We start from the raw sequence: 95389 nt of genomic DNA on the forward strand, positions 1-95389 counted from the left end.
AATTGACTGTGCCAAATAACCGAAGTTATTTGTATTGGTCACTAGTATCATTGATAAATCTTTCGACTTAACTTTTCAACGAGTGCCCACACAGATTGCATGGTCAAATTGTTAAAGAACGTTGACTCAATACTTAATATTGGTCAGGGATGCGTATTTTACTCAGCCCTTAACTGTAGTCAAGAAGAAATTCTAACTTTAAACTTTCTTATTAACTACCCTTGGCAAAACCAAAGATTTAATCGTTATTCGATATTAATAATTCAAAAAGTTTGAACTCGATCATTTGTTTGTTCGTGTTCCCTTTCGATGGAGCGGCATTATAGAGACTTCGATCACTCTGACAAGTCTTTTTTGAAAAAAATAATGTATTTGCTCGTTATTTCATCTACTGTGGTTGATACGCTTGTAATTACAACATTTGATGAACTGATGGTTCACTCGCTAGTAATTACAACTCAATGAAAGTAATATCATTGTGAGTTCGATGTTAAAAGAAACATTACGCATTCTTCCTTCCATTTTGACGATGTAGTTTAATTAAATATGAAATCAAATAATCCAACCATAATAACCGCTCTAGCTATCGCTATTATCGGTGCATTAATTCTTAGCCTTATTCCTACTCTTCATTCTTCTGTTAGCTTTGCTTTAGGTGCAATTGCTGTCGGTGCTGCACTTTACTTCATGCAAAAACCTAAAGAAGTGGCCCCTGTCGATAATACTGAAACCTCTCAAAGCAGCAAAACCCTTTATGTTGGTAACCTTCCTTATCGCGCTAATGAGACTGATGTTAAAAATCTATTCGCTGAGCATGGCGATGTTTTTGCTGTACGCCTAATGAAGGATAAACGTACAGGCAAGCGCAGAGGCTTTGGCTTTGTTGTAATGAGTAGCTTAGATGCAGATAGTGCTATCGAGCAATTAAACAATAAAGAATACGGTCAACGTACGTTAAAAGTACGTGAAGCTAATGAGCCTAAAAACGCAGATACGGATATTGTAGAGACTGAATAGTACCCAGCTCTATTTGACGTAAACTTTTATTCAGCGCCGCTACACTTTGTGTAGCGGCGCTGCTATATGTAAGGTTATTTATTTTATTATGGGGTTGTTTTTCTTGTGCAGATAATCCTAACAAGGACGATACGCGTAGCGCTATCGCTTTACCGGAATCCACAACATTCACTTCATTATTAAGAACGGCTTTTATTTCTTCTTTAATTAATGGGAAATGTGTACAACCTAAAATAATGCTATCTACTTGCTGTTGCCATGGCGCTAAAATCTCACTGAGTTCATGAAGAGAAATAGATTCACCACGTAGCTTTTGCTCAGCCATTTCTACTAATCGGGTTGAACCAATCATTTTAACTTCGCAATCACTAGCAAATTGGTTAATTAACTGATGCGTATATTCACGCTTAACCGTTGCAGGCGTTGCTAATAAGCCAATGACTTTGGTATTACTTAACTTCGCAGCAGGTTTAATCGCTGGAACAACGCCTACAATAGGAATGTTAAGATTTTGGCGCAGGGTCGGTAATACAATTGTACTTGCGGTATTACACGCAATAACAACTAAGTCTGCTTGATATTGCTCAACTAATGTCGAGACAATATGATTGGTACGCTCAATAAGTATATTATCGGGTAACTCACCATACGGGAAGGCGGCGTTATCGAAGGCATAGATATATTGCACTTGCGGTAAAAGATCGTAGATTTCTTTATAAACAGATAAACCACCTACACCAGAATCAAAAATAACAATCTTTTTCACTCGTACCATACCTAATAAACATTACTCACCTTATGATACTGCGATCTTCAGTTCTCGCAAACAGCCCAGTTAGCTAACTGATACCGCTGATAATAAAATCGTTCAGTTCTCTCTATTTTTTCCATGTAATATCTAGAGATCGTTGGAAAAACTGATCATCAACCACAAAGGTTAGTACTGAATCTTCCCGTTATGTACAAGCTTTATTAAAAAGGCCGCTGTATTAGCGGCCTTAATCTTGCGTTTTCGATTAGAATTGGTAGTTAATACTGGTGTAATAAGTACGGCCAGGCATTTGATAACCACCAGCAGTCTCATAATCTTCATTTAGAAGGTTCGCTACTCGCCCTTTTAAGGCAAGTTTTGGCTGTAGCCAATATGTTAATGCCAGATCCCAAGTATCATAAGCCGGTAACTCACCCGTTGGACCATATTGATCTGGACGTTTGCCATGGTATTGATACGTTAGTGCGCTATCGAGATCACCAACACTTGCTGTACCTACCCACTTAAACGAGAATTTCTCGCGGCGATCTAAACGCTGCCCTTGGCTATTACGGGGATCTTTAAAGTCAAAGTTAAGCTGGTGAGATAAAAAGCCCGTATCAAAGTCTGCTTCAACTTCAATACCTTTGATTTTGCTTTTTCCTGATTCGTTATAATACTTCCAAGACGTGTTATTAAAACCAATAAGGTTATCAATCTGCATGCGATAACCTGTAACAGCTAAATCAATCACGTTGTAGTTAGCTTCAATAGCCACTTCCGCATTTTTTGATTTCTCAGGGTTTAGTGTTTCAGTGCCGTAAAATGGTGAATATAGTTGGAATAAATTCGGCGCTTTGAATGCACTGCCGTAAGATGTACGTAGTTGCACTTCATCAGTGATATACCAACCACCAGCCACGTTATAAGTAAACTGAGAACCATACTGCTGGTTATCGTCTAAACGTAAGCTAGACTCTAATGAAAAATCATTAACATTCACTAAACCAATACCATAAATACCCGTATTGTTTCTGCTAAAGGCATCTGAAGATAGCTTGTCTTGCCATGACTCTTTACGCCAATCAACACCACCGACTAATTGTAGATTGTCGTTAACGGTAAAATGGTTATTCCACTGTAGATTGCGTTGAGTGAATTTCTCATCCTGACTGGCAACAACAGGCGTCGTGGTCGCCACTTTATTGTAATCGTAATTCGTTTGATGTTGGTAATCTGCAATTAACTTAGATTGGTAACGCCCTAAATCTAAATCCAATCCTGCGCTATAGTCAAATAACTCAGGCTCTGACTGCATATATTGATGTACTGGTTCACCAGAAAAGAAATCAACGAATGAGCTGTCATACTGGTACTGATTTTTATACCAACGTGTAGAGACAAACCCTTTTAAGGTATCGCTAAAACGTTGATGATAAGCAATCATGGCATTACGACTAGCAAAGCCATGTTTATCACCATCATTTAAACCAGGCTGTGGCTTAACGTTATAGCCTTTATCATCTTCATAACCTACAGCAAGTTGCAGCAAACCATTTTCACCAACTTTATACGCGCCTGATGCACTCGCCTCTTGATAGTTATGACTACCAATACCTACATTCAGCTTCGTTTTTGATGGTGAATCAACATCAGCCAATGTAATGATATTGATTACACCACCAATCGCTTCTGAACCATAGATTGCAGCACGAGCGCCGCGAGTAAATTCAATGCGCTCAACTTGAGTCAAAGGAACTTGGTTAAAATCAACCGCACCTTTTGCTGCTCGTGCCATACGAATACCATCAACGAGAACGAGTACCTGATCGGAATTAGTACCACGTACCATAATACTGGCTAGCTGGCCGCGCCCACCATTTTGCGTCACCTGCACACCCGGTAATAAACTAATCACTTCTGTGAGTGTTTTGGCTTGTATCTTATCGATATCTTGGCGGGTCACGACATTAAATGGCGCAAGTACTGAAGTCACAGGTTGTTCAAAACGGTTGGCAGTGACGACCATCACATCATCGGTTTGGGTGTTATCTTCTGCTGCTATTATAGAAAAAGAAGGGAAATACACCGACGTGACCGCCAGCGCTAAAAGTGTTTTTTTCATTTGAGGATCCTAAGTCGCGTATATAACAAAGCAAAAGTGCTTTACCGCTGGTTGGTATTCGGACTTAAGAGCATGACCTGAAGAAGGTCGCCTAGGCATCAACTTCCCATCTCAACAATACATCATTCCATATCTATTGATTAATCATATTGTTAAAACAGTGTTTGGAATACATCCGTGTGCGTTCGTTCTCTATTACCGCTGCGCGTCAGTTACGGATTTTCACCGTATTCCCGTACCATCCCATGGTTAACCAGCGCAGTGCAGATGCTAGTGATGTATCGCTTTTATGTCTAGTTTTGTTTGCTATTAGTTATAAATAAATTACGCAATAAAAGACTTTTTCTCGGCGTAACACTGGACATCACTGTGCAATGCAATAAAATCTGCGCTCTTATTTTGAGCAGTCGAGGCATACACTATGACATCCACCATCCTTAACACCGCTGATTATCAGCAACAGTTGGATGAAAAGGCAGAGCGTATTCAAAACATTTGTGCTGATTTTGATACCCCTGAACTCGAGGTGTTTGCCTCTCCTGCAGAGCATTACCGCATGCGTGCAGAATTCCGTGTTTGGCATGAGGGTGAAGATCTTTTCTATATCATGTTTAACCAAGAAACACGTGAAAAATACCGCGTTGATCAATTTCCTGCGGCAAGCCGTCTGATCAATGATTTGATGCCGATGCTGGTTGATGCGATCAAACCCATTAAAGCGCTACGTCATAAATTATTCCAAGTCGATTTCTTATCAACCCTTAGTGGGGAAATCCTTGTTTCTATGCTTTACCACCGCCAACTTGATGATGAGTGGACAGCAGAAGCTAAGCAGCTAAAACAGCGCCTAAATGATGAAGGTTTTAAGCTAAATCTTATCGGCCGTGCTCGTAAGATGAAAATCGTACTGGATCAAGACTATGTTATCGAACAATTAAAAGTGCACGATCGCACCCTAACCTACAAGCAAGTTGAAAACAGCTTTACCCAACCGAATGGTGAAGTTGCACAAAAGATGCTTGAATGGGCTGTTGACTGCACTCAAGACAGCGAGGGTGATTTGCTTGAACTTTACTGTGGTAACGGTAACTTTTCACTGGCACTAGCACAAAACTTCGAACGCGTATTAGCAACAGAATTAGCAAAACCATCTGTAGATTCTGCGCAATACAACATTGCGGTTAATAACATTAATAACGTACAAATCATTCGCATGTCTGCAGAAGATTTTACTGATGCAATGGAAGGTAAGCGTGAGTTCCGCCGCTTAAAAGATCAAAATGTGGATCTTCAAAGCTACAACTGCAATACGATCTTTGTCGATCCTCCACGATCGGGGATGGATGAGGGAACCTGCCGTATGGTGCAAGGTTATGAGCGTATCATGTATATCTCTTGTAACCCTGAAACACTCAAAGAGAATTTAGACATCCTGTGTGAAACACACAAAATCACACGTTTTGCCTTATTTGATCAATTCCCATATACCCATCATATGGAAGCTGGTGTATTACTTGAACGTAAATAATATTACCAAGTAGCCCGTAATAAAAAAGGCGCTGAAGGCGCCTTTTTTATTCTTGATCTTAATGAAATTATTTCGATTCAACTTCTGGCTTGGCTTTTTTATTCATTATACCCATTTTGTAGCTCACCCAGAATAGCAGCGCTAGTGCAATCATTAATGGTAAGAAGTTCGAGCCCATTTCTGGAATTGCTGCACGAAGACATGCAGAGTAACCAAATGCGCCGACAAAAAAGCATGCCGTTGCAATCGCAGGCGTACCTTCTGTCATTGGCTTACGTAGGTATTCTTGGTACAGGCAGTACACCGCCAATACAAATGCAAGCACAGGGAAAATAGAGAATGCCACGCTGCTTGACGTTAGTACTGCTAATGTTGCGTTACCGCATACACCCGCTAGTAATGATAGAACTAGAGTTTTACGTTCTGCTTTAACTTGTTGCTTGTCCATATCCTTCACCACAAAATCGAAATAAGGTTATAGTTTTTGCCTGAGCTCTCGACGCTCACGCTCTTTTCGGTACCAATAAGCACCCTTTGCAATCATTCTTAATTGCATAATCAATCTTTCTGCATGCTCAGCACGAGCATGGCTATCCAGATCTAACGCTTCCGCTCCTGAACTAAAGACTAAAGTAACAGACGCCTCTGCTTGGGTATACGCTTCTTCGTGCGCCACCCCAGTTTTGGCCTCAAGATACTCACTTAGTTCAGCAACAAAGTGTTGTATTTCACGGACAACAGCAGCACGAAATGCTGTTGATGTGCCTGAACGTTCACGTAATAGTAGACGAAAGACATTAGGACTACTTTCGATAAACTCCATAAACGTCTCAACCGAGGTGCGGATCACACTCCCTTCGGTCGCAATACGTTGACGAGCTTGCCGCATTAGCTGACGAAGGATCAATCCACCTTCATCCACCATAGTTAAACCTAATTCGTCCATATCTTTAAAATGACGATAAAACGATGTTGGGGCAATCCCAGCTTCACGAGCAACTTCTCGTAAACTTAAATTAGAAAAACTTCTGTCTGCACTTAACTGGCTAAACGCAGCATCGATAAGCGAGCGACGGGTTTTTTCTTTCTGTTGAGCCCTGATCCCCATGGACATCTGCTTCTCTATAGTTTTCTGACCATAATACGCAACTAAATGAAGATAAACCATCGCGTAAGAATAGTCCTATACTACTGGCTCAACCGCCTTCACGCAAAGCCAGATTAACATCATTTATTCACACACTTCACAATCTACCACCTCACCGTTTAGGGTAATTATTCGCATTTATTCTTCCAACTCAGCGATAGAGCGTGATCCCTCGCCAGCTCTGACCATCTATTGATTCTCCTATTGATTACAAATCGTTACACTTACGATGCAAAAATGTTACCAATACAGATAGGAATAATGTGATGACGGATACGCAGTGCAGTAATAACAGTCATTTTGATGTGATTATTATTGGTAGTGGCCCTGGCGGTGAAGGTGCTGCTATGGGATTAACTAAAGCCGGTTTCAACGTTGCGATTATTGAACGCGAAGACAGTGTTGGTGGGGGCTGTACGCACTGGGGAACGATTCCATCGAAGGCTCTGCGTCATGCTGTTAGTCGTATTATTGAATTTAATCAAAACCCGCTTTATTGCAAAAACAACTCAACACTTCACAGCACCTTTAGCCAAATCCTCGGTCATGCTGAAGTCGTTGTAAATAAGCAAACACGGATGCGCCAGGGGTTTTATGACCGTAACCAATGCCAAATTATTCATGGTGAGGCACGCTTTATTGCCAGTCACAATGTTGAAGTAAAAAGCAATGATGGCAGCCTTGAGCGCTACAGTGCTGATAAATTTATTATTGCAACAGGCTCTCGTCCTTACCATCCTGACGGTGTCGATTTTGATCACCCCCGCGTGTATGACAGTGATTCAATTTTACGTTTAGAGCACGATCCTCGCCATATTATTATTTACGGCGCAGGTGTGATTGGTTGTGAATACGCGTCTATTTTCCGGGGCCTTGGCGTTAAAGTTGACTTAATTAACACCCGTCAACGCTTACTGGAATTTCTTGATAATGAAATATCAGACTCCCTGTCTTATCACCTCTGGAACAACGGGGTGATGATACGTAATGATGAGATATTTGAAGAGATTGAAGGGACTGATGACGGGGTGATCCTACATCTACAATCTGGCAAGAAAATGCGTGCAGATTGTATTTTATATGCCAATGGCCGTACTGGTAATACCGATAAACTCGCGCTCGAACATGTTGGCTTAACCCCTGACTCTCGTGGACAGCTCAAGGTTAACCGCAGTTATCAAACCGAAGTCGATCATGTTTATGCGGTGGGGGATGTAATTGGTTATCCAAGCCTTGCTAGTGCAGCCTATGACCAAGGTCGATTTGCAGCACAAGCGATCAGTAAAGGACAAGCTCAAGGTCAGCTAATTGATCATATTCCAACGGGTATTTACACCATTCCTGAGATCAGCTCGGTAGGTAAGACAGAGCAGCAACTAACCGCAGAGAAAGTGCCATATGAAGTGGGACGTTCCCAATTTAAGCATCTTGCTCGTGCGCAAATTGCTGGCACAGAAGTGGGAAGCTTAAAGATTTTATTCCATCGAGAAACCAAAGAGATCTTAGGTATTCATTGTTTTGGTGAGCGCGCTGCAGAAATTATTCACATCGGACAGGCGATCATGGAACAAAAAGGTGAAGGTAATACGATAGATTATTTCGTCAATACCACCTTTAACTACCCGACAATGGCAGAAGCCTATCGAGTGGCAGCACTCAATGGCCTAAACCGTTTATTCTAACCCTATAGCCAAAACTATTAGCCAATAAAAAACGGAGCTTATCTGCTCCGTTTTTATCCTGCATCCTAATCGACATTCATCATCCGATCATCCGGCTCTAAGATATCAGCCCAAGGCAAGCCTTCATCACCTAAGGTAATAAAATTTGGATTCTCTAATGTATTACGCTCGTTATAAGACAGCGGTGTCAAATGGGTATTAAGAATACGACCGCCCGCCTCTTCTACAATACACTGGGTTGCTGCGGTATCCCACTCACCTGTCGGTCCCAAGCGTAAATAACAATCTACCGCACCTTCTGCCACCAAACATGATTTTAATGCTGCAGATCCTAATGGGACGAGTTCATAGTTGTAGCTTGGATCTAATCGCGATGTGATAGAACTGATTTCTTGGCGACGGCTAATGGCCACAACAATAGACTTCGTATTCTCTTCATGATGATGAGTTGCAATTTTGACACTTTCACCTTCAGCGGTAATCTTATGCGCGCCTTTCCCTGCATAGGCATAATATGACACCCCAGATACGGGCGCATAAACCACTCCCATGATCGGACGGTTATCTTCAACTAACGCAATGATTGTCGCAAAATCACCGCTACCAGCGATAAATTCTTGCGTACCATCTAATGGATCAACTAACCAATAACGTTTCCACTGGCTCCGCTCTGTTAATGGTACGCTAGCATCTTCTTCAGATAACACGGGGATATCAGGCGTTAATTGGGTCAATCGCTCCATCACTAACTTATGAGCCGCAAGATCAGCACTTGTCACTGGCGTATTATCATCTTTGATCTGTTTCTCAAACTGACCACGTTGATAAATATCTAAAATCAATTGACCTGATGCTCGAGCGATCTCAACCACATCAGGCAGTAAATGCGAATAGGCCATTGGTTACTCCTTTCGTGCTAATTGCTTCAATGCTAAAAACAATGCGGTAATACTCCGCGCTTCGGCAAAATCAACATGCGTCAGAAGCTCTTCTGCTTGTGCTAATGGCCAACGAATAATGTCTAACGGCTCAGGCTCATCACCTTCAAGTTTCTCAGGATACAGATCTTGCGCTAAAAACAATGTCATGCGACTGGAAAAATAAGACGGGGCTAATATCACTTCTTTTAATGGTTGTAGTTGATGGGCACCAAAACCAATTTCTTCTTTTAATTCACGATTGGCCGCTTCAGTAGGTGTTTCCCCCTCATCAATTAAACCTTTAGGAAAGCCTAATTCATAACGTTCAGTACCTGCTGAATATTCGCGGATCAACAATAAATCGCCTTGCTCCGTCACAGGGACAATCAGCACCGCATTGCGACCACTTGGCTTCATACGTTCATAGGTACGCTCAACACCGTTAGAAAAACGCAAATCCAATGATTCAATTTTAAACAGTCGTGATTGAGCAACAACCTCTGCAGATAAGATTTGAGGTTTATCTTTACTGATCGCCATCTTAAAGCCCTATGTCATGTTATCGCGAAGAAAAATTTTGTTTGTGCCTATGCTTCATTAAAAGCTAATCGCGCAGATAAATAAAGAGGCAGTCTACTTAGACTGCCTCTTACTATTCAGTTTGTGATTAATAACCACTCACATCGCGACGATTAGATAATTACAAACGCCCTGAGTAATTAATTTTATATTGCCCTTTTGAATCAGGATCGCCTAACCATTTTAATTGTTGAGACAATTGCTCAGGGAATGTAGCCCCCGGTTTAAACCATCCTGATAAGCTGTAACTATTATTTTTAGCTAAGTTTGCTTGCCAATCACTACTAACATCATCAGACGACTGTGAGGCTTTTGCTAAAATAGCACCTTCTTGACAACTTAAATCGGCAAAAACAGGGCCTAGATTAATATTTCCCATGGGTGTTGACGCCTTACCTTGTGCCCAAGCCAAGGTTGCATTCAAGGTTTTACAATACGGCGCAGCATACAGATAATCACGTACCGTAAGTTCAATATTACCTGTTAATGTCAACGGCACAGGTAACTTGGCATACTGCATGGCATTCGCTGCTGGTACAGAGACTAAGAGCTTTTCAGCAAACGGTCCCGAGGTGCTATAACCGACAATACCACTACCTTGTAGTTGCATATCACTGCCACGGCCAAATCGGACATCAAACGCGAGTTTACCTGTAAATAGACTACCCAGTTTCATGTCCCATTGAATTTGACCTAAACTTTGATTTTGCCACACAACGGTCTTAGCAGAGCCTTGCCATAGAGTTCCTTGAATACCACTTAATGATAAACCATTAACTTTTGGTGCTTGTTGCCATGCCCAATTAGCCGGTAAATGGACAATAGTGCTGGCAATAAATACCACCCCAAATGTTGCGCCGATAGCGAGTTTAAATTTCACCTTTAACCTCGTCCTAACTGTAATCGGTTTACTTCAACCATGCCATTTTGATCAGTTTTCGAGATATCAATAAATTGCGTTTCAATCCCAAAGTTATCTTGCAGGTAAGAGAGCCAATTAAGTAATGCATTGAACGGTACAGGCTTCACCCATACTTGAATCGCATCATTACGTGGTTGCATACGGATCAATTCAATCTTAAAACGTTCCGTCGTTTCATTTACCACTTGGTTAAGTCCTTTGTCACTGACATTTACCGTACCACCAGCACGCTTAAACGCCGTGATCTTATTTGCTTTACCTTCAACCCATGACAATAGCTGACGTTCACTTTGAATACGTGTTTGTGCTAATTCAGTGCGTTGATTTAATGGTTGCCATAGTCCCCAGTATAAGATAGCTAGCAATAAAGCACCGCCAGCACCCATAACAAGATACTGCTCTCGCTGGCTTAATGCTTTCCACCATGCTTTAATTTCTGCCATTATGCTTTTCTCCTTAGCACGACGGCACCACTGACTAAGCCATCTTCTTTGCTTAATTGACCTTGCTCAACGGTAAAGTCTTTCGTCAACACACTGCGTAACTTCTCAAAATCTTGGAAGTCAGAAGCCGTTGCTTGTAAACGCAGTTCGCCCCGCTTTTGATCGTATTTTAGATTAACAATTTTCACGCTCGGTGCTTTTGATAATGCCGGCTTTAACTCACTTAACCACATTAAAATACCGTTATCCGCTCCCTGCCCACCTAAGCTTTTCAATGCTGCGTTCATTTGATTTTTCAAATAACTCTGTGACGGAATACGTTTAAACTGAGGTAAAACCTGACGGAAGATCCGCTCACTTTCAGCACGGTACGCTTTGGCTTGATGCTCTAGCTGTTGTAACGCCATCACGTGTTCTCCGACTACAGCTACAAGTACTAAACTTGCGGCAATCGCGACTTTACGCCATGGTTTTAAATGCTTACGCCAAGCAGCTTGTGGTTTATAAGCCCCTGATAGTAAATTAACTTTACTTCCCGCAGCCCCTAACGCTAACAGTTGCATCACGAGCTCCGGTGCATGTGCTTGCCAACGCCCACTGACACCTTGAGGTGCTGATGTATAGTGGTGTATGACAACTTGGCTTGGATTCGATTCAACATCCGCCACCGCAGATTCAATGGCAGCTTGATCTGCCTCTTCGTCGTTGCCCTCGTTATCATCACTTGCAGCTAACATAATTGGCGCTTTTTGGGCACTGAACCATGCATCTAACCAACTCGTTTCCGCACAAATCCCCATAAACTCTGATTGACGGATCAACCATTGCCCTTCAATTTCAGCAGCACTATAACCATCATCAAACAACGGCAAACACAAACAGTCTGGAATAACTTTTTTTAGCTCTAAACCACATTCTTTAAATGCTGATAACCATTGCAGCATCTTTTGATGCTCAATAAGCGCTACCGTTGCAACATCATCTTCCCGATGCAGCAACTGAACATGTAAACTTTCAACATCCTGCGCCAATTCTTCTTCTAAGAGATAAGGTAAAACAGCGGTCAATTGGCGGCTACTGCCTGCAGGAATAGTAACTTGTGTTAATAGCATCTCACTGGTAGGCACTAAACCATATACCGGCCGAGTACCCGCATATTCCACTAGCTGATCTAATTGCGTGATATCAGCTAACTGACCTGATGCAATCACTTCGTTCTGCTGTGGCGACCAGACAAGCCATTGCACCGGCACCTCAGGCCGACTACTCAGTCTTATCGTCAGAAATTCGCTCACGGATTCCTCCATACTGGCGACGTACTACCGTCACCTTGTTATTATCATCTCGTTTAAATAGCGTTACCGCTCGTAATCTGGCGTTATCTATTTGTATTTCAGCATCTAATGAAAAATAGTTACTGCTGACCGTTAAGTACTTTTTCTGTTGTTCTTGTTTATCAGCTTGATCGCCTTGTGGTAGCTCTTTCATGAAATCATCAACGCTATCCCACCCTTTACGACGGGCATCGCGATCTTTAATAATTTTTTTTGCAGCGTCCAATGAAAGCTCTGGCGAAAATAAAGCTGACAGTAATACAGCCTGTCTTTGAGTGATCGTATTTACATTGAGTTTAAAGTCATCGGTTGGCAATGCACACACCAAGCCTTTTACTTTCTCATAAATATCAGCCGTCACCCCGTTAATCGCACGTAATTCACTGCGATCCGCTAACCAACCATTAGGGGGTAAGTAAGGTGGTTGAAATGCTTCATACGTGCTGTCTTCACCACCGTAGCTTGATTGCACCGTGGTATTCTTATCAATAAATTCCCAGCTAGAATCTGCGATTTGTTCTGCAGAATAATCATCAACACCACTGTCGATCATGATGTTTTGAAAGTAAGTCACCAAAAATGGCTGCTTACTGCCATCAGCGACAGGTTTTACAGCACCAAGCGCATTAATGTTAAAGCAAGCTTGCTTATCAAACATGCTACCGGTGACTACCGCACCATCAATCGGATAGGTTTGATCTTCTATCGCCCATGGCTGAGTTAAGTCGATGATCTTGCTGTCTTTAAACGTTAAAGCGAGACCTTTTTCAGCTAACGCTTCAACCCCTAAACTGTACCAATACGCCTGCTGATGCTGAATTTGATTCTCAACACGATGAAAATTATGTTGTAAACGTCCCGTCATTTGCACAGCGATCAAGCTCATTAACGCGACGAGCAAGAGCACCACAATTAACGCGACACCGCGCTGTTTTTTCATCATTGTGATTGTTCCGAATCAGCAGAAGCAGATAATGCTGATGTAGGTACGAGATAAATACGCTCAATTTCACCAAAATCTTTCAGTGTCATCGTCACTTTAATACCTTCTGGTAACTTATCTGCGGTATCCCATTTATCTTGCCATTTTTTATCGGTGAAAAAGGAAAACTGCAATTTAGTCACACCATCTAATAACACCTTAACCAGTGGCTTTTCACCAATAACATTATCTGGGTAGCGAAACCAAACACGCTCTAATTGATCGTCAACCACACGATAGCCAACGCGGGTAACATCACCGCGTGGAAACATGGCTTGGGGATTTTGCCAGCCTGTTCGCACGAACATGATCCCATCGCTACTCGAATCCAAAAGGTACTCACCAGCTTGTAACACTTTATCGTTAGGCTCTTCGCCATTAAGCCTGCTTTTACGGGCAACAATTTGACGAAAATCGTTATCCATCATAATCGTGGCACGCTGTATTTCTTTTAATCTTTGGTTATGATCTTTTGATTGCGCATCACTACGCATCACGTTATTCATGACTTGATAAGCGGATAAACTCAGCATGGCAAAAACAGCTATTGCAACAAGTACTTCCAGTAACGTAAAACCGCGCTGGCGGGAATGATTAATTGACGACATAAGTCTTTACCGTTATTACCGAATGTTCACGCTGTGGATCGCTTGCTACCGAAATCTCAATTTGGCGTAATAAGCTCTGCTGCGTTTTGACACTTTTTACCGTCCAATACCATTCACGATCGGCTAATGTCGACTTACCTGTCTTACTTGAAGTTGGATACTGACCGCTTAAATGTAATTGCGCGAGTTCATTATCAGCCACCATCGCAGCAAAGGTTTTTTCTTCTAAATAGCCCAGCGTATTTAAGTGTTGGCTAACCGCTTTCATAATACCCAGCGCAGCAACAGCGAAAATGGCTAAGGCAACTAACACTTCTAATAAGGTAAAACCTTGTTTACTTCTCACGTTTTGTTGCCTGTTCTAAGGTTTCACCTGGCTTAAGCAAGACTAAATTACCCACTTCATCGGCGCTGACTCGCCAAAATTGATTTTCACCGTCGACTTCAAAACGTAAAGTAAACGGTGTGTATTCACCACTCGCCATAACCACAATTTGAGGTTTGATCTTTTTCTTTTCTTCGTCTGACTTTGTAAATAAGTCTTCATCTTTAAACAGTGAATCTGATTTAAAAAGTCGGTCTTTATCTTTCCACGCTCCGCCAATCTCAACCTGAGTTGTAATCGCGTTGTCCAACTTCACATCGGTATAAAATTTTGCACCTTCTAGCGGTTGCCAGCCATCTTGAGTTAATTGCAAAAAATTATATTGGTGTGGCTCAACACGAATGCCGTAGTCCACACCATTAAGCATTGCATCCTCACCCAATAGTTGGGCGAGGTGATGAAAACGTACTGCTTGCTCTTTTACTTCATCTCGTTTGTTATCCGGTAAAGTTGAGATCACCGCAACTGCGCTGGTTGCGAGTAACACCAGCACCAACATCATTTCAATGAGAGTAAAACCTACACTACGCTTCATCATAAAGACTTATTACTTCTTGTTGTAATCCAACATATTCCAGTTACCGATGTCGGTATTCACACCATCACCACCTTCTTGACCATCTGCGCCTAAGCTAAAGATATCAATCGCGCCATGTTCACCTGGTGCCACATAATGGTACTCATAACCCCAAGGATCTTTAGGTAGACGCTTAATATAACCACCATCACGGTAATTACGCGGCTCAGGAGAAGAAGACGGCTTTGTCACCAATGCCTCTAAACCTTGATCGGTTGTTGGATATACGCTGTTATCTAACTTGTACATTTCTAAAGACTGTTCAAGCGCACTAATATCTGTCACAACTTTTTGTTGGTCAGCTTTTTCTTTGTTACCTAATAGATTGGGAACGACTAAACTCGCCAATACGCCCAAAATAACAATTACCACCATTACTTCTAATAGGGTAAAACCACGTTGTTTTTGTTGCATTAAAACCTCCGAAGAAAAACTACATCCCAACCATGTTGTTCAGTTCAATAATTGGCATTAAGGTTGCGATAACAATAAACATTACCACCCCAGCCATAGCGACAATTAATAATGGCTCAAAGACCCCTAGTGCCATATTAACAAGTGATTCAAAATCACGATCTTGGTTATCTGCTGCACGGGTTAGCATTTGCTCTAACTCGCCACTTCGTTCACCACTCGCGATCATGTGTAGCATCATCGGTGGGAACAATTTGGTTTGCTCAAGGGATACTCGTAGACTTCCCCCCTCACGTACATTATCTGCGGCAGATAAAATTTTCTTATTCACATACGTATTGGTCATAACATCAGAAGCGACCTTCATCCCATCCAGTAATGGAATCGCACTGGATGTACAAATCGATAATGTTCGCGCAAAACGTGAGGTATTTAACCCTCGTGCGACTTTACCAATCACTGGTACATGTAAGATGCCGCGATCCCACTTCATCCGATACTTAGGCTGCTTGAGGGCTGTCTTGATCAAAGCAATGATTGATACAATCACCACAACGACCACTAATCCCCAATGCTGAACAAAATTACTTGCTGCCAATAACACTTCGGTAATGGTGGGTAATTGTTGCCCCATTTGTACAAATTGATCGACAATTTTAGGCACAACCGTTGCTAGCAAAAATGCCACCACAGACACAGCGACAAGCGTTAACATGATGGGATAGATCATCGCTTGCTGTAATTTACTGCGCATTTGTTGACGGTTTTCGGTGTAGTCTGCCAAACGATTTAAAATCGTATCAAGGTGGCCCGATTTTTCTCCCGCCGCCACCATGGCGCGAAAGAGTTGGTCAAAAATATGAGGATATTCCGCCATACTGTCAGCTAAGGTATATCCTTCTACTACCCGAGAACGCACCGCCAATAAAATGTTTTTTAGACGTGGCTTTTCGTTTTGCTCAGCAACCGCCTTGATACATTCTTCTAATGGCATTGAGGCTTGTACCAGTGTTGCTAACTGACGGGTGATCAGGGCAAGTTCATTGGTACTGATCCCACGTTTAAAGCTGAACTGTTTACGCGTCGGGGTTTTACTGCGACTTTGACCTGAGGTTTGAGTAACCTCTATCGGCACCATGCCTTTTTCACGTAATTGTTGGCGTACTTGACGGGCAGTATCCCCCTCAATCACCCCTTTTTTCTGTCGGCCTTTGGCATCTAAGGCTTTATATTCAAATGCCGCCATTAGCCCTCCTTCGTCACACGCATCACTTCTTCAAGTGTGGTGATCCCTTGACGTGCTTTCGCTAAACCATCATCGCGAATACTCGGTGTATATTGACGCACGTATTTCTCAATCGCTTGCTCACCCGCCTCGCCATGGATCAACTCTTGTACTTGTTCATCCACCAGCAATAGTTCATGAATACCCGTACGACCACGATAACCTTTTTGGTTACAGTGCTCACAACCAGATGGGCGATATAATGTCAGTGGTTCAGATTCAGCTAAATTAAATAGCTTTTTCTGCTGGCTATCGGCTTCATAAGGCTGACGACAATCTTGACATAGCGTACGCACTAATCGCTGGGCTAACACCCCAAGCAATGACGATGACACTAAGAAAGGTTCAATACCCATATCACGTAAACGGGTGATCGCCCCGACCGCAGTATTAGTGTGGAGGGTAGATAACACCATATGGCCTGTCAGTGATGCTTGAACAGCAATAGCTGCAGTTTCTAAATCACGGATCTCACCGATCATCACCACATCGGGATCTTGACGAAGAATGGCACGCAAACCTCGCGCAAACGTCATATCAACTTTGCTGTTAACTTGAGTTTGTCCAATGCCATCAATATCAAATTCAATCGGATCTTCGACGGTTAAGATATTGCGCTCAGCACTGTTTAGCTCTTGCAAACCCGCATACAACGTCGTGGACTTACCCGAACCTGTCGGACCTGTGACCAAGATAATACCGTGTGGACGCTCGATAATTTTTCTAAACGCTTGATGGTTTTCCGGTGTCATACCTAAGCTATGCAAATCAAGGCGTGTCGCGTTTTTATCTAATAAACGCAATACGACTCGCTCACCATGAGAAGAAGGCATGGTTGATACACGTACATCAACCGCACGACCACCAATTCGCAGTGAAATACGACCATCTTGAGGAATACGTTTTTCTGCAATATCAAGCTTTGCCATAACCTTAATACGTGAAACAAGCAGCGGTGCCAATTTACGACTTGGCTGTAAGACTTCACGTAACATGCCATCAATACGAAAACGGATTGACAGTACTTTTTCAAAGGTTTCGATGTGGATATCAGATGCCCCTTCTTTGATCGCTTCGGCCAACATGGCATTGATCAATTTGATAATAGGTGCATCATCTTCCGATTCCAGCAAATCTTCTGTTTCAGGTAAGTCTTCAGCAAGCGCAAAGAAATCATCGCTATCAGAGCCCAAATCTTGCATTAACTGGCGCGCTTCTGATGAATCACGTTGGTATGCTTGTGTTAACTTTTGCTCAAACTCACTGTCATTTAATGCGATGGGCGTAAAACAGCAACCTAGCACTCGACGCACTTCAGCAAGTACTGCAGCAGACAGTTGTCCACTGAAATAGAGTTGCCATCCTTGCTCACCAGCCTCTACCACCACATGATGGCGTTTGGCAAAAGAGAAAGGTAATCGAAACGTTACCATTGATTCTGTTTCTAAAAACCCATCAGCCATTAGTGTTGCTCCAACTGAGAAACAAAGGCACGCACTTCAGCTGGTAAATCCATGTCTTCACCGTATTTTGGTAATACCGGCATATCTGCGTCCATCAAGCGCATACCTTGCTCTGCTTTGTATAACTGCTGCGCACGAATATAGTTGTACTTACGCTGAGTCAAACCGTCAGCACTCATCCCATCACGTAAAATAGTTGGGCGAATGAAAACCATTAGGTTGGTTTTTTCAGTTTGGTTATTGGTAGAGCGGAATAACGCACCAAGCACAGGAATATCACCTAAAATCGGTACTCTTTGCTCAGATTCAAGGGTCTTCTCTTGCATTAAGCCACCTAAAGCGATCATGTTACCGTCTTTAACCAATACCGATGTGGTTAGCTCTCGCTTATCAAAACGAATATCAACGGCACCATTAGCATCAGCCACTTGCGAGACAACCTGTTCAATCTTCATTTGAACTGAGTCCCCTTCGTTGATCTGCGGGGTGACTTTAAGTCGAATACCGACATCCTTACGCTCAACCGTAGTAAACGGATTATCGTTATTAGAGCCGGTTTGTGAACCAGTCGTCACAGGGACTTCCTGACCAACCGATAAATTCGCTTCTTGGTTATCCAATACCGTGATATTCGGTGTCGATAATACATTCACATTTCGGTTTGCTTGAACGGCTGTCACTAACGCAGTCCAATCACCCAATGCAATTGCAGCAGCAGCCCCTTTCACACCACCAAGGAAAGCAGCCATTGGTGCTAAATCACCACTTTCTGTCGTCACGATAGGGGGTAATTCCGCACCGGTATCAGGATCGTAACGTTTTTGTGTTGTCGTTTTGTCTTTCGCTGCTTCTTGCGCAGATAGCAAACCACCAATTGGTGCTCCACTGTTACCAAACTGGATAACACCGCCGTCTTGTGAGCCCCACTGCACACCGAAATCGACACCATCACCTTCTTGTACTTCAACAATCATGGCTTCGATATGGACTTGGGCACGACGAATATCTAATTGAGAGATAATCGACTCAAGTTTATTCATCACATCACTTGGCGCAGAGATAATCAGAGAGTTAGTCGCGTCATGCGCAGAAATCATGACTTCATCTTTACTCGATTGACTCACTTGTGGCGTATTACTCTTATTTGCCGCTTGGATATTTTCAGACACGCCTTTTAGCACATCAACCATATCAGCGGCTTTGGCGTATTTTAAGTAAATAACGCGACTGTTGCCGCTTGCTGCCATTTCTTTGTCAAGCTTATGAATCAAGGCTTTTAAACGTTCCCGAACTTTAGGATCGCCTGAAATTAATACTGAGTTGGTACGCTCATCTGCTACCGCTTTCGGGATCAAAAATCCTGGGGTTGATTTCGCATCAGCACTTTTATTTAACGCCTCAACGATACGCACCATCTCAGGTGCTGAAGCATTATTCAGCGACACGACGGTCACGTCTTTATTACCAGCACGATCGACACGCTCAATAATATCCGCTAAGCGGTTAACCACCGCAGCACGACCAGTGATCATAATGATATTGGCAGGATCGTAGTGAACAACGTTACCTGCACCCGCATTATCGTTAAGTTGGCGTAATAATGGGGAGAGCTCTCGCACTGACACGTTTTTTACTGCAATCACACGCGTAACCACAGCATCACCAGGCACATTACTGTCATTCGCGCCCACAACTGGGATAGCAGAGGTTTTGGCATCTTTATCACGAATAACTTTTAGTACGCCATCTTCCATTTCCACAACAGCAAAACCATAGACTTCCAATACGTTAAGGAAGAAACGGTAATACTGCTCATCATTAAGAAGATCATAACTGCGCACATTTACCTGACCACGAACCGCAGGATCAATAATGATCGTCTTATGTAATGAACGTCCAACAATATTGATGAACTCTTGAATATCTGTCCCTTTGAAATTAGCACTTAGCTCATCAGCCATTGCCGAACTACAAAGCAAGCTACTTGCTAGCCATAGGGCACTTTTACCCATTAATTTTTTCACAAAAAACTCCTGCGTTTTCGTCTTTTTTGTCACGCAATGCACTGCTATTATTGCAGTTCAATGTGAATATCATGAACTTGACCGCCGCGTTCAACCGTCAAAGTAAAATCAGTCGCTGAAGAAAGCTCAGCCCAGAGCTTTGCCATCACACTTGGATCGGTCAGGCTATTTCCGTTAATCGCCACCGCTAAATCATTCGCTTTCAGGCCAACAGAATCAAATAAAATTCGGTCTTTACCCGGATTCACTCGATATCCCTGTACTTCGCCATCCTTCTTCACTTGAGATAAGCGGATATAACTAAATAGAGATTGAGGTTGAGCTAAAATTTTCTTTTTGATCTCAGCTAATTTCGAGCTGTCGACATTCGGTTTAGTCGCGTTATTCGAGGTTGATTTTTGCGTAGCTGGCTGGGCTGATTTAGAGAATTTTAATCCCTCAAGCATCACGGTTTCATCACGACCACTATTGCTAATAATAACGCGATCGTTATACACCGCTTTTAATGTCACACGGGTACCATCAACAACTTCATTGACACCATAAGTATTCTGCTTACCGTTGTTTGTGATCACGGCAAAGGCGGATTGAGGATCACTGCTCGCGACAACCCCAACTAACTTTAAATTCAATCGCGTTTGTGGCGCGTCTTTTTTAACCGTGGCTTCAACCGGCTTTGGCTGCGCGTTATATTGCCCAAATAGATTCATGGACAATAAGTTACCGACATTAATATCAGATCCTGATGTAGCCACTTTTACTGACTTCGCTTGCCAAGGTGCCACTGTCGCTGGCGGCGCTAATAACATCCACACCATACGACCAGAAATCCACGCTAAAATAACCACTAGTAGCCACGTTAGTAGTCGTGTAAGTGTACGCTGAGATAGCGGGCGCTTTGTGATTATCATGGGCAGCCATGTAGATACTTGCATAGTGGAAATCCATTCAATGAATATCGGGAGGTATATTATCGCTCCCTATATAAACAAGGGGTATTGTAATCAACTTTTATGATCTCTTTTTAACACATTGAATGCTATTCATTATTGTAAAAAAGAAGCAAATTACTCAAAAGACTAACGATAATTTGTAATAAATTCTTGCTTGATGATTGAAAACCCCGATTAACATCACCATTTATTAGAAATAGGTGATAGCTGACGCTATTAAAACAATATGATATTTTATCGCCCCTTTGAATAAAGGAACCGTTATGGGTCAAGCGACATCCGAACTAAAACAGGTTCGTCTTGATAAATGGTTATGGGCTGCACGTTTTTATAAAACACGTTCTGTTGCTCGCACGATGATAGATGGCGGCAAAGTGCAATATAACGGACAACGCTCAAAACCAAGTAAGATGGTTGAAGTTGGCGCAGAAGTAAAATTGCGCCAAGGTAACGATGAAAAGACCGTTACCATCGAAAAAATCTCTGATACCCGCCGTGGTGCACCGGAAGCACAATTGCTATATCAAGAAACAGCACAAAGTATTGAATTACGGGAACGCCATGCACAAATGCGCAAACTCAATGCTTTTGATAGTCCGAGTCCGATCAAACGACCAGATAAAAAACAGCGTCGTGACATCATGAGATTCAAAAACATCAATACATCAGAATAAAAGGTTGCCAGCCTTAATCAATTCATCGTTGGTAATAGCAGAGTACTTTATATCAAGTAAGCCAAATGCTGAGCCACATGAGTTCATTGAAATACTGGGTATAACGCACTTAGATGCACTACCAAATATGATGCAGGGTTGGCACCACAGCTGGAGAGAAAGAGAAAATGACACAAGATTTTTTAAACCGTTACCTATTTGATGGCGTTTCAGTACGTGGTGAGTTAGTACAGTTAGGTGATACTTACCAACAAATTCTTTCAACCACTGAGTACCCAGCACCAATCAAAACACTACTTGGTGAATTGTTAGTCGCAACCAGTCTATTAACAGCAACGCTAAAATTTGAAGGCTCAATCACCGTACAATTACAAGGTGATGGTCCTGTTAGCCTCGCTGTGATTAATGGCGATCAGAACCAAAAGCTACGTGGTGTGGCTCGTTGGGAAGGTGACATTAAAGACGGTAGCACTATCCATGATCTAATGGGCAAAGGCTACATGGTGATCACAATCCTTCCTACCAAAGGTGAGCGTTACCAAGGTGTCGTTGGTCTTGAAGGTGAAACCATGGCGGAATGTTTAGAGACTTACTTTAAAAACTCTGAACAGCTAAAAACACGTATCTGGCTACGTACCGGTGAGTTTGAAGGCCAACCTAAAGCTGCGGGTATGCTATTACAAGTAATGCCCGATGGTCAGGGCGGTGAAAGCGATTTTGAGCACTTAGAAACAATTACTGATACGGTAAAAGATGACGAACTATTTAGCTTAGATGCACAAGATCTACTGTACCGTTTATACCACCAAGAAGAAGTAAAAGTATTCGAACCACAAGCCGTCAGCTTTGAATGTAGCTGCTCTCGTGATCGTAGTGGTTCAGCAGTTATTAGCCTTCACCCTGACGAGATTGAAAAAATCTTAGCGGAAGATGGAAAAGTATCACTGCATTGTGATTACTGTGGTACCGACTATGACTTCGATAGCATTGATATTGCAGCACTTCGTGAAAATGCAGGCAATGCTGACGATAGCAAGGTTCATTAATTCTCGCTTCGTATTAAGCCTGAAATATAATTACAAAGCCGGCATATATGCCGGCTTTCTCATATTGCAAAACAACATTCCAGCTAAAACTTGAAAGTGAATCACTAAAAAGCGCTTCTTTTTTCACCAGAAATAATAATTCAACCCCCTAGATTTCTGCTTTAACCGCCCTGTAAACTAAATAAAAACATCTAATTCACACGCCCGTTAGCCTTTGCAAAAGCTAGGGTTATTTATGATGTATATCCCTGATTTAGCCCGTTATGGTTAATAGTTAAACAACATCTTACCCAAGGAGCGCCAATGAGCACAATGTGTGTCGATAATAAGGTTGCAACGAACATGGATTTGTCCCAATACGGAATACTCAATGTTACAGATGTGATTCGTAATCCTTCTTACGAAATACTGTTCGCAGAAGAGACGAAAACAGAGTTAAAAGGGTTTGAAAAAGGCATTGTCACCGAGCTCGGTGCAATTGCTGTTGATACAGGGATATTTACTGGTCGTTCACCACAAGATAAATTTATTGTCAAAGACGACACCACCCAAGATACCTTGTGGTGGTCAGATCAAGGCAAAAACGATAATAAACCACTTAGCCAACAAGCATGGCATGATCTTAAATCTCTCGTAACAGCGCAACTCTCTAACAAACGTCTTTTTGTGGTAGATGGCTATTGTGGCGCTAACCCTGATACACGTATATGTATTCGAGTGATCACTGAAGTCGCTTGGCAAGCACACTTCGTTAAAAACATGTTTATTCGCCCAACAGAAGCAGAGTTAGCAACATTTGAGCCCGACTTTGTGATCATGAATGGCTCGAAGTGTACTAATCCTAAATGGCAAGAGCACGGCATGAACTCAGAGAACTTCACGGTATTTAACCTCTCTGAAAAAATGCAACTTATTGGCGGTACATGGTATGGCGGTGAGATGAAAAAAGGGATGTTCGCGATGATGAACTACTTTTTACCTCTCAAAGGCATTGCCTCTATGCATTGCTCTGCCAATATAGGGGAAAATGGTGATACCGCTATCTTTTTTGGCTTATCTGGCACAGGTAAAACAACCTTATCAACGGATCCTAAACGGGCATTAATTGGTGATGATGAGCATGGTTGGGATGACAACGGTGTGTTTAACTTTGAAGGTGGATGTTATGCAAAAACCATTAACCTTTCAAAAGAAGCTGAACCTGATATCTACCATGCTATTCGTCGTGATGCGTTACTGGAGAACGTAACCGTACGTAATGATGGTTCTATCGATTTTAATAATAATTCAAAAACAGAAAACACTCGCGTGTCTTACCCGATTTATCATATCAATAATATCGTAAAACCTATCTCAAAAGGTGGCCATGCCAATAAGGTTATTTTCTTATCGGCAGATGCTTTTGGTGTATTACCTCCGGTATCAAAGCTAACCCCCGAGCAAACTAAATATCACTTCTTATCAGGTTTTACTGCAAAACTCGCGGGAACGGAACGTGGTATTACAGAGCCGACACCGACTTTCTCTGCATGTTTTGGTAATGCTTTTTTAACCCTCCACCCAACAAAATATGCAGAAGTGTTAGTGAAACGTATGGAAGCAGCGGGAGCTGAAGCCTACTTAGTCAATACAGGCTGGAATGGCACAGGTAAACGTATTTCGATCCAAGATACTCGTGGCATTATCGATGCAATTTTAGATGGCTCAATTGATAGCGCACCAACTAAGCAAATTCCTATTTTCAATTTAACCGTACCAACGGCATTACCCGGTGTCGCCCCTGAAATTCTAGATCCTCGTGATACCTATACCGACCCACTACAATGGGAAAGTAAAGCCAAAGATCTTGCCAGTCGATTTATCGCAAACTTCGATAAATATACTGATACCGCAGAAGGCGAGTCTTTAGTCAAAGCAGGCCCGCAGCTCGATTAAGTGTCAAACAACCCAGCCCCTATCGGTAGGGGCTTTTTTATCTCTCACATCACTGATCTACTATAAATTCAAAACCATAGCGTGCCTCAAATCCGACTCACATATCTTGCCAAGTACTAATATTTGCGCCAATCTCATCATATAGATAATAAAATGTGTTAATGGCTTTCAGGGAATGAATTATGCGTTGGGTTGCCAAACTTATTGCTTCTGTATTACTGCTTGGCGGACTGAGTATTGTGGCACTTATCGTCTTGCTGCAAACCCGCTATGCCACTCCCATACTCAACCATACCCTCGCCTTTTTCTCCCACTATCAGTTAGCTGAAACACAATTACACTATGATATAAAACAACCACTACAAATAACGCTTCAACCACTCACTGTAAAAAAGGCGAATAAAACCTTATTGTCAGTTGACAGTATCACTCTCGAACTTTCATCACGTTCATTACAAACGCAGCGTCTGGTGTTTTCCAATGTCATTATTGATGGGATCGATTTACATCATCAGCAATGGGATAAATTTGAACAACTCTCAGCCTTTTCTATTGATCGTTTAGCAATTAATGATCTCTCAATAGCCACTCCCGCGATAACAATCAACCATGCACAGCTTCAAATCGATAATTGGCAATATATTGATCCTCAGCAACCTTGGTGGCTGCAATTTAGCGGGCAGTTTCAATTAAGCGTTCCGCAAATAACATGGCACAATCAAACGCTAGAAAATCTGTTATTAAACGGGACAAAACAGAAGCAACAGTGGCAACTGACAGGATTTTCAGGGAGATGGCAACAAGCGAACTTTAATGGTACGGCAAACTATAACAGTGACACCCAGTTATTAACGTTAGATCAACTCACGCTAACCAACCTTCGCATCCAACAATCACAACCATTAGCCGCATGGCCGCAATGGTTAGCAGATGCCACACCCGTTCGTCATATCATGATTAAACGCGCTGACGTTTTAGATAGTAGTATTGAACAACCTATTTGGGCTGCTGATAATATTAGTTTGTCATTAGAAAACTGGTCATGGCCTAACAGTTACTGGCAACAAGATAACGCCCATTTATCTGTGAGTGCCAGTAATGCGAAATGGCACGATATCGTATTTGAACAACCGATCGTTGAGCTGAATTTCATGCCGGAAAAGATCAACAGTCAGGGTATTTCGGCTCAGTTACTCAATGGTTATATACGTATGGATGGTGACATTTCACCTGACAAGATCAAACTAAAAAAATTGTTGGCCTCAGGAATAAAAGGCTTTCTTCCTCCACACTGGTTCCATACAACAAAAACATTAACCTCAAGGCTATCAGAGCTAACTATCGATAAGCTTGATATCAATAATATACAGTTAACATCAACAGACACTCAGCTACCGTTTCAACTCGCCGGGATCAACATTGATGGTAATGGTGTAGTAGTAAAGCATCAGCATCAATGGGGCTTATGGCAAGGCAACCTTGATACCAGCCTTAGCTTTGCCAGCATCAACCAAATTGTTTTTATCGATCCGATTGTAGAAATGAGCAGTGCCAATGGCGATTGGGCGATCAATAAATTTGTCTTACCTTTTACTGATGGCATGCTAACAGCTAATGCGGATATTCAATTAGCACAACAAGGTCAGCCTTGGTCTCTTTCTATCTCTAGCGATAGTGTTCCCGCTGCTCTCATTTATCGTTGGTTCAAATTACCACTGCCATTAAACGGTAAAATTGACGGAACATTACACGCACAAGGATTAGCAAGTAATCGCCAAAGCTTCAATTACAGTTTATCTGGACAAACCGCTCTCACCTTTAGAGATATTCATTTAGATAATATTGCACCAACCCAATTACTCACTCATTGGAAAACAAAAGGGAATTTACTCGGTACGGTATTAGGTAGCAGCAATGAAAATAGCGATAGTAATGCTCAAGCATTAATACTATCGCCACTGAATATCACGGCTGAAAGGGGAAGAATTACCATTCCTACTTGGCTCGCAAGCAATGATAATTTTAGCCTATCACTCACCAGTCAATGGGATCTGGCGATCCCAACACAGCAACAACTGGAGTGGGTATTAAAGGAAAACTGCCAACAAGTCGATCGTCGTTGGCATGCCGATCAAATAGAAGTGAATTCGTTTTCAACGTGTAGCGGCAAGATCAAATAAGTACCGGTAAAACTGGAAGCAACTTTACCACCGCTATACACATTCACATCGACACTGATACGACCTTTACGACCTTTCGCTAAGCGATCAATATCACCACGTAAGTTTTCTATGGTGCTCACCGCTTTAGGTCGTTCAGTCACAGGTGCTGAATAGCGGATATGGCTATCAACCAAAATGATATTGCCCTCTAATCCACGTTCTTTCAGCAATAACCAAATAAAACCCCAGCCCGCTAAGGTTGCCATGGTAAAAATGCTCCCCGCAAACATAAACTCATTGGGGTTTAAATTAGCATTAAACAGCGCACTCACTTCAAAGCGATAACCTGTGTATTGGTTGATTTTTATCCCCATTTTATCGCTGATCGGGATCTGTTGTTGCCACAGTGTTTGTAACTCCTGACACCATTCAGGATGACGCACAACTTCATTTAATGGCTCTAGATGTTTCAGCATTTGTTGGTGACGAACAGGACCTCGTTCATCACTCAATTCACCTTCACTGGCAAAACCATTTTTTAAATAAAAAGGAATAGCATCTTCACGGGCATTACACACCATCCGCTTAGCACCGTCTTGCCTTGCGAGTGACTCTAAAGCCATTAAAATTAAGCCACCTAAACCATGGCGGCGAACATTAGGATCAACCGCCATGTAACGTACTTGTCCCTCATTATCAGGCGTTAAATATAAACGCCCAATCGCCACCACCTGATCACGATTATTGATGATCATACGATGTTCACTCAATTCATCATACGCATCACGTTCAGAGCCTTGTGGCATCTGCCAAGGTTCACGCAACATCCGCCAACGAAAATGGTAATAGCTCGCCAACTGCTCATCTGTTTGAGGCGTCACTAATCGAAACATGAATTCCCTCTCTTTCCATTCTCGGTTTATGGTGTATATCTGATACTAATGTGATTTTCTAGACTTGTAGCCAAAACGTCACTGGACCATCGTTATTTAGTGCTACTTGCATATCGGCAGCAAAGATACCCGTTTCAGTTTGAATTTCTTTTACCTTACATTGTTCGACAAAATATTCATAAAGACGTTCAGCATCAACAGGTGCAGCCCCACTCGAAAAACCTGGCCGCATACCCTTTTTAGTATCCGCCGCTAACGTAAATTGTGAAACCACCAACACACTGCCACCCGCCTGCTGCACGTTTAAATTCATTTTGCCATCGTCATCACTAAAGACACGGTAACCGAGCACTTTATCACGCAGCTTTTGTGCTTTTGCTTCGTCATCACCTTTTTCAACGCCTAACAGCACTAACAAGCCTTTGCCAATCGCGCCAGTGATCTGTCCATCCACCGTCACGCTAGCCTCAGTAACTCGTTGGATCAGTGCAATCATTTTTCTTCCTCTTTCATATTCTGCGACGTGTCATCCGATTTTTGCTCTGTCGGTAATGATAACTGATTCGCCTGATCCCAAAAACCACGCTCACCTAAACTAGCTGTGATCTCTGCGCCCAGTAAAACAATGCACCAACATAAATAAATCCAAACAAATAAGATAGGAATTGCAGCTAAGGCGCCGTAAATCATCTGATAAGAATGAAAATGCGCGAGGTAAATCGCAAAACCTTTCTTACTTAGCTCAAATAAAATACTCGCACTTAGACTACCAATCAGTGCATGGCGGAACGTCACTTTACCATTCGGCACTAATAAGTAGAGCAATAAAAATGCCAAGCTAGACATAAGAGAAGGAAACCAGCGTAAGGACTGCTGTAAAAGGCCGTGTAATGCTTGATGTTCAAGCAATGCCAGTGAACCAAGGTAAGAGCTTACCGCAATACTAGAACCCAACAGAATCGGTCCTAACGTTAAAATCATCCAATAGATTGAAAATGAAATAACCCAACGACGTTTCTGTTTAATTCGCCAGATATAATTTAACGAGGTATCTATTGATGAAATCAACATCATGGCAACCACAAACAAAGCCGCAATACCGACAGCCGTCATTTTGCCAGCATTAGAAACGAACTCATTTAAGTAGGTTTTCACGACCGCGCCAGCCGCTGGTACGAAATTCTCGATCACAAAGTTTTGTAATTGCTCACCGAGTCCTGCAAATACTGGCACTGCTGATAACGCCGAAATAACAACAGTAATGAGCGGCACCAGTGATAATAAAGTGACATAAGCCATTGAGCCTGCGGTAACCGTTAAACGATCATGATTCACTCGCTGGATTAAATACGAAAAATAATCCATCATCAGATGGATTTTGGGACCTAATTGCAACTTCGCCATTGGTTTGTTGTCAGCCTTATAACTTTGTTCTATTAATCTTATACACATTGTGAAAAGGCTTTCATTTTTTTGCCTTTTCTCAACTCTTTATTTGCGTCTTATCAATCAATTCTCTCTTGTTAGAACAAACGTTAAGATTGATTTATTTCAGCGCAGCATGCCTTACTAGGAGCATAACATGCCTTATTTTCTTGCTATTTTACTTAGCGTTAGCTTACTTTCAGGCTGTCAATCAGCCTATTACTCAGCGATGGAGCAAGTTGGCGTCCACAAACGTGACATCATGGTTGATCGGGTAGAAGACGCCAACGCAGCACAAAAAGATGCACAACAGCAATTTACCAGTGCGCTTGAAGGGCTTAAAGCATTAAATAATTTCAATGGTGGTGAGTTAGAAGCCGCATACAATGACGTTAATGATCAATACAAAGACAGTGAAGCAGCAGTAAATAAAGTCAAAGATCGTATCGCTGCTATTGAAGATGTGGCTGATGCATTGTTTGAAGAATGGAATGACGAGCTTGCGCTTTATAAGAGTGCAACACTGAAACGTGATAGTGCAAACAAGCTACGCGCTACCAAAGTACAGTATCAAAAAATGCTATCTGCGATGAAACGTGCAGAGCAAAAAATGGAGCCGGTGTTAGATACTTTGCGTGATAACACATTATACCTAAAGCATAACCTAAATGCTGCCGCCATTGGCTCACTACAAGGTGAGTTCAACTCACTGCAACGCGAGATCCAACAAGCAATCCGCGATATGAACAGCGCTATTGCAGAATCTAACCGCTTTATTGGTCATCTAAAGAAATAAGCTATCGACAAGGTGAGTCAGCGCCAGCGGCTCACCATTGCTTTCCCCTAATGTCCCAGTCCGACACTTATCTTCAGCCATTCGCCACAATCCCCCCATATTTCCACCCTTTCAGATACAACAATCCCCCGATTGTTACCAACCGAGGGATTGCTTAATAACTAATGAAATTAATCAGTAATTACTTTGTACGACCAGCACGCTTACGATCGTTTTCAGTAAGAAGTTTCTTACGAATACGGATGCTTAAAGGTGTCACTTCTACTAGTTCATCGTTATCGATGAATTCTAGTGCTTGCTCAAGTGTGTACTTGATAGCAGGAGAAAGAGTTTGCGCTTCGTCAGTACCAGAAGCACGAACGTTTGTAAGCTGCTTACCTTTCAGGCAGTTAACTGTAAGGTCGTTAGAACGGTTATGAATACCGATGATCTGACCTTCGTAAACTTCGTCTGCGTGCTCAGCAAATAGACGACCACGCTCTTGTAGGTTAAACAATGCATAAGTCAGTGCTTTACCTGTTGCGTTAGAAATCAATACACCGTTGTTACGTTGACCGATAGTACCGCCCTTGTGAGGACCGTAGTGATCAAACGTATGGTAAAGAAGACCTGAACCTGAAGTCAGTGTCATGAACTCAGTTTGGAAACCGATAAGACCACGAGAAGGCATCATGAAGTCCATGCGAACACGGCCTTTACCATCTGGTGCCATATCAGTTAGCTCACCTTTACGAAGACCGATATTTTCCATGATACCGCCTTGGTGCTCTTCCACCACGTCGATTGTCACAGTTTCAAACGGTTCCATTAGCTGGCCGTCTTCTTCTTTGATGATAACTTCTGGACGTGATACTGCTAGCTCGTAGCCTTCACGACGCATATTTTCGATCAGGATAGATAGGTGAAGTTCACCACGGCCTGATACGCGGAATTTATCTGGGTCAGCTGTTTCTTCAACACGTAGTGCAACGTTGTGTACTAGTTCTTTTTGAAGACGCTCTAGGATGTTACGTGAAGTAACGAACTTACCTTCTTTACCAGCAAACGGAGAGTTGTTTACTTGGAAAGTCATAGTAACTGTTGGCTCATCAACAGAAAGAGGCGTTAGCGCTTCAACACAGTTCTGATCACAAATAGTGTCAGAAATCTTAAGCTCGCCAAGACCTGTGATTGCAATGATGTCGCCCGCTTTCGCTTCTTCAACTTCATGACGCTCAAGACCTAGGTAACCTAGAACTGTACCTACTTTACCGTTACGCTTAGAACCGTCAGCACTTACGATAGTGACTTGTTGGTTAGCTTTCACTGTACCACGAGTAATACGCGCAACACCGATAACACCAACGTAAGAGCTGTAATCTAGCTGAGAGATTTGCATCTGTAGTGGGCCATCAACATCTACTGAAGGCGCTGCAACGTTATCAACGATAGATTGGAACAATGGTTCCATGTTCTCGCCAGTTTCGCCTTCTTCTAGTGTTGCCCAACCGTTTAGTGCTGATGCGTAAACCACTTGGAAGTCTAGTTGTTCGTCAGTTGCACCAAGGTTATCGAATAGGTCAAATACTTGATCCATAACCCACTCAGGACGTGCACCTGGACGGTCAATCTTGTTGATAACAACGATTGGCTTAAGACCGTATGCAAACGCTTTTTGCGTTACGAAACGAGTTTGAGGCATCGGGCCGTCAACTGCATCAACGATAAGCAATACAGAGTCAACCATAGACATGATACGCTCTACTTCACCACCGAAATCGGCGTGTCCAGGGGTATCTACGATGTTGATGCGGTAGTCATTCCAGTTGATTGCTGTGTTCTTAGCAAGAATGGTAATGCCACGCTCTTTCTCGATATCGTTAGAATCCATCACACGTTCTTCGGCTTCGCCGCGACCCTCTAACGTGCCAGACTGCTGTAGAAGTTTATCAACCAAGGTAGTTTTACCATGGTCAACGTGAGCAATAATTGCGATATTTCTTAATTTATCGATCGATTGATTAGACATTAGTTTCACATTCACTCAGAACATGCAGCATCTTCACTAGAGGCTACTTGATTAAAAAAACGGCTCATAATTTAACAGATTTTACGCCAAAACCCACGAAATATGTGATTTATATCACCAGCTTTTTTATGACCATGCTCTAGAGCCGCATTTTTACTCGCTTTTTGGCCTGATTTTATTTTTTTGAACCCTTCTATTCAGACCATAAATCCCCACTTAACCCTGTTTTCTCACTCCCTACGGATAAAAACATCATTAGAGGTACACAGTTCTCCTTTAATAATAAAAACTCTTTTTTAAGGAGATTATGAATTGACAATAATTTTTAACATCGCGATAGTAAGCATGTTCTATTATTGTTAATGACACATTGCCGCACCAAAATGGTGCACCAATGCATCAAGATAGTGCAAAAATGGATTAATTAAGCTTTAGCAATGCGTAAAAACCGCATTCTTAAAGCTTTTAAAAATTGGCATGGTTTTCGCTTAAGAACATTCAGAACTGCTCATTCTCAGAAATGAGCAACACTAGATTTGCGGCCATGCCCTTATATAACACCGGAGGTTACTCAAGATGTCAGTAGAAAACGTACTAGCGCTGATCCAGGAAAATGAAGTTAAGTTTATTGACCTACGTTTTACCGATACAAAAGGTAAAGAACAGCATATCTCGATCCCATCTCATCAAATTGATGCTGATTTCTTCGAAGAAGGTAAAATGTTTGATGGCTCTTCAGTTGCAGGTTGGAAGGGTATCAACGAATCAGACATGGTAATGATGCCTGACGCATCAAGCGCGGTACTAGACCCATTCACTGAAGACGCTACGCTAAATATCCGTTGTGATATTTTAGAGCCAGCAACAATGCAAGGTTACGACCGTGATCCTCGCTCTATCGCGAAGCGTGCAGAAGAGTTCATGCGTTCAACAGGTATCGCAGACACTGTTCTTATCGGCCCTGAGCCAGAATTCTTCCTATTTGACGATGTTAAGTTTAACACTGACATGTCTGGCTCTTTCTTCAAAATTGATGACGTAGAAGCTGCATGGAATACCGGTTCTGATTTCGAAGGCGGTAACAAAGGTCACCGTCCAGGTGTTAAAGGCGGTTACTTCCCAGTAGCACCTGTTGATTCATCACAAGACATCCGTTCTGCTATGTGTTTAATCATGGAAGAAATGGGTCTAGTTGTTGAAGCTCACCACCACGAAGTAGCAACAGCAGGTCAAAACGAAATCGCAACACGTTTCAACACGCTAACAACAAAAGCGGATGAAATTCAGATCTACAAGTATGTTGTTCATAACGTTGCACACGCATTCGGTAAAACAGCAACCTTTATGCCTAAGCCACTAGTAGGTGATAACGGTTCTGGTATGCACGTTCACCAATCACTAGCAAAAGATGGTGTAAACCTATTCTCTGGTGATAAGTACGGCGGCCTTTCTGAAATGGCACTTTACTACATCGGTGGTATCATCAAGCATGCGCGTGCAATCAACGCATTTGCTAACCCTGCTACGAACTCATACAAGCGTCTAGTTCCAGGCTTTGAAGCTCCAGTAATGCTAGCTTACTCTGCGCGTAACCGTTCAGCGTCTATCCGTATTCCTGTAGTACCAAGCCCTAAAGCACGTCGTATCGAAGTACGTTTCGGTGATCCAGCGGCTAACCCATACCTAGCATTTGCTGCAATGCTAATGGCTGGCCTTGACGGTATCCAGAACAAGATCCACCCAGGCGAAGCGATGGATAAAGACTTGTACGACCTACCAGCAGAAGAAGCAGCTGAAATCCCAACAGTTGCAGAATCGCTACAAGGCGCATTACAAGCACTAAGCGACGACCGTGAGTTCCTAACGTCTGGCGGCGTATTCTCTGATGACTTCATCGATTCTTACATCGCACTGAAATCTCAAGACGTTGAGAAAGTAAACATGACAACTCACCCACTAGAGTTTGAACTTTACTACTCTGTTTAAGTAATCACTTAATTACTAAACATTAAATACTTAGGCCTGCTTCACAAGCAGGCCTTTTTGATCTTGTTGTCACCCGCAAACCAACGACAATAATGAATCTTATTCACGACCACTCTTGTTCGTGCAAACAAACTTGGAGTTAACGGATGAAACTCTCTCGTTTTTTTAATCTACTCAGCCCAATTTTTATTACCCTAATATGGACCGCTGCGAGTTCAGCCCAAGCCTCTACCATCTACTCATGGACAGATGAAAATGGCGTGGTGCACTTTACCGATCAACCTCAAACCCCCGATGCCACTGCTTACCCTTTAAGCGTGACAGAAGTCAGTGGCAATATTGAACAAACCGCAGATACTATTGACACTCAAACCACTGATATTACCGTGGTAGAAGAGCCAGCAAAAACCATTACAACCGTCAGTTTAGTTTCGCCTATGCATGAGCAAACCATCCGCAATAACGAAGGTATCATCAATATTCATGCGGTCACCAACAGCAAACTTAACAATCAAACCCAAGCACAATTAGTATTAGATGGCGTGGTGAAAGGCGAGCCTCAAACGGAACTCACTTGGACATTAGATAACATTGATCGTGGCAGCCACCAATTACAAATTCAACTAGTTAAAGGCGGCAAGGTTATTGCATCGTCAGACAGTATTACCGTTTATCTGCATCGAGCCACAGTGAAGGCGAACAAGCCAATGCCAGTACAGCCTCGCTAATCCACAGTTTCACCAATTAACAGTGCCCGATCAGCAATAAACAGGTTACACTCAGATGCACCAATTTGGTGCATTTGACCTAAATAAGCCTATTGATGGTTTAGGTAATCAACAAGGATGCTGATTGTGACTACCGCTTTTACCCCTATAATTATTGATAACCTTGTTACTGCAATCATTTTACTGGATGAGCACTTAACGATTCGTTATGTCAATCCTGCCGCAGAACAACTGTTATCGTCGAGTAAGCGCCGTTTGCTGGGCATTACGTTACCAGAGTTATTACAGTATTCATCTCTTGATCTCGATTTAATCGCAGCCACACTGCAAAGTGGTCAAGGCCTAGCTGATAGCGATGTCGCTTTTGTGATTGATGAACAGCGTCAACTTCTCAGCTTGAATGCCAGCCCTATTTCGTGGCAAAAAAATCTTTTCGTGATGCTGGAGCTTAAACCTATCGATCAACAACGTCGTATTAGCCAAGAGCTCTCTCAATTAGCTCAGCAGCAAGCAGCGAAAGAATTAGTGCGAGGGTTAGCTCATGAGATAAAAAACCCACTAGGTGGCTTAAGAGGCGCTGCACAGCTACTTGAAAAAGCACTACCCGACCCTAGTTATGTCGAATATACCCAAATGATTATTGAGCAAGCCGACCGATTACGTAATTTGGTCGATAGGTTATTAGGCCCGCAACGGCCAGGCATCAGAAAGACCGATAATATTCATCTCGTATTAGAAAAAGTACGTCAGCTGGTCATACTGGAAAACGACAATAACCTTGTGATTGAGCGCGACTACGATCCAAGTCTGCCCGAGATTGAAATGGATACCGAACAACTCGAGCAAGCCTTACTCAACATTGTCAGTAACGCCGCTCATGTTCTAAAAAAACAAAATGGCGGGATCATTAAACTCAAAACTCGCACAGCCCATCAAGCCTTGATCCAAGGCAAATACGCCCGTATCGCCGCGAAAATTGAAATTATCGATAATGGTCCGGGGATCCCAGCAGAAATCCAAGACACCTTATTCTATCCAATGGTAACCGGTAATGCTGATGGCACAGGGTTAGGGCTATCGATCTCGCAAAACTTAATAGACCAACATAACGGCAAAATTGAAGTGATTAGCTGGCCAGGACACACCAACTTTACGATCTATTTACCAATACAATAATAACGATAGGAGAGTAACGTATGAGCAAAGGATTAATTTGGGTTGTCGATGACGACAGCTCTATTCGCTGGGTAATGGAAAAGACACTTATAACAGCAGGCATGAAGTGTGAAACCTTTGCCAATGCCGATAGTGTACTTGAAGCGCTAGAGCGTAATGTCCCTGATGTATTGGTCTCTGATATTAAAATGCCGGGAACAGATGGCTTAACGTTACTAAAACTCTTACAACAAGATTACCCACTATTACCGGTGATAATCATGACGGCACATTCAGACTTAGATGCCGCTGTGAACGCCTATCAACGTGGGGCATTTGAATATCTCCCTAAGCCATTTGATATTGATGAAGCCGTAAGTTTGGTTGAGCGTGCGGTTAGTCATAGCCAAGAGCAGAAACGTCAACAGCAACCAGAAACAGAAATAAAAGCAGTACCTGAAATTATCGGTGAAGCCCCTGCTATGCAGGAAGTTTTCCGTGCTATTGGTCGCCTTTCTCGCTCATCCATCTCGGTGTTAATTAACGGCGAATCTGGCACAGGTAAAGAGCTTGTCGCTCACGCTTTACATCGCCATAGCCCACGCAGTAAAAATGCTTTTATTGCCCTGAATATGGCCGCTATTCCCAAAGACTTGATTGAATCAGAACTGTTTGGGCATGAGAAAGGCGCATTTACTGGCGCCAACAGTGTTCGTCAGGGGCGATTTGAGCAAGCCAACGGCGGAACACTGTTTCTCGATGAAATCGGTGATATGCCATTAGATATTCAAACCCGTTTACTGCGTGTCTTAGCGGATGGGCAGTTTTATCGTGTCGGTGGACACTCTCCCGTTAACGTCGATGTCCGTATTATTGCAGCAACGCACCAAAACCTAGAGCGTCTTGTCGCAAGTGGTGATTTTCGTGAGGATTTGTTTCACCGCTTAAACGTTATTCGGGTGCATTTACCGTCTCTAAAAGATCGTCGCCAAGATATCCCTCAACTGGCGCGCCACTTCCTGCAACGCGCGTCCAACGAGTTAGGGGTCGAAGTCAAAACCCTGCACCCTGACACGACCGAACAACTAGCAGCACTGGATTGGCCGGGTAATGTTCGCCAACTAGAAAATATTTGTCGCTGGCTTACTGTCATGGCCAGCAGCAGTGAGGTTTTACCTAGCGATCTCCCCCCTGAGTTACTGGAAAATAATCAAACCACTTTATCAACTCAGCAAGAGAATCAACATTGGCAACAAGGCCTACAACAATGGGCAAAGCAAGAATTGCAGCAAGGTAATGAAAACCTATTAGCAGAAGCCCTACCTGAGTTTGAAAAAATCTTACTCGAGACGGCGCTACAACATAGCCACGGTCATAAACAAGAAGCGGCTCGATTATTAGGTTGGGGAAGAAATACCCTTACCAGAAAACTCAAAGAGCTAGGTATTAACGACTAATCATCGCTATATAATATCGAGTAGCAGGTGAAGGCGATCACATTTAGCTGCAACGATTATGTTCACGTTATACACTTTGCTTATACTTAACGCTCAGTTTTCATCGGAATAATCATAATGATCAACAAGCATCTTCCTTTAACGGATCTACACCGTCACCTTGATGGCAACATTCGCCCTCAAACTATCCTAGAACTTGGCCAGCAATTTAATATGGCGCTACCAGGCCATGATCTAGAAAGTTTACGCCCACACGTTCAGATCGTTGAAGCTGAACCTAGTCTTGTAGCCTTTTTGTCAAAGCTAGACTGGGGGGTTGCAGTATTAGGCGATCTCGATGCTTGTCGTCGTGTCGCTTATGAAAACGTTGAAGATGCCTTGCATGCACAAATTGATTATGCCGAACTACGTTTCTCACCTTACTACATGGCAATGAAGCACAACTTGCCGATCGCAGGTGTGGTTGAAGCCATTATTGATGGAGTAGAAGCTGGTTGTCGTGACTTTGGTATCAAAGCGAACTTAATCGGTATAATGAGTCGCACCTTTGGTGTTGAGGCTTGTCAGCAAGAGCTTGATGGCTTACTAGCCCACAAAGATAAATTGGTCGCTATTGATTTAGCCGGTGATGAATTAGGTCAGCCTGGCGCGCAATTTAACCCACACTTTAAACAAGTTCGTGATGCAGGTTTACGTGTAACCGTTCATGCTGGTGAAGCAGCCGGCTCTGAAAGTATGTGGCAAGCCATTAATGAGCTAGGCGCGGTACGTATTGGTCACGGTGTAAAGGCAATTCAAGATCCAAAACTGATGGATTATCTAGCAGAGCATAAAATTGGTATTGAATCGTGCATTACCTCAAACATTCAAACCAGTACTATTAGCAATATCAAAGATCACCCTATCAAGCCATTCCTCGAGCATGGCATTTTAGCCTGCCTCAACACTGACGACCCTGCCGTTGAAGGTATTGAATTACCTTACGAATATGAGGTAGCAGCACCCGCTGTTGGATTAAGCCAAGCGCAAATCGAACAAGCACAACGCAATGGCTTAGAGATCGCCTTCTTGAATGAAAGCGAGAAACAAGCACTTCGCGAGATGGCAGCACAACGTAGTTAATCACTCACGCGATAAAAATCAGATAACAAAAAGCCCCATTCCAGCATTGCTCGAATGGGGCTTATTATTTAATCCAAGAAGATTAAATCACTCGTGAAAACTGCTGTTTGCGAGCGCGATCACGTAAGTATTTATCGAAACACATACAAATATTACGGATCAATAAACGTCCCTTCAGCTCAACGAAGATATGTTGCTGATCCACCGCTACTAACTCATCATCAATAAAGGTCTTTAAAAGCTCTAAATCTTCAGCAAAATATTGATCAAAATTGATATTAAATTCCGCTTCAATCGCTTTCTTATCAAGCTGGAAATTACAAATGAGGGCTTTGATCACTTCACGACGCAGTAAGTCGTCCGCATCGAGCGAAACCCCTTTCCACAGTGCGTTTTGTTTTTCTTCAATATCGCGGTAGTAATGCTTTAACTCTTTTTGGTTCTGTGCGTAGCAATCACCAATCATAGAAATAGCGGATACACCCATACCTAATAAATCACACTCACCTTGAGTGGTATAACCTTGGAAATTACGGTGCAGAATCCCTTCACGCTGGGCAATGGCTAATTCATCATCCGGTTTGGCAAAGTGATCCATACCAATAAATTGGTATCCTGCCCCCGTCAACGTTGCAATGGTATCTTGCAGAATACCTAATTTTTCTTTGGCACTCGGTAATAGCTCTTCGCTGATCTTACGCTGTGCCGCAAACAATTTAGGCATGTGGGCGTAGTTAAACACCGATAAACGCCCCGGATTCATCGCCAGTACTTGCTCTAATGTTTTCGCAAACATTTCACGATTTTGTAGCGGTAAACCATAAATCAAATCAAGGTTCGTTGAACGGAATCCCAATTCACGTGCACGCTCAACCATCGCAAAGATAAACGCTTCATCTTGCTCACGGTTAACCAGTTTTTGCACGTCTTTATTGAAATCTTGCACCCCGATACTTAAGCGATTAAAGCCTTCACTGCGAAGGTGATCAAGAATATCGAGTTCAATTTCACGCGGATCGACTTCTATGCTGATCTCAGCATCATCATCAAAATTAAACGCTGCACGCAAACTATTCATTAAACGACTGATCTGCGCTGCAGTAAGGAACGTCGGTGTACCACCGCCCCAGTGCAATTGACTCACTTGGCGATTGCCCAATAAAGTCGCACGTTGTTTAATTTCTTGTTCTAGCTTATCCAAGTAGTCATCCGCTTTATGCTGATGACGGGTAATGATTTTATTACAGCCACAGTAGTAACAAAGCTTATGACAAAATGGGATATGAATATAAAGCGATAGCTTACGATCAGGATATTGCTTACATGCCATCTCAAATTCAGCAGACGTGAACGCTTCATTAAACTCTAATGCAGTTGGGTAAGAGGTATAACGCGGGCCTGAGTAGTTATACTTTTCAATCAGGGCCTGATCCCAAATAATCTGCTCATTTGACATGACATATTTCCAATATTGTAGGGAGAATAAAGAGTTAAACGTGTAATGATAGTAAGACGAATAACACTTATAGTTTATAAGACAATACAGCCATCGCCTAATCAGATTAGACGATGACTGTAATCGTTCAGATCAAGTCATTAAGACTTCGTAGACAGGATGGCATCCAGTTCGATCGCAATAGCTTCTTGTAATCGAGTTTCAGCCTTCATTCGCTCCAGATCAAAGCGCATTCGAGCACGTTTCTCTGTTTGTTGACGCGCTTCACCGCGAGGCATATCTTTTACTACCTCATACAGCTCTGTAATAGCTGGATAAGTGGCTGCAAAATCAACACTCTTATCAGCCTGTAGCGCTTCCATCAACTTATACAAACGAATCGCCGCTTCAGACAAATCACATTGTCCTTGCTTGGTCGCTGCGGCAATCACATAAACGCTCTCTAAAATCGTATTATTACGCGTTTCTATCGCCTCTTTTTGCTGTTGTTCAGCACGGGCTAAAAAAACTTTATGGCGTTGATTTTGTTGGTATAGCTTAACAAGTAGCGTGCCCGCATAAATACCAAGCGCGGTTACAATTGTGCCACCAATAACAAGCAGAAGCGTCAAATCCTGCAACGGTTACTCCTTACCGAATTTATCTAAATCCATCTTTTCAAATTGATCGAGTAAATCATCATCAGACTTAACCGCTGGGCGGTACTCATCTTCCTCGAACAATTCAACTTCATCTTCTTCCATCAAACCAAGCTGCTTCATAAGCTGCTCAATACGATCAAGTTTTTGGTCGACTTGTTTCTGTAAGCCTGCACCTAACTTTTCACCAGCATCTAAGCGATCAAGAAGAACCATCAGCTGCGCATCATTTTCAAGCATTGCTAATTCTTGCTCTGCTGACATACGGCGTTGCTGTTTGGTCATTGGCTTTTTCGGCTCAACAATCAAAGGAATTGGTTTTTTACTACCAAGACGTGGGTCTTTTTTCTGCGCGGCATTACGCTGCTTAGTTTCTTCAACGGCAGAATGGCGACTACCAGTTTTTAAGCCTTTACGCTTTTTCGCTTTCTGGCGCTGGCGAGATTCGATCTCTAATTGGTTCGGCGTTTTATCGCGGTATACCGCTGGGCCTTCAGAGCCAATCTTACGGCCTCTTTTTTTACGGGTCATTACTGGGTTTTCCTCAGCAAAATCACATCATTTCCAACAAACTCAACTTCTAAGCCATCACGTTGCGCTAAAAAGCGGAACGTATCGCGACTAAAGAAACTAACGTGGGTTGGATCGTTCTTGTAATGCCAACGTGTAAACGCTTCGGCATCGGTTGCTAGCTTTGTCATCAACCCCAGCCATCCGCCAGGTTTAATCATACTCAGCAGCAGCCCCCATTCCTTCGCAGGCTGATTAAAATGTTCTATGGCTTCGGTACACGTAACAAAGTCATATTGACGCGTTAATACACTAGGATCAGGTGCAAAATATGGATCATAAATCGCCATATTATATCCCATTTCGTCCAACATAATGGAAAGTGTTGGACCAGGACCGCTGCCAAAGTCTAAACCATCTAATGGCCCAGCCGGTAAACGTTCCACTAATGGTGTCGCTAAACGACCTAAAAATTGGCGATAACCCATATCATCTGGATTATTTTGATGTTGATCATAAACGGCTTTTTCTTGTTCTGGCGATAACTGAGCCTCAGGATCAGCAAAAATTAACGCGCATTGCTGACAACGAAAATAGCAGCGATTTTTATCTTCAACAAATACTCCATGCTGTTCACTATGGCACAGTGGACATGGCTGCATGATCACTTCTCCGGTGTTGCCGATTATTAGCAAAATCGGAACTGGTGTAAAATCGAGCGGGCTATTCTATACCCAATCGCGGTCAAGATGTAGTTTTGCCGACAAATTGTGCAAGTTTATCTGTAAATACGATAATGATAGATAAAAGATCAACAAGTTAACTTGTTTATAATGCAGATAGAAAAAGAGGGGAAAAGAAAAAAGCGATAGGCTTGCACCTATCGCTCTATATGTAAGCCACTGGCTTATATTCTGTCTAGTCATCCTAACTAGCGTGTAACGTCCCGGTTAAGCAACGTTCCCTTTGTTATTAGTGCTTTCCTTGCGAACTTGTTGTTCGTCATCATCCTGATGAGTTTTACTCTTCCGTGTCCTGTCCATAGTAATTCAACTCGTCCTGAGTTGGCGTTCCATTTCGCTTACTATCATCCTGATAATAATGCCACCATCCTTGTGAGCACGTTATCCATAACGTACCACTTATTGCGACGACATCATGTCGTTGCAAAATCTTATCCGTAAGTGTCTTCCTGACAATCCAATACGCTTCTTGCGTCAACCCTAGTCATCCTAACTAGACGTCCTGTGATCCTTTGAGCTCCTGCTCATGCCATCCTAGCGTTTCCATCCCTTGTCGCTTTCCCTGTCGACACGAGATAATTTACAGTAACCAAAAACTGAAACAATGTACCGATATCACACTTTTAAAAGCACAAACCACTAAAAAAACGCAAACCATTGTTATTGAAGGATAATGTATTTTTATCTGCAAAATTTCGAGCTAAAACAACCCTCACAAATGGCAGATCTCTTACAAGCTGTTGAGCAAATAAGACAGAAGTAAAAATAGTCTTGCTGAATGAAACACTAAAAGATATAAAACGATAACTATCAGGCAATAAAAAAGCAGCCTTTAGGCTGCTTTTTTTCAATTCGGATCAAGCGATTTTAGTGCAAGCCGCCGACATATTGTGACAACGCATTAATTTCATCATCACTTAATTTTGCAGCAACCGAACGCATCATCGCGTTCATATCATTAGCACGGACACCTGAACGGAACTCTTCCAGTTGAAGTTTTACGTATTCTGCATTTTGACCAGAGATCTTAGGGAATCCAGATAAGCTCGTACCATTGCCACGAGGACCATGACACGCAATACAGGCAGCAATACCACGTTCAGTATCGCCAAAACGATAAAGTTGTTGCGCGACTTCAACGGATTCTTTGGGGGAAGTATTATCTGATATAGGCAGAGAAGCATAATATACTGCGATATCTGCGATATCTTGATCAGAAAGGGCCATGGCCATTCCTCCCATAACAGGATTATTACGTCCCTGTTTTCCGCCGGTAGCCATTGCCTGTTTGTATTCTTTTAATTGCTTTTCAAGATATTTAGGATGCTGTCCAGCAAGCTTCGGGGATTGCTGCATCAATGCTGCATTGCCATCTGTACCATGGCAGGCGGCACACGTTACAGCTTTCAGTTTACCTGCTTCGATGTTGCCTTCTTCAGCCGTGGTCGAATAACTAGCAAGAAGGCTTAATATTAATATTAATTTCTTCATGACATTCCGTTTATAATTATAGGGCTTCCACTACCACAAGTAATGCTCACTTACATAGTATACAATACGATCACAAACCAAGCTCGGTTTCACATATTTTACACATCTTCACATAAAAGCAATCAGTCGACTACATGAAGACTGGACGGAGTTAACAGTGAATCAACCTCTCAACTACAGAAATACAAGTTTTATCACAAGTGCGCCAGATATTCGTCACTTGCCGCAAGATGCAGGCGTTGAGATTGCATTTGCTGGTCGCTCTAACGCGGGCAAGTCGAGTGCGCTAAACCGCTTAACCGATCAAAAAGGGTTAGCGCGTACTTCAAAAACGCCTGGTCGTACTCAACTGATCAATATGTTTGAAGTGGTTCAAGGCTGTAACCTTATCGATTTACCGGGTTATGGTTTTGCACAAGTCCCTCTTGAAATGAAATTAAAATGGCAGAAGTCGCTAGGAGAATACCTTCAGCGTCGTGAGTGCTTACAAGGCCTTGTGGTATTGATGGATATCCGTCATCCGATGAAAGATCTTGACCAACAAATGATTAATTGGGCACTTGAAAGCCGTTTACCTGTGCTGGTCTTACTGACTAAAGCAGACAAGCTAAAAAGTGGTGCTCGTAAAGCACAGGTGCTAAAAATCCGCCAAATGACTAAAGAGTTAGAAGGTGACGTACAAGTTGAAGCTTTCTCTTCGTTAAAAGGTATTGGCGTCGATCAAGTTCGCCGTAAATTGGATGAGTGGTACGCACCAGAGCTAGAGCGCCAACGTGTGCTTGCCGGTGGTGATGATGCTTTCCCTGAGCAAGTAGAAGAAGACAACGAGTAAAATACGTTGTTTATATAGCTCTAAGGATTGGAGCTATAAAAGTTCCCCACCATCTCGGTGGGGCAAATTAAGAGAGAAACAGGAGGTATTTTAGTTTTGTGCAACAAACAATAATGATTTCCACTCTTAGTGCAATCCCTTCCCTTTATATGACTCAACTTACATGTTTTTTTGCGACTCTCGACCATATTCCCCTCTGAATTCCGATATAAATATTGCTTACCCGCCTCTACTTAGTACATTATTTTCTTAACAAAATAACAACATAAAATGTTAATAAACCATGTTTAGTTCTGGAAGTTTATTACAAACACATTTAACCAAAAAAAGAGCAAAAAAAAACCACTCCCAATAGTGTAGGAATGGTTATTTCATGGATTTGTTGAACGGCTGATAATGTCATCAGCACTGACAGCAAATATGAACAAGAAGCTGTTTTTAGTATAGCGACTGTTTTTATTTTTTAAAGTATTTACTCTAAAAAAATAACAACTAAAAAGAAAATTTAAGAGAAAAAGGCGAACAAACAAGCCAAAAAGATCAAATAGACCAATGAACGACCATAATTTGATTAGTAATTAGCTAAATAGAGAGAAACGAAAAAGAAAGAAATAATCAACAGACAACAAAGAAAGGTATAAACGGAGAGAAAAAATTTTCGAGCGCACAATAAAAAACGCCCCGGTCCAAAGTGAGACCAGGGCGGCTGAATCAGCCAAATCCAATAACGTGAAACAAAAGGTCTGAAAGATAGAACATCTTACCTCTGTACCCTACACCTGTAACTGTATATCAAACGTGCAGTTTTTGGAACCCCTAAATGTAGTTTTTTTTCACTTTGTTGTAAGTAAATTTTACATATTGGTTTTTATTTGTCGCTTATTTTTAACAAAAAAAATAGCCAGCATCGTGCTGACTATTTATTATTATTCTTATTATTACCAATAAAAATTAGTGCGCTTGATCCCAGTTATCACCGTAACCAGTATCTGCGATAAGCGGTACATCCAGCGTCGCTGCTTGTTCCATTAATGCTTTAACTGATGCAGTTACCGCTTCAAGTGCTGATTCTTTCACTTCAAACACTAATTCATCGTGTACTTGCATTAATAAACGCACATCGCCTTCCGGTTGTTGTTGCACCCAACCATCAACCGCAATCATCGCCAACTTGATGATATCAGCTGCGGTTCCTTGCATTGGCGCATTGATTGCTGCACGCTCCGCTGCTTTTCGACGTAAACCATTACGTGATTTAATGTCTGGTAGATATAAGCGACGACCAAAGAGCGTTTCAACATAACCTTGCTCTGAAGCCGCATTACGCGTGCTTTCCATGTATTCTAAAACACCTGGATAACGCTCAAAATACACATTCATGTAGTTTTGTGCTTCATTACGTCCCATATCTAGCTGCTTCGCCAAACCAAATGCACTCATGCCATAGATCAAACCGAAGTTGATCGCTTTAGCACGGCGACGTTGCTCACTACTTACCTGCTCAATATCTAAGCCAAGGATTTCAGCGGCCGTTGCGGCGTGGATATCTTTACCATGACGGAAAGCATCTAATAATGCTTTATCACCGGATAAATGCGCCATAATACGTAATTCAATTTGAGAGTAATCGACCGCTAAGATCTTATACCCGCTTTGTGCGACAAACGCTTGGCGAATACGACGACCTTCTTCATTACGTACTGGAATATTCTGCAAATTTGGATCGCTTGATGATAGACGTCCGGTTGCAGTCACGGCTTGATGGTAAGAAGTATGCACTCGACCCGTTGCAGGATTCACCATCTTAGGCAACTTATCGGTGTAAGTAGATTTCAGTTTTGCAAGTCCACGATATTCTAAGAGTAACTTAGGCAGTGGGTAATCAAGCGCCAGCTCTTGCAATACTTCTTCATTGGTTGACGGTGTACCAGATGGCGTTTTCTTTAAAACAGGTAATCCCATTTTTTCAAATAGGATCGCTTGAAGCTGTTTTGGCGAGCTTAAATTAAATTCTTGCTCCGCAATTTCAAACGCTTTTTTCTCAATTTCATCAAGTCGAGCAGCGATCTCTGTTGATTGTGCGCCAAGCAACATACTGTCGACATAAACACCCGTGCGCTCCATACGTGAAAGTACTGGCACTAATGGCATTTCGATAGTTTCAAAGACATGCTTAAGTTTGTCGTCAGCTTCTACTTTAGGATACAACGTATTGTGCAAACGCAAAGTAATGTCAGCATCTTCAGCAGCATAAGGGCCCGCTTGCTCTAAATCGATTTGATTGAACGTTAGCTGCTTTTTACCTTTACCTGCAACCTCTTCAAAGCTGATATTCTTATGCTCTAAATAACGTAGGGCAAGGCTATCCATATCATGACGCCCAACAACGCTATTAAATACATAAGATTCAAGCATGGTATCGAACACAATACCCTGCATTTCAATGCCATAACGAGCAACAATACTGGCATCAAACTTAAGGTTTTGGCCAATTTTCGCTTGTTTTGGATCTTCAAGTAATGGTTTTAACTGCTCAAGTACCCAATCACGGTCAAGCTGCGCTGGCGCATCAAGATAATCGTGAGCCACAGGGACGTAAGCCGCTTTACCTTCTTCAATCGCAAAAGACACACCGACGACATTCGCCGTCATGTAATCTAAACCATCGGTTTCGGTATCAAAGGCAAACGCCTCTGCCGCTGTTAATTGTTCAAGCCATGTTGCAAAACTTTCTTTATCTAAAACCGTTTCATACCCGCTACGATCAATCGTTGGTGCAACGGCTTTTTTTTCAGCTGGCACATCACCTGATTTTTCGTCAGCAACAATACGGCCATCACTTCCATCAAGCATTTCAGTTAACCAACGACGGAACTGTAACTTACCAAACAGCTCGGTGAGAGCATCTGTATCTGGCACACCTTTACGCAGTTCATCAGGTGTTACATCTAGCTCAACATCCAATTTAATGGTGGCAAGCTTATATGACATGTAAGCCGCTTCTTTATTATCAATCAGCTTTTTCGCCATGGTTTTTGAACCACGGAAACCGAGAGCGGCAATATCATCTAAATTATCGTATAAGGCATCTAACCCACCGATACCGGTAAGCAATGCTTTTGCTGTTTTCTCACCAACCCCAGGCACACCTGGAATGTTATCCACTTTATCGCCCATCAGAGCAAGGTAGTCGATGATCAATTCAGGACCAATCCCAAACTTATCCACAACACCAGCGGGATCCATCACAACATCAGTCATGGTATTGATCAAAGTAACATTTTGATCCACCAGCTGCGCCATATCTTTATCACCTGTACTGATAAGTACTGGCATACCTTGTTGTGATGCTTGTGTGGATAACGTGCCAATCACATCATCAGCTTCAACCCCAGAGATCGCGATCAATGGTAGCCCCATCGCTTTGATCACCGCATGCAATGGTTCGATCTGACTGCGAAGATCGTCCGGCATCGGTGGACGATTGGCTTTATATTCAGGATACATATCATCACGGAAGGTTTTCCCTTTCGCATCAAAGATCACTGCGATATGTTCGGTTGAAAATTGACGTAACATGCTACGTAGCATGTTTACAACACCATAAATTGCGCCCGTCGGCTCACCGTCAGAATTAGTGAAATTCGGTGCAGCATGGTAAGCGCGATAAAGGTAAGAGGATCCATCAATCAGGATCAATGGATTTTCTGGAATAGTTGCCATAGGGTTATTCTTATATCCAAGCGTTTGTCGTTCAGGTTAGTAGCTCTATTATCGACCATATTAGGCGTTGAGCGACAGGAAAAATGCAATAACCATAGAATGCCACGCCCTGTCGCAAGTGTTAACCAATGTTTTATTCTATTCTCACTTTTTCTGTGGATAACTTTGTTAGTATTTAATTTACGCCAGTTGATCGTTTTTTGGGTAATTTGACAAATAAGAAACTATTACAAACACAATCAACAACTTAGCCATGAACCTTAATTTCGATCCTCGATCCCTATTTGATCATTAATTGTGGAAAACCTCATAGTGATAAAGCCAAATGCGGTAATAACATCATAAAAATCAGACGATTTGTTTAGTATCAAAACCAAAAATAACTAAATTGCGGTAATTTTAGCCGCTTATACACTATTTAATGGCAGAGATACCTATCAGTGAAAATTTATCTTCGATAAAAAACTAAAGCATAGAAAGTTGATCTCTTTTTTATCTTAATAGTGATCAATAAAGACGCTTCGATCGTGGCACAGTAAAATCACACATAAAGACTATGCCATCGTGAATGCAATAGAAAAAAATAAACGGCTTAACGATAACGGATCAATGGAAGATAAGAATAGACTAGACAGATCTTAAAAAAGAAAAAGCGACGCTACGATGAGTAGCGTCGCTCAGCAGAAGTGGTGTTCGGTTATTAGCCCTACACTAATAACACGCAACCGGAGCTGTAGTACACTGGAAGCAATGTGAGCAATGTCGTGCCATCAAGACGATATGATTATGTTCCATCCCTATCGCCTGAGTGCATGTTAATAATAACCATTCTCACTTGAGATGCAAGTATTTTATTGAGAATAATTGTCATTTGACACGATATTTTTTAACCAGTGTCTTCACTGTATAAAAAAACCGATCTTAGGATCGGTTTCTTCTTTAACCCTTATCACTAGTAACAAAACTATTGATTAGTCTTTGCCGCCACTAACGTTTGCGGTGGTAACGTTGTCAGCTTATCAATTAAGTAATTAAGTAATACGCCATAAATAGGCACAAATAGTCCGAGACTAATAATTAACTTAAAGCTGTAATCCACCAACGCAATTTCCGTCCAATTTGCTGCCATAAACGGATCGGGACTGTGGTAAAACGCTATACCAAAGAACGCAATGGTATCAATCGCATTACCAAAAATAGTGGAGGCCGTAGGGGCTATCCACCATTGTTTTAATTGGCGTAGGCGGTTGAATACCGACACATCTAAAATTTGTCCTAACAAGTAAGCCATAAAACTGGCAATCGCAATACGAGCAACAAACAGATTAAATTCCGTTAAATGTCCTAGCCCTTGGTATTCGCCTTGGAAGAACAAGACCGATAATAAATACGATACGAGCAGTGCAGGCATCATGACACGGAAAATAATTTTACGCGCCATTCCAGCCCCAAAAATACGCACGGTAAGATCGGTAGCTAAAAAGATAAACGGAAAAGTAAACGCTCCCCAGGTGGTGTGATAACCAAATACGGTAAAAGGTAACTGCACTAAATAGTTACTCGATGCAATTACGAGTAAATGAAATAGAACTAAATAACCTAGGGCTTTACGTTGCTGTTGTGGAGTAAAAGAGGGTGAAGCTATAGCATTAGATTGAGATAAAGCAGTCGTCATGTGAGACCTTTTTGTCAATGGGGGGAGGGAACCCAAACATACTTTGCTGCCAGCGTTTTATCGCCAACAACGACCAGGTCGGCGATTATACAGAAACCAGCTTGCTTGCCTAGCTTTTGATCTTACCAGCGAGATTAATTTAATAAGCTCGCAATAAAAGTGAGTGTTTCTTCATCGTCATCACTCATGGCTTCAAGCCATAACGCACCGCTGTAATGCTCACCTTTTAACAGCAAACGACAACCTTCAAAATCAATCAACCAAATATGTAGATCTGCATTACTTTCTTTCTCTACCATCTTAGCATCAATGGCGAGTAAGAAAGATTCTGCGATCGTATCAAAACTATCGAAATCAAATGCCGGGCTTTTAATCGATAAAAAACGTGCATCGCGATCAAACTGACGAATACCGAATACGTGACTTATTACTGCAGTCATCATGACTCCTATTTATTGCTTTAAATAGCGGGCTTCAATCCTTGTTATCCCTTGATGTAACCAAGTGTTAATTAGCATTACAAAGGTTAAGGTTGCTCTAGTATTCCACTTATCATCGTGGTCTTATTGGGCAGCTGCTGGAGTACGTTATCGCGAGTCCCGTCGCATAACCTAGCAGCTCGGTGAAATGAATATTCCACCAAAAATACGCAAGCTGTTTTGTCGTGACCAAACACCCTATTAAGGCTGTTTCTTTAACGCATTCTAGCCGGGCTTACCATGAGCCCGGTTTTTTTATATCTATACTCAACTTGCTAGATTCGATATTTTAATGCGGCTCTTCAATTGCCAATAAATGATCACGGATCAAGCCTAAAAAAACCTCTCCGTATTTTTCTAGTTTACGCTGACCCACCCCGTTCACCGCAAGAAAGTCGCCATTTGACGTCGGTAATCGCTCTGCCATTTCCATTAAGCTGGCATCGTTAAACACCACATAAGGCGGTAGATCTTCTTCATCAGCAATCGCTTTTCGCAATTTACGTAACTTGGCAAACAATTTTTTATCGTACTGGCGATTCGCGAGTTTATTCACTTTCATGTTACGGGCAATATTATCCAGTCGCGGAACTGCAAGTTCTAAACCAATCTCAGCACGTAATAGTGGGCGGGCTTTTTCTGTTAATTGCAGTACGGAATTACGGCTAATATTCTGGGTTAAGTACCCCAAATGAATTAACTGGCGTAATACACTCACCCAATATTCATGGCTGTATTCACGCCCAATACCATAAGTACTTAATTTATCATGTCCATGCTCGCGGATTCGTTGGTTTTGCATCCCACGAAGCACTTCAACGATATAGGTAATACCGAAACTTTGGTTAACACGGTAGACACAAGACAAGGCTTTTTGCGCCACTTCGACCGCATTAAAACGCTGCGGCGGATCTAAACACACATCACAGTTACCACATGGTTCATCACGGTGCTCACCAAAGTAATGCAACAATACCTGACGACGACAGGTTTGTGCTTCAGCAAACGCGCCCATCGCATGCAGTTTATGACGTTCGACGTCCTTTTGTTGCCCTTCTTCTTTTTCATCTAAACAACGGCGAAGCCATGCTAAATCTGAAGGATCGTAAAACATTACCGCCTCAGCAGGTAAACCATCACGCCCTGCTCGACCTGTTTCTTGGTAATACGATTCAATGTTACGAGGAATATCAAAATGCACGACATACCGCACATTGGGTTTATTGATCCCCATACCAAAGGCAACAGTGGCAACCACGATATGAATATCATCACGTTGAAACGCCTCTTGAACATTGGCTCGCTCAACATGATCTAACCCCGCATGATAGGCCTCTGCACGTATGCCTTTATCTCGCAGTTTTTCACTGATCTGTTCTACTTTCTTACGACTATTGCAATAAATAATGCCGCACTGCCCACGCATACCTTCAACATAGCGAATAATTTGTGTTAACGGTTTATGTTTTTCCCACAAAATATAACGAATATTCGGGCGATCAAAACTGCCTAGATACTCATGAGGGCTCTGCAATCCTAGGCGGCTAACAATATCATGGCGGGTTGTTTCATCTGCCGTGGCAGTTAATGCCATTATCGGTAGGTTTTCAAACGACTGCTTCAATCGTCCGAGAGCGGCATATTCTGGTCTAAAATCATGTCCCCATTGGGAGATACAATGCGCTTCATCAACCGCGACCATCGCCAGCGGTACGTCACGCAAACGATCAATAAAATCATACGTTAATACGCGCTCTGGCGAGACATAGACTAGCTTCACCGTCGCATCTTTCATCGCATCAAACACGGCGAGGATCTCATCACGCTCCATCGTCGAATTGATATAAGCGGCAGCAACACCATTGGCTTTAAGCTGATCGACCTGATCTTTCATCAATGAAATAAGCGGTGAAATAACCAGCGTGATCCCTTCTTTTAATAAAGCAGGGATCTGATAACACAATGACTTACCACCACCCGTTGGCATAATCACCAAGCAATCTTCGTCACGATTGACGGCATCAATCACATCCAGTTGACCTACACGAAATTGCTGATAACCGAAAATTTCCTGTAAAACAGACTCGCTCGTAGATGCTGATAATGCAGAACTGGGTCCATGATGGCAGACGGATGACATGATAAGTCTCTTGGCTAAACGGGGCGTTCATTCTATACCTAAAGCCCCCTTTGATGCGAGGTAGTAACTTGGCTATCAATTAAAAACTCGATGCTCTGGTTTTCCATCATCTTTTCAGCAATAAAATAAATACTGGTATATCAAGCGATCTTATTTATATACTGCTATAGAATAAAAGTTAACCAATGTTAGATTTGGAGTTTCATGGAAGATAACAACAATCTCGCTAAGCGTGGGATCATTCTCGCTATTTCTGCCTATACCATGTGGGGAATAGCGCCGATCTACTTCAAATCCATTACCAGCGTTCCTCCGCTCGAAATACTGAGTCATCGCGTGATTTGGTCGTTCTTCTTCCTTGCACTCATTATTGCATTCAGCCGCCAGTGGGTGCGTGTCAAAGCCGTTCTCACTCAACCGAAAACGCTTTTCCTACTCACAATATCTGCGTTACTTGTCGGTTGTAATTGGCTTATTTTCATCTGGGCGGTCAATAACAATCATCTTTTAGATGCCAGTTTAGGCTACTACATTAATCCACTGTTAAATGTGCTACTCGGCATGTTGTTACTGGGTGAGAGGTTACGTCGCTTACAGTGGGCGGCAGTTTTAATCGCTGCGATCGGTGTTATTGCCGAGCTCATTCAATTTGGGTCATTACCTTGGATTGCCTTTGCACTTGCGACCAGCTTTGGGTTTTATGGCCTATTACGAAAAAAAATCAATATTGATGCTCAAACTGGCTTATTTATTGAAACCTTTGTGTTGTTACCGTTAGCCGCTATTTATCTCTTTTTTATCAGTAGCAGCCCAACGGCTAACCTGACGGATAATTCCTTCAATCTCAATTTACTGTTAGTCGCTGCCGGTATTGTCACTACCTTGCCTTTACTGTGTTTTACCGGTGCCGCAACGAAATTAAAGCTGTCTACCTTAGGTTTTCTACAATATATCGGCCCTAGTTTGATGTTCATATTAGCGACTTTTATTTATCAAGAGCCGTTTAAATTAGAACATGGCATTACCTTTGGCTGTATTTGGTTGGCGCTGTTGTTATTTAGTATTGATGGGATCCGATCTCATCAACAATCATCGAATAATAAAAATTAGCGACGAGCTTGTTTGCTTTTAGATAATCATTCGACATGTATGATAGAACTCTCATTTTTATTATCTAACTCAAGCAAATAAAAGTATAAAATAGCGTTCAGTTAACGACATTACTCCACTCATAAGGATTGAAGATGCCAAGGTTCACCTCCGCTACAGCCTTTTTATTGAGTGTTTGTTGTTTTTCATTTCCAGCATTAGCCAATGAAGTTCAACAAGCCTCTGATCACATTGAACCTGAGCCGAGTACTAACCAACAATCACAACCGTTGGTTTCAGGTAAAGAGTGGATGATCGCCACGGCCAATCCTTATGCCAGTCAAGCAGGAGCTGATATTTTACGTCAGGGTGGCAGTGCTGTTGATGCAATGATCACCGCGCAACTAATATTAGGCTTAGTTGAGCCACAATCATCAGGGATCGGTGGTGGTGGATTTTTGGTGTATTGGGATAATGACAATAACCAAATGACGACATTTGATGGTCGAGAAACAGCCCCTTTTGCTGTGACTCCCCGTTTGTTTCAAGACAATCAAGGTCAGCCGCTAAAATTCTATGATGCCGTTGTCGGTGGACGATCTGTCGGTACACCGGGTACGATTAAACTGCTATGGCGTAGTCATCAGCAATACGGAAAATTGCCATGGAAAACGCTGTTTCTTCCTGCGATCAAATTAGCCAAAGAAGGGTTCATCGTCAGCCCTCGGCTTGCTGCAATGGTTGAGAACGATGCAGAAAATCTTCGTCGCTACCCTACGACTAAAGCCTACTTTTTTGACTCACAAGGCAAACCACTTCAAGCAGGAAGTAAGTTAGTTAATAACGCTTATTCAAATACCTTACGTCAAATTGCTGATTATGGCCCAAGAGCCTTTTATCAAGGCGATATTGCACGAGATATTGTTAATACCGTCCAAAACGCAGAAGGTAATCCTGGGGTATTAAACACGATGGATCTCGCCAGCTACAGCGTTAAACAACGTGAGCCTATTTGTGCCCCCTACCGTCAATATCAAATTTGTGGAATGGGGCCACCCAGCTCTGGCGCATTAACCTTGGGGCAAATATTGGCCATGCTCAATCATTATCCCTTGGATAAGCTCGGTGCCGATAACGTCAAAAGTTGGCAGTTAATTGGTGATGCCTCGCGTTTAGCTTTTGCTGATCGCGGTCGCTATATGGCAGACAGTGATTATGTGCCAATGCCTGTTCGTGGCTTACTCGATCCGAACTACCTTGCCGAGCGTGCTAAATTACTCGAGGGAAATAAAGCATTACCCCAAGTAAAACCGGGAATGCCACCTTGGAATCATGCCAATAACCGCGCCAGTGATGAAGCGATCGAACTGCCTTCCACCAGCCATTTATCGATTGTAGATAAAGAAGGTAATGTGGTCTCACTCACCTCGACGATTGAAAACAGTTTTGGTTCACGGTTAATGGTCAGGGGATTTCTACTCAATAATGAATTAACGGACTTTTCATTCCGCAGCCAAATTGAGGGAGTTCCTGTTGCTAACCGAATAGAGCCAGGTAAACGACCTCGCTCGTCAATGACACCCACGATTGTGATGAAAAACAACCAGCCAGTGCTAACCATCGGCTCACCCGGAGGAAGTCAGATCATTGGTTATCTTGCAAAAACCTTAGTCGCGTATATTGATTGGGGGATGGATTTACAACAAGCGATCAACTTACCGAATATGAATAATCGCTTCGGTACCTTTGAACTTGAAAAAAACACGCCCGCGGCAGAGTGGGCGCCAAAGCTTGAGAAGCTGGGCTATAAAATCCAAATCAAAGATCTGAATTCAGGTATTCAAGCGATAAGTATTGCGCCAAATCAGCTTATTGGGGCAGCCGATCCTCGTCGAGAAGGTAAAGTGATCAGCCAATAACCGCGCTAATACGCAGATAAAAGAAAAAAGCCCAGCACTCAAAAGATGATTGCTGGGCTTTATTGTTAAGTGTTACGAACAATTAAAAACGCATACTATTACATTGGTGTAAGCTTGGCGTACTGAGTCACCAACCACTTAATGCCTTCACCATTAAACGCCACCTGCACACGGCTTTGTGCGCCACTGCCTTCAAAGTTAATGATGGTGCCTTCACCAAATTTTGGATGTTCAACACGCTGACCTAGGTTAAAACCTGTCTCATTAAAGTTGTTATTCACCTGTGTTTGGCTAAAACGACCACTGCTTGCCGGACGTGACACTTGCGCTTTCATGCGGACTTCTTCGACGAACTGGTCGGGAATTTCGCGGATAAAGCGTGAAGGTTTGTGGAAGTTATCTTTACCGTATAAACGACGCATTTCAGCATACGTGATATACAGTTTTTGCATTGCACGGGTCATCCCCACGTAACACAAACGACGCTCTTCTTCTAAACGTCCCACTTCCTCTGTGGTACGTGAGCTAGGGAACATCCCCTCTTCTACACCCACCATAAATACTACTGGGAATTCTAGACCTTTAGCACTGTGCATCGTCATCAACTGCACCGCATCTTCAAAGTCATCCGCCTGACCATCACCGGCTTCTAATGCCGCATGGGCTAAGAAGGCCGCCAGTGGCGTCATGCTTTCTGCTTCTTCTGGGATTTCAAACTGACGAGTTGCTGTGACCAATTCTTCTAAGTTTTCAATACGCGCTTGGGCTTTTTCGCCTTTTTCTTGCTCGTACATTGCACGTAAACCGGAATGTCGAATGACTTCATCAGTCTGCTGATACATTGGCAAGTCGGCGGTATCGTCTTCAAGCGCATTAATCAGCTCGATAAAACGACGTAATGAATTCGCCGCACGACCTGCTAAAACTTGCTCTTCAAGCAAGGCAATACTCGATTGCCACATAGTTAAACCACGATCGCGAGCAGCTAAACGAATCGTCTCTAACGTGCGATCGCCCAAACCACGCGTCGGGGTATTTACCACACGCTCAAACGAGGCATCATCATTACGATTGGAGATTAAACGCATATAAGACAACGCATCTTTGATCTCTTGGCGTTCGAAGAATCGCATACCACCGTAGATACGATACGGCAGTCCAGCTTGAATTAATGCTTCTTCTAATACCCGTGATTGGGCGTTACTACGGTACAAGAAAGCCGTTTCGTTGAGGCTGCCACCTTGCTCGCGCCATTCTTTGATTTTCCCCACCGCAAAACGCGCTTCATCGAGTTCGTTAAACGCAGAATAGAGCGAAATCGGCTCACCTTCACCACCGTCAGTCCAAAGTTTCTTGCCCATACGCTCGTTGTTATTGGCAATCAACTCATTGGCAGCATTTAGAATATTGCCGGTCGAACGGTAGTTTTGTTCAAGGAAAATCGACGACGCATCTTTAAATTCATTTAAGAAACGCTGAATATTTTCAATTTTTGCCCCTCGCCAACCATAAATAGACTGGTCGTCATCACCTACGATCATCACATGGCAATCAGGTCCCGCCATTAAGCGTAACCACGCAAACTGAATGCTATTGGTATCTTGGAACTCGTCAACCAGAATGTGCTTAAAGCGTGCTTGGTAATGTTCACGGATATGCTTGTTATCGCGCAATAACTCATAAGATCGCAGCAATAGTTCAGCAAAATCGACCATACCCGCACGATCGCACGCTTCTTGGTAAGCGGTGTAAATACGCAACCAAGTTTGTTCTACAGGATCGCTATAGGTTTCAACGTGTTTAGGACGTAAGCCTTCATCTTTCTTGGCATTGATATACCAAGCAGCCTGACGAGCGGGCCAATGCTTTTCATCTAGATTCTGCGCTTTGATCAAGCGACGCAATAAACGCATCTGATCATCAGAATCCAAAATATTAAAATCTTCCGGCAAACGCGCATCAAGGTAGTGGGCACGAAGCATGCGGTGACATAGTCCGTGGAAAGTACCGTTCCACATTCCGGCACTTGAGCCGTGCATTAACTCATTAATACGCCCACGCATTTCTGCGGCCGCTTTGTTGGTAAAGGTCACCGACATAATCGAATACGGTGATGCTTGCTCTACCGATAACAACCAAGCAATGCGATGAACCAGCACTCGTGTCTTACCACTACCGGCGCCAGCCAGTACGAGGTGGTTACCCAACGGCGCTGCCACCGCTTCTCTTTGTTTATCATTGAGCCCGTCTAATAGGAGTGAAACGTCCATCGCTATCTACTGGTTATTTATACAATGGTGATGATTATAACAGCACGAAAAAAGATTGCCTCGATATCTTCATCTTTCCTTAGTGCAGAAAATTGTTTTAATTTTAATCATTTTTTTTCGCAATAAATATCAGCCTTCCCCTTTCCTATTAAACAGAGCGTTTTAACGCCACATAAAAATCAGCCAACTAAGTTATATCTCAATGAGGGTTTCATCATGAACAACGTAAACAAGCTTGCACTCGCATCAGCCATGACAGGTCTTATCGCATTAGCAGGTACAGTAGCCTCAACTTCTGCCGTTGCTGGCGAAGCAAAAGAAAAATGTTATGGGGTGGCGAAAGCAGGAAAAAATGACTGCGCAACCAAAACCACATCATGTGCAGGCTCAGCGAAAGAAGATGGTCAAAAAGATGCCTTCATTGCGATGCCTAAAGGGCTTTGCGATCGCCTTCATGGTGGTTCAACAGAGTCCGCATAATGAGCTATCCATTATTAACGGATATGGTTGGGGTGGGTTTACGCTCACCTCATCACCAACCGATTATCGAGCAACGCCCGGATATTGGCTGGCTTGAAATTCACAGTGAAAACTATTTCAACCGCTATACGCCTCAATATCAACAACTGTTAGCCATCATCGAGCATTACCCGATGAGTTGTCATGGTATTGGGTTATCCCTTGGCTCAGCCGATCCAATTAACCGTGAGCATTTAAAGCAACTGAAACAACTCATTGACGTTGTTAATCCTTTTGCGGTTTCAGATCACCTCAGTTGGAGTTCAGTTAACGGTCAATACTTTAACGATTTACTGCCTCTACCTTATACCGAAGAAGCGCTTGATGTTTTCTGTACGCATGTCGAACAAGTGCAAGATTACCTCAACAGACAATTATTAATTGAAAACCCATCGAGCTATCTCAGTTTTAAGCACTCCGTTATACCGGAATGGGAGTTTCTAACTGCCGTTCAACAACGCACAGGATGTGGCTTGTTATTAGATTTAAACAATCTTTACGTCAATAGCTTTAACCATCAGTTTGATTGCCAAACTTATTTAGATGCCATCAATCCCGATACGGTAAAAGAGATCCACCTTGCAGGCTTTACGGTGAAACAATTCCCTGAAGGGGAAATATGGATTGATACCCATAGTAAGCCGGTAAGTGAGCCTGTATGGCAACTTTATCGTCAATGGATACAGCAAAATGGTAAGCATACTCCAACCTTAATAGAGTGGGATGCAGAGTTACCATCATTAGAGATACTCCTTGCTGAAGCGGCTAGAGCGAACGCGTTCCTTCAACGAGAACATCACCATGAAATATGCTGTCAACAATGAACTGCACCAACTCCAAAGCGCCTTTTCCGATGCGCTGCAATATAAACACAGCTATGCGTCTACGACGATAAAAGCCACCACCTTTAGTGCCGAGCAACATCTACAAATTTATCGAAATAATTTTATTTTGAGTTTAACCGATATTCTTTCGGCAACGTATCCCGCAGTCTTGGCGATGATCGGCCATGACTGTTTTGTTCAACTGGCGCGATTACACATACTGCACTCTCCCTTAACGCAAGGCGATGTGAGCCATTACGGTGAAGGGTTTCATCACACTATTGCGAATAATGAAACCATCAACAAAGCTTTACCGTATTTATCGGATCTCGCTCAACTCGAATGGTACCGAGATATTGTCAGCCGCATGCCATCACAACAACACGGTTTTCCATTTGAAAAATTACAACACCTTCAAAATTCAGAAAATGCCGATGCCTTTGGACAAAGCTATTTTCATATTCCTGAGGCAACCTATGTTTTGACCAGCCCGTATAGTGTCGGAGATTTGTGGCATATTGTAGAGAGTGAAAGGCTCAACCATCACGCATCAGCGTTTTCTAGCGCTGATGATCCATTGGCAGCACTTGATATCGATCAGCCACAAACCGTGGTTATTCAATTACGTGGCAACGAAATATTAACGCAGGTTATCTCTTCAGATCTCAAGGCGTTAATCATTCACTGCCAACAACAAAAATCACTTCAACAAGCCTCGCCACAGATGCTTGAACAACTACCTTTATTATTTGAATATCAACTCACCGACGATATCGTGGAGGCAAACGATGGATAGTTTTATTCGCAGTATCGACCCTTTTTTCTCACGGCTAACGACCCCTTTTATCCCACTTGTGCTGCTCTTTACTCGTCTCTGGGTTGCATGGGTATTTTTTCAATCTGGCATGATCAAATACTCAAGCTGGGACAGCACCTTATACCTTTTTGAATACGAGTATCATGTGCCCTTATTACCATGGCACTGGGCGGCATATATTGGTACTGCGGTTGAAGTTTTTATCCCTATTTTTCTCACGCTGGGGCTATTTACTCGCCCGATGGCATTCGTACTTTTTGGATTTAACGTCATGGCAGTCATTTCCTATCCCGCACTTTGGGAAAAAGGATTTTATGATCACCAACTGTGGGGAATGATGCTACTCACCAATGTGATCTGGGGGGCGGGAAGTCTCTCTTTTGATCACTTATTTAATCGTGGCCACCTTCACCATTCTTTCTAAATATCGATCGTGTTTTAATATGCTATACGCAATAAAAAAGCGACCCATGGTCGCTTTTTTTACTGCTCTAATCCGACAATCTCAAGCAGCTGCGCCAATTGCGTAATTTCTACATCGGGTAAGATCAACGCTTGCGATTGCTGCTGAATCAATTTTTGTTGATCGTTAAACCAACACGCTTGAAAGCCATGCTGTTTCGCGCCTTTTACATCGGTAATAAGATGATCACCAACATGTAAGATTGTCGCGGCTGGTACATTTAGGGTATTAACCGCAAGGTTAAATAAATCTGCCTCAGGTTTTGCTAAACCATCTTTGCCCGCTTGAAACACGTCGACAAAATATGGCGCTAAGCCAATTTTTTCTGCATCAACATTACCATTTGTTAGCCCGACTAGCGGAAAATGGTCACTTAATTGCTTTAATACTCGATGCGTTTCTGCAGGAACATCGACTTGGTTGCGAACAGCCAGTACAGTATCTAACCCCTGCTGCGCTAAAATTTCTGCCTCTGATAGACGAAACCCTAGCTGCATTAAACCTATTTTAATGGTTTCATATCGCCACAAACTGACATCATGTTTGAGCATTGGATCTAGCATCGCTAATTGCGATTTAAGCGATGACCAAACGGTTTTATCAATTATGATACGTGACGGTAAGATCTGCGTTAACCAGTCAAGCATTGCTTGTTCAGCACGAACAATCACCGGACGGTTATCGTATAAGGTATCGTCAAGATCAAAAGTTAAGGCACTAATTGGCGTTAATTGGCGGTAAAAATGCATAATTTCTCTGTATTGATACGTAGCAGTCAATGTTATTTATTACGCTTAGCACGAGGATGTGCTTCATCATACACTTTCGCTAAATGCTGAAAATCCAAATGAGTATAGATTTGGGTTGTCGATAAATTTGCGTGACCTAAAAGCTCTTGTACTGCACGTAAATCGCCGCTCGATTCCAACATATGTGTCGCAAAACTGTGACGTAGTTTATGGGGGTTAATGTGGCTTGATACTGCCTGTTTTTGTCCCCATTCCGCCATTCTTTTCTGCACATTTCGAGTCGAAATACGCGTGCCTAATTTAGACACAAACAGTGCTGGCTCTTCTGCTTGAGCAAGATTATCACGCAACTTCAGCCATTTCGCTACCCATTCACGAGCAAGGCCAGAGAAAGGAACCACCCTTTCTTTATCGCCCTTACCAATTACCCGTAAGTCGCCTTTACTTAAACTGATATGACGCACATCAATACCAACCAACTCGGCTAAACGTAACCCTGCACCGTACATCAATTCCATCATTGCGCGATCACGAATTGCTAATGGATCATCATCGTTAACATCCAACAATTGATTCATTTCATCCACATCCAAATTCTTGGGTAATGGACGTGCTTTTCGTGGCGCCGCAACGCCTTTTGCAGGGTTGGCTTTTAAAACATTTTGGTGGACTAAAAAATCAAAAAAACTTCGCAAGGCTGATAAGCGCATCGCAAGGCTACTCGCCTTTAAGCCATCTCGCATCCCTTTACTGGCGATTTGACGAACCCAACCGGCATCCACTTGCTGCCAATTATCGACGCTCAATTCGACCAATTGTTCAGCAATACGCGTTAGCTGACGCTTATAATTTTGCTGAGTATGTAAGCTTAGTTCACGTTCACTACGTAAATATTCGTAGAAACGTTCAAGTGGTTGTTCCAAGCTGCGGGGCAACATATTAGTCAATAACCTCACGGGTATATTGCCAATGCTCTATCAGGTAACTAATGGTTGTTGCTAACTGCTCAACAAACAAGGTGTCCATTTCGGGTTGAAAATGTCCACCATCTGCGCTCGCAAAACTCAATACACCATTGGCAGCCGATCGACCTAATGGCAACACAATAAACGATCCTAACTGCGGCGGATGGCTATATAACAATTCAGCTTCAGGGCGACGTAGACGACCTAAGTACGGACGATCTTGAACTAAACGAGAACGATAAAAATCGTTAAATTGGCGACGTTCGAGATATAACAACTTATCTTCGCTATCAAACAAGCGAAGACAAACAGAAAGATCCAATTGCGCCGCTAAGGTATCAATAATCGTCAGTACCTGATAAATATTATGGCATTGTAATAATTGTACTTGAGCATTAGAGAACAAGACCGATAACTCACCACTTTTGGTTGCATTGGCGAGTAACGTGGCATGTTGTTGCTCAAGCTCGGCGATCCGTAGTCGTAGTCGCTCTAATTGAATATCAACCAGAGAGACGGTACCACGCTCTTGATGAGGGATCCGCACCTCACTCAACCACTCCGATTGACGTGAAAAAAAAGTGGGATTATTGCGCAAGTAAGTTACAACTGCTTGCTCATTCAGCACCTCATTCAAGTCATCCCCTGATGAACAAGTTTGCTGAGAATGTGTTGTCATTGAATAAATTGTCCGTCAAAAACGTGAGCGGCAGGGCCGGTCATAAATAATGGTTTACCTTCCCCCGCCCAACGAATATATAAATCACCACCAGGTAGAGAAACTTTTACATTTTCATCCAGCAAACCTTGCACTCGCCCAATCGCAACCGCCGCACAGGCACCGCTACCACAAGCTTGCGTTTCACCCGCACCACGCTCATAAACGCGCAAACGCACGTTATTGCGATCGAGCACTTGCATAAAGCCAGCATTAACACGCTCAGGAAAACGTTCATGGGATTCTAATAACGGGCCTAATGTATCGACATCGGCAGTATCAACATCATCAACCATCGTTACACAGTGCGGATTCCCCATACTTGCCGCGCCACAGAAAAGCGTGTGCTCACCTGCACGTAAAATATAGGTTTTTTCAGCCTGTTTAGCTTTCATCGGGATCTTGCTCGGTTCAAAGATCGGCACACCCATATTCACTGTCACCTGATTATCATTTTCAAGTTTCAGCAACATTTTCCCTGCTTTTGTACTCACCGAAATATGGTATTTATTGGTTAACCCTTTCATTGAAACAAAACGGGCAAAACAACGGGCACCGTTACCACATTGTTCGACTTCACTACCATCAGCATTAAAAATACGGTAATGAAAATCCGTTTCAGGATCATAAGGCGGTTCAACCACTAACAGTTGGTCAAAGCCGATACCACGATGTCGATCCGCCAAACGGCGGATCGCATCAGGTGAAAAAAATACATTTTGTGTCACGCAGTCAACAACAACAAAGTCATTGCCTAACCCATGCATTTTGGAAAAGTTAATCTGCATGATGTTCCTTAATTTTTTTCATTTCATCGCAGCCATGATTACTGAATAATCTGTTCTAGTTGCCACAGTTGCGCTAGCGTTTCACGCTCACGAACAACATGAGCCTGTTCACCGTCGACCATAATTTCAGCCGCACGAGCACGGGTATTGTAATTCGATGCCATCACAAAGCCATAAGCGCCTGCTGAACGAACTGCTAATAAATCACCTTGCGCTAAACATAAACTGCGATCTTTACCGATAAAGTCACCGGTTTCACAAATAGGTCCAACTAAATCGTAGACATGCGCTTCACCCTGACGCGGGCTAACCGGCACAATGTCTTGCCACGCTGAATATAACGTCGGACGAATTAAATCATTCATTGCCGCATCAACAATGGCGAAGTTTTTATGTTCAGTATGCTTTAGAAACTCAACTTTTGTCAGTAATACACCCGCATTCGCAGCAATAGCGCGTCCTGGCTCAAAAATCAGCTCCAAATCAGGATAGTTTTCTAATCGGGCGAGTAATGCCGAAGCATAATCTGCAGGTTGTGGTGGTTGCTCATCATTGTAAGTCACCCCTAGACCACCGCCTAAATCAAGGTGCTGAATATGAATGCCTTCGGCTTTTAACTCATCAACCAACGCCAATAAACGATCGGTAGCATCAATAAATGGAGTAATATCAGTTAACTGAGAGCCGATATGACAATCCATACCAACAACCTGTAAATGTGGCAGGCTATGCGCTAGGCGATACACTTCCACCGCGCGATCAAACACAATACCGAACTTATTATCACGTAATCCTGTTGAGATGTAAGGATGCGTTTTCGCATCAACATCAGGGTTAATACGCAATGAAATAGGCGCTGTAACGCCTAGCTCTTCAGCAACGCTATTTAGACGCTCTAATTCAGGTTCAGACTCAACATTGAAGCATTTGATCCCAAGCTCTAGTGCACGCTGCATTTCAGCCGCCGTTTTACCGACACCTGAGAACACCACTTTTGCCGGATCACCACCAGCGGCAATCACACGCTCTAATTCACCTTGTGACACAATATCAAAGCCAGAGCCAAGACGAGCAAGAACATTTAATACCCCAAGGTTAGAATTCGCTTTAACGGCATAACAAATTAAATGAGGGTGTGTCGCAACCGCCTCATCAAATGCTTTCCAGTGGCGCTCTAACGTTGCACGTGAATACACATACAAAGGTGTACCGTATTGCTCAGCCAATTGTGCTAATGGCACATTTTCAGCCCATAATTGATTATTTTGCTGGTAGTTAAAGTAATCCAATGTTTTTCTTCCCTGTTAAGTAGCTGCTTTCAATGGCGACACTGTTTAACTCAGTGTTTATTTATTTTTTACTTTGCTTGCTCTTGCTGTGGTGCATCTTTTGGCATGTAGAGAGCACCACTCTGTCCACATCCCGCTAATGTTAGGGTCGCTAACACAAAAATTGCTAATAAACCTTTACGCATAATTCAAAGCCAGTGATTATCAAACCAATGCCCTCTATAATCGCACCAAGAACAGGAAAAGCAATAGGACACAATAAGATGAATGACACTGAATTTCACCAATTAGCTGATTTAGCACTAATGCAAATCGAAGAAGGTATCGATGAATCCGGTGCCGACATTGAGCCAGAGACAACGGGTAATGTATTAACACTCGAGTTTGCTAACCGCAGCCAGATCGTAATTAACCGCCAAGAGCCATTACATGAACTCTGGTTAGCTTCAAAATCAGGCGGTTATCATTTCAAATATAATGGCACGGAATGGCGTTGTACCCGCAGTGATGAAGAGCTATTTTCACTGCTTAAAAAAGAATGCAGCCTTCATGCTGGTGAAGCGGTTGAATGGTAAATAAGATATTTATTGTCATGAACTACCGATAAAAAAAGCCTTCACATCTGAAGGCTTTTTATTGTCATGTCAATACACGGTATTAACTGTTAAGCATCCCAGTTGAATTGGGATCGACATCGGGCTTTGGACGCGGCATTTGACCACTCTTAAATGGCAATACTTGTAATTTACCGTTGTCGCAATGCACGATATCGTAGAACTGGGGTAAATTAAAGTTAATGAAGTTAGTCGCACTAAAACGGTCTTGAGCCGAAGTGTAAAAACGATTAACCCCATGTACCATCTCATCTTTATTACCACTACATTGACGGTACACTTCCATCTGGTTGGTTTCATCTAAGATATAGATGTTGTAGCCCTGCTCACAATCTTCAAAGAAGAACTGGATCAAACCTTCACTCGCATAAGCATCCACTATTTGTGGAGGATGAGGTTCGTCCATTTTACCCATCACAACATGAGGCACTTCACTGACTTTATTCGATGAAATGCAACTGTAGAAATCAACTGGGTTTTCTAACCGTTGAACAGAAACACCACGACGCTCAAAGAATAAGCCAAAGGTTTCTTCTGCAATGCGGATCGCTTTAAATCGACGACGCTTTTCTTCTTCAACCGGTTTTAAGCGCATTTCAATACATTCAGCCACTAACTGATATACTAAATTACGGATCAAACCACGCATGTGCTTGCTATAGCAGAATACATCAACCGCTTCAGGTGGGATCGCATCATGGTGCATCTTCCCAAGCATGGTTTTCAGTGCATCTAACATGGCATTATCGCCGCTAAAGTTAAGCGTGCGCACTTCATTCCACGAGTTGCGATAAATCAGATCGACGCTGCCAACTAAACATTTCTGTTCTGGGCCATAACTGAAAATATCGGTAGTTTTAAAATCAAACCGTACCGAGCGGTTTTTCAGCTCATTGGTTGGATCATTTTCTAAATTAATGAATAACCCTAACTGACGAATCTCACACGGGCTCGATAACGCTTGTAAACTTGGATTCGGACGGCGAATTGGGAAGGTATTTCGAATATCACTCACCAACTGATAGAGCTTATCTAAATCAAAATCTGCATCACGTACCACGGTATGAAGGTGCGTTGATTCCGTTAATAAACCATTAAAATAGCTCCAAGCGACCAACTTAGATAAGTAACGGTTATGCTCAAGAGCCGGTTGTCCCATAATTAACAAGGGATCGATGGGCTGTTTATAAAGATACCAACCAGCAGCATTCGTACGCCCCTCTGGCACCTGAATAAAGGTGATATCTTCTTCATGTAAATCCGGTGAGATCTGTGGATTAAGTAAAGTGACCTTACCTGGAAGTACCTCAAATGCCGCATATAACTTACGCGCCAAAATACTGATATCTTCAGGACTGATCGCAGAGGTAATATTATTACGACGCGCAAAACGGATTAAGTTACGATAACTTAGCATTAACGCATCTAATAATTCGTTATGTGCCTCTTTAACTTGTGTCACTTTCCAATCACGACGATGATCAAGTTCATTAATCACCGAGTCTGTCCATTGCCACTGCTCAGTTAAGTGCTTGAGAACACGACGACGCCAAGGCACAGAGCCGGCACTTGGTTCACGAGATAACTTTTCATGGGTTTTTAAATAGAAGCAACGACGCACTAAATCAAGACGACGATGATCATCAATTCGCTCAAGATAGCGCGTGACTTTTTCCAACATTAAATAGTACGCATCCATACAGTATTCACTGCGGTCTTCAGCAAAGAAGCGACGCTTACCATCAAGGCTTAAAAGTTGGGTATGCGGGTATTCCCATGAGTAAGCTTCAAGCAAAATGGCTTTGAGCACTGACTTATACGGTGAGTCGATACTTTTATATAACTGCCATAAACTTGAACCAAAATACTCTTCGGCAGGAATACGCGTTAGACCACCAAAATCAATCCACTCATCAAGATTAATGTAATCTTCATCAATTAAGTACGCCATATATTGGTCATAGCACTCTTCCATTTCTGGCGGCACCATAAACCACAATAATGGCAACCCTGCCAAACAAACGGCAGAGCGATAGAATTCATCTAATAATAATAAATGCTGGCTAGAACCACAGTTTTCACCGGTCATCGCTTCAGAGAAGTTATGACGGAATCGATTCTCATCAATAAGAAAGAAATTCGCTTCAACCCCTTGCTCCATTGCCCACTGCGACACAAGGCTACACTTGCTGTCAAGTGCACTACGTTCTGCTGGCGTCAATGAAGTTCGGATACAAACCCAGATATCAAGATCACTGGTTAGGCTTTGTCCCATTGATGAGGTACTTCCCATGGCATACAAGCCAGTGATCGGGCAGTCATTTATCTCAAGCAATAGGGGATCGACCGAGAGTTCGGCAGAATAGGCGCAATCATCAACGAATTGTTGCTGGACATCAGTCACAACAAATTTCGCGATCCCTTGAGCTACCGGTTGGTCAAGATAACCCGGTAAAGCAGGGTGATTGTAATGAAGTAAGACAGGCAACAAGTCAAATACTTGTACTGATTGAGCATTCATCGCTAACCGTGCTCGTTCAATACGAAGCTCAGTCAATGAATCTAGCCTGCCTTTCAGCGTCTTAATATAATTTTGCAAATTACTCTTCCAAGAGCTAACAGAGTTGAAGCACCCCAAATATCACCCTTAGGATCATTTGAGCTGTGTTAAATATGAGCAAAAACGTGATCAATGTAACACTTTTAATACCCTTGGTAAAGATAATGCCAAGTCAGGTAATGCGACAATTCTGTGTGATTCATCCTTAAACTATTACCTCAAATTAGTACAATGATGAATAACCGCCAGTTGCCAGCGAATCATCATTCTATCATTTAAGGTCGATGTGATTAATATCACATTTTTTTAAACTATTAGCAACATGATCGTATGCATATACTCAAATGATTAAGCAAATTATCATCCAGACGATGCTAATGGTACGATGTGCTTAATAGAAAATAGAATCTTCATTATGGATCCCCAATACTTATGAGTAATCAACCAATCCGTATTGCTACACGTAAAAGCCCACTCGCTATGTGGCAAGCTGAATTCGTTAAAGCAGAGCTAGAACAAGCCCATCCAGGCATTATTGTCGAGCTTGTTCCGATGATCACAAAAGGCGATATCATTTTAGATACTCCACTGGCTAAAGTGGGTGGTAAGGGGCTATTCGTAAAAGAGCTTGAAGTCGCCATGCTTGAAGGCCGTGCAGATATCGCGGTTCACTCAATGAAGGATGTACCCGTTGAGTTTCCTGAAGGCCTAGGCCTTGTAACCATCTGTGAGCGTGAAGATCCTCGTGATGCGTTTGTCTCAAATAAATACAACAATATTGATGAGCTACCTCAAGGTGCTATTGTTGGTACTTCTAGCTTACGTCGTCAGTGTCAATTACGCGCCCAACGCCCTGATCTTATCGTCAACGATCTACGTGGTAATGTTAATACTCGCTTACGTAAGATGGATGAAGGTCAATACGATGCGATTATTCTTGCCTGTGCTGGCCTTAAACGTCTAAAAATGGAAGACCGTATTCGCAGCGAAATTACACCAGAAGTGAGTTTACCTGCTGTTGGCCAAGGCGCAGTGGGGATTGAGTGTCGTCTCGATGACACACGTGTTCGTCAATTGTTAGCTGCCTTAAGTGATCAAGCCACCACAACACGCGTATTGTGTGAGCGTGCAATGAATAACTACCTACAAGGCGGCTGTCAGGTGCCAATTGGTAGTTACGCAGAGCTTGAAGGCGACCAAATCTGGCTACGCGCATTAGTCGGTGAACCTGATGGCAGTAAGATTGTACGCGCTGAAATTCGTGGACCAATCGAGCAAGCAGAGCAATTGGGAGAAACTCTCGCAGAGCAACTGCTTAACGATGGTGCTCGCGATATTTTAAATCGATTATACGGTAACGCGTAATGACAGTGCTGATCACCCGCCCTGCCCCCGATTGTTATCAATTGGCAGAGCAACTCAATGCTGCGGCGATCAGCGCAATAGCCCAACCGCTATTAACCTTAAAAGCCGGTGATGGACTTTCTTCGTTATTGCTACAAATCAATGCATTAAAAGCCAATGATTATATTATTGCTGTAAGCCATCATGCGGTAACATTTGCGCACGATTACTTAGTATCGCAAGGTGCAGCATGGCCAAAAAACGTGCATTATATAGCTGTTGGTCATAAAACTGCCGCAACATTGACAAAATTGAGCGGACAGCGAGTATTATCTCCTGAACACCGCTGTGATAGCGAAGGATTATTAGCCTTACCCGAACTCGCACACGTTACGGATCGTAACATCCTTATATTGCGAGGGAATGGTGGCAGAGAGTTGATCCACCAAGCATTAACGGCACGCCATGCAGTAGTCAACTATTGCGAAACGTATCAGCGATGTTGGCTTGATCTCGATGGCGAGAAATTAGTGGCACAATGGCAACATCAACAGCTGGATACCCTTGTTATTACCAGTGCTGAACAACTAGTATTTTTAACAACAAGGATCCCAACTCAACATTTGACTTGGTTTCTCAATTGCCACCTTCTCGTCCCAAGTCAACGTGTGGCCGAGCAAGCAACAACGCTTGGCTTTATGAATATTTCCACCGTGGGCAGTGCCTCCAATCATGCACTCTTCACGTTCCTAAGCAACTTTAGCTAAACGGAATAATTAGGATGACAGACAAATCTAACAACAACACCGCAGCAGAACAGCCAAAGCAGGACAAGCCAACCACGGCAACAACGCCTACTCCGGCTAAAGAAGCGCCAAAAAAAGCAACCAAAGAACAACCTAAAGCACCAGCAAAAACAGAGAAATCTGAAAAAAAATCAGGTAGCAAAACAGGGTTGATTGCGATTGCATTAGTTATCGCACTCGGTGGTGGGCTTTACTATCACGGTCATCAGCAGGGATTGCAGCAGCAACAGCGTATTGAGGCGCTACAACAACAAATTGCTAGCATGAAAGCCGCGATGCAAAACGATCAAAAAGAAACCATTACTCTTATTAATGGCGGATTACGCAGTGCTGAAGTTAGCCTAAGCCAACAGCAAAAATCGATTGCAGCTCTGCAGACCACAGTCACAGAGCTAAAAGGCAATAGTCCGAACGATTGGCTCCTAGCCGAAGCGGATTACCTTGTGAAAATGGCAGGACGTAAACTCTGGTTAGAGCATGATGTCACCAGTGCAACGTTATTGCTTGAGTCTGCTGATCATCGTATCGCAGAAATGAATGACCCAAGCTTGAAGAACCTACGCCAAGCAATGAGCAATGACATTACAACATTAAAATCACTGACTCACGTTGACCGTGATGGCATAGTGCTACGCTTAACAAGTCTTGAAAATAGTGTTGATAACTTACCTTTAGCTAATGCTATTTTGCCAAAAGCAGTAGATGAACCCCAATCACAAACCGTGAGTCAATCGGTGAATGATTGGAAAGATAATTTGCTGACATCGTTGAAAAACTTTGGCGAACACTTCATTACTTATCGTAAGCGTGATGGCAATGTTGTTCCCCTGCTTTCACCACAACAAGATTTCTACTTACAGCAAAATATCAAAAACAAGTTAGAAGTCGCAATTGATGCGGTTTACCGTGAGCAAGGTGATGTTTATAAGATCTCTCTTGATACCGCGAAGAAGTGGGCTGAACAATATTACGATATGTCTTCACCGCTAACGCAAAGCTTTATTAAGAGCCTTGATCAATTAGCCCAACAGCAAATCACAGTGAACTACCCAGAGAAGCTGCAATCTCAGGCATTAATTACTAAGCTCGTCAATCAAGTGCTACGTAATAAAATGGCGACATTAGATGATACGCAGGCACAACCTGTAAAGCAGACTAAACCAGCAGTAAAACCGACACCGGAAACAGAAGCGCCAGCAGTAGAAAAAAAGCCAGCCCAAGCGAAACGTGAAACAACAGTAACGCAACCCGCTGAAACATCGATTAAAGGTAAGAATAACGCGACAGTCACTTACAATACGGTAACCACAGTGGAGGCCAAATAATGATTAAATTATTGTTATTGGTACTGGCACTGATCGCCGGTATTATTGTTGGCCCCGAGCTCGCTGGTAATCAAGGTTATGTGTTGATCTCAACGGCAAATCAAACCATTGAGATGAGCCTAACGACACTCGTAGTATTAATCGTTGCATTGTTTGCCGTTTTCTTATTACTTGAATTTATTCTAAAACGCGTCTTTTCAATCAGTAGCTCAACCCGTGGTTGGTTTAGTGGGCGTAAAGTTCGCAAAGCACGAATCCAAACGTCAGAAGGCCTATTAAAAGTAACAGAAGGTGATTGGAAACCCGCTGAAAAGCTATTAACTAAATCGGCTAAATTCAGCGATGCGCCACTCCTAAACTACCTTGCGGCTGCAGAGGCCGCACAAGGACTAGGTAAAACCGAGCAACGTGATGAGTACTTGAAACAAGCTGCTGAGCTTGATAGCCAAAACCTTGCGGTTGCACTCACCCGTGCCAAGCTTCAAATCCGCCAACAGCAATTTGAGCAAGCACTGGCAACATTACAAGAAGTACAACAAGATCATGCACGCAATCCTATCGTGTTAGGTCTACTTCAAGAGTGCTACTTAAAGCTGGAAGATTGGAAATCACTGCTAACTTTACTGCCACAGCTAATGAAAGCAGGCGTGATCAGTCAAGAAGAAGCAGCTGTCCTTGATGAGCAAGCACAATGTGGCCAAATGCAGCACCTTGGTCAGCAAAATGGTACTGATGGCTTAGTGGGATACTGGAATAACATGGGACGTAAAGATAAGCAGAATCCAGCGCTTGTGGCATGCTTCATCAAACAAATGATGGCACGTCATGCCGATAGCGATGCTTACCCAATTTTACGTGATGCACTTAAAAAGAGCCAAGATGAGCGCTTGATCAGTCTTGTACCTCAGCTAAATCTACCCGATCGTCATCCTGCCATTGTAAAGCTACAAGAGCTATTGCGCCAAGACGGCAATAATGCCGTCACGCACAGTGCATTGGGGCAAATGTTAATGGCGGAAGGTAACTGGCAAGAAGCAAAAGAGCATTTTGAAAGAGCTATTGCGGTTCGTCCTGATATGACAGACTACGCTCACTTAGTCGCAACGCTAGAGCAGTTAGACGACAAGCAAGGTGCTGCGGCAGCCTCTCGTCAAGCACTCGAATTAGCACAGCCAAGTAAGCAAGCTTAATCAAATAAATAACCGAAAAAGCGCCCCTCTGTGGGCGCTTTTTTTTCGTCAAATAAAAGACAAATAACACTTTTAACAATAAAATGTTTCAAGGTGTAAACAGTCATCTCAAGATATATCCAAACCATTGCTCCGATCGCATAAACACGATTCAATAGCCTTTCGATTTCCTTAACATTTGGATAACTAAGCTATGGATATGCTTCCTTGGTTAATTGTTTCTGGTATCGTAGTTTCAGTAATTGTATGCGTAATGACCGCAGTACTAATTAAAAACGCTGACTAATACGAAATCAAAAAAAGCCTCCAATTCGGAGGCTTTTTTATTTTATCGTATTCATCACAATCCAAGCGCAAGTTTTGCTTTCTTCAATTGCTTTTCAAATTTCTTAACTGTTTTCGCCGCTTTCTTTAATTGTTTATTTTTCTTTTTCGCTAGTTTCTTCAATTTCTTAGCTTGCTTTAACTTTAAGCTATCAGGCGCTAACGCTTCTTCTTCGACCACCGCAACCATTTCGATATGGCTTTGCCCCACAGCTGTAGGAGCTGGCAAATTATGCACATTCGGTGTTTTCATTGCCATCATAGGCAGAGGGGCTGACGGAATCGATAATTTCGCAACACGAGGAGCAGCCTTAACCGCATTGGTTAATCGGCTTGGCTTACACAAATACTCTTTGTCACTTGCGACTCTCGTACAACTTGAACACATGAAATTTGGTTCGCTGACAATCTTACTAATTGTCGCAAACTGATCGACAATTTCTGCTCGGCGATATTTACACAAGGTCTTAGCCATGAATGCTCCTCTAGCCAACAACGAACCTTTTTATCAACATTAAACGATAATGATTCGTAATTCCAGAAAAGCAATAAGATTTTATTGTCCCTATTTGTAACTATTTATTTGCAACAACCACTTAGGCTTTCATTGCCGCTTTTACATAAATATCAAATCGGTTCTTTTTAGTTTCAATCGCCATTGACGGCTTCGCTTGAGCAAGAAATTCAGCATAATCGGGACGCTTAACCACGACCCGTTTTGTTGCCAGCGCATATGCAGGCTCAAATAAACCATCGGCATCTAAATCTGCACCCACTAAGGTTTGAAAAACGCGCATTTCTTTTTTAACTAAAGCGGACTTTTTCTTATGTGGATACATAGGATCAAGGTACACCACATCCGGTGCGACAAAATCAGGATCATCGGCTAAATTGACCAAAGCATCATGACTCGAAGCATGGAGCAATTGCATACGCTCACTTACCCAACCGCCAATTTCAGGATCGGCTTTTGCTCGTGCTAAGCCATCATCTAATAATGCAGCTACCACAGGATGACGCTCAACCAACTGAACTTTACAACCGAGTGTTGCCAAGACAAAAGCATCTCGACCAAGACCTGCTGTCGCATCTAACACGGTAGGGCTAATACCGCCTTTGAGTCCAACTGCTTTTGCTATTGCTTGGCCTCGACCACCACCAAATTTACGGCGATGAGCGACAGCACCGCTAACTAAATCGACAGAAACTGCACCGAGCTTAGGTTCATCAAGCTTACGAAGCTCTAATTGCTCAGCGGTAAGGACTAAAGCAAAGCTGCTATTTTCATCATGGCTTAAGCCCCAACGAGCGGCTAATTGATCTAATTCAGGCTGACGTTCAGGAACTTCACAAACTAAGGCAAGCTGCACAGCAATCTCCGATATAAAAACAACATCTGGGCGTGACATTTCACATCCGATCATAGGGCGCGGATTATAGCACTACAAATCATCCTTTGCTCTGGTATCACACCATCAGATAAGTATAAGATACAACGATAAAAATAAATCCCTCGCATAGTAAAAGGATCACCTATGACACCATCCATTCGTATCGACGACTTAGATCGCGATATCCTTAATGCCTTAATGAATGATGCTCGTATTCCTTACGCTGAAATGGCGAAGCGATTTAATGTCAGTCCTGCTACCGTGCACGTAAGAGTAGAAAAAATGCGGGCTGCTGAAATTATTACTGGCACGGAAGTGATCATTAACCCTAAGTTATTGGGCTATGACGTTTGCTGTTTTATTGGTATTAATTTGAATGCCGCCCGTGATTATCATTCTGCATTAGCAAAACTAAATGAGCTTGATGAAGTGGTTGAAGCTTATTACACCACAGGGGCATACAACATTTTTGTCAAATTGATGTGCCATTCCATTGAAGAGCTACAATACGTGCTGATTGATAAGCTCCAAGCCATTGATGAAGTGCAATCCACTGAAACGCTTATCTCATTACAAAATCCGATCAACCGCAATGTTAAACCCTGATAGGTGTTTTACTGATATTAAAAAAGCGAGCATGGCGCTCGCTTTTACTTTTTAGTCAATATTACGACTTACTCAGGCTTTTGCTGTAAACATTCAGCGCGCTCAGCAGCATCTTGAGCTAACCATTCAGCGACGGTTTTCGCAAAGTAAGTTAATACCCCATCAGCACCTGCACGTTTAAAACACAATAGTGATTCCATAATGGTTTCACGCTCTTTTAGCCAACCATTTTGAATCGCAGCCATGTGCATCGCATACTCACCAGACACTTGGTAAGCATATGTTGGTACTTGCAACTCACTCTTCACACGGCGAACTATATCAAGGTATGGCATACCCGGTTTTACCATTACCATATCTGCGCCTTCATTGATGTCCATTGCCACTTCGTGCAAAGCTTCATCACTGTTCGCAGGATCCATTTGGTAAGTTTTCTTATCGCCGCCTTTTAAGTTGCCAGATGAACCGACAGCGTCACGGAATGGGCCATAGTAATTCGATGCATATTTAGCAGAGTACGCCATGATTTGGGTATTGATATAACCTGCATTTTCTAATGCTTCACGAATTACACCAATACGACCATCCATCATGTCAGACGGGGCAACGATATCAGCACCAGCTTCAGCATGAGATAGCGCCTGCTTGATTAAAATATCTGTCGTAATATCATTTAAAACATAGCCTTCATCATCAATGATGCCGTCTTGACCATGAATGGTGAACGGATCTAATGCTACATCGGTAATAACACCAAGCTCAGGCACATGCGATTTAAGTGCACGCACCGCCGTTTGTACTAAGCCTTCTGGATTATAAGCTTCTTCTGCTAACTCTGATTTAAACTCTTGAGACACAACAGGGAATAAGGCAATCGCAGGAATACCTAGTTTCGCAAGATATGCCGCCTCTTCAAGTAACAAATCAATAGATAAGCGCTCAATACCCGGCATTGAGTCAACCGTTTCACGACGATTTTTACCCATCAAAACAAACATCGGATAAATCAAATCATTCACAGATAATTGATTTTCTGACATTAGACGACGACTAAAATCATGCTTACGGATCCGACGCATACGACGACCAGGAAACGCACCTTGAATAGATACTGACACGACAAACTCCTTGCTAAAAAATAGGATTAGATAATATCACTCAGACTGACCAATGTGGCTTAAATCGAAAAAAAAGCCAGACTATTCGCCTCTGACTGCATCATAACTTGCTCAGGTGTTTCACCACGACACTCAGCTATCACCGCGGCAATATGCGGCAAAAACTTGGGTTCATTGCGACTCGATTTTGGCTTCGGACGATAGTCTCGAGGCAATAAATATGGGCAATCGGTTTCAATCATTAAGCGGTTGGCGGGAATATGACGCACGACTTGACGTAGCTCTTGACCACGACGCTCATCACATACCCACCCCGTAATACCAATGTGTAAATCTAGCGCTAAGCATGCTTTTAGCTCTTGCTCAGAGCCAGTAAAACAATGCAGCACTGCCGCCGGTAATTTCTCTCGCCAAGGGATAAGGATTTCAATGAAACGCTCATGCGCATCTCGGCAATGCATAAAAACGGGTAATTGTAACTCTGCCGCTAAGGCTAATTGTGCTTCAAATACTGCTTCTTGCTGTGGACGAGGAGAAAAGTCGCGGTTGAAGTCGAGCCCACATTCACCAATTGCTACTACTTCAGGCTCTGCTGCTAGTGAACGAATTTCTGGTAACAAAAGATCGGAGACAGATTTTGCATCATGCGGATGAACGCCAGCGGTTGAGTAACAGTAGTTCGGCCATTGCTGCGCCATTTGTTGCGCTTCAATGCTCTCTTCAATACTGGTGCCCGTAATTATTAAATGCTTCACACCCGCTTCTTGAGCACGCGTGATCACGTCCGCACGATCTTTATCAAAACGGTTGTTTGTTAAGTTAACACCAATATCTATCATCTGTTTATCCATTCTCTACACAGCACTATGTGTCACTCAGTATATCGAGCCGATCCATTCTGTGCCAAACCCATATTCAAGATATAAAAAAACCGACGATTAGGTCGGTTTTTTTCATCATCACATAGTACAAAGTACTATTTACTGCTGCTCTTCGTGCTCGCTATCATCCAACTCATCATTATCACGCACATAAAAACGTGAGAAGAATAAGCCAACTTCAAACAATAAACACATAGGTACAGCCAACAAGGTCTGAGAAACAATATCAGGCGGTGTTAACAGCATACCAACAACAAACGCACCGACGATAATATAAGGACGTTTACTACGTAGAGATTCCGGATCAGTCGCACCAGTCCAACACAACAGAATAATAGCAACAGGAATTTCAAAAGCGATGCCAAACGCCATAAATAGCGCGAGGACGAAATCGAGATAGTTCGAAATATCTGTTGCCACCTCTACCCCTTGAGGGGCGACACTGGTGAAGAACTTAAAGACCAATGGAAACACAACGTAATAAGCAAATGCGACACCGGCGTAAAACAGCAATGAGCTGGAAAACAACAATGGCATAATCAGCTTGCGTTCATGTTTGTATAAACCTGGAGCAATAAAACCCCAGACTTGATACAAAATCATTGGCACAGCAATAAACACTGAGGTTACTAAGGTCAGTTTTATCGGTGTAAAGAACGGTGAAGCAACGTCTGTAGCGATCATAGTTGCACCGGCAGGCATTCGCTCTACTAATGGTGCAGCTAAGAAGGCATAGATATCATTGGAAAACCATACTAAACATAGAAAAACCACCAGTACACTTATGATAGAACGCAAAAGTCGCGTACGTAGTTCAAGTAAATGACTAAATAGCGGCTGCGTATCTTCGACTTTTGACATAGTGATGTAATTTATTCCTGCTTTTGTGAAGTCGTTGCTGAGGTTTGCTCGTCTTTATCAGCATAGGGGCGCTGAACATCTGAAGCCGCTTTTTTAAGCTCATCAACAGAGTCTTGCAATTCAGGCGCTAAGTCCTTCATTCCCATTTGTTCGGCTTTTTTTAAATTGGCTTGCAGTTCCTGAATTTTCAGTTCCTGAGACAATTCATCTTTCACCGAGTTTGCCATATTACGAGCAGCACCTATCCACTGCGATACCGTACGAATCGCAACGGGTAGACGTTCTGGCCCCAGTACTACTAATCCCACCACGGAGATCAGTACTAACTCCCAGAACCCGATATCAAACACGTCTTAAACCTGCTCTTTGTCTTTTTGATTAGTTGTCGTCTGATCCGCTGGCTTTTGTTCGTCAGCAATTTTCTTTTGTTCAAAGTCAGCATCGTTGTCTGACTCTTTTTTCGCAGCAGGTGCTGCTGCAGCTGCTTCATCATCGCTGATTGCTTTTTTGAAACCTTTAACTGCAGAACCTAGGTCGCCGCCTAGAGTACGAAGTTTTTTTGTTCCGAACAAAAGAACAATGATCAGTGCAATGATTAACAATTGCCAAATACTGATACCACCCATGCTTGTTTTACCTCAGCTTTATGTGGTTAATAACGAAAGTGCGTTTATTAACGCAACTATAAGTATAGGCGAAAGCCCAACCGATTATTTTCGGCAGGTACGCCATCCTAGCAACCAAAATAGGGTTCCTACACCAACAGAAACTGCAGGGTACGTTGCTACTTGATCACCAAAAAGTATTGCAGCACACACCATAAAGGTGGCACCGATACCAAAGTAGAACCTTGCCTGGTTATGAGTACGTCGATTTTCCATGAAGTTATCATAGAGTTTATCAATACGTTGATTCATTACCTTGCCTTGGCGCAAACTGTCGTAAAGTAATTCAGGCAATTCAGGCAATTTTTCAGCCCAAAAAGGTGCTTTACTTTTTATTGCATCAAGAATGCCTTGCGGACCTACCTGATGTGACATCCAGCTTTCCAAGAACGGCTTGGCTGTTGCCCACAAATCAAGTTGTGGATACAACTGGCGTCCTAAGCCTTCAACATACAACAAGGTCTTTTGTAACAAGACCAGCTGCGGTTGCACTTCCATATTAAAACGGCGAGCAGTATTAAATAAATTTAACAACACATGGCCGAATGATATTTCACACAGTGGCTTTTCAAAAATAGGTTCACACACTGTACGAATAGCAAATTCAAACTCATCCACATTGGTATCATGAGGAACCCAGCCAGAATCAACGTGTAATTCTGCAACCTTACGATAATCACGATTAAAGAAAGCCAATAAGTTTTCCGCTAAGTATCGTTTATCTTCTCGGTTAAGTGTCCCTACAATGCCGCAATCTAGCGCAATCCATTGTGGATTTTCCGGATGCTCATAGGAGACAAAAATATTTCCTGGGTGCATATCGGCATGGAAAAAGCTGTCACGAAATACCTGAGTAAAAAAGATATTAACTGCATTTTCCGATAATAGTTTTAAATTCGTACCATTGGCTTTCAAGCCTTCAATATTAGAAACTTGAATACCATAGATACGTTCCATTACAAGAAGATTAATACTGCTATAATCAGTATAAACTTCTGGTACATATAAGGTTTCATCACCATCAAAGTTACGACGAAGTTGAATACTATTCGCCGCTTCGCGCATTAAATCGAGCTCATCAAGCAAGGTTTTTTCGTATTCGCGAACCACTTCAACAGGACGTAAGCGGCGCGCTTCTGGCTGGAGACGAGAAACTATCTCGGCCATCCTGTACATCAGCTTAATGTCAGCTTCAATAATCGGCTTAATATCAGGACGAATAACTTTAAAAACAATCTCTTTGCCGTTTTCTTTTAAGGTTGCAGTATGCACTTGAGCAATCGATGCTGACGCTAATGCAACTTCATCAAAATCGTCAAACCACTGCTCTAACGGCCCGCCTAATGATTCCTCAATAGTACGTTTAGCTAATTTGCCATCAAAAGGTTCAACTTGGTCTTGTAATAATGCCAGCTGATCTGCAATGTGCGGCGGAAAAAGATCGCGACGCGTTGACATCATTTGACCAAACTTGATCCATACCGGACCGAGTTCTTGCAATGCTAAACGTAAACGCTCACCCAATGGCACATCGGGGTATTCATTTTTGATCCAAAATAGCGATTTACGTAATTTTTTAGGAAGTTCGGTACGTGGATCAACCGGAATAAAGTCATCCAATCCATAGCGCAGTTGTACTTGAATAATACGGTACAACCGTTTTATTTCTGAGTAGCTCATCATTGCCAATTTATCGCTCAAGTAACTGGTTCAAACGGGCCTCAAAACGCGCAACATCCGATTTCAAGTCATCCACTTGATCGTAAAAATGCACCATTTCTAAAGGCTGTGGTAATAGTTGCCATTCTTCAGTGATCACTTCCGCTAAATCGCGTTGGCGATTCTTTACCCCTTGGCGAATAAATCGACTCCCCGACTTTACACTACTGACTAAAGTATGAGCAACTACATCACCCGTATATTGCGATAATTTTTCTTCGACATCGGGCTTCAAACCACTTAGCAAAGTGGAAAAATGCTGAGCCAATTGTAGATCGCCATCGAGTGCTAACTTATCGGCTTTAATTAGCTGCGTTAAGTTAGCTTGTTGTCGTAGCTCGGGTAACACCGTAAGGTTTAAAGCTAATTGGCAATCCACCTCGCCTTCAAATCCAGCAAGCACATCAATTTGATGACTGAAAACAAAGTACAAGGTTTTGTTAAATTCATTTAGCGTAACGCTAATGACTTTACCGCGTAAACGAGTAAGACGACGCTGACTATCAGCATCGTCTTTGAGTAATTGATTCAGTGATGTTTCAACCGCACCGGTAACAAAAGCATCTAACGGCATAGAGTCATCCTCAGAACTTATAACCACGGTGCAAGGCAACAATACCGCCCGTTAAGTTGTAATAACTGGTTTGATCAAATCCAGCTTCATCCATCATCCCTTTCAAGGTTTCTTGATCAGGATGCATGCGGATAGATTCAGCAAGGTAACGATAGCTTTCTGCATCATTGGCAATAATTTCACCCATTTTTGGTAATAGGTGGAATGAGTACGCATCGTAAACTTTTGATAATGGTTCTAGTAACGGCTTTGAGAACTCTAATACTAATAAACGACCGCCTGGTTTTAACACGCGATACATTGAACGCAGCGCTTTGTCTTTGTCGGTGACGTTACGTAAACAAAAGCTGATGGTGATGCAATCAAAGTAATCGTCAGGAAACGGCAGCTCTTCAGCATTAGCTTGAACATATCCCACGTTACCGACAATGCCACTGTCTCGCAGTTTACTGCGGCCAACGTTCAACATCGAGTTGTTGATATCAGCCAAAATAACCTGACCTGTTTCACCCACGATACGTGAAAATTTCGCCGTTAAATCACCGGTGCCGCCGCCTAAATCCAGTACACGTTGACCTTTGCGTACACCACTGCAGTCAATCGTGAAGCGCTTCCAAACGCGGTGAATACCCATCGACATCAAATCGTTCATGATGTCGTACTTTGCTGCAACCGAGTGAAAAACCTCAGCAACCATGGTTGCTTTCTCTTCTTTGGCGACGGTACGGAAGCCAAAGTGAGTCGTATCTTGTGTGGTGTCCGTCATGTTCAATCCGTTTATAGATACTGATGACGCTTGGCATCTACTTACGCAGCGTCATCAGTATTAAATGCATTTATTCAACTGGGCTTAGTGTACTTGATGGTTGCTCTTTGCTCAAAGCGCTTTACCTACCATTATGATAAATCCCCTTCAGATGGCACGGTAATATGAGAAAAGCCTCGGTATTCAGTTAGGTTAGATTGTGACTTTTCCACCAGCTGAGCACTAATATCACGTTTCACTTCAACCCCTAGTTGTTTGAAACTTTCTGCTTGGCGGATCACGTTGCCACGACCTGTTGCCAGTTTATTCATCGCCCCTTGATAACTTTGATTCGCTTTTTCTAACGATTGTCCCATCGCTTCCATATCCGTAACAAACAAGCGTAATTTGTCGTAAAGCTTGCCTGCACGATCAGCAATTTCTTTGGCATTTTGATTTTGTCGCTCATTACGCCACAAGTTATTAATAGTACGCAATGCCACCAGCAAGGTCGTTGGACTCACCAGCATGATATTTAAATCCATCGCATCCCGGATTAATGCCGGATCGGCTTCAATCGCAGCTTGGAACGCAGGTTCAACAGGAATAAACATCAAGACATAATCCAGACTTTGGATGCCATGAAGCTGATGGTAATCCTTACGGCTTAACCCACGCATATGGGCGCGCATCGAGGCAACATGTTCACTCATGGCGAGTTCACGCTCAGCGATAGTGTCTGCATTAAAGAAGCGCTCATACGCCACCAATGACATCTTGGCATCCACCACCACATCTTTTTGTTGGGGTAAATGCACCACAACATCGGGCTGATAACGCTTACCGTCTTCGTTTTCCAAACTGACTTGAGTTTGATATTCATGCCCTTCACGCAACCCTGAGTCAGACAATACTCGCGCCAGCACAACTTCGCCCCAGTTACCTTGGGCTTTGTTATCGCCTTTAAGGGCTTGGGTTAAGTTAATTGCCTCTTTCGCCATCTGCTCATTGAGCTGTTTAAGGCTATTGATTTGATGCACTAAAGTATGGCGCTCACGAGACTCTTGCGTGAAATTGTCATTAACCTGCTTTTTGAAACCTTCAAGTTGCTCTTTGAGTGGACTCAACAAGTTTTCTAAACTCATTTTATTCTGTTCATCCACCGTTCGAGTCTTCTGCTCAAATAAGCGATTAGCTAAACTTTCAAATTGAATACGCAAGCGTTCTTCAGCATTTTCTAATAGCTTAATTTTTTCATCTGCCGCTTTTTGTTCTTCAAAATGGCGGGCATCTTGCTCACGCAGATCGGCTTCAAGCCCCGCGCTGGCTAAGCGAGAATTATCAAGCTGCTCAGATAAATACTGCTTTTCATTTTGCAGCGCGTCAAAGTGACGCATTTTTTCTAATGCCGCAGCTAAGCGACCGTGCATTTGACGAATTTCATGGGTTAATCTGTCACGATCGTCATCTAACTCTTCCAGCTCTTGGTTTCTTTCTGCTAGCTGACTTTGTAATTGCTGCTCACGACTTAATGCTAAACGCGCATCTGATTCTGCTTGTTGCTCAACAAGCTGAAGCATTTGTTCGTATCGACCTTTATACCAGAATGCCGTGATCACACTGGCAACGGTGGCACCTAACAATGTTGCTAATGCGGTAATAACGCCACCACTTAACCATTCTGCCATAGTAAATTCTCTATCTTCCTGACAAATTATTCTCGCTTTTAAGGCTAAGAGGATACTGGATAAATGTCCAGCTAACGAAGAACAACTTAAACAATAAATAATGGATATAAGCGTTTTTGTTTGCACTCGATCACAGGCTATATCATCACTCGCTATTCACCTTTATAACCTTCTCCTACACTGCGTTACCGTTTTTCATTTTTTAACAGGGATAGTCATGAACGAACGCCTCGCTTTAGGGTATGGCATTGCCGCTGTGTTACTTTGGTCTACTGTCGCCACTGCTTTTAAAATTACCTTAGCTTATTTTTCTCCCGTTCAAATGATGGTGATTGCTAGTAGCGTGTCTGCTCTCGCCCTTATTGTTATAGCTGGCTATAAAAAAACACTCCACCAGCTTAAGTCGACTTTTCTTCAACGTCCGCTTTACTACTTATTACTCGGACTTATCAATCCTTTCGCTTATTACTTAGTGTTATTTAAAGCCTACGAATTATTACCTGCTTCACAGGCTCAACCCATCAACTACAGTTGGGCAATCACTCTGACTTTAATGGCTGCACTTTTCTTAGGACAAAAAATTCAGCGTAAAGATTGGATAGCTTGCGTGCTGGGATATGGCGGTGTGGTGGTAATTGCGACTCAAGGTAATATTTCAGCCTTGAATTTCACCAGTCCGTTAGGCGTTGCGTTAGCGCTATTTTCGACACTGTTATGGGCAGGCTATTGGATTTTAAATACTAAAAATAAAGCCGATCCAATCCTCGGCTTATTACTGGGCTTTTTAGTCTCGCTGCCATTTTCTATCGGCTTGAGTCTGTATCTTGGCGGTTGGCAAAGTGTACCTTGGCAAGGATGGGCAGCAGTCACGTATGTTGGTTTATTTGAAATGGGGATCACCTTTGTTTTATGGCTCAATGCGCTACGGTTAACCCGTAATACCGCTAAGATCAGTAACCTGATTTTTATCTCACCTTTTATCTCTTTATTATTGCTCGCCACAATTATTGGTGAAACGATTCATCCCTCAACATTGATCGGCTTAATATTAATTATTGCAGGACTCGTAATCCAACAATGGCGAAATAAAAAAGTCCCGATTGTTGAATAGCTAAATTTAACCAAAAAAAAGCCTGTCGATTTGACAGGCTGTACGGATAAGGCTGTCACCACCTTACCTTTAAACTCATAATATTTATTAATTCTGTACCGTTAACTGTGGGTGCCAACGACGCCCGATTTTAGACACTAAAATCAATAATCCTGGGATCAGTAACCACATTTGTAACGTCATTAGCACGGGGGATGAGAAATCTAATCGTTGGGTTAGGCTCACCATGACACCAGCACCACTCATTTGGAATAGCCCCAATAATGCTGCTGCAGTTCCAGCACGATCGCCAAATGGTGCTAATGCTTTTCCGGCTGCAGAGCCTAATACAAAAGCAAAACCAAAGGAACAAATGAAGATTGGCACCATAAAAGCCCATGCTTGCTGTAATGGGCTTAATAGCAGCATCAGAGCGCCAGCCATCATTAAGATAATCAAACCAGTACGTAACGTTCGGCGAGTACCAAAGCGATCCATAAATCTGGGTGCAACCATACAGGCTGTAATATTGAGCACAGCATTAATACCAAACCAGATCGTAAACTGGTTCATGTCTTGACCAAGGTGGTTCATCAACCACACTGGTGCTGAAGTTACATAGGCTAAAATCACCGCCATCGCTAACATGCAAAGTGTAGCGTGAAATAAAAATGTTGGTTCGCGTAATACCGACCAGTAACGACTAAGACTAATAGTAGAGCCTTTCACATTAGTACTGACAGGGCGTGTTTCTTTAAATAACACCATCACAAAAAGACCTGCAACTAACGCAAATCCTGCCATGAAACTAAAGTTTGAACGCCAGCCAAAATGATGAGTAAGCCAAGTGCCTAAAAGAGGAGCAAGCGCAGGAATAAAACAAATCGCACCATTTAAATAGCTGATCATACGACCGCTTTTTTCAGCGCCAAAACTATCACGAACCGCAGCAAAAGCAGCAACAGAGGTTGCGCAAGCACCAAAGCCTTGTAGCAAGCGTGCCAACAAAAGTAAATCTAAACTATGTGCAACATAAGCCATCACAGCACTAAACCCGTAAATGACAATACCACCAAGAGCAATCGGACGACGACCAATACGATCAGCTAATGGGCCAGCTATTAATTGTCCGAGACCAAGGCTAAACATGAACCATGTCACCGTATCTTGAACACGGGTAGGATCAACTTGAAAAGCATTTGCCATAACAGGCAATGCAGGAAGATAAATGTCTATAGCCAACGGGCTAAATAACACCAAGGTCACCATTAAGGCGACAAGCCGAGTATCGGTAGAAGTAGAGGTTGTCATGTGGCGTTCCTAGAAAAAGATCGCGCAAGTCTACGGTGTTATGAGAGTGAATAAAAATGGTTTATTTTCAATACCGCTTTTCCAAATTGGAATCCACCAGCCAACGTATTAATCACTAAGATAAATAGAGTCATAAGGTGAATACCCTGTTATTTATCATAGAGACAATTGAAGCGAGCCGCTAAAAAAGCTAACGTAACAATATTAAACCTAAATCGCTAATACCACAGTGAGCAGGGTGAATTAGATCTAACCGCCTTCTAAAGGTGGTTTCTTGACAAGGAACAGACATGCAAACAGTTATCGCACAACGTATTGAGCAAATCCGTCAATGGCTTGAAACACAGCAGCTCGATGCCTTACTGATCCCTCATGAAGATGAATATCTTGGTGAGTACATTCCCGATCATAATGAGCGCCTTCATTGGCTAACTGGATTTACTGGCTCAGCAGGTGCTGCCGTGATCACTCGTGATCGTGCTGCAATGTTTGTTGATGGTCGTTATGTTGTGCAAGTGCGCAAGCAAGTACCGGGTGATGTGTTTGAATATTGTCATTTGATCGAGCAACCACCGGTGCACTGGGTATTAGAAAATCTAGCAGCAGGTAGCAAAGTCGCTATTGATAACCGCCTACACAGTGCAGCATGGCTGAAAAATGCCACGACAACCCTTGATGGTGAACTAGAGCTAGTATCAGTTAACGAAAACCCAATTGATGAACTATGGCTTGATCGCCCAGCACCAAAACTGTCGGATGCGGAGTTAATGGGTCTAGAGTATGTCGGTCAATCAAGTGAAGAAAAACGTGAACAAATTGCCGCACTACTAAAAAAACAAAAAGCTGATGCTGCCTTTTTAAGTCAGCTTGATAGCATTGCTTGGCTACTCAATGTTCGTGGTGATGACGTTCACTGTCTACCCGTTCTGCTGTCAGCTGCTGTGATCCACAGCGATGCATCAGTTGATTTCTACATCGATCATCACCGCCTACCAGAAGGTTTTGCAACGCACGTAGGTAACGGCGTCAATATCCGCGAGCCAGAGCAACTCGCCGCGGGTTTAGCCGCACTTTCAAGTAAACGTGTACAGTTTGATTCAGCGAACAGTAATGCATGGGCAGCTCAGCAACTGACTGATGCTGGCGCACTGCTTATTGAAGCAGCTAATCCAACACTGCTACCAAAAGCCGCTAAAAATACGACTGAAATAAATGGCATGAAAGCGTGTCATATTCGTGATGGTGTCGCGATTTCTAAATTTCTTGCGTGGGTAGATAATCAAGTTGCAAGTGGCAATCTATTAGATGAAGCAGTGCTTTCCGATCAACTTTGGCAATTCCGTCAGCAAGATCCAAGCTGTCGTGACGTGAGCTTCGATACGATTTCCGCCTCTGCGGGTAATGCAGCAATGTGTCACTATAACCACATTGACCAACCACAGCCAGGCAAGCTGCAAATGGATACGGTTTACTTAGTCGATTCAGGCGGTCAATACCCTGACGGTACGACCGATATCACCCGTACTATCGCTATCGGTAATCCTGGTGATGAAGTAAAACAAGCCTTCACACTGGTACTAAAAGGTCATATTTCATTGGCTTCGGCACGTTTCCCGAAAGGTACAACAGGCTCACAACTTGACGCACTCGCGCGTCAGCATCTATGGGCACATGGCTTTGATTATGATCATGGTACAGGTCACGGAGTGGGCCACTTCTTAAGTGTTCATGAAGGTCCACAACGCATTTCTAAAGTGGCTAACCCAACCGCGCTACTGTCAGGTATGGTGTTATCTAACGAGCCAGGTTATTACCGTGCAGACGCATTTGGTATTCGTATCGAAAACCTTGAACTGGTCGTCGATATTGAAACTCAAGGTGACATGAACGTCATGGGTTTTGAATCGTTAACCCGTGCGCCAATCGATAAGCGTTTAATCGATCCTGCACTATTAACTGACGTAGAGCTTGCATGGCTTAACAACTATCACCAAATCGTGTTTAACGTGATCAGCCCATCGCTGACAGGTAGTGATCTTGAGTGGCTAACACAAGCGACATCACCACTAAGCCGCTAACGCTTAGATAAGAAAAAGAAAAGCCAGTACGCATCACGTACTGGCTTTTTATTATCCAGAATAGGCGGGATGCCAATCTTTCCACACCACTTCAAACCCCTGTTGCTTGACCGCTGTAGCGACATCTGCAACCGAACGTTCATCACTGATTGCAAACTGTTCTAGCTCTGGCGTGTCATCAGCGTATCCGCCCGGTTGGGTTTTAGAGCCCGCCGACATACTAGTGATCCCCAAAGGCAATACATTATCGCGAAAATGCGGTGATTCTCGCGTCGATAACGACAGCTCGACTTCAGGATTAAACAACCGATAAGCACAAATCAATTGCACCAGTTGGCGATCCGTCATCACCGATTTAGGCTCTAATCCACCAGTACAGGGTCTTAAACGTGGGAATGAAATCGAATAGCGGCTTTGCCAATACGTCCGCTCAAGATAGGCCAAATGACTAGCAACAAAAAAACAATCCGTGCGCCATTCTTCCATGCCAATCAAAGCACCGATCCCAATCTTGTCTATTCCGGCTTTTGCTAACCGATCTGGTGTCGCTAAGCGGTATTCAAAATTGGTTTTATTGCCTCGCAAATGATGCTTCGCATAGGTTGGCGCATTATAAGTTTCTTGATACACCATCACCGCATCTAAACCAAGTTGTCGCAGCTCTTGATACTCATCTTGCTCTAGTGGCTGTACTTCCATTGCCAAATAACTGAAGTGCTGTTTGATTTGAGGGATCGCATCACGAAAGTAATTCATACCAACTTTGGTTTGATGCTCGCCAGTGACCAGTAACACACTATCAAAATTTAGCGCTTTTATTGCCTCACACTCTCGCTCTATTTCTTGTTCACCCAAGGTACGGCGCTTAATGCGATTTTCCATCGAAAAACCACAATAGGTACACGCATTGGCACACAGATTCGAAAGGTATAACGGCACATAAAAACTCATGGTATGACCAAACCGCTGACGTGTTAGCATCGCAGAGAGTTGTGCCATTTGCTCTAAGTAAGGTTCAGCCGCAGGGGAAATTAAGGCTTTGAAATCCTCTAGATCCAGCGTTGATTTTCCTAAAGCACGCTCAACATCGGTAGCCGTTTTAGCATAAATCGACAAACGGATATCATCCCAATCCATTTGTTGCCAAACATCCACAAAGCTCATGTTGGCTCCTTAATCGTTAAGAAATGCCGTTAATGGACTTGATGCAATTGCATGGTTCACCTTACCTGCAAGACCCGCTTCATAGGCCATACGACCACTTTCCACGGCCAATTTAAATGCACGCCCCATTGCAATCGGATCACTTGCCGCTGCGATGGCAGTATTGACCAATACCGCATCAGCCCCCATTTCCATCGCTTCTGCGGCATGAGAAGGTGCCCCAATGCCCGCATCCACCACCACAGGTACTTGCGCCTGATCGATAATAATGCGAAGAAAATCGCGAGAAGCGACCCCTTTATTCGAGCCAATCGGCGCACCTAATGGCATCACGGCAGCGCAACCCACATCTTCTAATCGCTTACAAAGCACAGGATCGGCATGACAGTAAGGCAGTACGACAAACCCTTCTTTTACCAATTGCTCAGCCGCTTTTAGCGTTTCAATCGGATCAGGCATGAGGTATTTTGGATCAGGGTGAATTTCTAATTTTAGCCAATTCGTCCCCAATGCTTCTCGGGCTAACTGCGCGGCAAAGATCGCTTCTTTGGCATTTTTCGCCCCTGACGTATTAGGCAGTAAGTTCACTCCTGCTTGGATCAATGGTGCTAAGATATCGTCATCACGCTCAGCGATATTGACTCGCTTTAGTGCCATAGTCACGAGCTCAGATCCTGCTGCTAAAATCGATTCTGCCATAACATCACGATTGGCGTATTTACCTGTTCCGGTAAACAGTCTCGATGTGAATGTTTTATCTGCAATAGTCAACATATTAACCTCCAGCTATCGCTTGAAATAACGCGATCTGATCGCCATCAGCAATGACGGTTGTCGACCACTCACTGGCTCCAACAATGCGCTGATTTATCGCGACCGCAGTACCTTGTATGGGTAAATCTAACTGCTTAACAAATTGATGAACGGTTTGCTCAGCCTCGCAAGACATAGATTCATCGTTCAACCAGATAGTTATCATGGTAGCCATTTACACAACCTCTCTTTGATCTTGCTGACCACACACAGGGCAACCAGAATCAGCATCGATTGATACCTGCTGCCATTTTCCTGTTAAGCCATTAAATTGCTGCAGCAAACCAAACCCAACTTCAGCAACACCTGCGATAGCTTTGATCGCATTAAGCGCTTGTAACGTTCCAATAGTGCCAACAACAGGCCCCATCACGCCGTTACTACGACAATTTTTATCTTGTGGTGACGCTTCAGTACTAAATGGAAACACACATTGATAACACGGTGAGGCCTGCCTGAAATCAAACGCCAGTAACTGTCCTTGCCAACCTATCGACGCACCGGCAATCAGTGGTGTTTGATGCTGATAACAAGCTTGATTGACCGCATAACGGGTAGCCCAGTTGTCACTGCAATCAAGTACAATATCGGCCTGTTGTACTTCCATTACGAGTTGAAAACCTGCAAGCTTAGCTTTTACTGCACGCGTTCGTACCAATGGGTTCAATGCTAAAAGCTGATCACAGGCTGCTTGCGCTTTATTGAGTGACACATCGGTTTCTCGATAAATCACCTGACGCTGCAAGTTCGAACTCTCAACCTCATCATCATCAGCAATCACCAGTAACCCAACACCCGCAGCCGCTAAATACATCGCTGCCGCTGAGCCTAAACCTCCCGCACCGACGATCAATACCTTGGCATTGTTAAGTGCAAGTTGCCCCTGCTCTCCCATCTCTTCCAGCATGATTTGTCGGTTATATCGAATAAAAGCAGTATCAGAGAGTCTGTCAGTTGTCATCCTTAACCTCCCGCTCAGATAAGCATTGATTGAGTTGTTCGACGGCAATCGCAGGCTCACTTGACTGGGTGATCGCGCGTACCACCGCAACACTACTTACCCCTGTTTTCCAAACGACGGGCACACGAGATAAATCAATCCCCCCAATTGCCACTGTTGGAAACGTATTGCCAATCAATTGTTGATACAGCTTTAAGCGGTGAACGCCTTGCGGTAATGACGGCATTTGCTTGGTTGTGGTTGGGTAAATATGACCAAGGGCGATATAACTGGGATTAAATGCCATCGCACGTAATATCTCGTAATACCCATGGGTTGAGATCCCTAAGCGAAGATTCGCTTGTTGAATGGCATTGAGATCAGCGACCGCTAAATCTTCTTGTCCCAAATGCACCCCAAAAGCACCATGCTCAATAGCCAGTTGCCAATAGTCATTAATAAAGACCTGCGCATTTGCCTGCAGACCTAACGCAATAGCATGAGCAACATCTTGGTTCAAACCTTGTGCATTCGGATCTTTGATCCGCAGCTGAGTGGTTTTCACATCCAATTCAAGTAACTGCTTAACCCATTGGACGGAATCCACTACCGGATATAACTTCAGTTTATCACTATCAACAGCAGCAAAAGCTTCAACTGGCTGACATTCGAATTGCCAACCAATATCTGACAGCTTTGAAAAATTAGCACAAACGATGTCAGGGAAAGCCTCACGCTCAGTTGGCCAAATGCCCATCTGCGTTGACTGGGCATACGCCCTTGCCAGCACTAGAGCATCTTCTAAGGGGTAATCAAGCGCGAGTGCCACCAATAACATCGCTCTCTGTTGAGTCGCATTACCAAGCTCAACACTGAAACAACCACGAACGTCACCATCATGATGCCAAAGATCAAGATAACCACCCTTGACAGGTAAACCACATACCACAACGTTAGATCGTTTCAGTATTTGCGCTTTGATCAGCGAAAGATCTACCTCAGAAGATACCCATTGATCTTGAAATACATAATCAATTAGCTGAGTGGAGCAGGCTTGTTCAAAGCCCACTCGTTTAACGCAAGAGGGCGTCGATACCTCTATCCACTCTTGGCTTGATGGTATTAACGTGACTTGCTCACCTAACTGATACTCTGTCGCAGAGGCTAATAATGGCTCAATATGCATCACCAGAGACGATAAGACCTTTGGTAAGCTTAAGGTGCTCATTAGCTTTCCTCTTTAGCTAGGTGATATAACTCACTACCTTTAGATCGAAACTCTTGTGCTTTTTGCTGCATGCCTTCAAGTGGATCATCTAATAGCTTGATCGTGATTTCTGAGTCTTCTAACCCCTTAGCGTAATCTCGTACTTCTTGAGAGATCTTCATTGAACAGAATTTAGGGCCACACATTGAACAGAAATGGGCAACTTTACCTGACTCTTGAGGGAGCGTTTCATCGTGATAGGCACGCGCCGTTTCAGGGTCAAGACCGAGATTAAATTGATCTTCCCAACGGAATTCAAAACGCGCTTTAGATAAGGCATTATCGCGCACTTGTGCACCAGGGTGGCCTTTTGCTAAATCAGCAGCATGAGCACAGAGTTTATAAGTGATAAGACCGACTTTTACATCGTCTTTATTAGGCAAGCCTAAGTGTTCTTTGGGTGTCACATAACAAAGCATTGCACAGCCATACCAACCAATCATCGCCGCACCAATACCCGATGTAATATGATCATAACCCGGTGCGATGTCTGTCGTCAGTGGACCTAAGGTATAGAATGGCGCTTCATGACAATGCTCTAGCTGCTCTTCCATGTTTTCTTTAATCATGTGCATGGGTACGTGACCGGGGCCTTCAATCATGACCTGCACATCGTATTCCCATGCAATTTTAGTTAACTCACCTAATGTGCGCAGTTCACTAAACTGGGCTTCATCATTTGCATCGGCTACAGAGCCTGGACGCAAACCATCGCCCAGTGATAGTGAAATATCGTATTGCGCACAGATCTCACAAATCTCACGGAAGTGCTGATAGAGGAAGCTTTCTTTATGGTGTGCCAAACACCACTTCGCCATGATAGAGCCGCCACGCGATACAATACCTGTCACACGTTTCGCCGTCATAGGTACATAACGAAGAAGTACGCCAGCATGGATAGTGAAGTAATCCACACCTTGCTCAGCTTGCTCTAGTAATGTGTCACGAAACACTTCCCAGTTAAGGTTCTCAGCCACACCATTCACTTTTTCAAGCGCTTGGTACATAGGTACAGTACCAATCGGGACTGGGCTATTACGAATGATCCACTCACGCGTTTCGTGAATATTTCGACCAGTTGATAAATCCATTACCGTATCGCCACCCCAACGGGTCGACCAGACAAGTTTTTCAACTTCTTCTTCAATCGATGAACTCACCGCTGAGTTACCAATATTGGCATTCACTTTAACAAGGAAATTACGGCCAATGATCATTGGCTCAGTTTCAGGATGGTTAATGTTGGCAGGAATAATTGCTCGGCCTTCAGCCACTTCTTTACGCACAAACTCAGGCGTAATTTCTTTTGGTAAATTAGCACCAAAGCTCACACCTGGATGTTGTTGGTTTAATACTTCATCACGGTATTTCGCACGACCCATATTTTCACGGATCGCGATATATTCCATCTCAGGCGTAATAATACCTTGGCGCGCATAATGTAATTGCGTCACACAACGCCCAGCTTTTGCACAACGAATACGCGCACGTTCCGCAAAACGTAAATCATCAAGCGTCTTATCATCTAAACGTTCATTGGCATACTCAGAGCTTAACCCTTCTAGTAATTCAGTATCGTCACGCTCTGCGATCCATTGCTCACGCACTAACGGCAAGCCATTATAGATATCGATGTTTTTTTCAGGATCAGTGTAAAAACCAGAAGTGTCGTAAACTCGAATAGGCTCGTTAGGCTCAAAGATAGGATTATCTTTACCGCCACCAACCAAGCTATCAGCTAAAGTGATTTCACGCATAGGAACAAGCACATCAGGACGGCTACCTTGAACATACACTTTCTGTGAGTTCGGGTATGGTTGTGCTGTTAATGATTCAATAAATTGTTTCGCTTCCAGTCTCGCTTGCTTGCGATTCGACATAGCAGTTTCCTTGATTTTTCAATGTAGGGGAAAATGCTTGGCGGATGGGCGTAAACAAGAGGTGTGTACCTAAGTACAGCTATGCAGATGCATACAGTGATCCCTTAAGATATGTAGCAGAAAACATTCTCTCGTTCCCTTCGCAGGTATTAGCCTGATCAGGTTCAACGGATCCCGCAATGCGGTCTCAGCCATATGGCACTCCGACAAGTAGCAATGAGTATAAAGAAGCCGTTATAGTGCAACAACCTTTATACTGAGAAAAATAATAAAAAGTGACAAACAACAAAAAGCCGTGCATCAACACGGCTTATTATTACATTGCATATTTTAATCGTTGTTACTGTGAAATTAATACATCACAACCTAGGTGATTAGCCAAAGAATCACTTAAATCACCAAACAAGTGAAAAGTCGATTTATGGTAACCTGTGATCACTAGGCTAGCATTCAGTTCTTTTGCTAAAGCCTCTATATGCTTTGAAACATCGCCATCTGCAGTATGTATCGCTTTAACTTTATGAGAAGAAGCTGTAATTAAATCAGATAACTCTTTCATGCGTTTTTTTGCAATCGCATCATGCTCTTCTTGTAGCTCAACTTCCACATCAATAAAACTTACGTTTCCGATCCCTGGCTCAACATAAGCAACATGTAAATCAGCGTGATTTTGCTCAGCGATAACGCCAGCTTTCACCATCAATTTATGCGCATTTTTATCTTCAGGATTAACCGCTAATAACACTGTTTGGTAAAGCGACATACCTAGCCTCCTTGAGCTAAGGCTCATAGTAAATTCATTATTTATGATTATGATGCTATAAATATAGCTATACAACTAAGTATTACGCTGACTATTTAATATTAACTTAAATCAATGATTGCATTTTTGGAGAGTTCTCACTCTTCTCGCTAGCGATTATCATGAGCGCTTTCTATCATTACCTAAAAATATAAACGAGATCCCAATGAGCCAATATTTATTACTAGGATTCATCGCGCTTGGTGGTGCATTCGGCGCCTGCTCAAGATACCTCATTTCTGAGCTATGCGTAATGCTATTTGGCCGTGGCTTCCCATACGGTACTTTAACCGTAAACGTGCTGGGCTCCTTGATCATGGGGCTATTGATGTCAGCACTTAATCAAGGAATGATTGAAGCTGCACCATGGCGACCTATTATCGGCTTAGGCTTCCTAGGCGCACTAACAACATTCTCCACGTTCTCAATGGACAATGTTGTCTTGATGCAACAAGGTGAATTTTTCAAAGCAGGTTTAAACATTTTACTTAACGTTATTGTCAGCATTGCTGCTTGTTATGTTGGCTACCAGCTTATGATGAAAAGTTAATAGATAACCGATAAAAAAACCGCCTGCATGGCGGTTTTTTTATATCTAAATTAAACGAGTCATCACTTTATGCTAATGAAGAAGAACAAGTAATTCATTATTCTATTTAGATTAAAATTCTAAGTAACGCTATATGTTTATGGCACTTATCTTCAGACGAAAAAAAACCTGAATCTTTCGATTCAGGTTTCTTTAATAAAGTGGCGGAGCGGACGGGACTCGAACCCGCGACCCCCGGCGTGACAGGCCGGTATTCTAACCAACTGAACTACCGCTCCACACGGAGATAAAACTTTCGTTTTATCCGATACCTATCGTTCAGAACAAGTATCTTAAATTTGAAGCCTGGCGATGTCCTACTCTCACATGGGGAGACCCCACACTACCATCGGCGCTATTACGTTTCACTACTGAGTTCGGCATGGGATCAGGTGGGTCCATAACGCTATGGTCGCCAAGC

87 protein-coding genes, 1 tRNA gene, 1 rRNA gene and 2 riboswitches are annotated in these 95389 nt (G+C 42.9%); of the genes, 29 read left to right on the plus strand and 60 right to left on the minus strand.

Going from position 1 to position 95389, the window contains the following annotated elements; all coding sequences use genetic code 11:
• The first annotated feature begins 546 nt into the window (after positions 1-546).
• The gene (locus C9J46_RS14550; protein ID WP_107207761.1) at positions 547-1017 is read left to right on the plus strand and encodes an RNA-binding protein; all 471 of its coding nucleotides are present in this window, start codon (positions 547-549) and stop codon (positions 1015-1017) included.
• On the opposite strand, the gene murI is transcribed toward C9J46_RS14550, so the two are convergent.
• Both murI and btuB read right to left on the minus strand, forming a co-directional pair.
• Complete coding sequence (gene murI / locus C9J46_RS14555; protein WP_107207762.1) at positions 980-1792, minus strand: glutamate racemase; 813 nt, start codon at positions 1790-1792, stop codon at positions 980-982. The two genes, C9J46_RS14550 and murI, sit on opposite strands and share 38 nt — an antisense overlap.
• 241 nt (positions 1793-2033) lie before the next feature.
• Entirely contained in the window at positions 2034-3893 is a 1860-nt protein-coding gene (gene btuB, locus C9J46_RS14560; RefSeq protein ID WP_107291112.1) for a TonB-dependent vitamin B12 receptor, read from the minus strand.
• Positions 3894-3924: 31 nt separating this feature from the next.
• A riboswitch (cobalamin riboswitch) is annotated at positions 3925-4166 on the minus strand.
• Between the two features lie 148 nt (positions 4167-4314).
• On the opposite strand from btuB, the gene trmA reads away from it, so the two are divergent.
• Positions 4315-5421, plus strand: a complete 1107-nt coding sequence (gene trmA, locus C9J46_RS14565) for a tRNA (uridine(54)-C5)-methyltransferase TrmA (protein WP_107207764.1) — start codon at positions 4315-4317, stop codon at positions 5419-5421.
• 67 nt (positions 5422-5488) lie between these two features.
• On the opposite strand, the gene C9J46_RS14570 is transcribed toward trmA, so the two are convergent.
• Together C9J46_RS14570 and fabR are read right to left on the minus strand one after the other, a co-directional pair.
• Positions 5489-5869, minus strand: coding sequence for a YijD family membrane protein (locus tag C9J46_RS14570; RefSeq protein ID WP_107207765.1), 381 nt, complete (start codon positions 5867-5869; stop codon positions 5489-5491).
• 27 nt (positions 5870-5896) lie between these two features.
• Entirely contained in the window at positions 5897-6529 is a 633-nt protein-coding gene (fabR, locus tag C9J46_RS14575; protein WP_107207832.1) for an HTH-type transcriptional repressor FabR, read from the minus strand.
• Positions 6530-6834: 305 nt separating this feature from the next.
• On the opposite strand from fabR, the gene sthA reads away from it, so the two are divergent.
• The gene (gene sthA, locus C9J46_RS14580; RefSeq protein WP_107207766.1) at positions 6835-8250 is read left to right on the plus strand and encodes a Si-specific NAD(P)(+) transhydrogenase; all 1416 of its coding nucleotides are present in this window, start codon (positions 6835-6837) and stop codon (positions 8248-8250) included.
• 65 nt (positions 8251-8315) lie between these two features.
• Here the strand turns inward: sthA and cysQ are convergent, their stop codons facing one another.
• From cysQ to gspC, 14 genes are all read right to left on the minus strand, one after another.
• Entirely contained in the window at positions 8316-9149 is an 834-nt protein-coding gene (cysQ, locus tag C9J46_RS14585) for a 3'(2'),5'-bisphosphate nucleotidase CysQ (protein ID WP_107207767.1), read from the minus strand.
• 3 nt (positions 9150-9152) lie between these two features.
• Positions 9153-9710 carry an ADP compounds hydrolase NudE gene (gene nudE, locus C9J46_RS14590; RefSeq protein WP_107207768.1) on the minus strand — a complete coding sequence of 186 codons (558 nt, stop codon included), beginning with the start codon at positions 9708-9710 and terminating at the stop codon, positions 9153-9155.
• A gap of 160 nt (positions 9711-9870) precedes the next feature.
• Positions 9871-10629, minus strand: a complete 759-nt coding sequence (locus C9J46_RS14595; RefSeq protein ID WP_107207769.1) for a type II secretion system protein N — start codon at positions 10627-10629, stop codon at positions 9871-9873.
• A gap of 2 nt (positions 10630-10631) precedes the next feature.
• Positions 10632-11114 (minus strand): type II secretion system protein M, encoded by a 483-nt coding sequence (locus tag C9J46_RS14600; RefSeq protein ID WP_105061428.1) that lies wholly within the window; start codon positions 11112-11114, stop codon positions 10632-10634.
• A complete protein-coding gene (gspL, locus tag C9J46_RS14605) occupies positions 11114-12409 on the minus strand; it encodes a type II secretion system protein GspL (protein ID WP_233217770.1) in 1296 nt (431 codons plus the stop codon). Before gspL ends, C9J46_RS14600 begins: the two co-directional genes overlap by 1 nt.
• Positions 12378-13391, minus strand: a complete 1014-nt coding sequence (gene gspK, locus C9J46_RS14610; RefSeq protein ID WP_107247532.1) for a type II secretion system minor pseudopilin GspK — start codon at positions 13389-13391, stop codon at positions 12378-12380. The genes gspL and gspK overlap by 32 nt, the downstream gene beginning before the upstream one ends.
• On the minus strand, positions 13388-14038 hold the full coding sequence (gspJ, locus tag C9J46_RS14615) for a type II secretion system minor pseudopilin GspJ (RefSeq protein WP_045084553.1): 651 nt from the start codon (positions 14036-14038) through the stop codon (positions 13388-13390). Before gspJ ends, gspK begins: the two co-directional genes overlap by 4 nt.
• Complete coding sequence (gspI, locus tag C9J46_RS14620) at positions 14025-14384, minus strand: type II secretion system minor pseudopilin GspI (protein WP_107207772.1); 360 nt, start codon at positions 14382-14384, stop codon at positions 14025-14027. Before gspI ends, gspJ begins: the two co-directional genes overlap by 14 nt.
• Positions 14374-14961, minus strand: a complete 588-nt coding sequence (gene gspH / locus C9J46_RS14625; protein ID WP_107247533.1) for a type II secretion system minor pseudopilin GspH — start codon at positions 14959-14961, stop codon at positions 14374-14376. Before gspH ends, gspI begins: the two co-directional genes overlap by 11 nt.
• Positions 14962-14970: 9 nt before the next feature.
• Positions 14971-15414 (minus strand): type II secretion system major pseudopilin GspG, encoded by a 444-nt coding sequence (gene gspG / locus C9J46_RS14630; protein ID WP_005372551.1) that lies wholly within the window; start codon positions 15412-15414, stop codon positions 14971-14973.
• Between the two features lie 19 nt (positions 15415-15433).
• Entirely contained in the window at positions 15434-16660 is a 1227-nt protein-coding gene (gene gspF, locus C9J46_RS14635; RefSeq protein WP_107207774.1) for a type II secretion system inner membrane protein GspF, read from the minus strand.
• On the minus strand, positions 16660-18162 hold the full coding sequence (gene gspE, locus C9J46_RS14640; RefSeq protein ID WP_107207775.1) for a type II secretion system ATPase GspE: 1503 nt from the start codon (positions 18160-18162) through the stop codon (positions 16660-16662). Before gspE ends, gspF begins: the two co-directional genes overlap by 1 nt.
• Positions 18162-20174 carry a type II secretion system secretin GspD gene (gene gspD / locus C9J46_RS14645; RefSeq protein WP_199187123.1) on the minus strand — a complete coding sequence of 671 codons (2013 nt, stop codon included), beginning with the start codon at positions 20172-20174 and terminating at the stop codon, positions 18162-18164. Before gspD ends, gspE begins: the two co-directional genes overlap by 1 nt.
• A gap of 59 nt (positions 20175-20233) precedes the next feature.
• A complete protein-coding gene (gene gspC / locus C9J46_RS14650; RefSeq protein WP_107207777.1) occupies positions 20234-21121 on the minus strand; it encodes a type II secretion system protein GspC in 888 nt (295 codons plus the stop codon).
• 281 nt (positions 21122-21402) lie between these two features.
• On the opposite strand from gspC, the gene hslR reads away from it, so the two are divergent.
• From hslR to C9J46_RS14670, 4 genes are all read left to right on the plus strand, one after another.
• Entirely contained in the window at positions 21403-21813 is a 411-nt protein-coding gene (hslR, locus tag C9J46_RS14655; protein WP_107207778.1) for a ribosome-associated heat shock protein Hsp15, read from the plus strand.
• A 167-nt stretch (positions 21814-21980) separates the two neighbouring features.
• Positions 21981-22859 (plus strand): Hsp33 family molecular chaperone HslO, encoded by an 879-nt coding sequence (gene hslO / locus C9J46_RS14660; RefSeq protein WP_107207779.1) that lies wholly within the window; start codon positions 21981-21983, stop codon positions 22857-22859.
• Between the two features lie 303 nt (positions 22860-23162).
• Entirely contained in the window at positions 23163-24794 is a 1632-nt protein-coding gene (gene pckA / locus C9J46_RS14665; protein WP_107287852.1) for a phosphoenolpyruvate carboxykinase (ATP), read from the plus strand.
• 182 nt (positions 24795-24976) lie between these two features.
• Positions 24977-26974, plus strand: coding sequence for an AsmA family protein (locus C9J46_RS14670; protein ID WP_107291113.1), 1998 nt, complete (start codon positions 24977-24979; stop codon positions 26972-26974).
• Here the strand turns inward: C9J46_RS14670 and C9J46_RS14675 are convergent.
• From C9J46_RS14675 to C9J46_RS14685, 3 genes are read right to left on the minus strand one after another with little or no spacing between them, the layout of a single operon-like run.
• Complete coding sequence (locus C9J46_RS14675) at positions 26926-27849, minus strand: bifunctional GNAT family N-acetyltransferase/hotdog fold thioesterase (RefSeq protein ID WP_107207782.1); 924 nt, start codon at positions 27847-27849, stop codon at positions 26926-26928. The genes C9J46_RS14670 and C9J46_RS14675 overlap by 49 nt on opposite strands.
• 58 nt (positions 27850-27907) lie before the next feature.
• Positions 27908-28345, minus strand: coding sequence for a D-aminoacyl-tRNA deacylase (gene dtd, locus C9J46_RS14680; RefSeq protein ID WP_045084559.1), 438 nt, complete (start codon positions 28343-28345; stop codon positions 27908-27910).
• Positions 28342-29253, minus strand: a complete 912-nt coding sequence (locus tag C9J46_RS14685; RefSeq protein ID WP_107207783.1) for a virulence factor BrkB family protein — start codon at positions 29251-29253, stop codon at positions 28342-28344. The genes dtd and C9J46_RS14685 overlap by 4 nt, the downstream gene beginning before the upstream one ends.
• A gap of 178 nt (positions 29254-29431) precedes the next feature.
• Here C9J46_RS14685 and C9J46_RS14690 point away from each other — a divergent pair, with 178 nt between their 5' ends.
• Entirely contained in the window at positions 29432-30070 is a 639-nt protein-coding gene (locus tag C9J46_RS14690; RefSeq protein WP_107207784.1) for a DUF2959 domain-containing protein, read from the plus strand.
• A gap of 181 nt (positions 30071-30251) precedes the next feature.
• Here C9J46_RS14690 and typA read toward each other — a convergent pair whose 3' ends face one another.
• Positions 30252-32078, minus strand: coding sequence for a translational GTPase TypA (gene typA, locus C9J46_RS14695; RefSeq protein ID WP_107207785.1), 1827 nt, complete (start codon positions 32076-32078; stop codon positions 30252-30254).
• A gap of 576 nt (positions 32079-32654) precedes the next feature.
• On the opposite strand from typA, the gene glnA reads away from it, so the two are divergent.
• The 5 genes from glnA (at position 32655) to add (ending at position 38526) form a co-directional block, all read left to right on the plus strand.
• Entirely contained in the window at positions 32655-34064 is a 1410-nt protein-coding gene (gene glnA, locus C9J46_RS14700; RefSeq protein ID WP_005372511.1) for a glutamate--ammonia ligase, read from the plus strand.
• 146 nt (positions 34065-34210) lie between these two features.
• A complete protein-coding gene (locus C9J46_RS14705; RefSeq protein ID WP_107261161.1) occupies positions 34211-34792 on the plus strand; it encodes a DUF4124 domain-containing protein in 582 nt (193 codons plus the stop codon).
• Between the two features lie 126 nt (positions 34793-34918).
• Entirely contained in the window at positions 34919-35968 is a 1050-nt protein-coding gene (gene glnL / locus C9J46_RS14710; protein WP_107207787.1) for a nitrogen regulation protein NR(II), read from the plus strand.
• Positions 35969-35988: 20 nt separating this feature from the next.
• Positions 35989-37404, plus strand: a complete 1416-nt coding sequence (glnG, locus tag C9J46_RS14715) for a nitrogen regulation protein NR(I) (protein ID WP_107291114.1) — start codon at positions 35989-35991, stop codon at positions 37402-37404.
• A 117-nt stretch (positions 37405-37521) separates the two neighbouring features.
• Entirely contained in the window at positions 37522-38526 is a 1005-nt protein-coding gene (gene add / locus C9J46_RS14720) for an adenosine deaminase (RefSeq protein WP_107261165.1), read from the plus strand.
• 82 nt (positions 38527-38608) lie between these two features.
• Here add and hemN read toward each other — a convergent pair whose 3' ends face one another.
• The 5 genes from hemN to C9J46_RS14750 all read right to left on the minus strand — a co-directional run bounded on the left by hemN (position 38609) and on the right by C9J46_RS14750 (position 43364).
• Positions 38609-39982 (minus strand): oxygen-independent coproporphyrinogen III oxidase, encoded by a 1374-nt coding sequence (gene hemN / locus C9J46_RS14725; RefSeq protein ID WP_107291115.1) that lies wholly within the window; start codon positions 39980-39982, stop codon positions 38609-38611.
• Positions 39983-40122: 140 nt separating this feature from the next.
• On the minus strand, positions 40123-40602 hold the full coding sequence (locus C9J46_RS14730; RefSeq protein WP_107207791.1) for a DUF2489 domain-containing protein: 480 nt from the start codon (positions 40600-40602) through the stop codon (positions 40123-40125).
• Positions 40603-40605: 3 nt separating this feature from the next.
• Entirely contained in the window at positions 40606-41151 is a 546-nt protein-coding gene (gene yihI / locus C9J46_RS14735; RefSeq protein ID WP_045084567.1) for a Der GTPase-activating protein YihI, read from the minus strand.
• Positions 41151-41792 (minus strand): class I SAM-dependent methyltransferase, encoded by a 642-nt coding sequence (locus tag C9J46_RS14740; RefSeq protein WP_107207792.1) that lies wholly within the window; start codon positions 41790-41792, stop codon positions 41151-41153. The genes yihI and C9J46_RS14740 overlap by 1 nt, the downstream gene beginning before the upstream one ends.
• 948 nt (positions 41793-42740) lie before the next feature.
• Complete coding sequence (locus tag C9J46_RS14750; protein WP_107207794.1) at positions 42741-43364, minus strand: cytochrome c; 624 nt, start codon at positions 43362-43364, stop codon at positions 42741-42743.
• 157 nt (positions 43365-43521) lie between these two features.
• Between C9J46_RS14750 and yihA the strand changes: the two genes are divergently transcribed.
• On the plus strand, positions 43522-44196 hold the full coding sequence (yihA, locus tag C9J46_RS14755) for a ribosome biogenesis GTP-binding protein YihA/YsxC (RefSeq protein ID WP_105061451.1): 675 nt from the start codon (positions 43522-43524) through the stop codon (positions 44194-44196).
• A 951-nt stretch (positions 44197-45147) separates the two neighbouring features.
• Here the strand turns inward: yihA and polA are convergent.
• The 4 genes from polA to recQ form a co-directional block, all read right to left on the minus strand.
• Positions 45148-47919, minus strand: a complete 2772-nt coding sequence (gene polA / locus C9J46_RS14760) for a DNA polymerase I (RefSeq protein ID WP_107291116.1) — start codon at positions 47917-47919, stop codon at positions 45148-45150.
• A gap of 964 nt (positions 47920-48883) precedes the next feature.
• A complete protein-coding gene (locus C9J46_RS14765) occupies positions 48884-49594 on the minus strand; it encodes a 7-cyano-7-deazaguanine/7-aminomethyl-7-deazaguanine transporter (protein WP_107207796.1) in 711 nt (236 codons plus the stop codon).
• A gap of 134 nt (positions 49595-49728) precedes the next feature.
• Complete coding sequence (locus C9J46_RS14770; RefSeq protein WP_107261174.1) at positions 49729-50034, minus strand: DUF3630 family protein; 306 nt, start codon at positions 50032-50034, stop codon at positions 49729-49731.
• 328 nt (positions 50035-50362) lie between these two features.
• On the minus strand, positions 50363-52213 hold the full coding sequence (gene recQ / locus C9J46_RS14775; RefSeq protein WP_107291117.1) for an ATP-dependent DNA helicase RecQ: 1851 nt from the start codon (positions 52211-52213) through the stop codon (positions 50363-50365).
• A 204-nt stretch (positions 52214-52417) separates the two neighbouring features.
• On the opposite strand from recQ, the gene rarD reads away from it, so the two are divergent.
• Positions 52418-53323, plus strand: coding sequence for an EamA family transporter RarD (rarD, locus tag C9J46_RS14780; RefSeq protein ID WP_107291118.1), 906 nt, complete (start codon positions 52418-52420; stop codon positions 53321-53323).
• 134 nt (positions 53324-53457) lie between these two features.
• Positions 53458-55221, plus strand: coding sequence for a gamma-glutamyltransferase (gene ggt / locus C9J46_RS14785; RefSeq protein ID WP_107291119.1), 1764 nt, complete (start codon positions 53458-53460; stop codon positions 55219-55221).
• Between the two features lie 98 nt (positions 55222-55319).
• Here the strand turns inward: ggt and uvrD are convergent, their stop codons facing one another.
• Positions 55320-57491: a DNA helicase II gene (gene uvrD / locus C9J46_RS14790; RefSeq protein ID WP_107291120.1), complete on the minus strand. Its 2172-nt coding sequence runs from the start codon at positions 57489-57491 to the stop codon at positions 55320-55322.
• A 216-nt stretch (positions 57492-57707) separates the two neighbouring features.
• Here uvrD and C9J46_RS14795 point away from each other — a divergent pair, with 216 nt between their 5' ends.
• Genes C9J46_RS14795 through C9J46_RS14810 form a run of 4 tightly spaced genes read left to right on the plus strand, consistent with a single transcriptional unit; the run spans position 57708 to position 60075 of the window.
• Positions 57708-57971 (plus strand): DUF2282 domain-containing protein, encoded by a 264-nt coding sequence (locus tag C9J46_RS14795; protein ID WP_045084575.1) that lies wholly within the window; start codon positions 57708-57710, stop codon positions 57969-57971.
• The gene (locus C9J46_RS14800; RefSeq protein ID WP_107291121.1) at positions 57971-58834 is read left to right on the plus strand and encodes a DUF692 domain-containing protein; all 864 of its coding nucleotides are present in this window, start codon (positions 57971-57973) and stop codon (positions 58832-58834) included. The genes C9J46_RS14795 and C9J46_RS14800 overlap by 1 nt, the downstream gene beginning before the upstream one ends.
• Entirely contained in the window at positions 58812-59630 is an 819-nt protein-coding gene (locus tag C9J46_RS14805) for a DNA-binding domain-containing protein (protein WP_107291122.1), read from the plus strand. The genes C9J46_RS14800 and C9J46_RS14805 overlap by 23 nt, the downstream gene beginning before the upstream one ends.
• Positions 59623-60075 carry a DoxX family protein gene (locus C9J46_RS14810; protein WP_107287859.1) on the plus strand — a complete coding sequence of 151 codons (453 nt, stop codon included), beginning with the start codon at positions 59623-59625 and terminating at the stop codon, positions 60073-60075. The genes C9J46_RS14805 and C9J46_RS14810 overlap by 8 nt, the downstream gene beginning before the upstream one ends.
• A 59-nt stretch (positions 60076-60134) precedes the next feature.
• On the opposite strand, the gene yigB is transcribed toward C9J46_RS14810, so the two are convergent.
• The 6 genes from yigB to C9J46_RS14840 all read right to left on the minus strand — a co-directional run bounded on the left by yigB (position 60135) and on the right by C9J46_RS14840 (position 64808).
• Positions 60135-60863 (minus strand): 5-amino-6-(5-phospho-D-ribitylamino)uracil phosphatase YigB, encoded by a 729-nt coding sequence (gene yigB, locus C9J46_RS14815; RefSeq protein WP_107291123.1) that lies wholly within the window; start codon positions 60861-60863, stop codon positions 60135-60137.
• 32 nt (positions 60864-60895) lie between these two features.
• On the minus strand, positions 60896-61801 hold the full coding sequence (gene xerC / locus C9J46_RS14820; protein ID WP_107247548.1) for a tyrosine recombinase XerC: 906 nt from the start codon (positions 61799-61801) through the stop codon (positions 60896-60898).
• A gap of 1 nt (position 61802) precedes the next feature.
• Positions 61803-62507, minus strand: a complete 705-nt coding sequence (locus C9J46_RS14825) for a DUF484 family protein (RefSeq protein ID WP_107291124.1) — start codon at positions 62505-62507, stop codon at positions 61803-61805.
• Complete coding sequence (gene dapF / locus C9J46_RS14830) at positions 62504-63334, minus strand: diaminopimelate epimerase (RefSeq protein ID WP_107207808.1); 831 nt, start codon at positions 63332-63334, stop codon at positions 62504-62506. The genes C9J46_RS14825 and dapF overlap by 4 nt, the downstream gene beginning before the upstream one ends.
• Before the next feature lie 38 nt (positions 63335-63372).
• Entirely contained in the window at positions 63373-64623 is a 1251-nt protein-coding gene (lysA, locus tag C9J46_RS14835) for a diaminopimelate decarboxylase (protein ID WP_107207809.1), read from the minus strand.
• Between the two features lie 68 nt (positions 64624-64691).
• A complete protein-coding gene (locus tag C9J46_RS14840; protein WP_107207810.1) occupies positions 64692-64808 on the minus strand; it encodes a lipoprotein in 117 nt (38 codons plus the stop codon).
• Between the two features lie 78 nt (positions 64809-64886).
• On the opposite strand from C9J46_RS14840, the gene cyaY reads away from it, so the two are divergent.
• Positions 64887-65198 (plus strand): iron donor protein CyaY, encoded by a 312-nt coding sequence (gene cyaY / locus C9J46_RS14845; RefSeq protein WP_005372465.1) that lies wholly within the window; start codon positions 64887-64889, stop codon positions 65196-65198.
• 82 nt (positions 65199-65280) lie between these two features.
• On the opposite strand, the gene C9J46_RS14850 is transcribed toward cyaY, so the two are convergent.
• Positions 65281-67836, minus strand: coding sequence for a class I adenylate cyclase (locus tag C9J46_RS14850; RefSeq protein ID WP_107291125.1), 2556 nt, complete (start codon positions 67834-67836; stop codon positions 65281-65283).
• A 393-nt stretch (positions 67837-68229) separates the two neighbouring features.
• Here C9J46_RS14850 and hemC point away from each other — a divergent pair, with 393 nt between their 5' ends.
• The 4 genes from hemC to C9J46_RS14870 are packed head-to-tail and all read left to right on the plus strand — an operon-like array spanning position 68230 to position 72462.
• Complete coding sequence (hemC, locus tag C9J46_RS14855; RefSeq protein ID WP_107207812.1) at positions 68230-69162, plus strand: hydroxymethylbilane synthase; 933 nt, start codon at positions 68230-68232, stop codon at positions 69160-69162.
• Positions 69162-69908 carry a uroporphyrinogen-III synthase gene (locus tag C9J46_RS14860; protein ID WP_107207813.1) on the plus strand — a complete coding sequence of 249 codons (747 nt, stop codon included), beginning with the start codon at positions 69162-69164 and terminating at the stop codon, positions 69906-69908. The genes hemC and C9J46_RS14860 overlap by 1 nt, the downstream gene beginning before the upstream one ends.
• Before the next feature lie 14 nt (positions 69909-69922).
• Positions 69923-71272 carry a uroporphyrinogen-III C-methyltransferase gene (hemX, locus tag C9J46_RS14865; protein ID WP_107247551.1) on the plus strand — a complete coding sequence of 450 codons (1350 nt, stop codon included), beginning with the start codon at positions 69923-69925 and terminating at the stop codon, positions 71270-71272.
• On the plus strand, positions 71272-72462 hold the full coding sequence (locus C9J46_RS14870; protein ID WP_107291126.1) for a heme biosynthesis protein HemY: 1191 nt from the start codon (positions 71272-71274) through the stop codon (positions 72460-72462). The genes hemX and C9J46_RS14870 overlap by 1 nt, the downstream gene beginning before the upstream one ends.
• Before the next feature lie 340 nt (positions 72463-72802).
• Here C9J46_RS14870 and C9J46_RS14875 read toward each other — a convergent pair whose 3' ends face one another.
• Positions 72803-73261: a hypothetical protein gene (locus C9J46_RS14875; RefSeq protein WP_107207816.1), complete on the minus strand. Its 459-nt coding sequence runs from the start codon at positions 73259-73261 to the stop codon at positions 72803-72805.
• 121 nt (positions 73262-73382) lie between these two features.
• Positions 73383-74156 (minus strand): class I SAM-dependent methyltransferase, encoded by a 774-nt coding sequence (locus C9J46_RS14880; protein WP_045084598.1) that lies wholly within the window; start codon positions 74154-74156, stop codon positions 73383-73385.
• Positions 74157-74321: 165 nt separating this feature from the next.
• On the opposite strand from C9J46_RS14880, the gene asnC reads away from it, so the two are divergent.
• Positions 74322-74783: a transcriptional regulator AsnC gene (gene asnC, locus C9J46_RS14885; protein WP_005372443.1), complete on the plus strand. Its 462-nt coding sequence runs from the start codon at positions 74322-74324 to the stop codon at positions 74781-74783.
• A gap of 68 nt (positions 74784-74851) precedes the next feature.
• Here asnC and hemB read toward each other — a convergent pair whose 3' ends face one another.
• From hemB to rmuC, 9 genes are all read right to left on the minus strand, one after another.
• Entirely contained in the window at positions 74852-75901 is a 1050-nt protein-coding gene (gene hemB / locus C9J46_RS14890; RefSeq protein WP_107261190.1) for a porphobilinogen synthase, read from the minus strand.
• Positions 75902-75960: 59 nt separating this feature from the next.
• Entirely contained in the window at positions 75961-76740 is a 780-nt protein-coding gene (gene tatD / locus C9J46_RS14895) for a 3'-5' ssDNA/RNA exonuclease TatD (protein ID WP_199187120.1), read from the minus strand.
• Between the two features lie 141 nt (positions 76741-76881).
• Positions 76882-77643 carry a Sec-independent protein translocase subunit TatC gene (gene tatC, locus C9J46_RS14900; protein ID WP_105061471.1) on the minus strand — a complete coding sequence of 254 codons (762 nt, stop codon included), beginning with the start codon at positions 77641-77643 and terminating at the stop codon, positions 76882-76884.
• 11 nt (positions 77644-77654) lie between these two features.
• The gene (tatB, locus tag C9J46_RS14905) at positions 77655-77993 is read right to left on the minus strand and encodes a Sec-independent protein translocase protein TatB (RefSeq protein WP_107207819.1); all 339 of its coding nucleotides are present in this window, start codon (positions 77991-77993) and stop codon (positions 77655-77657) included.
• 3 nt (positions 77994-77996) lie between these two features.
• Positions 77997-78269: a Sec-independent protein translocase subunit TatA gene (gene tatA / locus C9J46_RS14910; protein WP_045084591.1), complete on the minus strand. Its 273-nt coding sequence runs from the start codon at positions 78267-78269 to the stop codon at positions 77997-77999.
• A gap of 84 nt (positions 78270-78353) precedes the next feature.
• The gene (gene ubiB / locus C9J46_RS14915; RefSeq protein WP_199190638.1) at positions 78354-79991 is read right to left on the minus strand and encodes a ubiquinone biosynthesis regulatory protein kinase UbiB; all 1638 of its coding nucleotides are present in this window, start codon (positions 79989-79991) and stop codon (positions 78354-78356) included.
• Between the two features lie 7 nt (positions 79992-79998).
• Positions 79999-80601: an SCP2 domain-containing protein gene (locus C9J46_RS14920; protein ID WP_107207820.1), complete on the minus strand. Its 603-nt coding sequence runs from the start codon at positions 80599-80601 to the stop codon at positions 79999-80001.
• Between the two features lie 10 nt (positions 80602-80611).
• Positions 80612-81367: a bifunctional demethylmenaquinone methyltransferase/2-methoxy-6-polyprenyl-1,4-benzoquinol methylase UbiE gene (gene ubiE, locus C9J46_RS14925; protein WP_107207821.1), complete on the minus strand. Its 756-nt coding sequence runs from the start codon at positions 81365-81367 to the stop codon at positions 80612-80614.
• 131 nt (positions 81368-81498) lie between these two features.
• On the minus strand, positions 81499-83034 hold the full coding sequence (gene rmuC, locus C9J46_RS14930; RefSeq protein WP_107207822.1) for a DNA recombination protein RmuC: 1536 nt from the start codon (positions 83032-83034) through the stop codon (positions 81499-81501).
• Positions 83035-83251: 217 nt separating this feature from the next.
• Here rmuC and C9J46_RS14935 point away from each other — a divergent pair, with 217 nt between their 5' ends.
• Positions 83252-84145, plus strand: coding sequence for a DMT family transporter (locus C9J46_RS14935; RefSeq protein WP_107207823.1), 894 nt, complete (start codon positions 83252-83254; stop codon positions 84143-84145).
• Positions 84146-84232: 87 nt separating this feature from the next.
• On the opposite strand, the gene C9J46_RS14940 is transcribed toward C9J46_RS14935, so the two are convergent.
• Positions 84233-85435, minus strand: a complete 1203-nt coding sequence (locus C9J46_RS14940) for a multidrug effflux MFS transporter (protein WP_107207824.1) — start codon at positions 85433-85435, stop codon at positions 84233-84235.
• A 290-nt stretch (positions 85436-85725) separates the two neighbouring features.
• On the opposite strand from C9J46_RS14940, the gene C9J46_RS14945 reads away from it, so the two are divergent.
• Complete coding sequence (locus C9J46_RS14945) at positions 85726-87513, plus strand: aminopeptidase P family protein (protein ID WP_107207825.1); 1788 nt, start codon at positions 85726-85728, stop codon at positions 87511-87513.
• Positions 87514-87564: 51 nt separating this feature from the next.
• On the opposite strand, the gene thiH is transcribed toward C9J46_RS14945, so the two are convergent.
• The 7 genes from thiH to C9J46_RS14980 form a co-directional block, all read right to left on the minus strand.
• The gene (thiH, locus tag C9J46_RS14950; RefSeq protein ID WP_107261198.1) at positions 87565-88677 is read right to left on the minus strand and encodes a 2-iminoacetate synthase ThiH; all 1113 of its coding nucleotides are present in this window, start codon (positions 88675-88677) and stop codon (positions 87565-87567) included.
• Positions 88678-88686: 9 nt separating this feature from the next.
• Positions 88687-89451, minus strand: a complete 765-nt coding sequence (locus C9J46_RS14955; RefSeq protein WP_107291127.1) for a thiazole synthase — start codon at positions 89449-89451, stop codon at positions 88687-88689.
• A gap of 1 nt (position 89452) precedes the next feature.
• Complete coding sequence (thiS, locus tag C9J46_RS14960; RefSeq protein ID WP_107207828.1) at positions 89453-89665, minus strand: sulfur carrier protein ThiS; 213 nt, start codon at positions 89663-89665, stop codon at positions 89453-89455.
• Complete coding sequence (locus tag C9J46_RS14965; protein ID WP_107207829.1) at positions 89666-90451, minus strand: HesA/MoeB/ThiF family protein; 786 nt, start codon at positions 90449-90451, stop codon at positions 89666-89668. It lies immediately after the preceding gene.
• Entirely contained in the window at positions 90441-91658 is a 1218-nt protein-coding gene (gene thiE / locus C9J46_RS14970) for a thiamine phosphate synthase (RefSeq protein ID WP_107291128.1), read from the minus strand. Before thiE ends, C9J46_RS14965 begins: the two co-directional genes overlap by 11 nt.
• Positions 91658-93577 carry a phosphomethylpyrimidine synthase ThiC gene (thiC, locus tag C9J46_RS14975; protein WP_107291129.1) on the minus strand — a complete coding sequence of 640 codons (1920 nt, stop codon included), beginning with the start codon at positions 93575-93577 and terminating at the stop codon, positions 91658-91660. The genes thiE and thiC overlap by 1 nt, the downstream gene beginning before the upstream one ends.
• 118 nt (positions 93578-93695) lie before the next feature.
• Positions 93696-93793, minus strand: a riboswitch (TPP riboswitch).
• Positions 93794-93917: 124 nt separating this feature from the next.
• Positions 93918-94340, minus strand: a complete 423-nt coding sequence (locus C9J46_RS14980) for a universal stress protein (RefSeq protein WP_107207831.1) — start codon at positions 94338-94340, stop codon at positions 93918-93920.
• Positions 94341-94545: 205 nt separating this feature from the next.
• Here C9J46_RS14980 and crcB point away from each other — a divergent pair, with 205 nt between their 5' ends.
• The gene (gene crcB / locus C9J46_RS14985) at positions 94546-94929 is read left to right on the plus strand and encodes a fluoride efflux transporter CrcB (RefSeq protein ID WP_005372395.1); all 384 of its coding nucleotides are present in this window, start codon (positions 94546-94548) and stop codon (positions 94927-94929) included.
• Between the two features lie 201 nt (positions 94930-95130).
• On the opposite strand, the gene C9J46_RS14990 is transcribed toward crcB, so the two are convergent.
• Both C9J46_RS14990 and rrf read right to left on the minus strand, forming a co-directional pair.
• A tRNA-Asp gene (locus tag C9J46_RS14990) sits at positions 95131-95207 on the minus strand.
• 65 nt (positions 95208-95272) lie between these two features.
• Positions 95273-95388: ribosomal RNA gene (gene rrf, locus C9J46_RS14995) — 5S ribosomal RNA — on the minus strand.
• Position 95389: the final 1 nt, after the last annotated feature.

Origin of the sequence: Photobacterium sp. GB-36, from assembly GCF_003026135.1 — a bacterium.
GTDB lineage: Bacteria > Pseudomonadota > Gammaproteobacteria > Enterobacterales > Vibrionaceae > Photobacterium.

Coding starts and splice junctions, on each gene's coding strand:
- murI (WP_107207762.1), bottom strand. CDS start 1,792: ATGGTACGAGTGAAAAAGATTGTTATTTTTGATTCTGGTGTAGGTGGT.
- ggt (WP_107291119.1), top strand. CDS start 53,458: ATGCCAAGGTTCACCTCCGCTACAGCCTTTTTATTGAGTGTTTGTTGT.
- C9J46_RS14840 (WP_107207810.1), bottom strand. CDS start 64,808: ATGCGTAAAGGTTTATTAGCAATTTTTGTGTTAGCGACCCTAACATTA.
- polA (WP_107291116.1), bottom strand. CDS start 47,919: ATGGCAACTATTCCAGAAAATCCATTGATCCTGATTGATGGATCCTCT.
- thiE (WP_107291128.1), bottom strand. CDS start 91,658: ATGAGCACCTTAAGCTTACCAAAGGTCTTATCGTCTCTGGTGATGCAT.
- C9J46_RS14860 (WP_107207813.1), top strand. CDS start 69,162: ATGACAGTGCTGATCACCCGCCCTGCCCCCGATTGTTATCAATTGGCA.
- gspD (WP_199187123.1), bottom strand. CDS start 20,174: ATGGGTAAAAGTGCCCTATGGCTAGCAAGTAGCTTGCTTTGTAGTTCG.
- C9J46_RS14800 (WP_107291121.1), top strand. CDS start 57,971: ATGAGCTATCCATTATTAACGGATATGGTTGGGGTGGGTTTACGCTCA.
- C9J46_RS14955 (WP_107291127.1), bottom strand. CDS start 89,451: ATGTTGACTATTGCAGATAAAACATTCACATCGAGACTGTTTACCGGA.
- C9J46_RS14965 (WP_107207829.1), bottom strand. CDS start 90,451: ATGACAACTGACAGACTCTCTGATACTGCTTTTATTCGATATAACCGA.
- glnG (WP_107291114.1), top strand. CDS start 35,989: ATGAGCAAAGGATTAATTTGGGTTGTCGATGACGACAGCTCTATTCGC.
- C9J46_RS14600 (WP_105061428.1), bottom strand. CDS start 11,114: ATGGCAGAAATTAAAGCATGGTGGAAAGCATTAAGCCAGCGAGAGCAG.
- C9J46_RS14550 (WP_107207761.1), top strand. CDS start 547: ATGAAATCAAATAATCCAACCATAATAACCGCTCTAGCTATCGCTATT.
- C9J46_RS14980 (WP_107207831.1), bottom strand. CDS start 94,340: ATGTCGCTTTACCAAACAGTGTTATTAGCGGTTAATCCTGAAGATAAA.
- dapF (WP_107207808.1), bottom strand. CDS start 63,334: ATGCAGATTAACTTTTCCAAAATGCATGGGTTAGGCAATGACTTTGTT.
- xerC (WP_107247548.1), bottom strand. CDS start 61,801: ATGTTGCCCCGCAGCTTGGAACAACCACTTGAACGTTTCTACGAATAT.
- C9J46_RS14875 (WP_107207816.1), bottom strand. CDS start 73,261: ATGGCTAAGACCTTGTGTAAATATCGCCGAGCAGAAATTGTCGATCAG.
- trmA (WP_107207764.1), top strand. CDS start 4,315: ATGACATCCACCATCCTTAACACCGCTGATTATCAGCAACAGTTGGAT.
- gspG (WP_005372551.1), bottom strand. CDS start 15,414: ATGCAACAAAAACAACGTGGTTTTACCCTATTAGAAGTAATGGTGGTA.
- fabR (WP_107207832.1), bottom strand. CDS start 6,529: ATGGGGATCAGGGCTCAACAGAAAGAAAAAACCCGTCGCTCGCTTATC.
- thiS (WP_107207828.1), bottom strand. CDS start 89,665: ATGGCTACCATGATAACTATCTGGTTGAACGATGAATCTATGTCTTGC.
- C9J46_RS14810 (WP_107287859.1), top strand. CDS start 59,623: ATGGATAGTTTTATTCGCAGTATCGACCCTTTTTTCTCACGGCTAACG.
- hslR (WP_107207778.1), top strand. CDS start 21,403: ATGGGTCAAGCGACATCCGAACTAAAACAGGTTCGTCTTGATAAATGG.
- tatD (WP_199187120.1), bottom strand. CDS start 76,740: ATGATAGATATTGGTGTTAACTTAACAAACAACCGTTTTGATAAAGAT.
- glnA (WP_005372511.1), top strand. CDS start 32,655: ATGTCAGTAGAAAACGTACTAGCGCTGATCCAGGAAAATGAAGTTAAG.
- C9J46_RS14705 (WP_107261161.1), top strand. CDS start 34,211: ATGAAACTCTCTCGTTTTTTTAATCTACTCAGCCCAATTTTTATTACC.
- gspC (WP_107207777.1), bottom strand. CDS start 21,121: ATGCAAGTATCTACATGGCTGCCCATGATAATCACAAAGCGCCCGCTA.
- C9J46_RS14670 (WP_107291113.1), top strand. CDS start 24,977: ATGCGTTGGGTTGCCAAACTTATTGCTTCTGTATTACTGCTTGGCGGA.
- gspE (WP_107207775.1), bottom strand. CDS start 18,162: ATGGCTGATGGGTTTTTAGAAACAGAATCAATGGTAACGTTTCGATTA.
- recQ (WP_107291117.1), bottom strand. CDS start 52,213: ATGTCATCCGTCTGCCATCATGGACCCAGTTCTGCATTATCAGCATCT.
- C9J46_RS14690 (WP_107207784.1), top strand. CDS start 29,432: ATGCCTTATTTTCTTGCTATTTTACTTAGCGTTAGCTTACTTTCAGGC.
- gspH (WP_107247533.1), bottom strand. CDS start 14,961: ATGATGAAGCGTAGTGTAGGTTTTACTCTCATTGAAATGATGTTGGTG.
- uvrD (WP_107291120.1), bottom strand. CDS start 57,491: ATGGACGTTTCACTCCTATTAGACGGGCTCAATGATAAACAAAGAGAA.
- add (WP_107261165.1), top strand. CDS start 37,522: ATGATCAACAAGCATCTTCCTTTAACGGATCTACACCGTCACCTTGAT.
- rarD (WP_107291118.1), top strand. CDS start 52,418: ATGGAAGATAACAACAATCTCGCTAAGCGTGGGATCATTCTCGCTATT.
- tatC (WP_105061471.1), bottom strand. CDS start 77,643: ATGTCAAAAGTCGAAGATACGCAGCCGCTATTTAGTCATTTACTTGAA.
- dtd (WP_045084559.1), bottom strand. CDS start 28,345: ATGATTGCACTGATCCAACGAGTTACTGAGGCTAGCGTGACGGTGGAT.
- C9J46_RS14920 (WP_107207820.1), bottom strand. CDS start 80,601: ATGCCGTTAGATGCTTTTGTTACCGGTGCGGTTGAAACATCACTGAAT.
- C9J46_RS14570 (WP_107207765.1), bottom strand. CDS start 5,869: ATGGACAAGCAACAAGTTAAAGCAGAACGTAAAACTCTAGTTCTATCA.
- ubiE (WP_107207821.1), bottom strand. CDS start 81,367: ATGACGGACACCACACAAGATACGACTCACTTTGGCTTCCGTACCGTC.
- C9J46_RS14685 (WP_107207783.1), bottom strand. CDS start 29,253: ATGGCGAAGTTGCAATTAGGTCCCAAAATCCATCTGATGATGGATTAT.
- gspK (WP_107247532.1), bottom strand. CDS start 13,391: ATGATGAAAAAACAGCGCGGTGTCGCGTTAATTGTGGTGCTCTTGCTC.
- nudE (WP_107207768.1), bottom strand. CDS start 9,710: ATGGCGATCAGTAAAGATAAACCTCAAATCTTATCTGCAGAGGTTGTT.
- C9J46_RS14935 (WP_107207823.1), top strand. CDS start 83,252: ATGAACGAACGCCTCGCTTTAGGGTATGGCATTGCCGCTGTGTTACTT.
- thiC (WP_107291129.1), bottom strand. CDS start 93,577: ATGTCGAATCGCAAGCAAGCGAGACTGGAAGCGAAACAATTTATTGAA.
- hemX (WP_107247551.1), top strand. CDS start 69,923: ATGACAGACAAATCTAACAACAACACCGCAGCAGAACAGCCAAAGCAG.
- thiH (WP_107261198.1), bottom strand. CDS start 88,677: ATGAGCTTTGTGGATGTTTGGCAACAAATGGATTGGGATGATATCCGT.
- crcB (WP_005372395.1), top strand. CDS start 94,546: ATGAGCCAATATTTATTACTAGGATTCATCGCGCTTGGTGGTGCATTC.
- asnC (WP_005372443.1), top strand. CDS start 74,322: ATGACACCATCCATTCGTATCGACGACTTAGATCGCGATATCCTTAAT.
- yigB (WP_107291123.1), bottom strand. CDS start 60,863: ATGCATTTTTACCGCCAATTAACGCCAATTAGTGCCTTAACTTTTGAT.
- C9J46_RS14825 (WP_107291124.1), bottom strand. CDS start 62,507: ATGACAACACATTCTCAGCAAACTTGTTCATCAGGGGATGACTTGAAT.
- C9J46_RS14805 (WP_107291122.1), top strand. CDS start 58,812: ATGAAATATGCTGTCAACAATGAACTGCACCAACTCCAAAGCGCCTTT.
- C9J46_RS14795 (WP_045084575.1), top strand. CDS start 57,708: ATGAACAACGTAAACAAGCTTGCACTCGCATCAGCCATGACAGGTCTT.
- C9J46_RS14740 (WP_107207792.1), bottom strand. CDS start 41,792: ATGCAGCCATGTCCACTGTGCCATAGTGAACAGCATGGAGTATTTGTT.
- yihI (WP_045084567.1), bottom strand. CDS start 41,151: ATGACCCGTAAAAAAAGAGGCCGTAAGATTGGCTCTGAAGGCCCAGCG.
- C9J46_RS14765 (WP_107207796.1), bottom strand. CDS start 49,594: ATGACGACTGCTTTATCTCAATCTAATGCTATAGCTTCACCCTCTTTT.
- pckA (WP_107287852.1), top strand. CDS start 23,163: ATGAGCACAATGTGTGTCGATAATAAGGTTGCAACGAACATGGATTTG.
- C9J46_RS14940 (WP_107207824.1), bottom strand. CDS start 85,435: ATGACAACCTCTACTTCTACCGATACTCGGCTTGTCGCCTTAATGGTG.
- C9J46_RS14675 (WP_107207782.1), bottom strand. CDS start 27,849: ATGTTTCGATTAGTGACGCCTCAAACAGATGAGCAGTTGGCGAGCTAT.
- sthA (WP_107207766.1), top strand. CDS start 6,835: ATGACGGATACGCAGTGCAGTAATAACAGTCATTTTGATGTGATTATT.
- ubiB (WP_199190638.1), bottom strand. CDS start 79,991: ATGATGAGCTACTCAGAAATAAAACGGTTGTACCGTATTATTCAAGTA.
- C9J46_RS14870 (WP_107291126.1), top strand. CDS start 71,272: ATGATTAAATTATTGTTATTGGTACTGGCACTGATCGCCGGTATTATT.
- gspF (WP_107207774.1), bottom strand. CDS start 16,660: ATGGCGGCATTTGAATATAAAGCCTTAGATGCCAAAGGCCGACAGAAA.
- hemN (WP_107291115.1), bottom strand. CDS start 39,982: ATGTCAAATGAGCAGATTATTTGGGATCAGGCCCTGATTGAAAAGTAT.
- cysQ (WP_107207767.1), bottom strand. CDS start 9,149: ATGGCCTATTCGCATTTACTGCCTGATGTGGTTGAGATCGCTCGAGCA.
- rmuC (WP_107207822.1), bottom strand. CDS start 83,034: ATGGCAGAATGGTTAAGTGGTGGCGTTATTACCGCATTAGCAACATTG.
- hemC (WP_107207812.1), top strand. CDS start 68,230: ATGAGTAATCAACCAATCCGTATTGCTACACGTAAAAGCCCACTCGCT.
- C9J46_RS14750 (WP_107207794.1), bottom strand. CDS start 43,364: ATGAAGAAATTAATATTAATATTAAGCCTTCTTGCTAGTTATTCGACC.
- hslO (WP_107207779.1), top strand. CDS start 21,981: ATGACACAAGATTTTTTAAACCGTTACCTATTTGATGGCGTTTCAGTA.
- C9J46_RS14945 (WP_107207825.1), top strand. CDS start 85,726: ATGCAAACAGTTATCGCACAACGTATTGAGCAAATCCGTCAATGGCTT.
- C9J46_RS14770 (WP_107261174.1), bottom strand. CDS start 50,034: ATGACTGCAGTAATAAGTCACGTATTCGGTATTCGTCAGTTTGATCGC.
- tatA (WP_045084591.1), bottom strand. CDS start 78,269: ATGGGTGGTATCAGTATTTGGCAATTGTTAATCATTGCACTGATCATT.
- typA (WP_107207785.1), bottom strand. CDS start 32,078: ATGTCTAATCAATCGATCGATAAATTAAGAAATATCGCAATTATTGCT.
- cyaY (WP_005372465.1), top strand. CDS start 64,887: ATGAATGACACTGAATTTCACCAATTAGCTGATTTAGCACTAATGCAA.
- gspJ (WP_045084553.1), bottom strand. CDS start 14,038: ATGTCGTCAATTAATCATTCCCGCCAGCGCGGTTTTACGTTACTGGAA.
- btuB (WP_107291112.1), bottom strand. CDS start 3,893: ATGAAAAAAACACTTTTAGCGCTGGCGGTCACGTCGGTGTATTTCCCT.